118 protein-coding genes and 2 tRNA genes (2 of these 120 cut by a window edge) are annotated in these 112,937 nt (G+C 68.0%); 54 read left to right on the top strand and 66 right to left on the bottom strand.

What is annotated here, in order from left to right:
• The 4 genes from egtA to egtD form a co-directional block, all read left to right on the top strand.
• Positions 1-973, top strand: the 3' portion of a protein-coding gene (egtA, locus tag HYG95_RS04195; RefSeq protein ID WP_181696678.1) for an ergothioneine biosynthesis glutamate--cysteine ligase EgtA. It extends 305 nt beyond the left edge of the window; 973 of the gene's 1,278 nt are visible here — the last part of the coding sequence; its start codon lies off the left edge, out of view; the stop codon is at positions 971-973.
• An 82-nt stretch (positions 974-1,055) separates the two neighbouring features.
• Positions 1,056-2,390: an ergothioneine biosynthesis protein EgtB gene (gene egtB / locus HYG95_RS04190; RefSeq protein ID WP_181696677.1), complete on the top strand. Its 1,335-nt coding sequence runs from the start codon at positions 1,056-1,058 to the stop codon at positions 2,388-2,390.
• Entirely contained in the window at positions 2,390-3,223 is an 834-nt protein-coding gene (egtC, locus tag HYG95_RS04185) for an ergothioneine biosynthesis protein EgtC (protein ID WP_181696676.1), read from the top strand. Before egtB ends, egtC begins: the two co-directional genes overlap by 1 nt.
• Complete coding sequence (egtD, locus tag HYG95_RS04180) at positions 3,220-4,191, top strand: L-histidine N(alpha)-methyltransferase (protein WP_181696675.1); 972 nt, start codon at positions 3,220-3,222, stop codon at positions 4,189-4,191. The genes egtC and egtD overlap by 4 nt, the downstream gene beginning before the upstream one ends.
• A gap of 69 nt (positions 4,192-4,260) precedes the next feature.
• Here egtD and HYG95_RS04175 read toward each other — a convergent pair whose 3' ends face one another.
• The 6 genes from HYG95_RS04175 to HYG95_RS04150 all read right to left on the bottom strand — a co-directional run bounded on the left by HYG95_RS04175 (position 4,261) and on the right by HYG95_RS04150 (position 8,496).
• Complete coding sequence (locus HYG95_RS04175) at positions 4,261-4,590, bottom strand: hypothetical protein (RefSeq protein WP_181696674.1); 330 nt, start codon at positions 4,588-4,590, stop codon at positions 4,261-4,263.
• A 55-nt stretch (positions 4,591-4,645) separates the two neighbouring features.
• A complete protein-coding gene (locus tag HYG95_RS04170; protein ID WP_181696673.1) occupies positions 4,646-5,287 on the bottom strand; it encodes a DUF2461 domain-containing protein in 642 nt (213 codons plus the stop codon).
• Positions 5,288-5,301: 14 nt separating this feature from the next.
• A complete protein-coding gene (locus tag HYG95_RS24460) occupies positions 5,302-5,733 on the bottom strand; it encodes a hypothetical protein (protein WP_220139019.1) in 432 nt (143 codons plus the stop codon).
• Between the two features lie 126 nt (positions 5,734-5,859).
• Positions 5,860-6,840 (bottom strand): ribose-phosphate diphosphokinase, encoded by a 981-nt coding sequence (locus HYG95_RS04160; RefSeq protein ID WP_181696672.1) that lies wholly within the window; start codon positions 6,838-6,840, stop codon positions 5,860-5,862.
• Positions 6,837-8,327, bottom strand: a complete 1,491-nt coding sequence (gene glmU, locus HYG95_RS04155; protein ID WP_181696671.1) for a bifunctional UDP-N-acetylglucosamine diphosphorylase/glucosamine-1-phosphate N-acetyltransferase GlmU — start codon at positions 8,325-8,327, stop codon at positions 6,837-6,839. The genes HYG95_RS04160 and glmU overlap by 4 nt, the downstream gene beginning before the upstream one ends.
• 98 nt (positions 8,328-8,425) lie before the next feature.
• Positions 8,426-8,496, bottom strand: a tRNA-Gln gene (locus HYG95_RS04150).
• 342 nt (positions 8,497-8,838) lie between these two features.
• Between HYG95_RS04150 and HYG95_RS04145 the strand changes: the two genes are divergently transcribed.
• Together HYG95_RS04145 and HYG95_RS04140 are read left to right on the top strand one after the other, a co-directional pair.
• Positions 8,839-9,465: a TetR/AcrR family transcriptional regulator gene (locus HYG95_RS04145; protein ID WP_181696670.1), complete on the top strand. Its 627-nt coding sequence runs from the start codon at positions 8,839-8,841 to the stop codon at positions 9,463-9,465.
• Positions 9,466-9,634: 169 nt separating this feature from the next.
• Positions 9,635-10,282, top strand: a complete 648-nt coding sequence (locus HYG95_RS04140) for a TetR/AcrR family transcriptional regulator (RefSeq protein WP_067485534.1) — start codon at positions 9,635-9,637, stop codon at positions 10,280-10,282.
• Here the strand turns inward: HYG95_RS04140 and HYG95_RS04135 are convergent.
• Positions 10,279-10,902, bottom strand: a complete 624-nt coding sequence (locus tag HYG95_RS04135; RefSeq protein WP_181696669.1) for a TIGR03085 family metal-binding protein — start codon at positions 10,900-10,902, stop codon at positions 10,279-10,281. The two genes, HYG95_RS04140 and HYG95_RS04135, sit on opposite strands and share 4 nt — an antisense overlap.
• Positions 10,903-11,020: 118 nt before the next feature.
• Here HYG95_RS04135 and mfd point away from each other — a divergent pair, with 118 nt between their 5' ends.
• The 4 genes from mfd (at position 11,021) to HYG95_RS04115 (ending at position 16,609) form a co-directional block, all read left to right on the top strand.
• Positions 11,021-14,629 carry a transcription-repair coupling factor gene (gene mfd, locus HYG95_RS04130; protein ID WP_181696668.1) on the top strand — a complete coding sequence of 1,203 codons (3,609 nt, stop codon included), beginning with the start codon at positions 11,021-11,023 and terminating at the stop codon, positions 14,627-14,629.
• Complete coding sequence (locus tag HYG95_RS04125) at positions 14,626-15,327, top strand: MazG family protein (protein ID WP_181696667.1); 702 nt, start codon at positions 14,626-14,628, stop codon at positions 15,325-15,327. The genes mfd and HYG95_RS04125 overlap by 4 nt, the downstream gene beginning before the upstream one ends.
• Positions 15,328-15,528: 201 nt before the next feature.
• A complete protein-coding gene (locus tag HYG95_RS04120; RefSeq protein WP_225278688.1) occupies positions 15,529-16,008 on the top strand; it encodes a pyridoxamine 5'-phosphate oxidase family protein in 480 nt (159 codons plus the stop codon).
• Between the two features lie 25 nt (positions 16,009-16,033).
• Complete coding sequence (locus tag HYG95_RS04115) at positions 16,034-16,609, top strand: TerD family protein (protein WP_067485544.1); 576 nt, start codon at positions 16,034-16,036, stop codon at positions 16,607-16,609.
• Positions 16,610-16,655: 46 nt separating this feature from the next.
• Here HYG95_RS04115 and HYG95_RS04110 read toward each other — a convergent pair whose 3' ends face one another.
• The 5 genes from HYG95_RS04110 to HYG95_RS04090 all read right to left on the bottom strand — a co-directional run bounded on the left by HYG95_RS04110 (position 16,656) and on the right by HYG95_RS04090 (position 22,617).
• Positions 16,656-18,047: an MATE family efflux transporter gene (locus tag HYG95_RS04110; protein WP_181696666.1), complete on the bottom strand. Its 1,392-nt coding sequence runs from the start codon at positions 18,045-18,047 to the stop codon at positions 16,656-16,658.
• Between the two features lie 37 nt (positions 18,048-18,084).
• Positions 18,085-19,119: a PLP-dependent cysteine synthase family protein gene (locus HYG95_RS04105; protein WP_181696665.1), complete on the bottom strand. Its 1,035-nt coding sequence runs from the start codon at positions 19,117-19,119 to the stop codon at positions 18,085-18,087.
• Between the two features lie 24 nt (positions 19,120-19,143).
• The gene (locus tag HYG95_RS04100) at positions 19,144-20,442 is read right to left on the bottom strand and encodes an alanine racemase (protein WP_181696664.1); all 1,299 of its coding nucleotides are present in this window, start codon (positions 20,440-20,442) and stop codon (positions 19,144-19,146) included.
• A gap of 77 nt (positions 20,443-20,519) precedes the next feature.
• Entirely contained in the window at positions 20,520-21,530 is a 1,011-nt protein-coding gene (locus HYG95_RS04095; RefSeq protein ID WP_181696663.1) for an ornithine cyclodeaminase family protein, read from the bottom strand.
• Positions 21,502-22,617: a TauD/TfdA family dioxygenase gene (locus tag HYG95_RS04090; protein WP_181696662.1), complete on the bottom strand. Its 1,116-nt coding sequence runs from the start codon at positions 22,615-22,617 to the stop codon at positions 21,502-21,504. The genes HYG95_RS04095 and HYG95_RS04090 overlap by 29 nt, the downstream gene beginning before the upstream one ends.
• Before the next feature lie 302 nt (positions 22,618-22,919).
• Between HYG95_RS04090 and HYG95_RS04085 the strand changes: the two genes are divergently transcribed.
• From HYG95_RS04085 to HYG95_RS04045, 9 genes are all read left to right on the top strand, one after another.
• Positions 22,920-24,428 carry an ABC transporter substrate-binding protein gene (locus HYG95_RS04085; protein ID WP_181696661.1) on the top strand — a complete coding sequence of 503 codons (1,509 nt, stop codon included), beginning with the start codon at positions 22,920-22,922 and terminating at the stop codon, positions 24,426-24,428.
• Positions 24,425-25,363 (top strand): ABC transporter permease, encoded by a 939-nt coding sequence (locus HYG95_RS04080; RefSeq protein WP_181696660.1) that lies wholly within the window; start codon positions 24,425-24,427, stop codon positions 25,361-25,363. The genes HYG95_RS04085 and HYG95_RS04080 overlap by 4 nt, the downstream gene beginning before the upstream one ends.
• A 211-nt stretch (positions 25,364-25,574) precedes the next feature.
• Positions 25,575-28,172 carry an ATP-binding cassette domain-containing protein gene (locus HYG95_RS04075; protein WP_220139018.1) on the top strand — a complete coding sequence of 866 codons (2,598 nt, stop codon included), beginning with the start codon at positions 25,575-25,577 and terminating at the stop codon, positions 28,170-28,172.
• A 66-nt stretch (positions 28,173-28,238) separates the two neighbouring features.
• Positions 28,239-29,372: a hypothetical protein gene (locus HYG95_RS04070; RefSeq protein ID WP_181696659.1), complete on the top strand. Its 1,134-nt coding sequence runs from the start codon at positions 28,239-28,241 to the stop codon at positions 29,370-29,372.
• A 67-nt stretch (positions 29,373-29,439) separates the two neighbouring features.
• Complete coding sequence (locus HYG95_RS04065; protein ID WP_067485552.1) at positions 29,440-30,150, top strand: lytic transglycosylase domain-containing protein; 711 nt, start codon at positions 29,440-29,442, stop codon at positions 30,148-30,150.
• A gap of 115 nt (positions 30,151-30,265) precedes the next feature.
• Positions 30,266-31,552 (top strand): phosphopyruvate hydratase, encoded by a 1,287-nt coding sequence (gene eno, locus HYG95_RS04060; RefSeq protein ID WP_067485554.1) that lies wholly within the window; start codon positions 30,266-30,268, stop codon positions 31,550-31,552.
• Positions 31,553-31,596: 44 nt separating this feature from the next.
• Positions 31,597-32,169 (top strand): septum formation initiator family protein, encoded by a 573-nt coding sequence (locus tag HYG95_RS04055; RefSeq protein WP_181696658.1) that lies wholly within the window; start codon positions 31,597-31,599, stop codon positions 32,167-32,169.
• Positions 32,170-32,691 carry a DUF501 domain-containing protein gene (locus HYG95_RS04050; protein ID WP_067485558.1) on the top strand — a complete coding sequence of 174 codons (522 nt, stop codon included), beginning with the start codon at positions 32,170-32,172 and terminating at the stop codon, positions 32,689-32,691.
• A 39-nt stretch (positions 32,692-32,730) separates the two neighbouring features.
• The gene (locus HYG95_RS04045) at positions 32,731-33,681 is read left to right on the top strand and encodes a Ppx/GppA phosphatase family protein (protein ID WP_181696657.1); all 951 of its coding nucleotides are present in this window, start codon (positions 32,731-32,733) and stop codon (positions 33,679-33,681) included.
• Positions 33,682-33,693: 12 nt separating this feature from the next.
• On the opposite strand, the gene HYG95_RS04040 is transcribed toward HYG95_RS04045, so the two are convergent.
• The 9 genes from HYG95_RS04040 to HYG95_RS04000 form a co-directional block, all read right to left on the bottom strand.
• On the bottom strand, positions 33,694-35,232 hold the full coding sequence (locus tag HYG95_RS04040) for a molybdopterin-dependent oxidoreductase (protein WP_181696656.1): 1,539 nt from the start codon (positions 35,230-35,232) through the stop codon (positions 33,694-33,696).
• Between the two features lie 29 nt (positions 35,233-35,261).
• Entirely contained in the window at positions 35,262-35,978 is a 717-nt protein-coding gene (locus HYG95_RS04035; RefSeq protein WP_181696655.1) for an anti-sigma factor domain-containing protein, read from the bottom strand.
• Positions 35,975-36,622, bottom strand: a complete 648-nt coding sequence (gene sigK / locus HYG95_RS04030) for an ECF RNA polymerase sigma factor SigK (RefSeq protein ID WP_181696654.1) — start codon at positions 36,620-36,622, stop codon at positions 35,975-35,977. The genes HYG95_RS04035 and sigK overlap by 4 nt, the downstream gene beginning before the upstream one ends.
• A 116-nt stretch (positions 36,623-36,738) precedes the next feature.
• Positions 36,739-37,380 (bottom strand): fasciclin domain-containing protein, encoded by a 642-nt coding sequence (locus HYG95_RS04025; RefSeq protein ID WP_181696653.1) that lies wholly within the window; start codon positions 37,378-37,380, stop codon positions 36,739-36,741.
• Positions 37,381-37,467: 87 nt separating this feature from the next.
• Positions 37,468-37,734 carry a YdeI/OmpD-associated family protein gene (locus tag HYG95_RS04020; RefSeq protein WP_181696652.1) on the bottom strand — a complete coding sequence of 89 codons (267 nt, stop codon included), beginning with the start codon at positions 37,732-37,734 and terminating at the stop codon, positions 37,468-37,470.
• The gene (locus tag HYG95_RS04015; protein ID WP_181696651.1) at positions 37,731-39,242 is read right to left on the bottom strand and encodes an NAD(P)/FAD-dependent oxidoreductase; all 1,512 of its coding nucleotides are present in this window, start codon (positions 39,240-39,242) and stop codon (positions 37,731-37,733) included. The genes HYG95_RS04020 and HYG95_RS04015 overlap by 4 nt, the downstream gene beginning before the upstream one ends.
• Before the next feature lie 64 nt (positions 39,243-39,306).
• Positions 39,307-39,873 carry an NAD(P)/FAD-dependent oxidoreductase gene (locus HYG95_RS04010; protein ID WP_181696650.1) on the bottom strand — a complete coding sequence of 189 codons (567 nt, stop codon included), beginning with the start codon at positions 39,871-39,873 and terminating at the stop codon, positions 39,307-39,309.
• Entirely contained in the window at positions 39,870-40,793 is a 924-nt protein-coding gene (locus HYG95_RS04005) for a ferritin-like domain-containing protein (protein ID WP_181696785.1), read from the bottom strand. The genes HYG95_RS04010 and HYG95_RS04005 overlap by 4 nt, the downstream gene beginning before the upstream one ends.
• Positions 40,790-41,617 (bottom strand): SDR family NAD(P)-dependent oxidoreductase, encoded by an 828-nt coding sequence (locus tag HYG95_RS04000; RefSeq protein WP_181696649.1) that lies wholly within the window; start codon positions 41,615-41,617, stop codon positions 40,790-40,792. The genes HYG95_RS04005 and HYG95_RS04000 overlap by 4 nt, the downstream gene beginning before the upstream one ends.
• Before the next feature lie 108 nt (positions 41,618-41,725).
• On the opposite strand from HYG95_RS04000, the gene HYG95_RS03995 reads away from it, so the two are divergent.
• Positions 41,726-42,370, top strand: coding sequence for a TetR/AcrR family transcriptional regulator (locus HYG95_RS03995; protein WP_370465679.1), 645 nt, complete (start codon positions 41,726-41,728; stop codon positions 42,368-42,370).
• Positions 42,371-42,543: 173 nt separating this feature from the next.
• Positions 42,544-43,278, top strand: coding sequence for an alpha/beta hydrolase (locus HYG95_RS03990; RefSeq protein ID WP_181696647.1), 735 nt, complete (start codon positions 42,544-42,546; stop codon positions 43,276-43,278).
• Positions 43,279-43,484: 206 nt separating this feature from the next.
• Here the strand turns inward: HYG95_RS03990 and HYG95_RS03985 are convergent, their stop codons facing one another.
• From HYG95_RS03985 to HYG95_RS03965, 5 genes are all read right to left on the bottom strand, one after another.
• On the bottom strand, positions 43,485-43,751 hold the full coding sequence (locus HYG95_RS03985) for a Txe/YoeB family addiction module toxin (RefSeq protein WP_181696646.1): 267 nt from the start codon (positions 43,749-43,751) through the stop codon (positions 43,485-43,487).
• Positions 43,748-44,029, bottom strand: coding sequence for a type II toxin-antitoxin system Phd/YefM family antitoxin (locus tag HYG95_RS03980; RefSeq protein ID WP_181696645.1), 282 nt, complete (start codon positions 44,027-44,029; stop codon positions 43,748-43,750). Before HYG95_RS03980 ends, HYG95_RS03985 begins: the two co-directional genes overlap by 4 nt.
• A gap of 134 nt (positions 44,030-44,163) precedes the next feature.
• Complete coding sequence (locus tag HYG95_RS03975) at positions 44,164-44,712, bottom strand: carboxymuconolactone decarboxylase family protein (protein ID WP_181696644.1); 549 nt, start codon at positions 44,710-44,712, stop codon at positions 44,164-44,166.
• Between the two features lie 276 nt (positions 44,713-44,988).
• Complete coding sequence (locus tag HYG95_RS03970; RefSeq protein ID WP_181696643.1) at positions 44,989-46,008, bottom strand: hypothetical protein; 1,020 nt, start codon at positions 46,006-46,008, stop codon at positions 44,989-44,991.
• Between the two features lie 118 nt (positions 46,009-46,126).
• Complete coding sequence (locus HYG95_RS03965; RefSeq protein ID WP_181696784.1) at positions 46,127-46,393, bottom strand: YdeI/OmpD-associated family protein; 267 nt, start codon at positions 46,391-46,393, stop codon at positions 46,127-46,129.
• Between the two features lie 221 nt (positions 46,394-46,614).
• Here HYG95_RS03965 and HYG95_RS03960 point away from each other — a divergent pair, with 221 nt between their 5' ends.
• The gene (locus HYG95_RS03960; protein ID WP_181696642.1) at positions 46,615-47,838 is read left to right on the top strand and encodes an FAD-dependent monooxygenase; all 1,224 of its coding nucleotides are present in this window, start codon (positions 46,615-46,617) and stop codon (positions 47,836-47,838) included.
• Between the two features lie 25 nt (positions 47,839-47,863).
• On the opposite strand, the gene HYG95_RS03955 is transcribed toward HYG95_RS03960, so the two are convergent.
• The 3 genes from HYG95_RS03955 to HYG95_RS03945 form a co-directional block, all read right to left on the bottom strand.
• A tRNA-Leu gene (locus tag HYG95_RS03955) sits at positions 47,864-47,937 on the bottom strand.
• Between the two features lie 117 nt (positions 47,938-48,054).
• On the bottom strand, positions 48,055-49,512 hold the full coding sequence (locus HYG95_RS03950; protein WP_181696783.1) for an amino acid permease: 1,458 nt from the start codon (positions 49,510-49,512) through the stop codon (positions 48,055-48,057).
• Positions 49,513-49,601: 89 nt separating this feature from the next.
• A complete protein-coding gene (locus HYG95_RS03945; protein ID WP_181696641.1) occupies positions 49,602-51,089 on the bottom strand; it encodes a peptide MFS transporter in 1,488 nt (495 codons plus the stop codon).
• Positions 51,090-51,213: 124 nt separating this feature from the next.
• Here HYG95_RS03945 and HYG95_RS03940 point away from each other — a divergent pair, with 124 nt between their 5' ends.
• Positions 51,214-51,654 carry an SRPBCC family protein gene (locus tag HYG95_RS03940; protein WP_181696640.1) on the top strand — a complete coding sequence of 147 codons (441 nt, stop codon included), beginning with the start codon at positions 51,214-51,216 and terminating at the stop codon, positions 51,652-51,654.
• 18 nt (positions 51,655-51,672) lie between these two features.
• On the opposite strand, the gene HYG95_RS03935 is transcribed toward HYG95_RS03940, so the two are convergent.
• The 9 genes from HYG95_RS03935 to HYG95_RS03895 form a co-directional block, all read right to left on the bottom strand.
• Positions 51,673-51,882 (bottom strand): hypothetical protein, encoded by a 210-nt coding sequence (locus HYG95_RS03935; RefSeq protein ID WP_181696639.1) that lies wholly within the window; start codon positions 51,880-51,882, stop codon positions 51,673-51,675.
• Positions 51,883-51,911: 29 nt separating this feature from the next.
• Positions 51,912-52,067 (bottom strand): DUF6131 family protein, encoded by a 156-nt coding sequence (locus HYG95_RS03930; protein ID WP_166655728.1) that lies wholly within the window; start codon positions 52,065-52,067, stop codon positions 51,912-51,914.
• 175 nt (positions 52,068-52,242) lie between these two features.
• A complete protein-coding gene (locus tag HYG95_RS03925) occupies positions 52,243-52,515 on the bottom strand; it encodes a hypothetical protein (protein ID WP_133733844.1) in 273 nt (90 codons plus the stop codon).
• Between the two features lie 61 nt (positions 52,516-52,576).
• The gene (locus HYG95_RS03920) at positions 52,577-53,302 is read right to left on the bottom strand and encodes a GntR family transcriptional regulator (RefSeq protein WP_181696638.1); all 726 of its coding nucleotides are present in this window, start codon (positions 53,300-53,302) and stop codon (positions 52,577-52,579) included.
• Positions 53,303-53,372: 70 nt separating this feature from the next.
• Positions 53,373-54,701, bottom strand: a complete 1,329-nt coding sequence (locus HYG95_RS03915; protein ID WP_370465670.1) for a serine hydrolase domain-containing protein — start codon at positions 54,699-54,701, stop codon at positions 53,373-53,375.
• 62 nt (positions 54,702-54,763) lie between these two features.
• The gene (locus tag HYG95_RS03910; RefSeq protein WP_255494970.1) at positions 54,764-55,279 is read right to left on the bottom strand and encodes a hypothetical protein; all 516 of its coding nucleotides are present in this window, start codon (positions 55,277-55,279) and stop codon (positions 54,764-54,766) included.
• A gap of 118 nt (positions 55,280-55,397) precedes the next feature.
• Entirely contained in the window at positions 55,398-55,994 is a 597-nt protein-coding gene (locus tag HYG95_RS03905) for a DUF305 domain-containing protein (protein ID WP_181696637.1), read from the bottom strand.
• Between the two features lie 61 nt (positions 55,995-56,055).
• Positions 56,056-56,478 (bottom strand): DUF6153 family protein, encoded by a 423-nt coding sequence (locus HYG95_RS03900; RefSeq protein WP_181696636.1) that lies wholly within the window; start codon positions 56,476-56,478, stop codon positions 56,056-56,058.
• A 62-nt stretch (positions 56,479-56,540) separates the two neighbouring features.
• Positions 56,541-57,119: a hypothetical protein gene (locus HYG95_RS03895; RefSeq protein WP_181696635.1), complete on the bottom strand. Its 579-nt coding sequence runs from the start codon at positions 57,117-57,119 to the stop codon at positions 56,541-56,543.
• A gap of 231 nt (positions 57,120-57,350) precedes the next feature.
• On the opposite strand from HYG95_RS03895, the gene HYG95_RS03890 reads away from it, so the two are divergent.
• Positions 57,351-58,499, top strand: a complete 1,149-nt coding sequence (locus HYG95_RS03890) for a methyltransferase (RefSeq protein WP_181696634.1) — start codon at positions 57,351-57,353, stop codon at positions 58,497-58,499.
• Between the two features lie 148 nt (positions 58,500-58,647).
• On the top strand, positions 58,648-59,502 hold the full coding sequence (locus HYG95_RS03885) for a Bax inhibitor-1/YccA family protein (protein ID WP_181696633.1): 855 nt from the start codon (positions 58,648-58,650) through the stop codon (positions 59,500-59,502).
• A 69-nt stretch (positions 59,503-59,571) separates the two neighbouring features.
• On the opposite strand, the gene HYG95_RS03880 is transcribed toward HYG95_RS03885, so the two are convergent.
• The 4 genes from HYG95_RS03880 to HYG95_RS03865 form a co-directional block, all read right to left on the bottom strand.
• The gene (locus HYG95_RS03880; protein WP_181696632.1) at positions 59,572-59,991 is read right to left on the bottom strand and encodes a hypothetical protein; all 420 of its coding nucleotides are present in this window, start codon (positions 59,989-59,991) and stop codon (positions 59,572-59,574) included.
• A complete protein-coding gene (locus HYG95_RS03875; RefSeq protein ID WP_181696631.1) occupies positions 59,988-60,254 on the bottom strand; it encodes a CopG family transcriptional regulator in 267 nt (88 codons plus the stop codon). Before HYG95_RS03875 ends, HYG95_RS03880 begins: the two co-directional genes overlap by 4 nt.
• A gap of 115 nt (positions 60,255-60,369) precedes the next feature.
• Positions 60,370-61,590, bottom strand: a complete 1,221-nt coding sequence (locus HYG95_RS03870; protein WP_067485604.1) for an acetyl-CoA C-acetyltransferase — start codon at positions 61,588-61,590, stop codon at positions 60,370-60,372.
• Between the two features lie 49 nt (positions 61,591-61,639).
• Positions 61,640-62,521: an SGNH/GDSL hydrolase family protein gene (locus HYG95_RS03865; protein WP_181696630.1), complete on the bottom strand. Its 882-nt coding sequence runs from the start codon at positions 62,519-62,521 to the stop codon at positions 61,640-61,642.
• 34 nt (positions 62,522-62,555) lie between these two features.
• Between HYG95_RS03865 and HYG95_RS03860 the strand changes: the two genes are divergently transcribed.
• On the top strand, positions 62,556-63,959 hold the full coding sequence (locus tag HYG95_RS03860) for an MFS transporter (protein ID WP_181696629.1): 1,404 nt from the start codon (positions 62,556-62,558) through the stop codon (positions 63,957-63,959).
• A gap of 73 nt (positions 63,960-64,032) precedes the next feature.
• A complete protein-coding gene (locus HYG95_RS03855; protein WP_181696628.1) occupies positions 64,033-65,415 on the top strand; it encodes a cystathionine beta-synthase in 1,383 nt (460 codons plus the stop codon).
• A 90-nt stretch (positions 65,416-65,505) separates the two neighbouring features.
• On the opposite strand, the gene HYG95_RS25040 is transcribed toward HYG95_RS03855, so the two are convergent.
• On the bottom strand, positions 65,506-65,742 hold the full coding sequence (locus HYG95_RS25040) for an antitoxin (RefSeq protein ID WP_181696627.1): 237 nt from the start codon (positions 65,740-65,742) through the stop codon (positions 65,506-65,508).
• A gap of 56 nt (positions 65,743-65,798) precedes the next feature.
• Between HYG95_RS25040 and HYG95_RS03845 the strand changes: the two genes are divergently transcribed.
• Together HYG95_RS03845 and HYG95_RS03840 are read left to right on the top strand one after the other, a co-directional pair.
• Complete coding sequence (locus tag HYG95_RS03845) at positions 65,799-66,122, top strand: hypothetical protein (protein WP_181696626.1); 324 nt, start codon at positions 65,799-65,801, stop codon at positions 66,120-66,122.
• A complete protein-coding gene (locus tag HYG95_RS03840; RefSeq protein WP_220139016.1) occupies positions 66,106-66,549 on the top strand; it encodes an XRE family transcriptional regulator in 444 nt (147 codons plus the stop codon). Before HYG95_RS03845 ends, HYG95_RS03840 begins: the two co-directional genes overlap by 17 nt.
• A 227-nt stretch (positions 66,550-66,776) precedes the next feature.
• Here the strand turns inward: HYG95_RS03840 and erm are convergent, their stop codons facing one another.
• From erm to HYG95_RS03825, 3 genes are all read right to left on the bottom strand, one after another.
• Positions 66,777-67,550, bottom strand: a complete 774-nt coding sequence (erm, locus tag HYG95_RS03835; RefSeq protein ID WP_370465678.1) for a 23S ribosomal RNA methyltransferase Erm — start codon at positions 67,548-67,550, stop codon at positions 66,777-66,779.
• A gap of 233 nt (positions 67,551-67,783) precedes the next feature.
• The gene (locus HYG95_RS03830; protein WP_181696623.1) at positions 67,784-68,953 is read right to left on the bottom strand and encodes an FAD-dependent oxidoreductase; all 1,170 of its coding nucleotides are present in this window, start codon (positions 68,951-68,953) and stop codon (positions 67,784-67,786) included.
• Entirely contained in the window at positions 68,950-69,591 is a 642-nt protein-coding gene (locus tag HYG95_RS03825) for a TetR/AcrR family transcriptional regulator (RefSeq protein ID WP_181696622.1), read from the bottom strand. The genes HYG95_RS03830 and HYG95_RS03825 overlap by 4 nt, the downstream gene beginning before the upstream one ends.
• A gap of 200 nt (positions 69,592-69,791) precedes the next feature.
• On the opposite strand from HYG95_RS03825, the gene HYG95_RS03820 reads away from it, so the two are divergent.
• Positions 69,792-70,661 carry a hypothetical protein gene (locus HYG95_RS03820; protein WP_225278724.1) on the top strand — a complete coding sequence of 290 codons (870 nt, stop codon included), beginning with the start codon at positions 69,792-69,794 and terminating at the stop codon, positions 70,659-70,661.
• Between the two features lie 58 nt (positions 70,662-70,719).
• Here the strand turns inward: HYG95_RS03820 and HYG95_RS03815 are convergent, their stop codons facing one another.
• Positions 70,720-71,067, bottom strand: coding sequence for a DUF6401 family natural product biosynthesis protein (locus HYG95_RS03815; RefSeq protein WP_181696620.1), 348 nt, complete (start codon positions 71,065-71,067; stop codon positions 70,720-70,722).
• 161 nt (positions 71,068-71,228) lie between these two features.
• Between HYG95_RS03815 and HYG95_RS03810 the strand changes: the two genes are divergently transcribed.
• Positions 71,229-71,537, top strand: coding sequence for a hypothetical protein (locus HYG95_RS03810; RefSeq protein WP_181696619.1), 309 nt, complete (start codon positions 71,229-71,231; stop codon positions 71,535-71,537).
• A 26-nt stretch (positions 71,538-71,563) separates the two neighbouring features.
• Here HYG95_RS03810 and HYG95_RS03805 read toward each other — a convergent pair whose 3' ends face one another.
• A complete protein-coding gene (locus HYG95_RS03805) occupies positions 71,564-72,745 on the bottom strand; it encodes an acyl-CoA dehydrogenase family protein (RefSeq protein WP_181696618.1) in 1,182 nt (393 codons plus the stop codon).
• A 99-nt stretch (positions 72,746-72,844) separates the two neighbouring features.
• Here HYG95_RS03805 and HYG95_RS03800 point away from each other — a divergent pair, with 99 nt between their 5' ends.
• Positions 72,845-73,987 carry a cystathionine gamma-synthase gene (locus HYG95_RS03800; protein ID WP_181696617.1) on the top strand — a complete coding sequence of 381 codons (1,143 nt, stop codon included), beginning with the start codon at positions 72,845-72,847 and terminating at the stop codon, positions 73,985-73,987.
• 95 nt (positions 73,988-74,082) lie between these two features.
• Here HYG95_RS03800 and greA read toward each other — a convergent pair whose 3' ends face one another.
• Entirely contained in the window at positions 74,083-74,574 is a 492-nt protein-coding gene (gene greA / locus HYG95_RS03795; protein WP_067980342.1) for a transcription elongation factor GreA, read from the bottom strand.
• A 240-nt stretch (positions 74,575-74,814) separates the two neighbouring features.
• A complete protein-coding gene (locus HYG95_RS03790; protein WP_181696616.1) occupies positions 74,815-75,273 on the bottom strand; it encodes a DUF4307 domain-containing protein in 459 nt (152 codons plus the stop codon).
• A 120-nt stretch (positions 75,274-75,393) separates the two neighbouring features.
• Here HYG95_RS03790 and mca point away from each other — a divergent pair, with 120 nt between their 5' ends.
• Positions 75,394-76,260 (top strand): mycothiol conjugate amidase Mca, encoded by an 867-nt coding sequence (gene mca / locus HYG95_RS03785; RefSeq protein ID WP_181696780.1) that lies wholly within the window; start codon positions 75,394-75,396, stop codon positions 76,258-76,260.
• The gene (locus HYG95_RS03780; protein WP_181696615.1) at positions 76,257-76,526 is read left to right on the top strand and encodes a hypothetical protein; all 270 of its coding nucleotides are present in this window, start codon (positions 76,257-76,259) and stop codon (positions 76,524-76,526) included. Before mca ends, HYG95_RS03780 begins: the two co-directional genes overlap by 4 nt.
• Here HYG95_RS03780 and HYG95_RS03775 read toward each other — a convergent pair.
• From HYG95_RS03775 to HYG95_RS03740, 8 genes are all read right to left on the bottom strand, one after another.
• On the bottom strand, positions 76,523-76,714 hold the full coding sequence (locus HYG95_RS03775) for a hypothetical protein (protein WP_181696614.1): 192 nt from the start codon (positions 76,712-76,714) through the stop codon (positions 76,523-76,525). The genes HYG95_RS03780 and HYG95_RS03775 overlap by 4 nt on opposite strands.
• A 69-nt stretch (positions 76,715-76,783) precedes the next feature.
• A complete protein-coding gene (locus HYG95_RS03770) occupies positions 76,784-77,182 on the bottom strand; it encodes an NUDIX domain-containing protein (protein ID WP_067485630.1) in 399 nt (132 codons plus the stop codon).
• 44 nt (positions 77,183-77,226) lie between these two features.
• A complete protein-coding gene (gene eutC / locus HYG95_RS03765) occupies positions 77,227-78,078 on the bottom strand; it encodes an ethanolamine ammonia-lyase subunit EutC (protein WP_181696613.1) in 852 nt (283 codons plus the stop codon).
• Complete coding sequence (locus HYG95_RS03760) at positions 78,075-79,487, bottom strand: ethanolamine ammonia-lyase subunit EutB (RefSeq protein ID WP_181696612.1); 1,413 nt, start codon at positions 79,485-79,487, stop codon at positions 78,075-78,077. Before HYG95_RS03760 ends, eutC begins: the two co-directional genes overlap by 4 nt.
• 93 nt (positions 79,488-79,580) lie before the next feature.
• Entirely contained in the window at positions 79,581-81,047 is a 1,467-nt protein-coding gene (gene eat, locus HYG95_RS03755; protein WP_370465669.1) for an ethanolamine permease, read from the bottom strand.
• 163 nt (positions 81,048-81,210) lie between these two features.
• Complete coding sequence (locus HYG95_RS03750; RefSeq protein WP_067637832.1) at positions 81,211-81,606, bottom strand: DUF779 domain-containing protein; 396 nt, start codon at positions 81,604-81,606, stop codon at positions 81,211-81,213.
• Between the two features lie 13 nt (positions 81,607-81,619).
• Positions 81,620-83,137, bottom strand: a complete 1,518-nt coding sequence (gene adh / locus HYG95_RS03745) for an aldehyde dehydrogenase (protein WP_181696611.1) — start codon at positions 83,135-83,137, stop codon at positions 81,620-81,622.
• Between the two features lie 143 nt (positions 83,138-83,280).
• Positions 83,281-84,492 carry a transcriptional regulator gene (locus HYG95_RS03740; RefSeq protein WP_181696610.1) on the bottom strand — a complete coding sequence of 404 codons (1,212 nt, stop codon included), beginning with the start codon at positions 84,490-84,492 and terminating at the stop codon, positions 83,281-83,283.
• 212 nt (positions 84,493-84,704) lie between these two features.
• On the opposite strand from HYG95_RS03740, the gene HYG95_RS03735 reads away from it, so the two are divergent.
• From HYG95_RS03735 to HYG95_RS03710, 6 genes are all read left to right on the top strand, one after another.
• Positions 84,705-86,501: an HSP90 family protein gene (locus HYG95_RS03735; RefSeq protein ID WP_181696609.1), complete on the top strand. Its 1,797-nt coding sequence runs from the start codon at positions 84,705-84,707 to the stop codon at positions 86,499-86,501.
• Positions 86,498-89,272, top strand: coding sequence for a hypothetical protein (locus HYG95_RS03730; protein ID WP_181696608.1), 2,775 nt, complete (start codon positions 86,498-86,500; stop codon positions 89,270-89,272). Before HYG95_RS03735 ends, HYG95_RS03730 begins: the two co-directional genes overlap by 4 nt.
• 49 nt (positions 89,273-89,321) lie before the next feature.
• Entirely contained in the window at positions 89,322-89,594 is a 273-nt protein-coding gene (locus tag HYG95_RS03725; RefSeq protein ID WP_181696607.1) for a type II toxin-antitoxin system Phd/YefM family antitoxin, read from the top strand.
• Entirely contained in the window at positions 89,591-89,995 is a 405-nt protein-coding gene (locus tag HYG95_RS03720; protein WP_181696606.1) for a type II toxin-antitoxin system VapC family toxin, read from the top strand. Before HYG95_RS03725 ends, HYG95_RS03720 begins: the two co-directional genes overlap by 4 nt.
• Before the next feature lie 103 nt (positions 89,996-90,098).
• A complete protein-coding gene (locus HYG95_RS25090; RefSeq protein ID WP_181696605.1) occupies positions 90,099-90,896 on the top strand; it encodes a type II CAAX endopeptidase family protein in 798 nt (265 codons plus the stop codon).
• A gap of 42 nt (positions 90,897-90,938) precedes the next feature.
• The gene (locus tag HYG95_RS03710) at positions 90,939-92,990 is read left to right on the top strand and encodes a thioredoxin domain-containing protein (RefSeq protein ID WP_370465668.1); all 2,052 of its coding nucleotides are present in this window, start codon (positions 90,939-90,941) and stop codon (positions 92,988-92,990) included.
• 105 nt (positions 92,991-93,095) lie between these two features.
• Here the strand turns inward: HYG95_RS03710 and HYG95_RS03705 are convergent, their stop codons facing one another.
• The 3 genes from HYG95_RS03705 to HYG95_RS03695 all read right to left on the bottom strand — a co-directional run bounded on the left by HYG95_RS03705 (position 93,096) and on the right by HYG95_RS03695 (position 95,931).
• Positions 93,096-94,577: an adenylate/guanylate cyclase domain-containing protein gene (locus tag HYG95_RS03705; protein ID WP_370465667.1), complete on the bottom strand. Its 1,482-nt coding sequence runs from the start codon at positions 94,575-94,577 to the stop codon at positions 93,096-93,098.
• A gap of 118 nt (positions 94,578-94,695) precedes the next feature.
• The gene (locus HYG95_RS03700) at positions 94,696-95,370 is read right to left on the bottom strand and encodes a hemolysin III family protein (RefSeq protein WP_370465666.1); all 675 of its coding nucleotides are present in this window, start codon (positions 95,368-95,370) and stop codon (positions 94,696-94,698) included.
• A gap of 159 nt (positions 95,371-95,529) precedes the next feature.
• Positions 95,530-95,931, bottom strand: coding sequence for a Dabb family protein (locus tag HYG95_RS03695; protein ID WP_181696602.1), 402 nt, complete (start codon positions 95,929-95,931; stop codon positions 95,530-95,532).
• Between the two features lie 101 nt (positions 95,932-96,032).
• Here HYG95_RS03695 and HYG95_RS03690 point away from each other — a divergent pair, with 101 nt between their 5' ends.
• The 4 genes from HYG95_RS03690 to HYG95_RS03675 all read left to right on the top strand — a co-directional run bounded on the left by HYG95_RS03690 (position 96,033) and on the right by HYG95_RS03675 (position 99,357).
• Positions 96,033-96,677, top strand: a complete 645-nt coding sequence (locus HYG95_RS03690; protein ID WP_181696601.1) for a TetR/AcrR family transcriptional regulator — start codon at positions 96,033-96,035, stop codon at positions 96,675-96,677.
• 137 nt (positions 96,678-96,814) lie between these two features.
• Positions 96,815-97,594, top strand: coding sequence for an isoprenyl transferase (locus HYG95_RS03685; RefSeq protein WP_067485647.1), 780 nt, complete (start codon positions 96,815-96,817; stop codon positions 97,592-97,594).
• A gap of 29 nt (positions 97,595-97,623) precedes the next feature.
• Complete coding sequence (locus HYG95_RS03680; protein ID WP_067637819.1) at positions 97,624-98,190, top strand: hypothetical protein; 567 nt, start codon at positions 97,624-97,626, stop codon at positions 98,188-98,190.
• 78 nt (positions 98,191-98,268) lie between these two features.
• Complete coding sequence (locus HYG95_RS03675) at positions 98,269-99,357, top strand: hypothetical protein (protein ID WP_181696600.1); 1,089 nt, start codon at positions 98,269-98,271, stop codon at positions 99,355-99,357.
• Here HYG95_RS03675 and coaA read toward each other — a convergent pair.
• The gene (gene coaA, locus HYG95_RS03670) at positions 99,354-100,286 is read right to left on the bottom strand and encodes a type I pantothenate kinase (protein WP_181696599.1); all 933 of its coding nucleotides are present in this window, start codon (positions 100,284-100,286) and stop codon (positions 99,354-99,356) included. The genes HYG95_RS03675 and coaA overlap by 4 nt on opposite strands.
• 199 nt (positions 100,287-100,485) lie before the next feature.
• Here coaA and HYG95_RS03665 point away from each other — a divergent pair, with 199 nt between their 5' ends.
• A complete protein-coding gene (locus HYG95_RS03665; RefSeq protein WP_181696598.1) occupies positions 100,486-101,715 on the top strand; it encodes a DUF885 domain-containing protein in 1,230 nt (409 codons plus the stop codon).
• A gap of 253 nt (positions 101,716-101,968) precedes the next feature.
• Positions 101,969-103,264: a serine hydroxymethyltransferase gene (gene glyA, locus HYG95_RS03660; protein ID WP_181696597.1), complete on the top strand. Its 1,296-nt coding sequence runs from the start codon at positions 101,969-101,971 to the stop codon at positions 103,262-103,264.
• Positions 103,265-103,336: 72 nt separating this feature from the next.
• On the opposite strand, the gene HYG95_RS03655 is transcribed toward glyA, so the two are convergent.
• Positions 103,337-104,086 carry an MBL fold metallo-hydrolase gene (locus HYG95_RS03655; RefSeq protein WP_220139013.1) on the bottom strand — a complete coding sequence of 250 codons (750 nt, stop codon included), beginning with the start codon at positions 104,084-104,086 and terminating at the stop codon, positions 103,337-103,339.
• Positions 104,087-104,155: 69 nt separating this feature from the next.
• On the opposite strand from HYG95_RS03655, the gene HYG95_RS03650 reads away from it, so the two are divergent.
• From HYG95_RS03650 to HYG95_RS03640, 3 genes are all read left to right on the top strand, one after another.
• Entirely contained in the window at positions 104,156-104,743 is a 588-nt protein-coding gene (locus tag HYG95_RS03650; protein WP_181696596.1) for a TetR/AcrR family transcriptional regulator, read from the top strand.
• Positions 104,744-104,869: 126 nt separating this feature from the next.
• Positions 104,870-105,085, top strand: coding sequence for a hypothetical protein (locus tag HYG95_RS03645; RefSeq protein WP_067485666.1), 216 nt, complete (start codon positions 104,870-104,872; stop codon positions 105,083-105,085).
• Positions 105,082-106,380, top strand: a complete 1,299-nt coding sequence (locus HYG95_RS03640) for a hypothetical protein (protein ID WP_181696595.1) — start codon at positions 105,082-105,084, stop codon at positions 106,378-106,380. The genes HYG95_RS03645 and HYG95_RS03640 overlap by 4 nt, the downstream gene beginning before the upstream one ends.
• Positions 106,381-106,384: 4 nt before the next feature.
• On the opposite strand, the gene HYG95_RS03635 is transcribed toward HYG95_RS03640, so the two are convergent.
• Entirely contained in the window at positions 106,385-107,368 is a 984-nt protein-coding gene (locus tag HYG95_RS03635; RefSeq protein WP_181696594.1) for an LLM class F420-dependent oxidoreductase, read from the bottom strand.
• 34 nt (positions 107,369-107,402) lie between these two features.
• Complete coding sequence (locus tag HYG95_RS03630) at positions 107,403-108,590, bottom strand: FAD-dependent monooxygenase (RefSeq protein WP_181696593.1); 1,188 nt, start codon at positions 108,588-108,590, stop codon at positions 107,403-107,405.
• A gap of 139 nt (positions 108,591-108,729) precedes the next feature.
• Between HYG95_RS03630 and HYG95_RS03625 the strand changes: the two genes are divergently transcribed.
• Complete coding sequence (locus HYG95_RS03625; RefSeq protein WP_181696592.1) at positions 108,730-109,452, top strand: TetR/AcrR family transcriptional regulator; 723 nt, start codon at positions 108,730-108,732, stop codon at positions 109,450-109,452.
• A 9-nt stretch (positions 109,453-109,461) separates the two neighbouring features.
• Positions 109,462-109,875: a limonene-1,2-epoxide hydrolase family protein gene (locus HYG95_RS03620; protein ID WP_181696591.1), complete on the top strand. Its 414-nt coding sequence runs from the start codon at positions 109,462-109,464 to the stop codon at positions 109,873-109,875.
• A gap of 1 nt (position 109,876) precedes the next feature.
• Here the strand turns inward: HYG95_RS03620 and HYG95_RS03615 are convergent, their stop codons facing one another.
• Positions 109,877-110,149 carry a hypothetical protein gene (locus tag HYG95_RS03615; RefSeq protein ID WP_181696590.1) on the bottom strand — a complete coding sequence of 91 codons (273 nt, stop codon included), beginning with the start codon at positions 110,147-110,149 and terminating at the stop codon, positions 109,877-109,879.
• Positions 110,150-110,438: 289 nt separating this feature from the next.
• On the opposite strand from HYG95_RS03615, the gene HYG95_RS03610 reads away from it, so the two are divergent.
• The 3 genes from HYG95_RS03610 to HYG95_RS03600 form a co-directional block, all read left to right on the top strand.
• On the top strand, positions 110,439-111,812 hold the full coding sequence (locus HYG95_RS03610; RefSeq protein ID WP_067485988.1) for a PhoH family protein: 1,374 nt from the start codon (positions 110,439-110,441) through the stop codon (positions 111,810-111,812).
• Positions 111,813-111,996: 184 nt separating this feature from the next.
• Entirely contained in the window at positions 111,997-112,620 is a 624-nt protein-coding gene (locus tag HYG95_RS03605) for an LGFP repeat-containing protein (protein ID WP_181696589.1), read from the top strand.
• A gap of 73 nt (positions 112,621-112,693) precedes the next feature.
• Positions 112,694-112,937, top strand: partial view of an acyl-ACP desaturase gene (locus HYG95_RS03600; protein WP_356986892.1) — the 5' end (the start) only. The gene runs 611 nt beyond the window's last position; 244 of the gene's 855 nt are visible here — the first part of the coding sequence; it begins with the start codon at positions 112,694-112,696; its stop codon lies beyond the right edge, outside the window.

Below are 112,937 nucleotides of genomic sequence, written 5' to 3'. Positions count from 1 at the left end.
CAGCGCACCTTTCGCCGATCCGGCGGAGCTCACGCGGAATCTGCGGGCAGATGCGGCCCGTTTGCGGGACTTGCTCGCCACCAGGGAAATCACCGTCACCGCCGCGTCCGCCGACGCGCACCGCCCGGCCGAGCGACTACTCCGGTTGCCCCGATACGCGGCGATGGAACGCGCGTTCGCCGGCATCGGCCCCTTCGGCGGCCTGATGATGTGCAATACCGCCGCCACCCAGGTCAGCGTCGACGCCGGGGCCGACCCGGCCGAGGTGCGCGCCCGCTGGACCGCGCTCTACGTGCTCGGGCCCGCACTGATCGCGGCGTTCGCGTGCTCGCCCACCTTGCACGGAATACCGTGCGGGGATTGGGTTTCCCAGCGTATGCGCACCTGGTTGCGGCTCGACCCGGCTCGCACCAGGCCGCCGGTGTCCGACTGGGCCGACCCGATCACCGCCTACGCGCGCTGGGCGCTCGACGTGCCGCTGCTGTGCGTGCGCTGCACCGAACCCGACGCCGACTGGTCGCCCCCGCCGGGTGCGACCTTCGCCGACTGGCTCTCGGGCGCACTCGACGACGAGGTCGGCCGCCGCCCCACCCGCGCCGACCTCGACTACCACCTCACCACCCTGTTCCCGCCGGTCCGAGCCTCCGGACACCTCGAGATCCGCTACCTCGACACCCAACCCGGCGATACCTGGACCACCCCGATTCACCTGTTCGACGCCCTGCTCTCGACACCCGAAGTGGTCGCCGAGGCCACAGCTCTCGCCGCGCCGACAGCAGGGGAGTGGACCACAGCCGCGCGCCACGGGCTGCTCGACCCGCAGGTGCGCCAGGTGGCGGTGGACGTACTCGAACTGGCGGCACAGCATGCCAGAACACCCGCCGCAGCACAGGAATTGGCCGACGCGGCGCGTCGATGTCGCCTGGCCCGCAGCCCCTCGGACCAGTTGGAGAGCTCGGAGGGTTCGCGATGAATCGACGCCGCGCGCCCGATGGGCCGACCCTGCCTGCCGCTGTGAAGATCCCTGTCGCCCAGCCTCACTCGGAGATCCGCTCGTGACACTTTCCGCACCCGCCGACCATGCCGACCGCGAACGTACGCGAGCCAGGATCGCCGAGGTGCTCGCTCGTGCCCGCCGCCGCACCGCCGTGCTCACCGACAGCGTCGACGAGGCCGACCTCGTCGCGCAGCATTCACCCCTGATGTCGCCACTGGTCTGGGATCTCGCCCACATCGGCAACCAGGAGGAGCTCTGGCTGGTGCGCGATGTCGGCGGCCGGGAACCTGTGCGCAGCGATATCGACGAGCTGTACGACGCCTTCAAGCACGCCAGGGCGAACCGGCCCGCGCTGCCGCTGCTGAATCCGGAGCAGGCGCGTGGCTATGTGGGCACCGTGCGCGAGAAGGTCTTCGACGTTCTCGAATCCAGTCCACTGCTGGGAAACCCACTGGTGGACAATGGTTTCGCCTTCGGGATGATCGCTCAGCACGAACAGCAACACGACGAAACCATGCTGGCCACCCACCAGTTGCGCCTGGGCGCACCGGTGCTGTCGGCGCCACCCGCGCCGTCCGCGCGGGTTCCGATCGACGGTGAAGTAGCCGTTCCCGCAGGCGAGTTCGTGATGGGCACATCAGCCGATCCCTGGGCGCTGGACAATGAACGGCCCGCGCATCCGGTGTATGTGGAGGGTTTCGCCATCGATGTCGCCCCGGTGACCAACGAGCAGTACCTGGCGTTCATCGACGACGGCGGCTACGAGCGCCGTGAGCTGTGGTCGGAGCATGGGTGGGCGCACCGGCAGGAGGCGGGGCTGGTCGCGCCGCAGTTCTGGGAGTGCGAGGGGAATCAGTGGTACCGAAGGGCTTTCGGGGTGCGTACCGCGTTGCGGCCACGTCAGCCGGTGGTGCATGTGTGCTGGTTCGAGGCGGAGGCCTATGCGCGGTGGGCGGGTAAGCGGTTGCCCACCGAGGCGGAGTGGGAGAAGGCGGCGCGGTTCGACCCGGCCACCGGCGCGTCGCGGCGCTATCCGTGGGGCGAGGACGAGCCGAGCGAGCGCACCGCCAACCTCGGCCAGCGGCATCTGGAACCGGCCGAGGTCGGCGCGTATCCGGCCGGTGCGTCGGCAACCGGGGTGCACCAGCTGATCGGTGACGTCTGGGAGTGGTGTTCCTCCGGCTTCGAGGCCTACCCGGGGTTCCGTGCGTTCCCGTACCGGGAGTACTCGGAGGTTTTCTTCGGTGGGGACTACCGGATCCTGCGCGGCGGTTCGTTCGGCACCGACGAGGTGGCCTGCCGCGGTACCTTCCGCAACTGGGACCACCCGATCCGCAGGCAGATCTTCGCCGGGTTCCGCCTGGCCCGCGACCTGCGCGAGGACGAACGCTGATGTGCAGACACCTCGGCTATGTCGGCCAACCGGTCGCGGTCGGTGAATTGGTGTTGCGCGGCTCGCATTCGCTCTACGCCCAGTCCTGGGCGCCGCTCGATATGCGTGCCGGCGGCACCATCAACGCCGACGGTTTCGGCGTCGCCTGGTGGCGCCGCGCGGAGGTCGGCATGGACGGCGCTCGCGACGCGGTGACCCGCTACCGCAATCCCGCCCCCATCTGGACCGATCCGGCTGTCGCCGAGGTCCTCGGGCAGCTCGAGTCCCGAGCGGTGCTCGCGGCCGTCCGCTCGGCCACCGTCGGCATGCCGATCGAACGCTCCGCCTGTGCCCCCTTCACCGACGACCACTGGGCCTTCAGTCACAACGGTGTCGTGCAGGAGTGGCGAACCACCCTGCCCACCGTCCTCACCGACTTGGCGCCTTTTCTCGACCCGTCCGCCTCGGCCTCGATGTTCCTACACGCCGAAGCGCTCACCGACGCGGCGGCACTGTGGGTCGTGCTGCGCGCTCTGCTCGCCGCGATCGACCCCGACGGTCCGGTCACGTCGCCGGCCGACGCGCTGCGATTACTGGTGACCACCGTGCTGCATCATCAGCCCAATGCCCGCTTGAATCTGTTGCTCGGCAACGGTTCCGAGCTCTGGGCCACCACTTGCTGGCATGCCTTGTCGGTGCTGGTCACCGACGATTACGCCGTGCTGTCCTCGGAACCGTACGACGACGATCCACGGTGGCGACCGATCGCGGATCGTCAGCTGGTGACCGCCTCGCCCGGCCACTGCACCATCACCGCTCTGGAATTCCCCGCCACCGAAAGGGTCCGTTCATGACCGCGCCGCTGCTGGACATCCACCTCACCGACGCCGATCTCACCGAGGCCCTGCGAGCCGACGCCCGCGCCGGACTCACCGCCGCCCCGAAGTCGCTGCCGCCCAAGTGGTTCTACGATGCCCGCGGCAGCGAATTGTTCGAGGCGATCACCGAACTGCCCGAGTACTACCCCACCCGAACCGAACGGGCGCTGCTGCGCGATGTGGTCGACGAGATCGCGGCCGCCGCTCGCGCCGATGTACTGGTGGAACTCGGCGCGGGCTCGGCGGCCAAGACCCGGCTGCTCCTCGACGCGCTCACGGCGGTCGGTTCGCTGAAAACCTATGTACCACAGGATGTTTCCGCATCGGCCCTACGCGGCGCGGCAACCGAACTGGCCGCCGAGTACCCGAGCCTGTCCGTGCACGGCGTGGTCAGCGACTTCACCGACACCCTGCACAACCTGCCGAGGGGCGGGCGGCGGATGATCGCCTTCCTCGGCGGAACCATCGGTAACCTGGTGCCCGCCGAGCGCGCGGAATTCCTGGCCGGCATCAACGAGGTCCTCGAACCCGGGGAACTGCTGCTGCTCGGCGCGGGCCTCGTGGTCGCCCCCGAGATCGTCGTTCCCGCCTACGACGACGCCGCGGGTGTCACCGCCGAGTTCAACCGCAATGTCCTGCACGTCCTCAACAACCGGCTGTCCGCCGATTTCGAGCCGGACAAGTTCGAGCACATCGCGCTCTGGGATCCCACGAACGAGTGGATCGAAATGCGCCTGCGCGCGACCGAAGCCATGACCGCGACCGTCGCGGATCTGGGCCTCACCGTCGACTTCGCGGCGGGCGAGGAGATGCGCACCGAGATCTCGGCCAAGTTCCGCCCCGAAGCCCTCAGCGCCGAACTCGACGGCGCGGGCTTCACCCCCACCCACACTTGGACCGACCCCGAGAACCGCTTCACCCTCGTTCTGGCCGAGCGTCGTTGACCGTGACTACGACGGAACTGCCGCGGTCGGCAGGAGGCCGATCGAGCAGGTCGTCAGGGTGTGGCGGTTCTAGAGGTCGAGTTCGTCGGCGACCCCTTCGCCGCTGATCAGGTTCTCGTCCCCGTCGAGGTCGGCGTTGTCGAGGGAGTCCTCGTCGAAAGCGCGGACGGCGGCCTCTTCGGCGGGGCGCTCGTCTTCTTCCATCTCCTCGTGGCGCTCGCCGCTCTCGGTCCACTCCTCGGACAGTTCCTCGCTGATACCGAGGAAGCCGTCGGCGTCGGCCTCGCGGTTGCGGATCACGTAGTCCGCGGGCGGGTCTTCGATATTGCGTTCGTATTCGATGATGTCGTCGGCCTGATCGTCGTCGCCCATGTCCATGTCCAGCGGTTCACGGCTCATGGTGCCAGTATCGGCCCGTGGGCCGACCGGCGCCGGGAAGGCACGCCCGCGCGGATCAGTCGACGCCTTCGAGGACGGCGGCCAGCCATTCGATGAGCGGACGTAGCTCGTTCCAGGCTCGCCGGACCTCGGTGACGCCCGCGGGGGTCTCGAGCCAGTCGGGTGCGCCGTAGTCGCGCCGAACGATCAGCGACTTGTGGCGGAGCAATCCGATGCGCGGATGGTCGACGGGGTAACCCTTGGGGCGGGTCTTGAGCTGTTCGCCGCCGAGGTCGAAACCGGCGGCCGTGATCGCGGCCAGGATGCTCTCCAGTTCGCGGCCACGCACGTCGTCGTCGATGGTGGCGCGCAGGACGGCCAGGGCACTCGGCGCGGGCCGGAAACAGCCGCCGCCGACGGACAGCCCGGCCGCGCTGAGCTGCACATACCAGCCCACACCCGGGGAAAGGTGGACCACCGCGCCCTGATGAGTCTTGTAGGGCGTCTTGTCGGCGGAGAATCGGACGTCGCGGTAGGGCCGGAAAACTCTGGCGTCCCCGAATTCGGCCGCCAGTTCGGCGGTGAGGGCGACCATCGGCGCCCGCACCGCCTCGTCGTAGGTGTGTTTGTGCGCGGTCCAGAAGGCCTTGGAGTTGTCGGCCTCCAGATCCTCGTAGAAGTCCAGGCCCGCCAGGGGGAAACCGGTGAAAGCGTTCATCGTGCGTGCGGTTCTCAGTTCTGTGACGGGATGATGTCGGCGTCGAAGAAGAACACCCGGATCGCCAGTCCCGCGAGCAACGCGAACAGCGCAGCCACGGCCGACCAGTTGCCGAGCGGTTCACCTTTCTTGCTCCCGTACAGCCCCGCCGCGATCCCGAGCACTCCGAAGATGATCGGGAAGAACAGCAGTGCGATCACGGCGAACACGAACGCCACTGTCGACCAGGTCTTACCCGCGGGCGCCTCGACATCACCATCGGAGTCGTCGACGGGCAACCCACCGTAGGACACCTCGGGCCTGCCGGGATATTTGGCCTCGTGGGCGCCATGGGATGGCTCGACCGGCTCGTCCGACAGCGAATACGACACCTCGGGCCGCTCCGGCTTGGCATGCCGAGGCCGGTACTCGCCCTCCCCGGATCCGGATTCCTGCGGTGTGCTCATCGAGACCTCCCAGATCGGGCTATCGTCGGGCTACCGTTCCCAGTATCACCCAACCGACCCTCGGCACCACGATGCCGACACACGAACGGCCCCCGGCGCGATGCCGAGGGCCGTCAGTGAGCAAACTCAAGCGTTGCCGTTGAAGAGGCCCGTCACCGAGCCGTTTTCGAAGACCTCGCGGATGGTGCGGGCCAGCAGCGGCGCGATCGACAGCACCGTCAGCGTCGGGAACTTCTTCTCCTCGCTGATCGGCAGAGTGTTGGTGATGACGACTTCCTTGGCACCGCAGTTGGCGAGGCGCTCGGCGGCCGGGTCGCTGAGCACACCGTGGGTGGCCGCGATGATGACATCGCCCGCGCCGGCTTCCTTGAGCACCTTCACCGCACCGGCGATGGTGCCACCGGTGTCGATCATGTCGTCGATCAGCACGCAGGTGCGGCCCTCGACGTCACCGACGACGCGGTTGGACTTCACCTGGTTGGGGACCAACGGGTCGCGGGTCTTGTGGATGAACGACAGCGGGGTGCCACCGAGCGCGTCGGCCCACTTCTCGGCGACCTTCACGCGGCCGGCGTCGGGGGAGACCACGGCCAGGTTGTCGGTGGAGTAGTTGGTGCGGATGTAGTCCGACAGCTGCACAAGCGCGTGCATGTGATCGACGGGGCCGTCGAAGAAGCCCTGGATCTGGTCGGTGTGCAGGTCGACGCTGATGATGCGGTCGGCACCGGCGGTCTTGAGCAGGTCGGCGACGAGGCGGGCGGAGATGGGCTCGCGGCCGCGGTGCTTCTTGTCCTGGCGGGCGTAGGGGTAGAACGGCAGCACGGCGGTGATCCGCTTGGCCGAACCGCGCTTGAGCGCGTCGATCATGATGAGCTGTTCCATCAGCCACTGGTTCAGCGGGGCCGGGAAGCTCTGCAGCACGAAGGCGTCGGAACCGCGCACCGACTCCTCGAACCGGACGAAGATCTCACCGTTGGCGAACTCACGCGCGGTCTGCGGGGTGATGTCGACATCGAGTTCCTTGGCGACCTGCTCGGCAAGCTCAGGATGTGACCGGCCGGCGAAGAGCATCAAGTTCTTCTGATTGTCGATCGAGAACGCGGTCACTGCTGGTTGCCATCCTTTTGCTCGATTGCCTTGTTCGACGTCTCGTCTGCCGCGATGGCTTCCGCCGCCGCGCGTGCCGCAGCGGTTCCGGGACGGTAGCGCTGCACCCAGTTCTCAATGGTGCGCTGTGGCCCACCCGACACGGCAAGTGCCCCGGGTGGAACGCTCCTGCGCAGTACAGTACCCGCACCCGTATAGGCGCCGTCACCCACGGTTACCGGAGCGATGAACATGGTGTCGCTGCCGGTCCGCACGTGGGAACCGACCACAGTGTGGTGCTTGTTCACCCCGTCGTAGTTCACGAAAACACTGGACGCGCCGATGTTGCTGTACTCGCCGATCGTCGCGTCACCGACGTAGGTGAGGTGCGGAACCTTGGAGTGCGCGCCGACCGTCGCGTTCTTGGTCTCGACGAACGCGCCGAGCTTGCCGTGCTCGCCGAGCACGGTGCCGGGGCGCAGGTAGCTGAACGGTCCGACGTTGGCGTTCTCGCCGATCTCGGCCTGCTCGCCGTGGGTGCGCACCACCTTGGCGCCCGCGCCGACGATCACATCGGTGAGCGTGGTGTCGGGCCCGATCTCGGCGTCCTCCCCGATGTGGGTCTCGCCGAACAGCTGGGTTCCGGGGCGAAGGACCGCGTCGCGCCCGATCCGCACACTCGCGTCGACCCAGGTGGTGGCCGGATCGATGACGGTGACGCCCGCGCGCATGTGCCGCTCGAGGATGTAGCGGTTGAGCGTGGCACCGGCCTGCGACAACTGCACCCGGTCGTTGACCCCGGTGACCTTGTTCGAATCGACCAGTCGCGCGCCGTGCACGGGATGCCCGGCCTCGCGGGCCAGCCGCAGCACGTCGGTGAGGTACAGCTCGTGCTGGGCATTGGCCGTGGACAGCCGCCCGATCATGGTGCGCAGCACGGCGGCGTCGAAGGCGTAGACGCCGGAATTGACCTCTTTGATCTTGGCCTGGGCCGGGGTCGCGTCGGCGTGCTCGACGATCTCGGCGACCTGACCGTCGTCGTCGCGCACGATCCGGCCGTAGCCGTTCGGGTCGTCGGGGACGAAGGTGAGCACCGTGACCGCCGGTCGTTCGGCGTAGCTGCGGTGCTCGTCGAGCAGGGCACCGAGGGTGTGCCCGTCGAGTAGCGGCACATCGGCGGAGGTGACGAGCAGGTCACCGGTGAAATCGGCGGGCACGGCCTCGAGCGCGCACTGCACGGCGTGGCCGGTGCCGAGCTGCTGTTCCTGTACCGCACAGACGATTTCGCGTCCGAGTTCCTTGCCGACCTCGGCGACGGCGGCGCCGACCTTGTCGCGGTCGTGCCCGACGACGGTGATCAGGTGGGTGGGGTCGATCTCCGCCGCGGCGTGCAGCGCGTGCGAGAGCATCGAGCGTCCCGCGAGCGGATGCAGCACTTTCGGAGTCTTCGACCGCATTCGCGTCCCAGCCCCGGCTGCGAGAACGACGACGGCGGTCTGCGGTGGCATGGATCTCCCTCGGCTGCCGGTCAGCGAGTGTGCTGTGGCGGGTTCGGTCGGTCGGTGATGGGGTGCGGGCCGACGATACGTCACTGTGCCCGTGTGTGCTCCGCCGCCAGGACTCGAACCTGAACTATCTGAACCAAAATCAGAGGTGCTGCCATTACACTACGGCGGATCGCCACACCAGTGGGCAGTCAGAGCCCACCACTGTGCTACGGCACGGCCATGATCCTCGCATAGCAGTCCGCCTCTCCGCGAATTTTGGCTTGCCCGCCACTCCGCGAATTTTGGCCGGACTCAGGTGCGGGGCGAGTCGGAAACGCGGCAAGCGTGCGGAAGTGGCCTGGTCAGCCGGTACCCGACGAGTTACCCATGTGCTCGCGAGATCAGTCGTCGGCAGGGTGGGGATGTGGTGGCGTTGTGCGGTCTGAGACAGTTGGGGGTGGTGGGTCCGGCAGGTGGTGGAGAGGCAGGGAAGTTGTCTTCTAGTGATCCGGGTCGGGTGGCCAGGCCGAGGATGACCGGTACGCAGCGGCGCCAGCAGTTGATCGAGATCGGTCGCGCGTTGTTCGCGGAGCGGGGCTACGACGCCACGTCGATCGAGGAGATCGCGCAGCGTGCGCAGGTGTCCAAGCCGGTGGTCTACGAGCATTTCGGGGGTAAGGAAGGGCTCTACGCGGTGGTGGTCGACCGCGAGATGTCGATGCTGCTCGACATGGTCACCTCCTCGCTCACCCAGAACCGGTCGCGGTTGCGGCTCGAACAGGTGGCGCTCGCGCTGCTCACCTACATCGAGGAACGCACCGACGGATTCCGCATCCTGGTGCGCGACCAGCCGGCGCCCAACGCCGACGGCCGGTACTCGAGCCTGCTCAACGAGGCCGTCAATCAGGTGGCGCACATTCTCGCGGGCGACTTCGCCCGCCGCGATCTCGACACCAGCCTCGCCCCGCTCTACGCCCAGGCGCTCGTCGGCATGGTGTCGACGGCGGCCACCTGGTGGCTCGACGAGCGCACCCCGCCGAAGGAAGTGGTCGCGGCGCATCTGGTGAACCTGTGCTGGAACGGTTTGAGCCACTTGGAAGCCGAACCGGGTCTCAGCTCCGAATGGAATACGAACATCGCGGGGCCCAAGCCGGGGTAACCGGTCGATAGCGCCCGTGCCGGAAGCGAATCCAGGATTCGGGTGCCCCCGAGGGGTCTGGTGGTACGGTTCACCCATCCTTTTGGGTGCTGCCGGGCGGTATGTCGATCAATTTCGGGATGTCGGTCTACTTCAGGATGGCTGGATTATTGGATGACAGGCGGATCTGATGGCTAGGCAAGCGCGCGCGGAGATCACCCGCGACTCCGTCCTTGCTGGCGCTGCCGATGTCTTTCTCCGTTTGGGCTACGCCAACGCGAGCCTCAGCGAAATCATCGCGCAGTCCAATGTGACCAAGGGCGCCTTGTACTTTCACTTCGGCTCCAAGGAGGAGCTGGCACGGGCGGTGGTCGATCAGGGCAACGAACGGCTCATCGGGTCGTGTCAGGGTTTCTTCGATTCCCGGGTGCCCGCGCTCGAGGCGTGCATCGGCATCACCTATGTGGTCGCCGATCTGTCGATGAACGATCCGATGGTCGGTGCGATGCTCAAACTCACCCACCAGATCGGTGACTATCGGGGCGCCCAGGGCGACAACATCGCCAAGACCTGGGGTGAGACGTACCGGGTGCTGTCGGAGCGGGCGATCTCCCAGGGCGACCTGCTCGCCGATCTCGACGCCGAGGTGGTCGGGCTGTTGCTGCAGGAACTCACCGCGGGCGTGCACATCGTCGCGGTGGGCACCGAGTCGATGGATCAGATGGCCACCCGGATGGAACGGGCCTGGTATTTCCTGCTGCCCTCGATCGTTCCGCCCGAGAAGCTGTCGTATTTCCGGGAGTTCGCGGCGCGCCGGTTGCGCCGCTACGTGGTCTAGACGCTGCGGTCGGTGGCGAGCACGGCCCGCACGTCGGCGTCGGGTCCGCTCGCCTCGATCCGCACCTCGTCGCGACCGAAGGCGTGCAGCAGCAGTTCCGACGGCGGGCCGGTGAGCACCACCGCGTCGCCGGTGCCCGCGTGCGCGGTGATCCGCTCGCCGCCCGGCGTGGCCAGTACCAGCGGCACGGGCGACCTGCGGTAGTTCGCCCGGGCGATCGCCCGCAGCGCCCGCCACAGCCGCTGCTCGTCGGCATCGGCCAATTGCCTTGGTTCCCAACCTGGTTCGCCGCGGCGGATGTCTTCGTGGTGGATGAACATCTCGGTCAGGTTCACCATCGCGTCGACCGGGCGCAGCGGTGACCACAGCGGTGGACCGGTGCGGATCTGCTCGGCGAGCTCCGGGAACGGGCGCTGCCGGATCTTGGCCTGTTGTCTGTCGAGGTAGCCCGCCATCGGCTTCAGGAGGATGCCGAGCGCGGCATCGGGCCTGCGTTCGCGCACAACCAGGTGGGCGGCGAGGTCGTAGACGGTCCAGGTGCCGCACAGCGTCGGCGCTTCGGCACCCGCCGCGAGTGCCGACCGAACAAGGGCGTGGCGTTCACGTTGAGCCAGACTCACGCTTGCGACCCTACGCCGCGTGGGCGGAGTCTCGCCCAGCTCGGGGAGATGTCGGACCCGGTGACTAGACTTTGCTACGTCCTCCTCGACCATCCCGTCTGCGCATTCAGGAGCGTTCATGTCCTCCCTTCGTCCCCCGCTCGCCGGTCTGGCCGAGGCGGCTGGGGGTGATGCCGCGCTGCGGACGGTGGCCGATCTGGTCGGCAAGTCCGGGGTGGAACTGGTGGCCCCCTCGGCGGTGCGCGCGTTCGTCGCGAGCACCGTGGCCGCCCAGCGTCCGCTGGTCGTCGTCACGGCGACCGGCCGCGAGGCCGACGACCTGACCGTCGAGCTGGCCGAGATGCTCGGCGACTCGGTGGCGATGTTCCCGTCCTGGGAGACGCTGCCGCACGAACGCCTCTCACCCGGACCCGACACGGTCGGGCGCAGGCTGGAGGTGCTGCGCAGGCTCGCCCACCCCGACGACCCGGTGTACCCGGAACCGCTGCGTGTGGTGGTCACCACGGTGCGGTCGCTGATGCAGCCGATGACGGCGGGCCTCGGCGATATCGAGCCCATCGTGTTGCGCGTCGGCGAGGACCACGACTTCGACGCCCTGCTCGCGCGCCTGGTCGAATTCGCCTACACCCGAGTCGACATGGTCGGCAAGCGTGGCGAGTTCGCGGTGCGCGGCGGCATTCTCGACCTGTTCCCGCCCACCGCCGATCATCCTGTGCGCGTGGAGTTCTGGGGCGACGAGGTCACCGAGCTCCGCCCGTTCGCCGTCGCCGATCAGCGCTCCATCGACGATCTGAGCGTCGAGGTGGTCGTGGCCCAGCCGTGCCGCGAACTGCTGCTCACCGAGCCGGTGCGCGAACGCGCCGCCGCGGTCGCGGTCGACAATGCCGCCGACGCCGCGCTCGTCGAAATGCTCGACAAGATCGCCGAGGGCATCCCGGTCGACGGCATGGAGGCGCTGCTTCCCGTCCTGGCGCCCGGCAAGCTGAGCCTGCTCACCGAGGCTCTGCCCGAGGGCACCCACCTGCTGCTGTGCGACCCGGAGAAGATCCGTACCCGCGCGGCCGATCTGGTGCGCACCGGCGAGGAATTCCTCGAGGCCTCCTGGACGGCGGCTTCCTTCGGCAGCGACGCCCCGCTCGGCGCGCACGGTCTCGACCTGGCCGCCTCCGGTTACCGTTCGCTGCCCGAATTGCACGGCAGCGCAGACGAACTCGGGCTGCCCTGGTGGACGTTGAGCCCGCTCAGTTCCGGCGATCCTGTCGAGGTGAACCTGCCGGTGCTGGCGGGCCCGACCGCGCGTGGGTCGGAGGATCTGGTCGCGACCATCTTCGCCTCGCTGCGCGCGCACGTGGCGACCGGTGGGCGTGCCGTCGTGGTGGTCACCGGGCACGGCACCGCCCAGCGTGTGCTGGAACGGCTCGGTGAGGCCGAGGTGCCCGCCGCACTCCTTCCGGCGGGGGCGGTTCCGGAGCCGGGCGTGGTCGGTGTGCTGTGCGGTTCGCTGCACGACGGGCTGATCTTCGACGACGCGGGCCTGGTCGTGGTCGCCGAATCCGATCTCACCGGCAACCGCGTCACCGCGCCCAGCGAGGGCAAGCGGCTGCCCGCCAAGCGCCGCAACCAGGTCGACCCGCTGGCCCTGTCGGCCGGTGACATGGTGGTCCACGACCAGCACGGCATCGGCCGCTTCGTCGAGATGATCGAACGCACCGTCGGCGGTGCGCGCCGCGAATACCTGGTGATCGAGTACGCGCCGAGCAAGCGCGGCCAGCCCGGCGACCGGTTGTTCGTGCCGATGGAATCCCTCGATCAGCTCTCCCGCTACGTCGGCGGCGAGCTGCCGAGCCTGTCCAAGCTGGGCGGTTCGGACTGGGCGAACACCAAACGCAAGGCGCGCAAGGCCGTTCGCGAGATCGCCGGTGAACTGGTGCAGCTCTACGCCGCCCGGCAGGCCGCGCCGGGACACGCCTTCGGTCCGGACACCCCGTGGCAGCAGGAGATGGAAGACGCGTTCGCGTTCACCGAGACCGTCGACCAGATGACCGCCATCACCGATGTGAAGGCCGATATGGAGAAGCCCGTCCCGATGGACCGCGTGGTCTGCGGCGACGTCGGCTATGGCAAGACCGAGATCGCGGTGCGCGCGGCGTTCAAGGCGGTGCAGGACGGCAAGCAGGTGGTGGTGCTCGTCCCCACCACGCTGCTGGCCCAGCAGCACCTGCAGACCTTCACCGAGCGGGTGGCGGGCTTCCCGGTGACGGTGAGGGGCCTCTCGCGCTTCACCGACGCGTCCGACTCCAAGGAGATCCTGGCCGGAATGGCCGACGGATCCGTCGACATCGTGGTCGGCACCCACCGGCTGCTGCAGACCGGGGTTCGCTGGAAGGACCTCGGCCTGGTGATCGTCGACGAGGAGCAGCGCTTCGGTGTGGAACACAAGGAGCACATCAAGGCGCTGCGTACCCATGTCGACGTGCTCACCATGTCGGCCACCCCGATTCCGCGCACCCTGGAGATGAGCCTGGCCGGGATCCGCGAGATGTCGACCATCCTCACCCCGCCCGAGGAACGTCATCCGGTGCTCACCTACGTGGGCGCCTACAACGACAAGCAGGTCACCGCCGCCGTCCGCCGCGAGCTGATGCGCGACGGTCAGGTGTTCTACGTGCACAACCGGGTGTCCTCGATCGACAAGGCCGCCAAGAAGATTCGCGATCTGGTGCCCGAGGCGCGGGTGGTCGTGGCGCACGGGCAGATGAACGAGGACCAGCTCGAGCGCACCGTGCAGGGTTTCTGGGAGCGCGAATACGACGTGCTGGTGTGCACGACGATCATCGAGACCGGTCTCGACATCTCCAATGCCAACACCCTGATCGTGGAACGCGCCGACTCCCTCGGCCTTTCGCAGCTGCACCAGTTGCGCGGCCGGGTCGGTCGTTCGCGCGAGCGCGGGTACGCCTACTTCCTTTACCCGCCGGAGAAGCCGCTCACCGAGACCGCCTACGACCGGTTGGCGACCATCGCCCAGAACTCCGATCTCGGCGCCGGTATGGCGGTGGCGATGAAGGACCTCGAGATCCGTGGCGCGGGCAACGTGCTCGGCGCCGAACAGTCCGGTCACGTGGCGGGCGTCGGTTTCGATCTGTACGTGCGGCTGGTCGGTGAGGCGGTGGAGGCCTACCGGGCGGCGGCCGACGGCAAACCGATCGTCACCGAGGAGATCAAGGAGGTGCGGATCGACCTGCCGGTCGACGCGCACATCCCGCCCGACTACATCGCCAGCGACCGGCTGCGGCTCGAGGCATACCGCAAACTCGCCTCCGCGCAGGACGATTCGGCGCTGGCAGCCGTCGTCGAGGAGCTCGTCGACCGGTACGGGCCGGTGCCGGTGGAGGTCGGCAGGTTGGTGTCGGTGGCGAAGCTGCGGCTGCTGGCACGCGAGTACGAGGTGTCCGAGATCGTGGTCACCGGCTCGACATTGAAGATCGCCCCGCTGAACCTGCCCGACTCGAAACAGATGCGGCTCAAGCGGATCTACCCCAGCGCCACCTACCGGGCGGCCAGCGGAATGGTGCAGTTGCCGCTGCCGCGGGTCACCGACAGTGTCGGCGCCGACCGGGTCCGCGATGTCGCGGTGCTGCAATTCGTCGCCGACCTGCTGCTGGTGCTCGACGGCAAACCGCAAGGGATGGTGGATCTTTCGGTGCCCGCCGAGGCGAGCGTATGAGCGAGGCTCAGGAGGCGGCCGATACCGCCGTCGTCGCGGCGGGCTTGGCCGACGCCGTGCGGGTGATGGACCGGCTGTGGCACTTCGGCGGCTGGGAAACCACCCAGACCCACGATTCGCTGCGCCCCTACCTGCTCGAGGAAACCTACGAACTGCTCGACGCCATCGGCTCCGGCGACTACGAGACCATCAAGGAGGAACTCGGCGACCTGCTGCTGCAGGTGCTGTTCCACTCCCGGATCGCCGAAGCCGCAGGCGAATTCACCGTCGACGACGTGGCGGCGGCACTGGTCGGTAAGCTCGTCCACCGCAGTCCGCATCTGATCGAGGCCGACCTGCCGCCCGGCATCTCGGTGGCCGAGAAGATCGCCGCGCAGGAAAAGGCCTGGGAGGAGCGCAAATCCGCCGAGAAGGCCCGCCGCTCCTGCCTCGACGGCATCGCCATGGCCCAGCCCGCGCTCGCGCTCGCCGAAAAGGTTCGGTCCCGCAGCGCCCGCGCCGGCCTGCCCGACGACCTGGTCCCCGGTGCCCTGCGCACGGTGGAGTTGGGTGGCCCGGACTCCGCCGAGGAACGCCTGCGCAAGGCCACTCTCGATTTCGCCTCGGCCATCCGTGCGGCCGAGGACGCGGCGGAATCGGCGCGCGGGGAGCGGTTACCGCTGACGGCCGAGGACTGGCGCGCCCACTGGCCGCGCTGACCACGCGCGACACCGCGAGATCGGTTCCGGTCGAACCCGAGTGCGGTACGCAGCTACCCGACGGCTAACGATCTTGGTCGGGTGAATGCCCGGCGATCGCTGCCGAGACGTTAGCGGCAAGTGGCACAGCGCTTTAGACTCGGTGGCGAGCTCGCTGTTCGCGGCGGGCTGGGGTGTCCGACGATCGTCGAGGTGAGGTAGATGGCAACAGAAGTCGATCCGGTAGAACACGGCGAGTTGACAGATCATCCCGAACTCGACGTGTTGCCGGTGTGGCCACAGGAAACCATCGCGGTACTGGTCACCACCGATCCCGCCCCGCACGCCATTCCGGTTTCCTGGCCGGTGCGCGCGGGCGACCGGCGCATCCTCATCAGCCTGCGCACCAATCGTGGGTCGCTCGCCCGGTTGCGGGAGCGGCCCGAGGTGGCGTTGCTGATCCTTGGTGGCGGCAATGTGGCGTTGTCGGCCCGTGGCCGGGCGACGGTGATCGCCGAGCAGATGCCCGAGGCCGAGGACTACGCCGCCGTGCGGATCGACGTCGATGTGATCGACGACCACCGTCAGTCGGCCTTCGCGGTGGACCGGGGCATCCAGCGAACGGTTCTCGACGACACCGAGCTGCGCGCCCTGGAGGGCCGGGTCGAGACCTTGCGCACCTGGGCCGAGCAGCAGCACTGAACACGATCAGGACAGAAGGGTTTTCATGAGCGTCTCACTCGCCAAGGGCGGCAATGTCTCGCTGTCGAAGCAGACCGACAACCTCACCAAGGTCGCGGTCGGTCTCGGCTGGGACGTGCGGACCACCACCGGCGCCGACCACGACCTCGATGCCAGTGCGTTGGCGACCGGGGCCAACCTGAAGGTGCTGTCGGACCAGCATTTCGTGTTCTACAACAACCTGCGTTCGCCCGAGGGGACCATCGAGCACACCGGTGACAACCTGACCGGTGAGGGCGACGGTGACGACGAGGTGATCAATGTCGACCTGGCCGCCACGCCGCCGTCGATCACGAACATCTTCTTTCCCGTGTCGATCCACGACGCCCAGGCGCGGGGGCAGTCCTTCGGACAGATCCGCAATGCCTACATCCGGGTGACCGACGCGAACACCGGTGTCGAGCTGGCCCGCTACGACCTGTCCGAGGACGCGTCGACCGAGACCGCGATGGTCTTCGGCGAGCTGTACCGGCACAACAACGAGTGGAAGTTCCGCGCCATCGGCCAGGGATACGCGTCCGGTCTCGCGGGGATCGCCCGCGATTACGGCGTGAATATCTGACGGTTTCGCACGACGAACGGGCGGCGGTCCTGGCGACCGCCGCCCGTCATCCTGCCTGGGTCGCGGGAATGCGCGGGAGCGGAGTCGTACTCGCCTGGTCGAGCAGGCTGAAGTACTTGCGGAGCATGAGCGCTGCCGTCGTGGCCAGGCCTGCCGTGAGGCCCCACCAGACGCCCGCCGCCCCGAGATGTAGTGGGAACGCGAACAGCAGGGCGGCCGGGATGCCGACACCCCAGTAACCGACGAGCGAGAGCCGGAAGCCCGCGGAGGTTTCCTTGAGCCCGCGCAGCAGGCCCGTCCCGATGTTCTGGGCGGCGTCGAAGAACTGCAGCACGATGCCGATGAGCAACAGCGTGTGGGCGATCTCGACGGTCGCGGTGTCGGAGGTGTCGAGGAAAGGCGCGAGCACCACGTCGGGGGCAAGGACGTAGACCGCCCCCGTGACGATGGCGAGCACGCCCGCATGGCGCAGGGCGAGCCAGGCCAGCGACTTGGCGTGGCTGTACTCGTCGCGGCCCACGGCATGGCTGACCAGGATCGACGCACCGTGCGACAGGCCGATCGCGACCTGGAAGACGATGTAGATGATCTGGTACACGACATTGTGCGCGGCCAGGGCGGCCGGGCCGAAACTCCCCATCACCAGCGCGAGCACCGAGAACATGCCCGCCTCGGAACCGTAGGTCAGGGCGATGGGTGTGCCGAGGCGAAGTTCCTCGCGCACGGTCGCCCAGCGCACTGGCCACGGGGTCCGCGGCAGGGTGGCGCCGAGCTGTTCGTCGCGGCGCACCATCGCCCAGAACACCCCGAAGGTGATCAGGAAGACCAGCGAGGTGGCGATGCCGACGCCGGTCAGACCGGAGGCGGGGATGCCCGCCCAGCCGTGGATGAAGGCGAGCGCGAGCACCAGGTTCAGCACGACCGAACCGAGCGTCACCATCAGCAAGGCCTGGGGACGCTGCATGCCCACGGTGTACTGGCGCAACACCTGGAACCACAGGCACGGCAGCAGGCCGGGTGCCAGCGCGATCATCATCGGCCGGGCCAGGTCGAGAACGGCGGTGTCCTGCCCGAGCCACGACAGGGCCCAGCCGAGACCGATCAGCACCGCACCACCGAGCAGGCCGGCGATGGTGGCGATGACGAACGCCGCCCGGACCACCGCGCGCACCTCGTCGTCGGCCGACTCGCCGCGTTTGCCCGCCGCGCCGAGAGCACCGGCGATCTGATTTCCGGTGCCGGTGATCAGGCCGACGCACATGGTGCGGATCTGGTTGAACAACACCAGCGCCAGGCCGCCCGCCGCGACCTGCGCGACACCGAGCGTGCCCATCAGCACGAGATTGGTGGTGGACACCGCGATCTGGGCCAGCTGGGTCAACGCGATCGGCGTCGCCAGCTTGGCCAGTGCGCTGGTGTCGGTGTTCTTGCCGGTCACCAGCGCTCCCCGGTCTCCGTTTCGCGCGCGATCGCGCTCACCTGACCTCCATCAGTTCGTCGTGGCGCCGCAGCGGTGAGAACCGGCGCAGCAGTGTGGTGACCTCGCATTCGGCGGCCGGGTCGAGCAGCTCGCGCGCGCTCATCCAGTCGTCGTCGAACACGGTGTCCAAGTACTTCTCGCCACCGTCGCACACGATGGTGACCACGGTGGAACCGGCCGGGAATTCCTCGAGCCGGGCCAGAGCATTGTGCACCGAACCGCCCGCGGAACCACCGATCAGCAGACCGTGTGTCCTGGCGACGGCGCGGGCGGTGGCGAACGCGTCGACATCGCTCACCTTCACACCCTCGTCGAGCAGGCTGTAGTCGACCGCGGTGCCGATGGTCGCGCCCGGCGGGGTGCCGGTGCCCGACTGCCAGTACGGGCCGCCCTCGCCGCCGAAGGCGATGGACCCGACCGGCTCCACCCCGATCACCTTCGGTACGCAGCCGAGTTCACGCAGGCGGGTGGCGGTGCCGAACAGCGACCCGCCGGTACCGACCGCCGACAGCAGGATGTCGACCCGCTCCACCTCGGCCAGCAATTCCTCGGCGACCGCGTAGTAGCCGACGGCGTTGGCGTCGTTGTTGTGCTGCTCGGTGAAGAAGGCGTCGTCGCGGGCGGCGGCCATCGCCTCGGCGAGGTCCTCCCGTGCCGAGGTGGCCAGTTCGTCGTCACCGTCGTCGGCGACGAACACCAGGTCGGTGCCCATGGCCTTCATCGCGCGCAGTTTGTCCTTACAGGCGTGGTTGTCGACCACGGCGGTGAACCGATAGCCACGTTCGGCCGCGACCACCGCCAAGCCGAGCCCGGTATTGCCGGACGTAGATTCGATGATATGCCCGCCATCGCGCAGCAAACCGCGCCGCTCGGCATCGTCGACCATCGAGCGGGCCATCCGGATCTTGGCTGCGCCGGTGGGGTTGAACTGTTCGAGCTTGAGCAGCAGGCGGGTGCCGCTGTCGGTGACGGCCAGCTCGAACAGCGGAGTGCGGCCGATCAGATCCGTCACGCGCGTGACGAGAGCCATGGGGTTTCCTCCATCGGAAGGGGGTCAGCGGGAAGTGTCGTCGAGGGTCCAGCGCAGCCGGTCGGCGCGCTCACGCAGCACGACCTTGGGCGGCAGGGGGAGTTCGTGGAACGGTGACTCGTTGGAATCCATCTGATACCCGGCGGTGTTCGGGTAGATCAGCAGGTCGCCGACGCGAGCTCGGCGGGGCAGCGGGATGCGCCGTCTGCTGAGCAGATCGGATTCCAGGCAGGTTGTCGCGCCCACGCAGGTGGGGGTCGTGGTGCCGGGTCGCTGCGGCCACAGCACCGGGTCGGGCAGGTATTCGCTGGCGAACCACTGTTCGGACAGGCTCAGGCTGGTGCCGTCGACGGTGAGGATGGCGTACGGGTGACCCTGTGTCGTACGGGTTTTCACGCCCTGCACGCGGAAGACGGAACTGCCCGCGCGATCGAGCAGAGCGCGTCCCGGCTCGACAGCCACGCGTATGGCGTTGTCACGCAAGCTTTTCGCGAGGCCGTTGTGTGCAAGGACGGCGCCGAGCATGTCTGCACCCGGTGACGGGAAATGATAGGGGTAGTAGTCCTCCGTCGGCGCGCTGCCGTGAAACCAGTTGTCGGTGAGTGATTCCCGGAAGCGCGACCATGAATCGGCATCGAGGTAGTCCACGCCGAAGCCGCCGCCGATCGAGATGATGTCGGCGGGATGGCCCTCGGATCGTGCCCTCAGGCAGTGGTCGACCAGGGCCGTGGCCTGTTCGGCGCGGGCGGTGGCGTCGTAACCCGACAGATGGAAGCTGAAGCCGGACAAGCTGATCGGCCCGCCCGGGGTAATTGCTCCGATCGTCTGCGTGAGTTCCTGAGGATCCAGACCGAACCGGCTCGTCGATCCCTCCGGCAGCACACGAAGCACGATCCGGGCAGACAGGCCGAGCGCGGCGAGCCGGTCGAGTTCATCGACGGCATCGATGGCGATGAGCGCGCCATGACGCGTGGCCAGCCACAGTAGATCGTCGGACTTCGCGGGTCCGGTGACCATCAGATCCTCGCCGCGCACGCCCTGTGCCAGTGCCGCGACCAACTCGCCGGTGCTGGCCACATCCACGCCGGCACCGGCCTCCGCGCACGCACGGACCACACATGCCGCCTTGTTGGCCTTCTTCCCGAAATAGACGAACCCGTCGACACCGGCGTCGGTGAACGTCGCGTGAAAAGCCTTGACGTTCACCGTGACCCGCTCCGGAAACAGCACGTGGAACGGTCCGCCGACAGCTTCGGCGATGTCACCGAGCAGCAGCGCATCGTCGAGCAGCCTCTGCTCCACCGCGTCCGTGTAGGCAGTCATCGGCGGTGCACAGTGGGGTAGGAGATCGGCTGTGCTGGAATGGGATTCGTCGGCTACCTGGGCGGAGTCGACGCCGGCTAGTCCCACAGCGGCACCTCCGTACCCCGCCCCTCGGCGATCGCGCGCGCCGCCAGCGCATGGGCGACCGCGATATCGGTGAGCACCAGCCCGCTGTTGTAGACGAAGATCTTCTCGTCGTCGGAGCGACGAGCCGTGGCCGCGCGGGTGAGGATCTGGGGGAGTTCGGCGTCGACCGAGCGCAGCGTGCCGTCGGGGCCTGCCATGTCGGTGCCGGTCAGTGCCATCTGTGCGGCGCTGGTCGCCACCACCCGATCGGCGTCGACCAACGTCGACGGTGCCAACCCGTAGCCCACGAGCACCGCGACGGAACCCGGTGCCAGATGGGCGGATTCGAGCGCGACCTCCGTGCCGGGACCGGCCGTCGCCAGCACCACATCGGCGGTGGGTGCCGCTGCGTACGGATCGTCCACCTGTTCCAGCACCGCGTGCGGCACCTCGGCGGCCAGCTGCGCGTGCACCGCCGCCAACCCCTCCGCGTGCGTGCCGTACACCATCAGCTTGCGTAGCTGCGGATTCGCCGCGAGCAGGTGTGGCAGCGCGTTGCGCCCCTGCGTTCCGGTACCGATGAGCAACGCGCTCTCGGCACCACGGCGGACCGTCTCGCGCACCAGCAGTGCCGACACCGCCGGAGTGCGCAACGCGCCCACCCGGGCACAGTCCATCATCGCGATGGGGGCGCCGGTGGTGTCGTCGTAGAGGGTGATGGTGGTGTAGTACCGCTTGGTGCTGCGGTCGTGACCCGGGTCGAACTTGTAGGAGGTCTTCATCGCCACCACGCGGCGGCGACCGTCGCGGCCGAGCATCGCGTACGACACCGACGAGCCACCCGGATCGGCGACGCTCAACTTGCGCGGGTTGTCGGATTCGCCCGCGGCGAAGGCGAGATAGGCCTCCTCGACGGCCCGTACCACCTCGGCGGGCGTGATCGGCACATCGGCCAGATCGCTGCGCGAGAGCACTCGGAGCCCGACGCTGCGGTCACGGTTGTTCAACGGATCCTCGTTCATCTGCACTGTCCTGCCCTGCCGTCCGATCGGTGCGCGCCCGATACGGCGCGATCACCTCTTGCCCGTACCCATTCTCGGACGCTTCCTCGCTCCGCCGACGACGTTCCGGCAGGCGGATATTGACGCGCTTGAGCCACCGATCGGTGCCGTCGTAGCGGGCGCGGAACGGCACCCGGCCGTGCACGGCCACATCGTTGTCGACGAGCAGGAGCTCGCCGGGCGCCAGCGCCGGAGCGTGACAGACGCGCGCGAGCTCGGCGGTGAGCCGGGCGTAGGCCGCGCGGAACGCCGGGTCGGCGTCGTCGAGCGGGGTATAGGCGGGGTCGTATCTGATGGTGTCGCAACCGTTTTCGTCCACCCAGACGGTAGGCAGCGGTGGCGCGAACGATCCGAAGTCGGTGCCGTAGGAGACATCGGGCAGGATCGGCACCGTAGGGGTGGCCAGGATGCGGCGGTCCTCGTCGCTGAGTTCCACCTCGCGGATCGAGGACACGGTGGTAGCCACCCGATCCGGATTGCGCACGCACGCCAGCATCAGCAGATTGGCGCGTTCGGCGTGGAAGGCGTCCTCGGAGTGCGGGCTCAGCAGCGTCGCGCTGCTCGCGCCGGACTGTTCGTGCTCGTGTCCGACGGCGGGCACGATGTTGTTGACCAGCCGCCCGTTCTGCTGACCGAGCCAGCCGAACAGGTCACCCGCGCACCGGGCGAGCAGCAGCAGGATGATGTCGAGTTCGAGCGAGCCGTGATGGGTCGGGTCGCCCGCCGACACGGCCGCGCTCTGCCAATCCGCAGGCGTCAGGCCGAATTCGGCGTCGCTCACCGGCAGGCCGCGCACCACGGTGGCACCCGCCGCGGTGGCGGGTGGGCGAACGGCGTGTCGCACGGATGCCGGGAGTTCGCCGGCGCGGCGATCGATCTCGGCCAGCAGGGCGGCGTCGTGCAGGGTCTCAGTGTGCGGTGGGTCACTCAGTTGATGTCGGATGTCGGCGGCGAGGCGGCGAACGGCCTTGGCGGCGTCCGGCTCGAACTCGCGGTACTCGATGTCGTGCAGGTGAATCGTTTTACGTTCGGAGAGAACGCTTTTCACCGGCCTTCCCTTCTTCGCATCGGTCGAACGCGGGTGGTGGAGACTCGATGAGCGAAGGTAGTGCCTGGCAATGGATTAGGCAAGACTTACCTAACATGCTCTCATGGCAAATAGCTTATGGGTATGAGCCTGATTTCTACCCGAAGTCGCTGGCAGTCGCTGAATCGGGGGCCGTGGGCGGCGTGGCGGAACGGTCTCGGTCGAAAGGAAGACCACCACCGGGCTACTGTTTTAGGCTAGCCTCGCCTAGTTTGCGGCGCCCGGTGAAGGGGTCCGGCGCCCGCCGCTCGAGGAGGAACACCATGGGTTTCACACGCAGGCAGTTGCTGCAATCCGGCATCGGTCTCACCGCAGTGCTGCTGGCCGCGGCGTGCACCAGCGGCGAGGAGTCGAACGGAACCGTCAAGCCGGGCGGCACACTGCGCGTCGGCGCGCTCGGTACCGCCGCGCGTAGTGAACGTGATCCGCACGCCAATCTCAGCAACGAGAGCGACTTCCTGATCGCCTCCCTCGTCTACGACGCGCTGACCGTCCCCGGCGACAACCCGAATGTCGTGCCGCGCCTGGCCGCACGGTGGGAGGCCGACGCCGAGAACCGCCGCTGGACCTTCACCATCGCCGAGGGCGCCAAGTTCCACAACGGCGCGCCGGTCACCGCCGATGACGTGGTGTGGTCGATGCGGCGGCTGCGGTCGGTGGGCGGGGCGTCGAAGATGCCGGTCGCCGAGAACGACATCGTCGCCGACGGACCGAACCGCGTGGTGTTCACCGTGCCCGCACCCAATACCCAACTGCCGCTGCTGCTTCGGCTGATGACCTTCACCGTCCCGCAGGGCACCACCGACTTCGCCGCCGCCGTCGGCTCCGGTCCGTTCCGGCTCGAGTCCTACCAGAACGGCAACGCCCGCCTGGTGCGCAACGAGAACTGGCACGGCACCCCGCCGTCGCTGGACGCCATCGAGGTGACCATGTTCGACAGCGTCACCGCGCTCGGCAACGCGGTGCTCGGTGGGCAGATCGACCTGGCCTCCAATGTCGGTGCCATCGCGGGCCGCACCGCCGCGGGTCGTGGTGATCTGCAGGTGATCCGTCGCCCGGACGACACCATGCTCGGTGTCGCGATGCGCGCCGCCGACGGGCCGTTCGCCGACGCACGGGTGCGCACCGCGTTGCGGCTGGGCGTGGACCGGGAAGCGCTGGTCAACCAGGTGCACTCCGGGTTCGGCACGGTCGCCGCCGATGTGCTCGGCACCGCCGACCCGCTCTACGACACCTCGCTGCGCCGCAGCCGCGATATCGAGCGGGCGAAAACCCTGCTGCGCGAAGCGAATTTCGACACCGGGCGCAGCTACCCGTTCGTCACCAAGGCCGAGGTGCCCGGTGAGGTCGAGTCGGCGAAGGTGATCGCCACCCAGCTCGCCGAGATCGGTGTCCGCCTCGACGTGCAGGTGGCCGAGTCGGGCGCGTTCTACGACCAGACCTGGTTGAACGCCCCGCTCTACACCGTGTCCTGGGGTACCAACGATTCGGTGCTGTTCCTGGCCGACAAGCTGATGACCTCGGGCTCCAACCGCAACGAAACCGCCTTCCGCGACCCCGAATTCGATGCGGCCAACGCCAAGGCGCTCGCCACGACGGGCGACGAATACGGCCGTGCCGTGCGTGAGTTGCAGCGCATCGAGTTCGAGCGCGGCGGCTACCTGGTGTGGGGCATGGCCGACGGTGTCGACATCGCCGCCGCGTCCGTGCGCGGGCTGCCGACCCTCGGCGGTTTCGCCCGCGTCCAGCTGGAACGTGCCTGGTTGGCGTGAGTGCCGTGAAAGCGTTCGCCCTGCCCGCGCTGCGCCGGGTCGTGCTGCTGGTGACGCTGCTGGCCATCGTGTTCGTCGCGGTGGACCTGCTGCCGGGCAGCGCGGCCCGCTCGGTGCTGGGCAGGGAGGCCGGTGCGGCCGAGCTCGCGGCCAAGGAACACGAGCTCGGTCTGGATCGCGCACTGCTGGTGCAGTTCTGGCACTGGATCACCGGTGTGCTGACCGGTGACTTCGGCCGGACCGCACGCGGTAACTCGATCGGGGACATGCTCGCCGACAAGTTTCCGCAGACGCTGCTGCTCGGCGGGATCGCCCTGCTGCTCACGGTGGTGTGCTCGCTGGCTCTCGGCTGCTGGTGGGCGATGCGGCCGAAGGCCTTCGGCTCGCGAATCCTGCAGCCGACCACGACCATTGCCGTCGCCGTTCCCGAATTCGTCTGCGGCACCGTGCTGATCCTGGTGTTTTCGCTGGCCACCGGCTGGCTGCCCGCCGTGACGATCACCGATCGCTCCGGATTCCCGGCGGGACCCGAGATGCTGGTGCTTCCGGTGCTGGCGCTGGCGATTCCCCAGATCGGCTGGAACACGCGGGTGGTGCGGTCTGCGCTCCTCGATGTCGCCGCCGCTCCGCATGTGGAAAGTGCTGTGCTGGACGGTCTTCCGCGCCGCGTCATCCTGCTCCGGCACATGCTGCCCTTTGCCGCCCCCACGATCGTCGCCGGGTATGCGACCTCCGTCGGCATGCTCTTCGGTGGCGCCTTGGTCGTCGAAACCCTCTTCAACTACCCCGGTGTCGGCGCCGTCCTCGCGGGCTCGGTGGCCGACCGCGACACCGCGACCGTCGCCGCCGTGGTCGCCCTCACCGCCATCGTCATCATGCTGCTGCTCGCCACCGCCGACCTCGTCCGAACCTGGTCCATCCGGGGGGCCCGATGATCGGCGCTCGAGATCACCACGCGCTGGTGGCGGGAGCTACTCGGCCGATGCCGCCACCAGAGCGTGGTGATCAAATGTCCAAGTCTTGTGGGGGTGAGGTGCGCAGGGCGGGCGGGTCGAGGAAGACGAGTGTGATCGGTGTGGACCGGTGGATTCCGAGGAGAGCCCGGCGTGAGGGCTGGGGCTTGGGGGAATCCGTGGAGGTGGCGTGATGGGTACGGAAAGGTGGGGGCTCGGCCGGAGCGCTTCGCGCACGGCGGGGCGCTTCGGGGGAGTTGTGCGTTCGTGGCGGTGGGGTACGGGTTTCGGGGTGGGGCTGGTGGTGTTGGGTGCGCTGGTCGGCCCGCTGTTCGCGCCGCACGGGGCGGAAGAGGCGGTGGGGATCCCGTTCGCGGAGCCGGGTGGGGGTGCGGTGCTCGGCACCGATCGGCTCGGGCGCGATGTGTTCAGTCACCTGCTGACCGGGGGGACGCAGCTGCTCGTGGTCTCGGCGGTGATCGCGGTGGCGGTGACCGTGTTGTCGGCGGTGCTCGGGGCGGTCGCCGCGGTGCGGCCGCGGGCGGGTTCGGTGATCGAACTCGCGGGCGACCTCGTCATTCTCCTGCCCGCCGTGCTCGGCATCCTGCTCGTGCTCACCGCCTGGCCGCAGGGTGGGGTAGCGGCGTTGATCGTGGTGTCGCTGGTGTTCGGTGTGCCCTACTGCGCACGGATCTTCGCCGCCTCGGCCGCGAGCATCGCCGCCACCGGCTACGTCGAAGCGGCCGTCGCCAGCGGAGAATCATTGCCCTACTTGATCTTCCGGGAGATCCTGCCCAACCTCCGCTCGGTCTTCACCACCCAGCTCGGCCTGCGTTTCGTCGTGGCGATCTACCTGGTGAGTACCGTCTCCTTCCTCGGTGTGCCCGCGCTCGGGGCCGACAACTGGGCGATCATGGTCCGCGACAACGCCTCCGGCATCCTCCTCAACCCCTGGGCGGTGTTGGCCCCCAGCGCCGCCATCGCGATCGTCGCCGTGGGGGTGAACCTGGTGGTCACCGCCGAGCACGCGCGCCAAACCCGACGCCCGCAGACTCCCGACGAGTCGGTATCTGTCTCCGGTGTAGAGCACGTTGTGGCGCCGAAAGTTTCGGCAGAGAAGTCGGTGTCGGCTGGGCGGCCGAACGGGCGACCCGCACTGATCGGCGCCGAAACAGCGGATGGGCGCGCGCGAGGGCAGTATTCCTCGGAGCGACGCCCAGCTTCGGCCGAGGCCGCTGGTAAAGGCTCTGATCCGGCCGACGCGGGGGATGTGGCGGTTGTCGACGGGCTGACGGTGGTGAGTGAGACCGGGGCGGTGTTGCTTGCGCCGTTGTCGTTCCGGTTGAAGGCCGGGACCGTGACGGCGCTGACGGGGGCTTCCGGGGCGGGGAAGTCGACGGCGATGCGAGCATTGCTCGGGTACGTGCCCGCGGGGATGCGGTGTGCGGGCGCGGTGCTGGTGGCGGGGCAGGACGTCTTCGGGCTCGATCCCCGTGCGCTGCGGATGTTCCGGCGCGAGCGCATCGCCTATGTCGGCCAGGACCCTGGTTCCGAACTGAACCCCCTGCTGCGCGTTCGCGCCCTCCTCGCCGAAGCCGCGCCGAGAAGCGCCGAGGCCGAACGGCAAGCGATGCTCGATCGCGTCGGGCTGGACGAGAGCTTCCTGCGGCGCCGCGTCGGTCGCCTGTCCGGCGGCCAGCAACGCCGGGTCGCCTTGGCCCGCGCACTCCTCCGCCGCCCCACGGTCCTCATCCTCGATGAACCCCTCGCCGGCCTGCACGGCGCCTTGCGTACCGAAATAGCCAGGCTCATAGCCGATCTCGCTGTCACCGGCTCCACCGCTGTCCTGCTGTCCGGCCACGACACCACCACCGTCCACGCCATCGCCGACACGGTGATCGAGGTCCACCCACCCAGCGCCGTACCCGCGTCCCGCCGGTCGGGCCCCACGAACGGTGCCGCTGTGTCCGGTGACGAAGTGCCTCGAGGCGAGGTCACGGTTGCCGAGGGCTTCTCCGCACCTGCGAATACCGCAACAAACGGCACCGGCGAACCAGGTGTTGCGCTGTCCGCCAAAGGAATCACCGCCACCGTCGACAACCACCGAATTCTCTGCGAGATCGATCTGGAGGTGCGGGCGGGGGCGGCCTTGGCGGTCGTCGGGCCTTCGGGGGCAGGCAAGACCACGTTGGCGCGGGTGATCGCAGGGTTGCAGATCGGGGAGGCGGGGGTTGTCGAGGCGGGTGGGATGCGGGCGCCGGTCGGGAAACGACGACGGATCAAGATGGGGGCCAACGGTATTCAGCTTGTGACGCAGAACCCGTTGGCAGCGTTGAATCCTCGCCGAACCGTCGAACAGACCCTGGCCCGGCCACTGCGGCGGATCGCCCGCGTGCCGAAACCGGATGTGCGCAAGCGGGTCGACGCCCTGCTCGCCGATGTGGATCTGCCTGACGACCTCGCGAGCAGGCGACCACACGAACTGTCGGGCGGACAACGTCAGCGCGTCGCCCTGGCGCGAGCTCTCGCCGCCGATCCGGCCGTCCTGATCTGCGACGAGATCACCACGGCCCTCGACCAGCACACGGCCGCGGGCGTCATGACCCTGCTCGACCGCCTGCGCGCCGAGCACGGCACCGCCGTCCTGTTGATCAGCCACGACATGGCACTGGTCGCCAGGCACTGCACCGATCTGCTGGTCCTCGACCACGGCGAGGTCGTCGAAAGAGGCGATCCCGCAATCGTTCTCGCGGCGCCGGTGCATCGGGCCACCGCGGAGCTGCTGGTGTAACGGCGCAGCGATACGAGCCGATCTCATCGGGTTGTCCCCCAAGCGTTTTCAAGGAGACGAACCCCGATGATCCACCCCGCCCCTCCGTATGAGGGCGCTGTGCCGCCGAGCCTGCCACCGTCGACCGACATTCCGGTGGTGCGGCCGTGGACGGAATCGTCTCCGTATCCGGCGCCGGAACCGAGCCGACCGCGTCGCAAACCCCCGGCGATGTTCGCGATCGTCGCCATCGTCGTATTACTCACTGCCGCCGGAGCAGTCACGGGCTACTTCCTCACCCGGCCCGAGGAACCACGCATGGCCGTCGGTGATTGCCTGAGCCGGGACGAACTGCCCGTCGAATACGCCTGCGCCGACGACCTCGCCGTATACCGGGTGCTCGCCAGGGAACCGATGCAGCACCCGTTCGCCATGGCTTGCATGAAATTCGAGCAGGCGACCCGCGCGGTAGTCGACCCGAGCCCCACCGACGGCGAAACCGTGCTGTGCCTCGAACCGACCGAGAAGAACATGACCGACGCGGGCGGCCTTCGCCCCGGCGACTGCATCGATGTGCGCAAGTCCGGCGGCGAAATCGAACGCAGCACCTGCGGATTCACCGGCGGACCCCATGTTGTGATCGCCACCGAACTGCACGTCAAGGTCCCGGTCACCGATCGGGCCTGCGAATCCCACCCGGAAACCCGCGAAGCCTATGCCCAGCCGTCCATGGGTGGCCGTGCCGTGGTGATCTGCACGAAACCCGCCGAGGACTCCGACTCGATGGCGGGAGCCTTTGTGGGCGAATGCGCTTCGAACGTGTCGATGAAGACGATCGCGTGCGCGCACCGATCCGCCACGCACCGGGTGCTCTCGGTGCGGACCCAGTACACCGAACAGGCCGACCCGAAATGTGAGGAGGTCACCAACGCCAATGCGGCATCGGTCTCGCTCAACGACAACACCGACCTGCGCGTCGTCGTCTGCCTGGGGCCGATCGACCAGAACCACCTCGGTTACGCCCGGCCCGGCGACTGCGTCACCGGTTACGCGGGCACCGCAGGCCTACCGAGACTCGTGAGCTGTGACGACAGCAGTGCCGACGGCCGCGTCACGTCCGTGTACGACGAAGCGAACATCGGTTGTTCGGCCGGCGAGGCGCGAATGTCACGCGAGGCGGGCGTATCCCACGGCTCGACCATCTGCCTCGTCGCGACCTGAGAACTCTGAGAAGTCACTGTGAGATGTGCATGGCGGCGCGCTGATCTGGATGATTGATTGAGTGTCTGTGCAGAAAGCCGGCGTCATCGTCGCCGTGGCGGTGGCCGCGTTGCTCACGGGGTGCAGTTCGCTCGCGTCGATTCCCGGTGACATGCCGCCGGGCCCCGGCGTGGCCTTACCCGTCATCGATATCGATGCGCCGGGTCGCGCCGCCACGCAGTTACGCGGCTGGGCCGACGAGCAGTCCGACGCGCTCGGCATCGCACCGGTGGCCCTCGAGGCCTACGGCTACGCCGCCGCCGTGCTCGCCAGGTCGGCGCCCGAGTGCGGCATCGCCTGGACGACCATCGCGGGCATCGCCAGCGTGGAGAGTGGGCACGGCACCCACCGGGGCGCCGACGTGGACGCCGACGGAACCGTTCGCCCGCCGATCATCGGTGTCGCCCTCGACGGAACCAAGGGCAATGCCGTCATCCGTGACACCGACGGCGGCCGCCTCGACGGCGACACCACCTACGACCGGGCGGTCGGCCCGCTGCAGTTCATCCCCGAGACATGGCAGCGCTGGGCCGTCGACGCCAACGGTGACGGCGTGCTCGACCCGCAGAACATCGACGACGCCGCCCTCACCGCCGCCCGCTACCTCTGCACCCGCGGCGGCAACCTGACCTCGGCCGACGGCTGGCAGCGTGCCCTGTTCGCCTACAACCAGTCGAACAAGTACATGCTGGTCGTGCGGGATCGGGCCGCCGCCTACAGCATCGGGCGCCGCGCCTAGTGGCCACCTGCCCGGAGTGCCGGTTACTGCCTGCCACCGCGAGACGATAGGCTCGGCTGCGCACGGACCATCCCGTGAGACCTACCGTGCCTTTCCGTCGTAAGGAGTCGTTTTCGTGGCCATCATCGAACAGGTCGGAGCTCGCGAGATTCTGGATTCGCGCGGCAATCCCACTGTCGAGGTCGAGATCGCCCTCGACGACGGCACCCTGACCAGGGCAGACGTGCCGTCCGGCGCGTCCACCGGTGAGCACGAGGCCGTTGAGCTGCGCGACGGTGGCGACCGCTACAACGGCAAGGGCGTCACCAAGGCCGTCGAGGGTGTCCTCGACGAGATCGCGCCCGCCATCATCGGCCTCGACGCCGTCGAGCAGCGCACGGTCGACCAGGTCCTGCTGGATCTGGACGGCACCCCCGACAAGTCCCGCCTCGGCGCGAACGCCCTGCTCGGTGTGTCGCTGGCCGTGGCCCGCGGTGCCGCCGAGTCCTCGGGCCTCGAGCTGTTCCGCTACCTGGGCGGCCCGAACGCCCACGTGCTGCCCGTGCCGATGATGAACATCCTCAACGGTGGCGCGCATGCCGACACCGGTGTGGACGTGCAGGAATTCATGGTCGCCCCGATCGGCGCGCCCACCTTCCGCGAGGCGCTGCGCTGGGGCACCGAGGTGTACCACTCACTCAAGGCCGTGCTCAAGGAGAAGGGCCTGTCCACCGGCCTGGGTGACGAGGGTGGCTTCGCCCCCGACGTCGCGGGCACCAAGGAAGCGCTCGACCTGATCAGCCTGGCCATCCAGAAGGCGGGCTACAAGCTCGGCACCGATGTCGCGCTCGCGCTCGACGTGGCCGCCACCGAGTTCTACACCCCCGGTGAGGGTTACAAGTTCGAGGGCAAGGTCCGCTCGGCCGAGGAGATGGGTCAGTTCTACGAGGAGCTGCTCACCCAGTACCCGCTGGTCTCCATCGAGGACCCGCTGTCGGAGGACGACTGGGACGGCTGGGTCGCGCTCACCGACGCCATCGGTGACAAGGTGCAGCTCGTCGGTGACGACCTGTTCGTCACCAACCCGGAGCGCCTGGAAGAGGGCATCGCCAAGGGCGCGGCCAACGCGCTGCTGGTGAAGGTCAACCAGATCGGCACCCTCACCGAGACCCTCGACGCGGTCGACCTGGCCCACCGCAACGGCTACAAGACCATGATGTCGCACCGTTCGGGCGAGACCGAGGACACCACCATCGCCGACCTCGCGGTCGCCGTCGGCTCCGGCCAGATCAAGACCGGCGCCCCCGCGCGTTCGGAGCGGGTCGCCAAGTACAACCAGCTGCTGCGCATCGAGGACGCCCTCGGTGATTCGGCACGCTACGCCGGCGACGTGGCCTTCCCGCGTTTCACCGGCGAGTTCTGAACAAGAAGTACCGCGGGACCTGGAGATGATGGGGTAGAGCGCCAATGACCGAGCGACGTGCGCGGGGGACCAGTCCGGGTGGACGAGGCGACCGGCGCACGTCGCGGGCCGCGCGCTCACGCCCCAGTCCGCTCGACACACCCGGCCGTCCGACCGCCGCCAAACGCACCACCCGGCGGCGGCCGGAAGCGGCCACCCGCAAGCCGAGCGGCAAGCTGGAACGCACCGAGCACACGATCCTCGGGCTCTCCACCGGCAAGGCGGTGATCCTGGCCGCCGTGCTGTGCGGGCTGGCGCTCACCCTGGCCGTGCCGACGCGCACGTACTTCAGTCAGCGTGCCGAGGCGGCCGCGCTTGCCGAGGAACGCGCCGAACTCGACGCCGACCTGGCCGCCCTGCGCGATCGTCGTGCGCAGCAACAGGATCCGGCCTACATCCGCACCGAGGCCCGCGAACGGCTGCGGCTGGTGATGCCGGGCGAAACCCCCTACATCGTGCAGGTGCCCGGTATCGAGGCGCCCGCACCGCCGCCGATGAGTACCCGAACAGCGGAGCCCGACCCCTGGTACACCGACCTGTGGCGCAGCATCTCCGAACCAGCACCGGAAGGACCGTAGGTGACCGCACCGAACGAGCGCGACCTCGAGATCATCGCTCGGCAACTGGGCCGCGAGCCGCGCGGAGTCCTCGCGATCGCCTACCGCACTCCGGACGGTCTGCCCGCCGTGGTGAAGACCGCGCCGCGCCTGCCCGACGGCACCCCGTTCCCCACGCTGTACTACCTCACCGACCCGCGCTTGACCGCTGAGGCGAGCAGGCAGGAATCGGCCGGGGTGATGCGCGAGATGACCGAACGCCTCGCCCACGATCCCGAACTGGCCGCGGCCTACCGGGCCGCGCACGAGAGCTACCTGGCCGAGCGCAACGAGATCGAGTCGCTCGGAACGGATTTCACCGGCGGCGGCATGCCCGACCGGGTCAAGTGCCTGCACGTGCTGATCGCGCATTCCCTGGCCAAGGGGCCGGGTGTGAACCCGCTCGGTGACGAGTCCGTGGCCCTGGCCGCCGACGCCGGGCTGCGCGGAACCGCCGTTCCCGCCGACTGGCCCGCTGCCCGCAAGTCCGACGAACAGGCATAATCGCGGGACAGCAGCTGGTCGAGACCTGGAGGAACACTCATGAGTGAGCGCATCGCCGCAGTGGATTGCGGAACCAACTCGATCCGTCTGCTGATCTCCGAAGTCGGCGCCGACAATGTGCTCACCGATGTGCACCGCGAGATGCGCATCGTGCGACTCGGCCAGGGTGTCGACGCCACCGGGCGGCTCGCCCCCGAGGCGATCGAACGGACCCGCGCCGCGCTGGCCGATTACGTCGATGTGATGCTGGCGCAAGGTGTTTCGCGCGTGCGGATGGTGGCCACCTCGGCCACCCGCGACGCCGCCAACCGGGACGACTTCTTCTCCATGACCCGCACCGAGCTGGGCCGCGTGGTCGAGGGTGCTGTCGCCGAAGTCATCACCGGTGACGAAGAAGCCCGCCTGTCCTTCGCCGGTGCGGTCGGTGAATTGTCGGCCGATGCCGGACCTTTCGTCGTGGTCGACCTCGGTGGTGGCTCCACCGAACTCGTCGTCGGCGACGAAAAGGGTGTGCAGGCCGCCTATTCCGCCGATATCGGCTGTGTGCGCATCACCGAACGCTGCCTGCCCGGCAACCCACCTACAGCCGAACAGGTTGCGGCGGCAAAGGAATTCGCGCAGGAGAAGCTCGACGAGGCGTTCGCGAAGGTCCCGGTCGACAAGGTGCGCACCTGGGTCGGTGTCGCGGGCACCATGACCACCATCACCGCCGTCGCCCTCGACCTTCCCGAATACGACTCGGAGCGTGTGCATCTGACCCGCCTGAGCCTCGACGAGGTGCACCAGGTGTGTGACCGCCTGGTCGCCATGGACCACGACGAGCGCGCCGCCCTCGGGCCCATGCACCCCGGCCGCGTCGACGTCATCGGCGGCGGCGCGGTGATCACCGAGGTGCTGGCCGACGAGCTCGCCGCGCGAGCGGGCGTCACCGAACTCGTCGTCAGCGAACACGACATCCTCGACGGCATCGCCATGTCGATCCTGCGCTAGGCGCGAGCCGGCTCAGCGGATGGTGACCACCCGGCTGTGGTGTCCGGTGGCACCGTCCGGGAAGGGCGGGACCCGCTCGTCGGTCTGGACCGAGCCGGTGGCGTCGGTGGCTCGGACCCGCAGGGAGTGGGTGCCGGGTGAGGCGTCCCAGCGCCAGGTCCACTGGCGCCAGGTGTCGATCGAGTAGGCCTCGGCCAGGGTGGCCTGCTGCCAGGCGCCGTCGTCGACCTGCACTTCGACCGTGCGGATACCGCGGCCCTGCGCCCAGGCGACGCCCGCGACGACGACCAGGCCCGCGGGCAGGGTCGCGAACGCCGCGGGGACGTCGATCCGGGAGGCGGTCTTGATCGGTGCCGTCGGTGCCCATCCGCGACGGGTCCAGTAGGCCTCGGCGCGATCGAAGCGGGTCACCTCGAGGTCGACGACCCACTTGGTCGCCGAGACGTAGCCGTAGAGACCGGGCACGATCATGCGGGCCGGATAACCGTGCGCCACCGGGAGGGCCTCACCGTTCATGGCCACCGCGAGCAGGGCATCCTGGTTGCCGGTGAGGGCGGCCAGCGGGGTGCTCGCGGTGAAACCGTCGATACTGCGCGACAGCACCATATCGGCGTCGCGGGAAGGACCCGCCTCGGCCAGCAGGTCGGCCAGCCGGTACCCGGTCCAGCGGGCCGTGCCGAGCAGGTCGCCACCGACCTCGTTGGAGACGCAGGTGAGCGTGATGACGGATTCGACGGCGTCGCGGGCCAGCAGTTCGTCGTAGTCCAGGCGGATCTCGCGCTCGACCATGCCGTGGATGCGCAGGCGCCACTCGTCGCGGGTCAGCGAGGGCAGTTGCAGGGCGGTGTCGACGCGGTAGAACTCGTCGGCGTCGGTGACGAACGGGGTGATCCCCTGGACGGGCAGATCCATTTCCGCCGATACCGGTGGTGCCGGTTTCGCGACGCGGGGCAGCAGGAATGCGGCGCGGTCGGCGGCGATATCGCGCAATCGGGTGGCGAGGTAGCGTCCGGCCACGCCTACCGCGACGACGCCCGCGGTGACTCCGGCCAGAGCCAGCATGAAACCACGCCGGCTCGGTCCGATGGTGGGTTCCGGCTCCGGCTCGGAGAAGCTCACGAACAACACGGTCAGCGCGGCCACACCGGCCAGGGTTCCGGCGAGCGCGGGCATCACGAACAAGAAGGTGGCATTCGGGCGCCGCAGCGCCAGGACGGCGACGATCAGGCCGAGCACGGTGAGCGCGCCCGCCGCGAGGGCAAAGCGGCGCCGGGCGAGCTCACCGAGCAGACTCGCGGTCACCACCATCACCGCAGCCATCGAGATCGCCAGCGCCAGTTTGTCGTTGGCGCCGAACCAGCGGATCGCGCTGTCCTTCAACCACTTCGGCGTGTTGTCGACGACCGTGGCGCCGAGCACGAAGAACGGCGAAGCGGCGGGAGCGACGAGCACCGCGACGAGATGACCGACCGCCAAGACGGTGGCCGCGGCCGCCGTCGCGGCTGCGGCGGCCGCGAGATGCCCCAGCCTGCGGGGTGCGCGGTGAATCATGCTGACCTCCTGAACATGTGGCTGCCCGATCAGCCGACTTTCACCCCGGCGAGGACCGGTGGTGTGGGTGTCGGCGATCCGCCGGCCGGTTCGATCGTCACGGCCAGGGTGTCCGCCGCCTGGACCGAGGTCACGATCATGGGTTGTCCGGCCAGCACCGCCACCGATTCCGGTTGCCCGGCGGGCGGTACCCGCCACAGCTGATAGGCCCGATCCGCGGGCAGGACGGGCAGATCGTGGAAGGCCACCGCGGCCGCACCGAGCTCCTTCGACAGGTGCACTGTCATCTCGCCGCCACCGGAGACCGGGGCCGAGCTTTCCCGGCTGTCGGGCTGGTCGAGTACCTGTTGTGCGGTGACTGTGCCTGGTGTGTTGTTCGCCCGGTCGACCGCGACCGTGATTCCTACCGCCGCACCGGCGACCACCACGGCTGCCGCCGCGGCCGCGAGCCACCGGAGAGGTCGCCGCGAAACCGTCTGTGGCCGAACGAAATCACGCCGATCCAGCGCTTCCATCAAGGCCGTCTCGAGCCGGGCGGGCGGTGCGACCACGTCCATGCTGGTCAACGCCGCGAGGGTCTCCTGGATGCGCCGGACATTCGCGTGGAACTCGGCCGTCACCGCCGGGCCCGCCGCCTGTAGCCGCTCATCGATATCGGCGCGTTCCCGATCGTCGAGTGCGTCCAACGCGTAGGGATAGGCCTCGTCGAACCATGGCCAGGGGGTCCGCCGATCTGTCTCGTTCATCGGGAAGTCCCTCCGGTCAAACAATTCTCGAGCCTTTTCAAACCGTCCCGGATCCGGCTCTTCACCGTCGGCAACGGCACCGCCAGGGTCTCGGAGACCTCGACATAGGTGCGCCCGCTGTAATAGGCGAGCGCGACCGCTTCGCGCTGCAGTGCGGTCATCGTTTCCAGGCAATCCAGCACCGACTGCTCGTCGAGCCGCTGGGTGACCTCCTCGGACACGACGTCGTGATCGCGGCCGAGATGGCAGTGACCGAATACGATGTCGCGGCTGGTGGCCGACTGCTCGGCGCGCACCCGGTCGACCGCGCGCCGATGGGTGAGCATCATCAACCAGCCGATCGGGCTCGCCCTGTCCGGGTCGTAGTCCGCGGCCAACGACCAGACCTGCAGGAACACTTCCTGCGCGATCTCCTCCGCGAGGGCATGACTGCGCACCACCCGCAACGCGAGCCCGAAGACCCGCGGGCTGGTTGTCCGATAGAACTCGGTGAACGCGGGTCTGTTACCTGCGGCGACGTCGTCGAGCAGGGTCACCAGCCGGGCCTGCACCGCCCGGTCCGCCGCACGGTCCGGGGGACAGGTGGGCGGGTCGGTCGGCACCGATCGCAGGCGGATCGGCGAGGATCCCGGGCCATTCGTCATCGTCGGGCCCCTGTTTCCATGCGCATGGGAGGGATTTCGGCTCACCCGGGCCGCCGGATGGGTGTCGTACCGAAATTCTTCTCCCGAGCGTACGGTCCGCGCCAGTGCCCGGGCGTTCACGACGGCGGCGTGAGGACGGTGTCGATCATGTAGACGGTGGCGTTGGCGGTCTGCACGCCGCCGCACAGCACCTTCGCGTCGTTGACGGTCAGGTTGTCGCCGGAACCGCCCACCTGCACGTCGGCGCCCTGCACCGTCGCATGGGTGCCGGGGATCTGCTGGGGCTCGATCCGGCCGGGGACCACGTGGTAGGTGAGGATGGTTGTCAGGGTGGCGGAGTCGGTCTTCAACGACTCGACGGTGGCGGGATCGATCTTCCCGAACGCCGAATCGACCGGTGCGAATACGGTGAACTGTCCGCCGTTGAGGGTGTCGACCAGGTTGACATCCGGGTTGAGCTTGCCCGAGACCGCCGACACGAGGGTGGTCAACATCGGATTGTTCGACGCTGCCACGGCCACCGGGTCCTGCGCCATGCCCGCCACCGAGCCGGGGCCGGAGGGAACTTGGGCCGCGTACTCCGCGCATCCGGGCCCGACCGGGCCCGAGGCTGCCGGCGTGCCCATCGCCGAGGACGTGGCCGCCGTGGTACTCGCGGCCGTCGCCGTGTCGGCCTCGTCGTCTTGTGAACAGGCCGTCACACCGACTACCGAACCGAGCAGCAGGGCCGCCATCAGGGAATTACGTACAGATCGCATGGTCTTCCATCACTTCCGTCGAGGCGGTCGCCGCCGCACAGCTGTTTGACGGAAGGATTTCGGCCAGCCACCCGGCCCGGATGGGCGCTACTTGCCGGTGCGCTCCCGATGCTGACATCCGGGCCAGCAGCACGGCCGCCGCTGCCCCTCTTCGAGTTCCTCCTGGGTCCGCCGGATCCGCCGCTCCCGCGTCGCGGCCTGCTTGGCGTCTTCGACCCAGCAGATGAATTCGTTGCGAGCCAGTGGCGTGATGTCCTGCCACGCCGCCAGCGCGGTGGGATTGCTCGCCAGCGCCGTCCGCAGATCAGCGGGCAGCTCGTGCACGACCCCACCCGGCACCGTTGGACTGCTCATGTTTCCACGGTAGCGCTCAATGGTCGGGGAGCTGCTGTGAACATGTAGTCGGACAGGTCGAAATGGCCGCTGCGCCAGGCTGCCTCCAGGGTGGAGGACGGGCGCAGGGGCACATCGCCGTGCTTGTCGAAGTAGTAGCTGTTCGCATCGGCGCAGCTGTCCTGCCAGAACACCTGGCCGCCGCGGCGGGCCAGCACCTCGCGGAAGAAGCGGTCGTTGGCCTCGCGGCGGACCTCCACGCGGGTGGCTCCGGTGCTGCGGGCGCGGCGCAGGCAGCGCAGGATGTGGCGGGTCTGGTTCTCGATGAGCGTGAAATACGAGGCGCCGTTGTAGCCGTAGGGGCCCATGATGGAGAAATAGTTGGGAAATCCCGGCACGCTCACGCCCTCGTAGGCCTGCAGCCGGTTCTCGTCCCACCATTTCTCCAGGTCGAGGCCGTCGACGCCGTGCAGGTCGTAGGTCGGCATATTGCCCGATTCCATCACCTTGAAGCCGGTCGCGAGAATCAGCACGTCGGCCGGGTGTTCTGTGTCCTCGGTGCGCACGCCGGTGGCGGTGATCTCGGTGATGGGCGCGGTTTCCAGCGTGACGTTCGTGCGGTTGTAGGTGGCCAGGTAGTCGTTGGAGAAGCTCGGCCGTTTGCAGCCGAGGGCATAGTTCGGGGTCAGCTTCGCGCGCACGGCCGGGTCCTTCACCTGGCGGCGCAGGTGGGCCAGCCCGGCGCGCTCGCCGATCGCGGCGGTGGGCAGCGAGCGGTGGTAGTGGGCGGCCAGCGGGAATGTGATCTCGACGTAGGTCTGGCTGATGAGCCGCGTGATGGTGCGGCCGCCGGGCAGGCGTAGCGCCCAGCGCGCGGGTGGCGGCATGGGCGCATCGGGGCGGGGCAGGCACCAGATCGGAGTGCGCTGGAAGACGGTGAGGTGCTCGACCACCGGCGCGATCTCCGGGATTACCTGGACCGCCGACGCCCCGGTGCCGATGATCGCGACCCGCTTGCCGCGCAGGTCGAGGCCGTGATCCCAGCGCGCGGTGTGCACGGTGGTCCCGGCGAAGGTCTCGATACCGGGGATGTCGGGCAGTTTCGGGCGGGTGAGCACACCGGTCGCGCTCAGCACGAACCGGGCGCTCAACTCGGCGCCGTCGGCGGTGCGCAACACCCAACGGTCGGCGTCGGCGTCGAAATCGGCGGCGACCACGGTGGTGCCGAACCGGATGCGCGGGCGCAGACCGTACTTGTCCACACAGGATTCGGCATAGGCCTTGAGTTCGCGGCCCGGCGCGTACACCCGCGACCACTCGGTCCGCTGATCGAAGGAGAACTGGTAACTGAACGACGGAATGTCCACGGCCACACCGGGATAGGTGTTCCAGTGCCAGGTGCCGCCGACCCCGTCGGCATCGTCGACCATCAGGAAGTCCTCGAAACCGGCCTCGCGCAGCGCGATCGCGGCACCGATACCGGAGAAGCCGGCACCGACGATGATGATCTCGTGATCGATGGTGCTCATGCCGCTGCCTCACTGAGATTCGGCCGCGTTGTCCGCACGGTACGCGGATAGCTGATTCGCTCGCTCACGCTGATTCCTTTCTGTCGGCCGCGCCGACCCTGGCGGCTGTCGCGGGCAGCTGGCCACCGCGGCCGATGGTGCGCACGACGTGGTGGGAGTCGTCGGCGAAGACGATGGTGTCGACCCGGTGCTCGATCCCGTCGACCGTGCGTACGCCCAGCGGGGCGAGCCGTGCGATCGGCCAGGTGACCAGGCGGCAGTGCGGTTGCCGCAGCGTGCGGTAGTAGCTGTCGTGCACCGCGACGCCCGCGTCGTCGTCGGGCGTGAGCCGATACCGCAGCCACGAATCACGCACTTGCCAACGGAGATTGGTGCGCGCGACGAGCCGCACCAGACGATCCGGCGCGTGCCGCAGGGCGCCGGACGGCAGGGGTGCGCGTGGCACGATCCAGACGGCCTCGGTCTGGAACACCGTCACCCGCGCCGCCTCGGCCGCGATGCCGGGTAGCAGTCGCGCCACCGCTGCGCCGGAGCCGATGATCGCCACCCGCTCGCCGGTGAACTCCCGGCGCGGGTGAAAGTCGAGGTGGTGCACGATCCGGCCGTCGAAAGTGCCTGGAAGGCCGTTCATTTAGCGACGGGATCGTAGGTGAGCTCGCGGACCCACGACGGACGGTGGCCGAGCACCCGGACCGGGAACCTGTCGATACAGGCACTGGACACATCGGCGAGCAACTGGAAAGGCTGACGGTGGTTGATCGTCGCCTTCGCGTGCAGGCGCACCACGTGATAGAGCGGCAGCCGCCGGATCTGCGGGCTGCGCTCGCCGACGGTCTCGTAGCGCCGCACCGCGTTCCACAACTTTTCCTCGTCCAGACCGAGCGCCACGATATTGGCTGCCATCCGCGACAACAGCGGCGCATAGAGCAGTGCGCCGAGCACGAACGACGGACGCGCGGCGAAACCCGCTGTCTCGATGGCGATCTTGCGCAGCGGTCCCGCACCGAGCTGCTCGAGCACCTGGAAACCCACGGCCAGGTGCCGGGATTCGTCGCTGTTGATGTGCCGGAACACCTCGTGGCACACCGGATCATCGACCTCGTCGAGCAGGAACTTCACCAGCGCGCCGTCCAGCGCCGTCTCCAAGGACGGGATGACGGTGCCGAGGACGGGCAGGGTCATGTGCTCGGCGTAGCGGTCGAGCCAGCTGATCACGAGGCGAATGTTCTTGTTGGGCACCGGCATCGCGTCGTCGTCGAGCATGTCCCAGCGGCGCATCAGCGCCAGCTCGGCATTGGCGTGCTTCTGTTCCTCGGCGTGGAAGTGCCGGTAGATCTCGCGCAGCGCACCCGGTGGCGCCTGCTGGACCAGCGCGGCGAAACCGCGGGCGCCGACGTGCTCGATCCACACCAGATCGGACATGAACGCGGCCAGGCGCGGCCGCTGCTCGTCGGTGACCAGCTCGGCACCCGGTGCTTCCCAGTCGATATCGGCCAGGGCCCATTGCTTGGCCCGCACGGTGGCGAGCATGTCGGGATAGGAGAACATCAGCGCACGACCCGCTCCAGCAGGCCCGCCGAACGGGTGTAGGCGGCGGGCATCAAACGTTTGGCCTGCCACAGCACTTTGGCCTCCAATTGCGGCACCACGTAGAGATCGCCACGGTCGACGGCGTCGAGGGTGGTCTTCGCGATACTCGCGGGTGGGCGGCCCGTCCACCGCAGGAGCGATCCGCCGAGGCGTTCGGCGGTGCCGTCCAGTGGCGAATCCGACCGCAGGATCCCGGTTTTCACGGCCGTGGGACACAGCACCGTCACGCCGACGCCGGTCCCGGCCAGCTCGGCCGCCATGGTCTCCGACAGCGCGAGCACTCCCGCCTTGCTCACGTTGTAGGCGGCCATCCGTGGTGCCGCGCCGAAGGCGGCGGCGGAGGCGACATTGACCACCGTTCCCCGCCCCGCCGCGCGCAGGATCGGTGTGAAGACGTGACAGCCGTTGATGACTCCCCACAGATTCACCGCGAGGGTGCGTTCCCAGTCATCGAGGGTGAACTCGCCGACCGGCGGCCCGCCCGCGCCGATCCCGGCATTGTTGACGACCAGACTCGGCGCGCCACCGAACCAGTCCTGCGTCAGGGCGGCCAGCGCGGTGACCTCGTCGATCGCGGTGACATCGCAACGGGCGCCGACGGCTTTGCCTCCCGCGTTCTCCACCAGCACGGCGGTGTCGGCGGCCCGGTCGGCGTCGATATCGGAGCACACCACCCGCCCGCCGCGCCTGCCGAGTTCGACGGCGAACGCGCGGCCGATGCCGCTGCCCGCGCCGGTGACCACCGCATCGGCGTGTTCGGTTCGACGACGACGAAACAGGCGCATGGCGACTCCCTGGTTCAACCGGTCCGGTCCGAACTGGTGTCATCTGCCACCATTGGCCGCACCTGACACCAATTAGGCGCGTGGCGGAGTACTTTGTCAACCATGGATGTGCGCGCACCGGCCCGGACCTGGGGCGGCCGCACCGCCGAAGAGCGCAGGGCGCAGCGCCGCGTCGACCTGATCGCGGCGGCGCTCGAGATCTGGCTCGACAGCGGATGGGCCGCGGTGACGATGCGTGGCGTCTGCCAGCGGGCCGCGCTCAACGACCGATACTTCTACGAGAACTTCACCGACCGCGACGACCTGCTGGCCGTGGTGTGGGACGAGGTGTGCGCGGAGGTCTTCGCCGACCTGGCGACCATCCTGGCCGACAACGCCGACCGCGCCCCGTTGGAAATCCTGCGTGCCGCCATCGCCCGCGCCGTCGAACTGCAGACCGACCTGCGTGGCCGGGCCCGCATCCTGCTCGCCGACCACGCGGGCAGCGCCGTCCTCGAACAACGCCGCAAAGCCATGCTCACCGACGCCACCGACCTCCTGCTCGCCGCCGCCTGGCCCCACCTGCGCCCCGACGCCGACGAAACAGCCGTGCGCATGAGCACCCTGGCAGGCATCGGCGGCTTCATCGAACTCCTCACCGCCTGGCGCACCGGCGCCATCGACGTCGACGCCGCCCGCCTCGTCGAACACACCTACGCCATCGCCACCCAACTCGGCGCCATGTTCCTGCCCGCGGACATCATCGGCGGTTGAAAATCCGTTGGCGAACGATGGCGCCCACTGCTACCTTTCACGAATTCCGTGACAGTGGACGAGGAGGTGGTACCCGTGAACGCAGTATCGACATGGGTGCTCTCCACTGGAGTCACGGTCGGGCGATAGGTCGTCCGGGAGCGCCGATTACAGCACTCCCGAAAGGCACGACCGTGCGATTCATTACCGAACAACGCCTCGACGACGACATCCTCGAACGCGAATTCCTCCTCGGCGACATTCCCGGATTTCTGTGGACGCCGGTATCTGTCACCATGCCGCTGCCCCTGATCCTGGTCGGCCCTCCTCCTATCGGGCTGCGCAACGCGTATCCGCGACTGCTCGCCCGGGTTCGGTCCACCGTGGCAGCGGGCTACGCCGCAGCCACAATCGAGCTCCCCGGCAGCGGCGACCGCCCCCGTTCGGCAGCCGCCGTTCAGGCCCTCGCCGACCTGCGCCAGGCGCTGGCTGCCGGCGGACCCGTCGACGACGAGATCGTCGACCGCCTCATCCTCCCGCTGGTAGACGAGGCTGTCCCGGAGTGGCAAGCCGCCCTGGACGCCCTCCTCGCCCTGCCCGAAATCGGTGGCCCGGTCGGCTATTCGGGCGGAGTCATCTCCATCGGCACCCGACTGGCAGTCGTCGAACCACGCATCGCCGCCGCCGTCCTGTTCGCCGGCAGCTTCGTGCCACGCGCCATCCTCGAGGAAGCCCGCAACGTCAGAATTCCGCTGCACGTCCTGCTGCAATGGGACGACGAGGGAAACGACCGCCAAAGGTCCCTCGACCTGTTCGACGCCTTCGGTTCCGAGGAGAAGGCCCTGAACGCCAATATGGGCGGGCACATCGGCGTTCCGCCGTACGCCGGGGCGGAGGCAGGCCGGTTCTTCACCCGGCACCTGACGTGATGTCGGCTGTCAACGGCATGCGCGGCGTAAGGGTGCTCGAGTAGCCCGTCGTGTGGCAGTGTCTCCGCCGATCTTGTGTCGGCGGAGACACGAGCGCGGGCTCGGTGCCGTGCCACAGTGTCCTTGTCGGAGTGCCCCCACTGGGACTCGACATCCTCGACGGCATCGCGATGTCGATCCTCGACCGATCCTGACGAGAAGTCAGTTCATTCGTAATGCCCACGGCAAGCGATGACGACAACTTCGTCATCGGTGGCGCGATAGACCAGCCGATGTTCCTGGTCTATGCGGCGCGACCAATATCCGGTGAGATTCGCACGTAGTGGTTCGGGCTTGCCGGTACCCTCGGCTTGGCCGTTGCGGACGATATCGCCGATCAAGCGGTTGATCTTGGCAAGCATCCTTCGGTCATCCGCGAGCCAGGAGGTGTAGTCCGTCCAGCCGGTTTCGACGAACGTCACCTTGCGGCTCATTCCTCGACGTCCTCGGTCGCGTCCACCCCGATGAGTTCGCGCGCGACGGCCATCCCTGCCCTGTCCTGCTCGATTCCCCTGGCCAGCCAGGCGGCATTGGCGGGATTGCCGAGCAGATACGCCGTTTCCTTCAACGCGTTGTACTCGGCGAGCGAAATCACCACGGCTGATCCCTTGCCGCCGGACCTGGTGATGATCACCTCGTCGTTGTCTTCGGTCGCGGCGTCGAGAACGGCGGTGAAATTCTCCCGAGCGGAACTCTGGTGCATGGCCTGCATAAGACAATGCTACGTGATCCAGTACTGGATCAGGTACTAAAAATGGCGGCTTCCTCCTTGCTGGTGCGTTCGCGGTGTGCACAGCCGGGCCGGCTGCACGGGCGTCGTCGGCCAGCAGAGGCGGCGACCCGCGATCACGGAGCGCGCGGCGGCTCCGGCATCGCGCACGCCATCCCGTCCGCCATCCCCATCGGTCGTACTCCGAGCCCTTGGTTGAGTCGGGCCCGCTTGTTCTCCCACGCGATGGTCGTGGCGAGCTCGGCCAGCTGCGCCTTCGTCAGGTGGGTGAGCAGGTCGGCACGCAGGTCGTCGACATCCACCGCGGGCGTCACCGTCATCGCCTCGGCGAACGCGATCACCAACTTCTCCAACTCGCTGTAGGCGTCACTCGTGCGATAGCGAGGCAGATCGGTGATCTGCCGCTCGCTCAACCCACTCGTATGTGCCAGCGCCGACCCGATATCGAGACAGAACTGACAGGCCACCAGCCCCGCTGTCTTCAGCTCGGCGAGTTCTTTGAGCCGAGGATCGAGCTTGTTGCTGAACAACAACGCCGTCTCGTACCCCGCGGTCGCCACCCCGATCTGCGGTCGCCGCCCCAGCCACCCCACCAGATCCCCCCGATGCCGGCGAGCCCGCCGAACCACCGTGGCATACCCCCGAATCCGCCCGATCACCCGCATCGTCAACACCCCTTCGTGCCCGCGATTCGCCTACGCACGAAGCTACGCCGCGGACCCACCGAAACCCAGCGTGATCCCCAACACCCACCGGCGGGAACTTCCATCCCCCTCGATCAGCTCTTCAACCCTCAAAATGCTGTCCGTACCGTTGCCGTCGTTGGACGAGCCGCGGCGAATCGGAGCCGAGGTGGCGGATGGTAAGCGCTCCGAGAACACATCGGCACAGTATTCGACACGTGTCAGCAGCACCGCGCGACTTATCGAGCCTGACTCGGGCTAGTCATCGGCGGGCGCGAGGGATCCGGCTTCGGATCGCAGGTCGGTGGCCTCGTCTGTGCGGCCCAATTCGGTGAGAGCGGCTGCTTGGGCTGTCAACGCGGAAGCGAGGTCGGTCTTCAGGCCCTTGCCGTAGGTCTGTAAGTCGACCACCAACTGTTTGGTCTTCGTCGTCGCGTGTGGCTTCGCGGCTTTCGCGACCAATACCGGATAGCGCTTGTCGAAACGGGCGAGCAGGCGCCGTCGTTCCGCGATCTCCTCGGCCCGCACCTCGACAGTTTCGGCTGAACGCCCGAGTTCACTGAGGTAGAAGGCTTGCTCGTACAGCGATTGGGCAAAGTTCTGCGACTTCGTCCGGCCCAGCGGCATGGCGACCATATGACGGCGCACGGCCGATGCCTCCGCCGCGTGTTCCAGCGCCGTGTCGGTGTTGCCGCTGATCCAGTGCCGCCGAGCCATCACGGCGTGATACTGCCCAAGCCGGTCGGCCAGCTCGAAACCGCCGATCGCGAACGGCGGCGGGCGAAGTCCGGCCGCGGGACCGGCGCTGTAGAGCGAGGACCACACGGGCGACAACCCCTCGTCCGGACGTTGTTTCGCCCGCGCGATCTCGTGATCGACCCGCACCAGCTCAGCGCCGTTCGTGAGCTGCCACCCGCCGAGCACCTCCGAGGCCACCGCCAGATACATCAATACGCCGAGCACCAGAGCGGAAACCACCGCCACCGGCCAGGTCCACACCGAAGGTGCCAGCTTCCACACCGCCATCGCCACCGCGTCGACTATCGCCAAGAGTACGAAAAACCAACCGGCAACCAGGATTACGCCGCGCGGCAGCACCGACAGCACCATCCAGACGACCCCGCGACCAGCACTGCTGAACCCGATACCCGGCAGCAATAGGAACAGCAGCCACAGCGATTGACCCGTCCACAACCAGATCGGCACACCGATCGTCGCGCCGACGACGGCCCAGATGAAAGCTGCGCCCCACCCGCCGAATTCCTCCCCGTTTCCCATACTCCGATGTTCCCAGGATCTACCGACAGATAACCGCCCAACCAACAGGATTCGGTCGAGCGTTCTCCGAGAACACCACAAGGTCGCGTCGGCGGCGGACTACCGCACCGCCGAGCAACTACGCCCCCGTCCGCTCGCGGTGCTTGCATCCCGGCCAGCAACACGGCCTCCGCTGGCCCTCGGCGAGCTCCTCCTGAGTTCGCCGTATCCGCCGCTCCCGAGTAGCGGCCTGCTTGGCATCCTCCACCCAGCAGATGAACTCGTTGCGCGCCAACGGCGTGATGTCCCGCCAAGCCGTCACCGCCACCGCGTTCCCGGCCAACGCCTCACGCAGGTCGGCTGGCAACTCGTGCACCACTCCACCCGGCACCGGTTGTTCGCTCATATGTCCACGATGATTGCCCATCGCCCCGGCAGACGGCAGCGCGTCGAGCGGCTCAGGATCACGCACACCGGTCACCGTCATGGAACATCCGCTCATGCCGAGTTCACGGTGCACCGATGAATTCCTGGCGGGTCCGCCGTCGATACCTCTGGATACACCCACGGCGGTGGGTCGGAACAGCAGCGACCGGACAGTGATTCGGCGGGTAGGTCGGAGGCGCAATGAGCGGTATCAGGGTGTTGGTGGCGGGGGCGAGCATTGCGGGGCCCGCGTTGGCGCACTGGTTGCACCGGTGGGGAGCCGTGGTGACCGTGGTGGAGCGGGCCGCCGAACTGCGCCCCGGTGGCCAGGCCGTGGACGCGCGTGGAGTGACCAAGGAAGTGATCCGGCGGATGGGGCTCGACCCGGCGGTCCGCGCGGCCTGCACTCAGACCATCGGCGCGCACACCGTGGACGCGGACGGGCACGTGCTGGAGACCTACCGGGTGGACGACGACGGCGGCGACGGATTCATCGCGGAGATCGAGATCCTGCGTGGTGACTTGTCGCAGGTGCTCTACGAGGACACCCGAGGCGATGTCGAATACATCTTCGGCGACCGGATCGCCGAGCTCTCCCAGGACGCGGACGGGGTCGAGGTGGTCTTCGACAGCGGTAACCGGCGGCGTTTCGAGCTGGTGATCGGAGCCGACGGGCTGCATTCGGCGCTGCGCACCATGGTTTTCGGGCCGCACGAGCAGTTCGTCCGCCACCTCGGGCACGTACTGGCCTTCTTCAGCGTGCCTAACGAGTTCGGGCTCGACACATGGCTGATCGAGTACCAGGAGGCCGGGCGCTCGGCCGGGCTTCGGCCGATCCGGGATGCCACCCGGGCGATGGCCATGTTCTCCTTCCCTGCGGCTGACGTCGATGTCGACTATCGCGATATCGAGGCCCAGAAGCGGCTGCTGCGTGAGCGGATGGACGGCCACGGCTGGTTGACCCCGCGCATCCTCGCGCACCTGGACGACACCCCGGACTTCTATCTCGACCAGGTCGCCCAGGTGGTGATGGAGCACTGGTCGCGTGGGCGGGTTGGGCTGCTCGGCGACGCGGCGTTCAGCTCCTCCCCGATGTCGGGCCAGGGCACTGGGCTGGCACTGGTCGGCGCCTACGTGCTGGCAGGCGAACTGGCTGCCGCCGAATGGAATCCAGAGCTCGGTTTCGCCCGCTACGAGACGCGGATGCGCTCGTTCGTCGAGGCCAATCAGGAGATCGCCCGATTGAACGCCCGCAGCCGCGACCTCCCCGGGCCCGACGCCGAGCCTGCTCCCGATTTCACCGGAGAGTGGTTCGCCGAGCTGGTCGAGCGCGCGATCAACGGGGTCGAACTGCCCGACTACGCGGGGCTGCCGGACTCCGAAGTCCCGGCCGGACCGCCGACCGCCGCGTCGACCGAACCGTAGGAACGGCGAAACATCGACACCGAAGTGCCCCCACTGGGACTCGAACCCAGACTCGACGGATTTTAAGTCCGCTGCCTCTGCCAATTGGGCTATAGGGGCGTCCGCCGACAGCCTAGCGACTCGTACGGGTGTACCGGAATTTTGGCGGTAGACCCGGTCGGATCGGCGTGTCGCGGGGGAGCGCGCCGATCCGGGCCGGGGAGCTATCGTCGCTGGTCAGTCTTTGGCCAACGCCTCCTTCTTGCCGAGCAGGGAGTGGTGACGGCTGTAGGCGAAGTAGATCACGAAGCCGAGCAGCATCCAGACCAGGAAGCGCAGCCAGGTTTCCACCGACAGGTTCACCATCAGCCACAGGCAGGCCGCGACGGCCAGGATGGGGATGAGGGGGACGAGGGGGACGCGGAAGCCGCGGGGCAGGTCGGGGCGGGTGCGGCGCAGGATGAGGACGCCGACCGACACCAGCACGAAGGCGAACAGGGTGCCGATGTTGACCATTTCCTCGAGGGTGCCGAATTCGACGAAACCGGCGAGCACGCAGCAGACGATGCCGACGATGACGGTCAGGCGCACGGGGGTGCCGCGCTTGCCGGTGTGGGCCAGCCAGCGGGGCAGCAGGCCGTCGCGGGCCATGGCGAACAGCACGCGGGTCTGGCCGAGGAACAGCACCATCACCACGGTGGTGAGGCCGGCCAGGGCGCCGATGGAGATGACGGTCTTGGCCCAGTCGACGCCGTGGATGGCGAATGCCGTTGCCAGCGTGGCGTTCTCACCCGCGAGCTCGGTGTAGGGCACCATGCCGGTGAGCACAAGGGTGACGGCCACGTAGAGCACGGTGACGATGAGCAGCGAACCGAGGATGCCGCGCGGCACCGCCTTCTGCGGGTTCTTGGTCTCCTCGGCGGCGGTGGCGACGACGTCGAAACCGATGAACGCGAAGAACACCAGGCTGGCCGCGGCGAGCAGGCCGTACCAGCCGAAGCTGCTGTCACCGGCGCCGGTGACGAACGAGAACAGCGACTGGTGCAGGCCGCTCGCACCGTCGTCGGCGGGCTGTGACGGCGGGATGTAGGGGCTCAGGTTGGAGGCCTTGAAGTAGGTGATGCCGAGGACGAGCACCAGGGCGATCACACCGAGCTTGATGGCCACCGCGATCGCCGACACCCGCGAGGACACCTTGGTGCCCACCGCGAGCAGCACGCCGAGCACCACCAGCAGCGTCACCGCGCCCCAGTCGAAGGTGATCGACCCCAATTTCACTGTGGCCGACTCGAATCCGAAGACGGTGCCGAGGTATTGCGACCAACCCTTGGCCACCACCGACGCGGCGAGCGCGAATTCCAGGATCAGGTCCCAGCCGATGATCCAGGCGACCAGCTCACCGAAGGTGGCGTAGGAGTAGGTGTAGGCGCTGCCCGCCACCGGAACGGTCGAGGCGAACTCGGCGTAGCAGACCGCGGTGAGACCGCAGGCGATGGCGGCGAAGACGAATGCCAGCGACACCGACGGTCCGGCGACATTGCCCGCGGTGCGCGCGGTGAGGGTGAAGATGCCCGCGCCGACGACGACGGCGACACCGAAGATCGTGAGATCCCAGGCCGTCAGGTCTTTGCGGAGTTTGGAGTCGGGTTCATCGGTGTCGAGGATCGACTGCTCGACCGATTTGGTGCGGAACATGCCGCCCCATCGGCTCGGTGTCTCTGCCGGTGTCGGCACGTTGTTCTCCTTCTGCATGCGAACGTTGTGAGAAGAGTTACCCCGGCGGGTCAGTGCACACCCTGCATATGCCGTTTGATCCACGGCGCGCAGGCCACGACGACGAGTCCGGCCGCGATGGCGGCCGCACCGCTGACGCCGAAGTACACGCCTTCGCTGTCGGGGCTGTAGTAGCGGGCCAGCGTGCCCGCCATCGACGTGCCGATACCGACCGAGAAGAAGTACAGCGCCATCATCTGGGAGCGGAACGCGGCGGGCGCGAGGTGCGTGGTCACCGCGAGGCCGATCGGGGACAGCAGCAGTTCCGAGACCGCGAAACCGCCGAGGATGGCGAACACGGCGAGCACCGGAACGGTCCTGCCTTCGAAGCCCGACAGCAGCGCGAACAACCAGAACGCGATACCCATGCCGATGACGCCGAGCGCGAACTTGATCGGTGTGCTCGGCGCCCGGTTGCCGAGTTTGGTCCACAGCAGCGCGAACAGCGGCGAGAGCGCGATGATCCACACCGGTTCCACCGAGCCGATCCAGCTAGCCGGAGCCTCCCAGCCGAAGATGCGCCAGTCGATGCGCTCGTCGGAGTACACCGCGAGCATGGTGAACATCTGCTGGAACAGCGACCAGAACACCGCATTCGCCAGGAACAGCGGGATGAACGCCACCACCCGGGTGCGTTCCACCGGCTGCACCTTCGCGCTCGTGAGCATCACCGTGAAATAGGCGATGGACGCGATAACGATGATGCCGGTGGTGACATCGGAGAGATTGTCGAGGGTGATCCACCCGGCCCAGATCGCCACGCCCGCTGCCACGGCGGCGACAGCCACGCCGGTCAGCACCGGCCGCAGTTCGCCACGGGTCACCGGATTGGGCACTTCACGCCCGTGCGTGCCGAGGTTGCGCCGGAAGATCACGTACTGGGTCAGGCCGAGCGCCATGCCGACCGCCGCCGCACCGAAGCCGACGTGGAATCCCCATTCGCGCTGCAGCAGACCGGTGAGCAGCGGACCGGTGAAGGCACCGATGTTGATGCCGAGATAGAAGAGGGTGAAGCCGCCGTCCACGCGCGCGTCCGAGGGCGCGTAGAGGGTGCCGAGCAGCGAGGAGGCGTTGGCCTTCAACGCGCCGCTGCCGAGTGCCACGAGCACCAAACCCACACCGACACCGGCCAATCCGGGCAACACGGCCAGCGCGAGATGGCCCGCCATCACCACGACACCGCCGTAGAACACGGCGCGTTCCATGCCCAGCACCCGGTCGGCAATCCACCCGCCGAGGACCGTGGAGAGGTATACCAGTCCGCCGTAGGCGCCAACGATGCCGAGCGCCGTGCTCTGCGCGATCCCGAGTCCGCCGTCCGCGGCGGTGTAGTACAGGTAGTAGCCGAGGATCGTCAGCATGCCGTAGAAGGAGAAACGCTCCCACAGCTCGACGCCGAACAGATTCGTCAGCCCGATCGGATGCCCGAACAGGGTACGTTCGGGCGCCGGATCGGCAGGCCCGGGCTGGTCGCCGAGCCGGGTGTGTTGCGTGGACATAGAGGAACGATCCCACGTCGAAACGATGTACAGCAATTTTCCCGCATCTGTCATCGTTCGGCGTGCCGCAGGCCGGGGCCCGCGTCGCCGCGCCGACCGGGCGGGCGGGAATTACGCTGGTCTGGTGCTGACTGCCCAGGTGACCGTGCCGGTGGCGTGCGAGGTCGCGTTCGCGACGCTGTCCGACGGCTGGCTGTACGCCAGCTGGGTGGTCGGTGCCTCGCACATCCGCGAAGTGGACCCCGAGTGGCCCGCCGTCGGCAGCCGTATCCACTATCGCTTCGGGCTGTGGCCGGTGCTCATCGGTGACACCACCGAGGTGCGCACGGTCGAACCGCCGCACCGGCTGGAATTGGAGGCGCGGCTGTGGTCTATCGGGTCGGCCTGGATCCGGATCACTCTCGCCGAGGCCGAGCCGGGGCGCACGACGATCCGGATGACCGAACGTGCCGCGCGCGGCCCGGCCAGCCTGATCCCGGGACTGGCCCAGGACGTGGCCTTCGCCGCGCGCAATCAGGAATCTCTGGAACGGTTGGCAGCCCTGATCCGCGCGCGAGCACGGTAGCTCGCGCGCGGATTCCGGCTAGCTGGGTTGCGGGAGTTCGCAGTCGTCGACCTTCGGGTTGACGCCCATGTAGTTGAGCGGGCCCGCGATCATGGTGATCGCGATGGTGCCCAACGAAGCGCAGTTCTGGTCGCGCTCGGTGTAGTAGCCGCGTTGACCTGCGGCAAGGACACCGATCAGTAACCAGACCAGCACAACGATCGAAGCGATGCGCGGTGTATTCGTCATGACGTGTCCTTTCCGATGGCAGGCCCAGCTCAGTAGTAGTGCCTGCGACCGGCGACCGGACGCCCGATGCTGCCCGCGATGAGTAGCGCGAGGCCGATGACGAGCACGATCACACCAACGGTGTTGAGAATCGGGATGCCGAAGACGAGGCCGGCGATGAGAAGAATTGCACCGAGAAGAATCATGTGAAGCTCACCTGTTCGGGTAACGATCGGACGCACCGGGTGGCGCGTCTCGTGGGGCGTATGCCCGGTTCGGTGAAGAGGAAACAGCTTCGGTTGCCCCGGAACGGATTCGCAGCGCGATCGGTGCCGTTCCGAGTGCGGCGCGTCACCTCTCCGAGATGACGCGCCGCGTGAATCAGCCTGCGGAGCCCGGCATTACGGCCGAGCCCGAGGGCGGGGGCGGAGTGGGCGCGCTCGAGCCGAAGTCGGCGTCGACCGAACCGGTCGGCAGACCGATGTCGACCGAGCCCGCGCTGCCGGTGGGCGGGCCGATCACCACCGAGCCGGACGGGAGCAGATCCCAATCGGCGCTGCCGACGGCGTTGGCGGTGCCGCCCGCGGTTAGCAAGGCGGTGGCCGCCAGCGCGGTCAGCACGCCCGCGCGGGTGAGGGTGGGGGACAGGGACACGGTGATACCTCCGAGCACTTCACTGTGATAGCGCCCATACGGTATCTGAAATACGAGTGTTTCAGGAGCTTCTTCCGACTTCCATCTGCACCCGGTACCGATCGGAGCGATACCAGCTGTGGGTGTGCTCGATCGGCACCTCGGCGCTGAACGACACCCGGTCGAAATGCAGAACGGGTGCGCCCTTGCGGACACCGAGCAGCGCGGCGATCCCCGTGTCGGCGGCTTGCGCGTCGACCGTCTGCTCGGCGCGTTCGATCGGCCTGTTGTAGCGGTCGGCGGCCAGGCGATACAGCGAGCCGGTGAGATCGTGAGCGATGAGATCGGGCACGAGCTCCGGGTTGAACCACGCGTCGTCGACGCTCACCGCGTCGTCGTCGGCCAGGCGCAACCGGCGCACGTGGTAGGCGCGCGCGCCCTGTGGCAGCCGTAGCGCACGGGCCGTCGGCTCGGGCGCGGTGGCCTCCTCGGCGACCAGCACCAGGGTGCTCGGCTGATGGCCGAGGGCGCGCATCTCCTCGGTGAAAGAGGCCAGATGCAACCGCGACTGCACCGGCCGGTGGGCGACGAAGGTGCCCTTGCCGCGGACCCGGACCAGATAGCCTTCGTTCACCAGCTGACCGACCGCCTCGCGCACGGTGATCCGGCTGACGCCGTAGTCCTGCATCAGGTTTCGCTCGCTGGTGAGCAGATCGCCGGGCTGGAGTTCGCGCGTGCACTTCTGCAGCAGGATCGCGCGCAACTGTTCATGCTTGGGCACTGCGCTGTCTCGCAGCGGTGCTGGCATGGGGCTGGCTCCTCTCGACGAACCGGTCCCTACTGGTCCTGTCCGGTCGTTGTCGAGGATACGCCAGCCGTCAGCGGATGCCGGGAGTGCGCGGGTCGGGGCCGATGCAGCCGAGCACCACGCACCCCGGCGGGGTGTCGGCGAACGGGGCTTTCGGTGTCTCGCCGAGGCATTCGACGAAACCGCAGCCCGGATAGGCGTAGGGGCCGAGGCCGAAGGTGCCGAACACCGGATCGGGTCGAGCGATCATCGGATCGGTGACGCTCACGTCCGGCTTCTCCCGATACGGTCCCGGATCCGGCACCGCGACATCGCGGAACGACGAGACCAGCTTGCGCATCACGTCATGGGTGTAGGTCGTCGAGATGCCGGGGGTGGCGACGCCGGTCCAGTTCAGCACCAGCCCGAGGCTCGGCACGATGTAACTGTCGTTGCGCAGCATTCCCGACATCTTCACGGCATCGTCGGGCAGGCCGGGAAATTCGAGACGGCAGGGCGCGCCGTTGACGACGAAAAGGAAGCCGTAACAGGGCATGGCGCGCGATGGCGACAACGCCTCGCGCAGGTAGGCGTCCGAGATCACCTGCTGCTCGTTCCATCGGCCCCGGTTGCCCACGAGCAGACCGAGTTTCGCGAAGTCGTCCGGCGGGAGCAGCAGATGCGCGTGACCGTAGGTGTTTCCGGCGCGATCACGGGCCCAGTAGTAGTCGGTGCGTTCGATACCCAACGGGTCGAACAGCTTTCGCTGGGCGAAGTCCTGGAAGTCCTCGCCGACAGCCTGCGCGATGACGTAGACGAGCAGGTCGACCGCGCGCTGGCTGTAGCGGAATTGGGTGCCCTGTGGGCGTTCGATCGGCATCGCGAGCGCCTGGGCGACGACGTTCGGGTCCAGCTGGGCCAGCCCGGTCGCGCCCTCGGCGGCGATCGCCACCTCCATCCCGGAGGATTCGGTGAGCAGATTGCGCACGGTGATCGCCCGGTGCCCCTCGTCGCCGAGCCCCTCGGGCAGGTAGCGGCCGATGGGCGCGTCGACGTCGAGCCTGCCCTCGTCGACCGCCGCGCCCGCGATCAGCGCCACGACGCTCTTCGTCCCGCTCCACAGATTCCATGGCACCCCACCGGATTCGGCGTTGCGTGGGCCTGCCGCCACCAGGCAGTTGTTGCGGTAGAGCTGGATGTTGAAGCGGGTGGGGTCGACGGCCAGGCGCATGGCCTCGGCGACCCGATCGGGGTCGAGGGCGACCTCGGCGGGAGAGGCCGCCTGCGGTGTGCGTCCGGAGCTGACCTCGCAGTGCCGCGCGGCCGGTGGGTCGGCCGCCGCGACGGGCAGCAGTGCCGCCGAGGTCAGCGACAATGCGGTAACCGCAATCGCCGCACCGTATTTCAGGAACCCACGCACGCAATCCTCCGATGGCTGGTCTCGGAGTAGCAATCGCGAACGGTGATGTTCCTGTTACGTGCCTAGCGACCGTAGGGCTTGCAGACCTCGATCGCCGCATCCTTGGACGCGTTGAACTGATCGATCACACCGTTGAGTTCGTCGGTGGGCGCCCGGCGCTCGAGGGTGTCGGCGAGCAGGTTGGTCTTGTCACGGTAGGTGCGCAGCGGGTCGGCCAGCTCGGCGATGACATCCGTTGTGACCTTGCGATCGAGGTCCTTGGCATTGTTGCGCAGCACCGGAACCGCCTCGTTGGCCTTGGTGTCGGTGTCGGGGGCACGGTTGTTGCTCGCCTCGATATAGGCATTGAACGAGGCGACCGAGCTCTTGTTGGCCGCGCGCATCCCGTCGCAGGCCGAGTCGTTGGCCGCCTTCACCTTCGCGGTGGAGGAGGCCGCGACTTCGGAGGTGTAGGAGGCGAGATCGGTGAGGTTGGCCTCGGCGGTACCGGGTACCTGATTGGTGCAGGCGGCCAGCGTGAGCGCGCCCGCTAAGACAACCAGCGCGGTGCCGAGCCCCATTCGTTCCCGTACCAGCATCTGTCTCTCCTCCCTCGCCGGAGCGTCGGTCACCGTCGCGGTGGCCGAACACATCGACCGTACTGGCTCCGGGACGATCAGGTGGCGCCACGCCGGTCCGGCGCGGCGCCACCTCGGGTCAGCCCTGTCCGAGCATGCCGCGCATGGTCGCGATCTCACCCTCCTGATCGGCGACGATCTTGGTGGCGAGCTGCTTCGCCTCCGGGTTGGTTCCCTCTGCCAGCTCGGTCTGGGCCATGGCGACCGCGCCCTGGTGGTGCTCGATCATCATCTGCAGCCACTGCCGGTCGAACTCGGCGCCGTTCGCCGCTTCCAGCGCGCTCATCTGTTCCTCGGTCATCATGCCCGGCATGCCGTGGCCTCCGTGGCCCTCGGCGCTCGGTGCGGGTTTGCCGAAGCTGGTCAGCAGGTCGGTGATCTGGCGCATCTCCGGTGCCTGCGCCTGCTCGATCTGGGCGGCCAGCGCGATGAGCTGCTGGTTCTGGGTCCGGCTCGGCACCATCTTCGACATCTCGACCGCCTGCGCGTGATGCGGGTACATCATCTGCAGGAACGTCACATCGGCGTCGTCGAAGTCGGTGCGGGTCGTGGCGCTCGTCGTGCTCGCCGTCGTCGTCGAGGAGTGCTCGGTGGTGTGCGTGGTCGAGTCGTCGCCGCACCCGGCGGCGACCACCGCGACAGCGGCGAGGGCGAGAACGGTACGGGTGATGGACATGGGCGATCCTCCTGGGGATTCGGGTGTGGGGTGTCGGACAGGGGCCGCGTGGGCCGACCTGTCAGATCCGCAGAATCGCCAGTTGGGATAGGGAAAGGACGGTCCAGGGAGGCGGCCGTTCGCGTCTGCCGCGCCAAGTTCTGCCGGCCCGGCGAATGGCGTCGGCGTCCTCGGTGAGCCTGGTCAGCAGCATCCAGCCGAGCATGATGGCCAAGGCGACGAGGATGAACACGCAACCGTGGACGGCCGCGTGTTCGGTGCATCCGCCGCTGCCGCAGCCGTGGTCCTTCGTCGAGTCGCTCTGCGCCGGTACCGCTTCAACAGCCGGACCGACGGCTGTGTGGGCGGCGTTTCCGTGCGCGTGAGCGGAGGTGTCGTGTGCGGAGGTGACGAATACCGCCGAGTGCATGGCGACGATTCCGGCCAGCAGCAGCACGACGGCGAAGGCCCTCGCGAGGCGCGCGTACGACAGCTGGACGGTCACGGCGACGAGTCTAACCAGTGCTCAGGGGCTCACTGCAATACCCGCACGTGGTAGGGGTAGAACTAGTCGTTCGCGACGTCGACGACGAGGCGCGGTGGATCGGCGAGGGTGCTCACGGTGAAACCGGGACGGTCGGCGTCGAGCCCGATGAACGACTGGGTGACGCCTTCGTAGACCACCGACTTGTAGACGCCGGTGATGCGCGGCGTACTGGGATCGGTGACCGGGTCGGGCCCGGCGAACGGGGGAACGGGGGAGTCGAACGGGTAGGCCGAACCGAGGATGCGCACTTCCAAAATCGAGCTGCCCGCCACGTTCACGGCCTTGCCGCTGGCGTCCTGCACGGCGTTGTCGGTGTAGGCCACCTGCCAGCCGGGGGTACCGGTGCCGCCGAGGGTGTAGACGACGCGGTCGTAGCCGGGGTGGTGGCCGAGGCGCACGTCGGTGACGGTGAGCGCGGCGCCGTCGCTCGCCTCGCCCGACTTCGCGTCGTTGTCGCGCGGACCGGTGGCGTCGGCGAATGTGCTCGCGGTGCTCGTTGTCGTCGTCGGGGGCGTCGCGGCGGGCGCGTCGTCGGAACCGCAGCTCGGCAGGACCAGAGCCGCGGCGGCGATCAGCACGAACACGGGGGCGTTGCGCATGTGACCGATGGTACTCAGGTGAACTCGAGGGGTGCGGGAATCACCCGGGCGCGTGTCCAGGCTGTGAGTTTGCTGGGCGCGTGCACCGCGGGATCAGCGCGGTCGGCCCGCATCGCTGTAACCCGTTCGCCGTCAGTCTTTTCCATGCTCGGTACGCATATGTGGGCGTCGGTTCCGATGTGCGGCAGGGGCGGATGTGACGATGGGGCAACGATCTAGCACACTTGTCGCGTGGACAGTGTCGAGGACGTATTCACCCGGCTGCGCCGGTATCCGGACGTGGAGGCGCCGAACCTCTATGCCGTCGACGCCGCGGATCGGTTGATTCTCGATACCGCCGCCGACGCGCTCGCGGCTGCGGGCAGCGGCGAGGTGGCGGTGATCGGCGACGCCTACGGCGCGCTGACCCTCGGGGTCGCGGTACGGCACGGACACACCGGCATCCGGGTGCATCAGGACCTGCTCACCGGCGAACTCGCGCTGGCAGGCAACGCCAAGAACCTCGGCCTCGCCGACCGTTTCACCGTGCACGGCCTCGACGCGGACCTGCTCAGCGGTGCCCGCGTGGTCGTGATGCGGTTGCCGAAAATGCTCGCCGGGCTCGCCGAGATCGCCGAGGCCATCGCCCGCTACGCCGCCGACGACGTGGTCGTCTACGCCGGTGGCCGCGACAAATATCTCACCCCGACCATGAACGAGGTGTTCGCCGAAACGTTCCGTCAGGTGCGGGCGGGCCGGGGTAGGCAGAAGTCGCGGGTGCTCGTCGTCAGCGAACCGCTACCCGTCGGCGAACCACGATTCCCGGTGCGCGAGAACATCATCGAGATCGACGGTGATGTGGTCGCCTACGGTGCCGCGTTCTCCGGCCCACGCCTCGACATCGGCACCCGATTCCTGCTCGAACATCTGGACCGGATGAAGCCCGACGCCCGCGAGGCCATCGACCTCGGTTGCGGCACCGGCATTCTCGCGGTGGCCCTGGCCAAGTCGCGCCCACGTATCCGGGTGGTCGGCACCGATCAGTCCTGTGCCGCCGTCGCCTCGGCCCGGGCGACCGCCGCCGCCAACGGGGTCGACGACCGCGTCACGGTGGTGCGCGACGACGCCATGTCCTCGGCCGCCGACAACAGTGCCGATCTGGTGCTGTGCAATCCGCCGTTCCATGTGGGCGCGGCCGTGCACACCGGTTCGGCCATCAAGATGTTCGCCGAGACCGGCCGGGTGCTCCGCCCGGGGGGCGAGCTGTGGACCGTGTACAACTCGCACCTGAACTATCGGGGTGTGGTGGAACGGATGGTCGGGCGGACCGACGTGATCGACCGGAACCAGAAATTCACGGTGACGCGGTCTGTCCGTGGCCTGCGCGACGTACAACGATAGGGGCGCTCCGACGGGGTAGAGTCCGATTTGTCCGAACGGACGGTGGTGCGATCAGTGCTCGCGCCGCCGGGAACTTTGTCCGTTCGCGACACGTTGAACAGGGCAGTTGGAGCTGTACGACGTTTCATCACTCCAGGAAAGGCGCACGGTGCGTACCTCATCGAATCCGGTGTTCAAGAACTTACCTCGCCAAGAGGGAGTCGGCGGTTACGCGAACTTCGGTTCGGGCGTGACCGGCGCAGGCCAGCTGGGCAACCAGTACGGCGAATACGGTCAGCAGTACGGGCAGCAGTACCAGCAGGCGCCCGCCACCCGTGCCATGACCATCGACGACGTGGTCACCAAGACCGGTATCACCCTCGCGGTGCTCACCGTCTCGGCGATCATCTCCTTCGCGCTGTCGTCGGCGAACCCGTCGCTGGCGCCGCTGTTCGTCATCGGCGGCGGCCTGATCGGCTTCGTGCTGGTCATGATCGCCAGCTTCGGCAACAAGATGGACAACCCGGCGCTCGTACTGTCGTACGCGGCGTTCGAGGGTCTGTTCCTCGGTGCGCTGTCGCTGATGTTCACCGATGTCACCTTCGGCGGTGTGGGCGGTAGCGCTCTGATCGGTCAGGCGGTGCTCGGCACGTTCGGCGTGTTCTTCGGCATGCTCGTGGTCTACAAGACCGGCGCGATCCGGGTCACCCCGCGATTCACCCGCATGCTGCTCGGCGCCATGGTCGGTGTGCTGGTCCTGATGCTCGGCAACCTGATCGCCAGCTTCTTCACCGACGGCGGCTTCGGCCTGCGCGACGGCGGCCCGCTGGCCATCGTGTTCAGCCTGGTCTGCATCGCCATCGCCGCGTTCAGCTTCCTGCTGGACTTCGACTCCGCCGATCAGCTGATCCGCGCCCAGGCCCCCGAGAAGGCCGCCTGGGGCGTCGCCCTCGGCCTGACCGTCACCCTGGTCTGGCTCTACGTCGAGATCCTCCGCCTGCTGAGCTACTTCCAGCGGGACTGAGTCAAGCGATAGACCCAAAAGCGGCTCCCCACCGATCCGGTGGGGAGCCGCTTTGTCGTGGGGGACCGCTCAGATTGCGTGCACGACAACTCGTGGGTCGACCAACCGCTCGAGATCGTCAACATCGGAGGTGTACACGGTGACCTCTCCCGCCTGAGCGTTGGCCACGACCGCGAGTACCGCGTCGATCGCGTATTTGTGCCCGTGCATTCCGGCCGCCGCCAGCAATGTGCGGGCGGCACGCGCCTGGTCTTTGCCGAGCTCGGGGACCGTCATCCGGGACATCACCCAGTCCCATCGGGAGTCCGAAGTCCGGCCGTCGTGCGCCTCGACCAGTGTCATCGGTGATGTCACCACCGCTGAGGCGAGCTCGGCGGCCACGACTATGCGAGCGATCATCTCTCGGTCACCGCGCACCGCTCTCGACAAGGCCTCCGAGTCGAACACCTGAACCCGCAGGCGCGTGGCCGGTATTCGCTTCTTGCTCATGCCGAACGACGTTGCGAAGCGCGGCGCCGGGTGTGCTCGGCATCCACTTCCGCTACTTCAGTCATCGCCGCCGCGCGTTCCGCCTCTGTCAACGGTCCGTGCTCGTCCTGCAGCCACTGCGCCAGCTCGACCAAACGATCCCGCTCGCGTTGGGCACGCAACGCGTCGGCGATATAGGCGGACAGGCTTCGATCGGGCACCTCGGCCCGAATCTCGTCCAGGAGATCTTCGGGAACCGTGACAGTGATCTTCCTGGTGGCCATATAACGAACCATACTCGCAATACTTTCGACACGCCAAGGATGGTGCACCGTGGCCGGCCATGGAACGGCGACGGCCCCGAGCCGAAGCTCGAGGCCGTCGCGCGATGTCAACGGATCAGCTGAGGCGTTCGATGACCATCGCCATGCCCTGGCCACCGCCGACGCACATGGTTTCCACGCCGAACTGCTTGTCGTAGGTCTGCAGGTTGTTCAGCAGGGTGGCGGTGATGCGAGCGCCGGTCATGCCGAACGGGTGGCCGAGGGCGATGGCGCCGCCGGAGACGTTGAGCTTGTCCTCGTCGATCTTCAGCTCACGCGCCGAGCCGAGCACCTGCACGGCGAAGGCCTCGTTGATCTCGAACAGGTCGATGTCGGCGACCGACTTGCCCGCCAGGGCGAGGGCCTTCTTGACGGCCTCGATCGGGCCGAGGCCCATGATCTCCGGAGACAGGCCCGAGACACCGGTGGACACGATGCGCGCCAGCGGGGTGAGACCGAGCTCCTTGGCCTTGGTGTCGCTCATGATGACCAGCGCGGCGGCGCCGTCGTTGAGCGGACAACAGTTGCCCGCGGTGACGGTGCCGTCGGGGCGGAACACGGGCTTGAGCTGGCTGACGGCCTCGTAGGTGACGCCGGCGCGCGGGCCGTCGTCCTTGCTGACGACGGTGCCGTCGGGCAGGGTCACCGGGGTGATCTCACGCTCGAAGAAGCCGTTCTTGATGGCTTCCTCGGCGCGGTTCTGCGAGCGCACGCCCCAGTGGTCCTGGTCCTCGCGGCTGATGCCGGTGAGGGAGGCGACGTTCTCGGCGGTCTGGCCCATCGCGATGTAGGCGTCGGGCAGCAGGCCGTCCTCGCGCGGGTCGTGCCACGCGCCCGCGCCGCCCTCGGCGGTCTTGGCGGTGCGGGCCTCGGCCTCGGCGAACTCGGGGTTCTTGGTGTCGGGCGAGCTGTCGGCCGAACCCTTGGCGTAGCGGGACACGGTCTCCACACCGGCGGAGATGAACACGTCACCCTCGCCTGCCTTGATCGCGTGGAACGCCATCCGGGTGGTCTGCAGCGACGAGGCGCAGTAGCGGTGCACGGTGGTGCCGGGGACCACGTCGAGGCCGAGCTTCACCGCGACGATGCGCCCCTGGTTGAAGCCACCCTCACCGGCGGGGGAGCCGGTGCCGAGGATGATGTCGTCGACCTGGGTGGGGTCGAGGGCGGGGACCTTGGCCAGCGCGGCCTGGACCATCTGCGCGGTCAGGTCGTCCGGGCGCATCCCGGCCAGGGACCCCTTGACGGCACGGCCGATCGGGGAGCGGGCGATGGAAACGATGACGGCCTCGGGCATGAGGACTCCTTTTCGGAAGGCTGGCGCGAACGGCTGTTGTACATACCGCTCATTCGTGAATGTACGTCTCGCTCTGCGCGACAGGAAGACCAGGGCGGCCACGCACCGCGGAGACGAGCACCGGCAACAACTGGGCGGCCGCGAGTTCGTAACCGGCTGCCGAAGGATGGAAGCCGTCGGTCGCGAAGAGGATCTCGGGAGCCGCCCGGAACTCCGAGGCCACCAGCGGCGAGCCCATCGGCACCGCGATTCCCCCGGCCAGGGTGGTCGCGACCGTCTGCGCCTTACCGAGGCGCACACTCCAGTTCGCCACCACCGTGCGCAAGGGCTGCGGGATGGCGGTGACGGTGCCGAGGTTGGGACACGTGCCGACGACGACCAGCGCGTCGGCCTCGCGCAACCGCGATACCGCCTGCGCGAGCCTGCGCGCCGAGGCACGGATCGAATGCTTCTTGGTGATGTCGTTGGCGCCGACCAGGATCACCGCCGCGTCCGGCGGCGGGCCCGCGACGAACATCGCGTCGACCTGTCCGGCCAGGCCCTTGGAGGTGGCGCCGGAGATCGCCTTGGTGCTCAACCGGATCCGCATGCCGGTGGCCTCGGCCAGCCCGCGGGCCAGACGCACACCCGGCACATCGGCGGCGCCGAGGCAGCCGAGACCGGCGGCGGTGGAGTCGCCGAAGATCATCAGGTGCAGGTCGAACGGCACGTTCTTGCGCCACGGCTCGGGCCGGTTCGCACCGGGGGCGTACACCCCGTCGGCCTCGGGCGGCTTGGAGGTGTCGCGACCGATCACCGCGCGTGCGGCGCCCGCCTGGGTCATCAGCAACCGGTAGGTCGCCCAGGAGACGGTGCCCGCGCCCGACCCGGCGAGGACGGTCGTGGCGCCGGTGACCGCGGCCGTGCGCCAGCTGATTCGAGGTGCGCTCACATCCGAAAATTCTACGGCGGACTATGGTGCGGGAGTGGGGAAGGCGCCCGAGCTGTTGCGACTCGGCGAACCGGCCGGGCGACGGCTGCTCGCCGCCACCGTGCTCGGCTCGGGGATGGGGTTTCTCGACGGCACCATCGTCAACGTCGCGCTTCCCCGGATCGGCTCCGAACTGCACGCCGACCTGGCCGCGCTGCAATGGGTGATCAACGGCTACACCCTCGCACTCGCCTCGCTGATCCTCGTCGGTGGCGCGCTCGGCGACCGGTTCGGCCGCAAACGGATGTTCGCCTGGGGTGTCGCCGCGTTCGCGGTCACCTCGGCGCTGTGCGCGCTGGCGCCGACGATCGAGACCTTGATCGCGGCGCGACTGCTGCAGGGTGTCGCCGCCGCGCTGCTGACCCCGGGCAGCTTGGCGCTGGTCGAGTCGTCGTTCGTTCGTGACGACCGGATGCGGGCCATCGGCGCCTGGACCGGCATGCTCGGCGTCGCCACCGCAGGCGGTCCGGTGCTCGGTGGCTGGCTGGTCGGGCTGTCGTGGCGGTGGGCATTCGCGATCAATCTTCCGTTGGCCGTACTCACCCTGCTGCTGTTGCGCGGCGCGCCCGAATCCCGCGACGAGCGCGCCGACGGCAAGCACTTCGACCTCCCCGGTATCGCGCTCGCGCCGGTGGCGCTGGCCGGGGTCACCTGGGCGCTGACCAAGTGGCCCGATACCGGCGCCACCCCCGCGACGGTCGGCGCCGCGGTGACGGGTGTGGTTGCCGCGGCGGCCTTCGTCGTCGTCGAACGGCGGGCGCGGTACCCGATGGTGCCGCCCGAGATGTTCGCCGACCGGGTCTTCACCCTCATCAATGTGGTGACGCTGCTCGTCTACGCCGCGCTGTCCGGGTCGATGGTGTTCATCGCCCTGTTCCTCCAGATCGGCGCCGGCTGGTCGCCGTTGGCGGCCGGGGCGGCGAGCGTGCCGATCAGTGTGCTGATGTTCCTGCTCTCGGCGCGATTCGGTGCCGTCGCCACCCGGTTCGGGCCACGCAGGCCGATGGTGATCGGCGCATTGATCCTGGCCGGTGGGCTGGCGCTGCTGGCGGGTGCGCCGCGCGATCCCGGCTTCGTCACCGACATCCTGCCCGGGATGCTTGCCATGGGCCTCGGTCTCTCGATGCTCGTCGCCCCGCTGACCGGCACCGTCCTCGCCGCCGCACCGGCTGGTCGGGCGGGGGTCGCCAGCGGCATCAACAACGCGGTCTCACGCACGGCCGGGTTGCTCGCGGTCGCCGCATTGCCGCTGCTGGTCGGGCTTTCCGGGCAAGCCTACGCCGACGCCGACGCCGTCACCGCTGCCTATCGCGGGGCGCTGTGGTGGTGCGTGGGACTGGTGCTCGCCGGGGCAGCCGTCACCGCTGTCGGCCTGTCGGGGCGCCGCGCGGCCGGGTGATGGACCGGTGTGCTGGCACACACTGTCGGACCAGGTCGCGACCTGCGCGCGAGGTTCTGCAACTATGGAGCTCATGCGCATCGCGGATCATGTCGTCGACCTCATCGGCAACACCCCACTGGTTCGGCTGAACTCGGTGGTCGGCTCGAACGCGGGCCTGGTCGCCGCCAAGATCGAATACCTCAACCCGGGCGGCAGCTCCAAGGACCGCATCGCGGTGAAGATGATCGATGCCGCCGAGGAAGAGGGCCTGCTGAAGCCGGGCGGCACGATTGTGGAACCCACCTCGGGCAACACCGGTGTCGGCCTTGCCCTGGTCGCCCAGCAGCGCGGCTACAAGTGCGTGTTCGTCTGCCCCGACAAGGTGAGCGAGGACAAGCGCAACGTGCTGCGTGCCTACGGCGCCGAGGTCGTGGTCTGCCCGACCGCCGTGCCGCCGGAGCACCCCGACAGCTACTACAACGTCTCCGATCGCCTGGTCCGCGAGATCGACGGCGCCTGGAAGCCCAACCAATACTCCAACCCGGGCGGCCCGGAAAGCCACTACGAGACCACCGGCCCCGAGATCTGGGCCGACACCGAAGGCAAGGTCACGCACTTCGTCGCGGGCGTGGGCACCGGCGGCACCATCACCGGCACCGGCCGCTACCTCAAGGAGGTCTCGGGCGGGAAGGTGAAGATCATCGGCGCCGACCCCGAGGGCTCGGTGTACTCCGGCGGCACCGGCCGCCCCTACCTCGTCGAGGGTGTCGGTGAGGACTTCTGGCCCACCGCCTACGACCCGGCCGTGCCCGACGAGATCATCGCCGTCTCCGACGCCGACTCCTTCGAGATGACCCGTCGCCTGGCCCGCGAAGAGGGCCTGCTCGTCGGCGGCTCGTGCGGCATGGCCGTGGTCGCCGCGATCGAGGTGGCCCGGCGCGACCCCGACGCCGTCGTCGTGGTGCTGCTGCCCGACGGTGGCCGCGGCTACCTGTCGAAGATCTTCAACGACAAGTGGATGAGCTCCTACGGCTTCCTCACCACCCCGCTCGAGTCGGGCCCGGAACCGCTGGTCGGTGACGTGCTGCGCGGCAAGTCGGGCGAGCTGCCCGACCTGGTGCACACCCACCCGTCGGAGACCCTGCGCGATGCCATCGAGATCCTGCGCGAATACGGTGTCTCGCAGATGCCGGTCGTCGGCGCGGAACCGCCGGTGATGGCGGGCGAGGTGGCAGGCAGCGTCACCGAACGCGACCTGCTCTCGGCCGTCTTCGAGGGCCGCGCCCAGCTCACCGACTCGGTGGCCCAGCACATGAGCCCGTCCTTCCCCCTGATCGGCTCGGGCGAACCTCTCTCGACCGCGACCAAGGCCCTGTCCGACACCGACGCCCTGATGGTCGTCGAGGACGGCAAGCCCGTCGGCGTCATCACCCGCCACGACCTGCTCGGCTTCCTCAGCACCGGCTCGATCTGAGGTCAGACCGCATGTGAGGCCGTGCGCAGACTTCGGCCGGCTGGAGTGCGTGTCGCCAGCTGGCGGCCCGCTGTCCCGATTCACTCGACGTCAATCATCCATGCCTACGCCTGCCGCGTAGGTAGCGAGCGCGTTCATGTCCTTGTCGGCCTCTGCCCGCAAGCCTGCCAGGATTTCGGCATCGCGTTCGGCCGCCCGCCGCAGTCGATCCCGTTCCAGGGCCTGCTCGATGACAGCAGCGCGGCTGGGCGCCAGCCCGGCGGAAACCGTGCGGTCGAGGTAACTCACTGTGGCGTCGTCGAGGCGAACAGTGATTTGCCTGCGCATCCCACGGGCGCCGGTTATGTGTACCGACCGTCGCGGAAACGCTGCGTATCAAGGCCTTGCTGATCGTGCGACGGAACCAAACCCGTGACTATCTCGATGTTGCCGCACTGACCGAGGCGATGGGGACCGCCGAGGCGGTCGAGGTGCTTGCGCATATCGCTGAGTACTACGCCGACCAGCGGATCGACGGCGTGCCCGTGTCCTCTCAGGTGGTGCGTCAGCTTGCTGATCCACGACCCGCTGATTCGTCGGTCACTCAGCAGCTGACCGCGTACCGCAACCTCGAGCACAAGTGGCACGATTGGAATCGGGTACGGGATCGGTGCAGGGAAGTGGCGATAGCGCTCGCGGAAGGTGGGGATGATGGTCCAGTTTCGTAACCTGAATATCTCGCCGGACGCGCCGGTTTCGGAATGGCCGACCGAGGCGGTGCAGACCGCGTTGGAGCGTGGCGACCTTCGTGATCGGCGGCGGATCGGTGCGGAGTTGCGTCGCGATCCGTGGGGGCGGATCGCGCGTCGGTTGGAAGAGGTCCTTTCGCACAGTCGTCCCTACGGGGTCGCCGAGTTGATGGAGGGCCTACTCGAGCGGGCACGCGAGCGCGCCGAGGCCGACGAGCGAAGAGAAGTTGCCGACGAAGTGCGTCGGGCGGTCGCCGATTCTGGGTTGACCAGCGCCGAATTCGCCGCCAGCGTGGGAACTTCCGGCTCACGACTGTCCACCTACATGAGCGGCAAGGTTGTCCCCTCCTCGACGATGATGGTGCGAATTCGTCGCGTGGCGGACCGCCACCGATCGGTCGCGTGACCCGCTCGGTACGCGGATGGTCGGTTGATGTGGGCGCAACGGGATCGGTTGATCGAGGCGGGGCGTGTGGCGGCGATGGCTGAGCCGACGGGAGTGGACGCCGAGCATGCCCGGCGTCGTGCTGCGCAACATCGTCTGGGGTGAGCAGGAAGCGAAACGGCGGCGCGATCAGAGTGACGATGAAGTCCCGCAGGGCGGTCGCTGTGGACAGTCCTGCGGGATGCCGGTCAAGCCAACGCGGAGTGTAGTTCCACCCACTGCTCCGGGTGGACATAGGCGACCACCGTGTCGTGGGCGATGCCTGCGCTGTGCAGGGCCGTGTCCACTCCCTGGTAGCGGGTGTGCAGTGCGGTGCGGACCGAGCCGCCGATTCCGGAGTATGCGGTGCGGACCAGTTCGATGTAGGAGTCGTGGTGGGGTACAAGGGGTGTCGGGCGGCGGTCCAGTCGCAGGATGGCGGCGTCGACCGCTGGGATCGGGCGGAAACTGGTGCGGGGGATGTGGCCGCGTAGTTGCCAGTCGAACCAGGGCCAGGTCAGGGCGGTTGTCAGGCTCCATCTTCCGTAGTCGCCGGTGTGTTTGCGGGCGTACTCGCGTTGGGTGAGCAGGGTCGCCGAGGTGAGGGCCGGTGCGCTGAGGCACCAGTCCACGATCCGTGCGGTGGCCGAGAACGGGATGTTGCCGACCACCGCGAACTCGGTGCGTGGTGCCTTGGCGTTGGTGAAATCGCCTCGGATCACCCGGATTCCGTGTTCGCCTCTGGTCTGGGCCGAGAGTTTGGCCGCCAGCAGCGGATCTATCTCGTAGGCGGTGACCTCGGCCCCGTGCCGGGCAAGTGCTCGGGTGAGGACGCCTTCGCCCGCACCGGGTTCGAGCACGGTACCGGCTGGATCGGCGACGGTCATCAGTAGTTCGACCGCGTGGGGATCCACCAGGAAGTTCTGTGACAGCGTCCTTCTGTTCGAGTCACGCGACGTACGGTGGCTCCCACGCGTGGCGATCTTGCGCTGGGTGTGTGAATAGTTCTTGTGTGAATGGTCCTGCGCCACGGCAGTTGCCCCTTCGGGTCATCGAGTCGGAAGAGTCTCGATGGGCCCTGGGCGCGCCGGTGGACGCGAAGAGGAGATCCGCGTCCGCTAGCGGGCCAGAGCCCGGGCGTGGCGGATGCGGATGAATACGGTGCACGACATGCGGATCACGCTAGAACTCGGTCTATTCGGTTCGCAAGCGAATTTCACGTACCGCTCACCGTTCGGGTGCGCAGGGCCGCGACCGCCGACTCGGCGGCGATCAGCGCACTGTTGATGGAGATCTCCCCGCGCATGCCGGGCGCGGCGACCATGTCACCGGCCAGATACACCCCGTTGCCCCGGTCGACGGCCGGACGGTCGCGCCATGTGGTGCCCGGGAGGTCGAGGGCCCCGGTGCGATTCTTCGCGGTGGACTTGCGGTGGAAGGTCTTGCGGGAGCGCCAGTCCGGGATGGTGGTGTCGGCGAAGGCCTCGAGGCGGTGGTGGGCGGCGTCGCGGGATTCGCCCGGACGGATGGGCATCTGGAGTTGGTAGAGGGATTCGCCAGCGGGAGCGATGGAGTCGTCCTGCATCGTGTAGGACTCGTGGAAGCCGCCTTCGTCCAGGTCGAAGACGATGCTGCGGTCGCGCCGGTCCCGGGTGACGGCGATGTCGAGCAGGGCTGCGAAACCACCGGTGGCAAGGAGGGTTTCGTCGCCGAGCAGCCGTCGAGCCGCTTCGAGTTCGGTGGCGACGATGACGGGGCCGTCGGTGGGCAATGTGTCCACGCGCGAACCGGTTTCGACGGCCACACCGAGTTCGCCCGCGCGCACGACCATCCGGTCGACCGTGCGCTGCCAGCCGCCACGCACCCACCGCACCGCCGGAACCTTGGGTCCGAGTGCACGCTGGAAGAGATCCCAGACGAAGGCGGCGGAGAGGCGGCCGGTGTCGGCGTCGTAGGTGAGCACGCTGATCGCGTTGGCCACCTGGGTGGCGGTGTGCTCGCCCCAGCGCTGCGCGGCCCAGGTGTGGAAGTCGACGTCGACCGGTGCCTTCAGCCATTTGCGTGACTGCGCCCGCAGCATCCCTGTCGGTGGCACCCGGCGCAGCTTGCCGTCTGCACGGAAGCCGAGCTTCGCGGCGCTGATCGGCGACGGCCAACCGAGCCCGGTGACGAAGCCGCGCTTCTTCAGCCAGGCGTAATGCGGTCCGTCGGCATAGAAGACGTGTGCCCCGTCGTGCGCGACGTGCGGTCCGGCGATGGCGCGGGCGCGGCCGCCGAGCGTGGCATGTGCCTCGTAGAGGCGAACGGTCGCTCCTGCTTCGGCGGCGGAGATCGCCGCGGTGAGTCCGGCGAGTCCGCCGCCGATGACTGTGATGGGTGTGTTCATCCTCGGTCCTGTTCCTCGTGGTCCGCGCGGTCGAGCCGAGCGGCGATCATCTCTGCGGTTGCTCGCAGATAGCGTTCGGGGTCGACATCGGCGGGGTGGGCGCCGTCGAAGATGTCGCGGATGAGCCAGTAGTGGGCGATTGCCCCGGCGACCACGGCGGCAGTGGCCTCCCAATCCTGTTCGCGCCGTGTGGAACCGGCCGATTCGGTGAGTACGCCGGTGATCACCCGCATCACCGTCGCGTACTCCTGCTGCCGGAACACTTCGAGCAAACCTTCGGGAATCGAGTTGTCCCGCATCAGGATCCGGCTCACGTCGCGGTCGTGGTCCATACGCGCCAAGCCGATCCGGCACAGCGCTGTCAGCTTGTCGACGGTGCTGCCCGACGGCGCGAGGGCCGCCGCGATCGAGGCATTCGGCGCGAGCAGCGGTTCCCACGCTCCGCGTTCGGACAGCCGCGCCGACACCGCTTCGACCAGCAGTTGGTCCTTGGACCGGAAGTGCCGGTACAGCCCACCGGCCCCGCTGGACAACCCCGCGGCCTGCTCGATCTGAGCCACCGAGGTCTTGGCGAACCCCTGCTCACCGAACAACCGCAGCGCCTCGGTCATGATCCGCTCGCGCGTCGACGGCGTCACCGGCACCTCCTGCTGTAAGTAACCACTTACTTACAGACTGGGCCGTGACCGGTCCGAGCGCAAGTGCGAATCGTGTGGCTCATCCCACGTGCGAGAAAGTAGGCAACTTTCTCGCAACCGACTGGTTCGGACCGATTCAGGGGGGTAAGCCTCCGATGACACTCTCGGCAAATCGGGCGGGAAGAGCGAAAGGAAGTGCTGTGGACAACTCCGTCGTCGCGATCGACTTCCAGCAAGGCTTCAATGACGCTTGGAGTTCGGTAGCGCAATTCGTGCCGAAATTGGTTGCCTTCATCGCCATCCTGCTGATCGGCTGGATCATCGCGAAAGTAGTGGCGAAGGTGGTGAACGCGGTGCTCGAGCGGGTCGGTTTCGACCGGCTGGTCGAGCGCGGCCAGATCAAGAAGATGATGGCCAAGAGCAAGTACGACGCCTCTGATCTGCTGGCCAAGCTGGCCTACTACGCGATCCTGCTGATCGCGCTGCAGATCGGTTTCGGTGTGTTCGGCCCCAACCCGGTCAGTGACCTGCTCACCGGCATTGTGGCCTGGCTGCCCAAGGCGGCGGTGGCGATCGTGATCGTGGTGATCGCGGGTGCGGTCGCGCACGCGGTCGGCGAGCTGGTCACCAACGCGCTCGGCGGGCTGTCCTACGGTTCGCTGCTCGGCAAGATCGCCTCGGTCTTCATCTGGGCGATCGGCATCATCGCTGCCCTGAACCAGATCGGTGTCGCCACCACGGTGACCACCCCGATCCTGATCGCCGTGCTCGCCACGATCGGCGGCATTCTCGTCGTCGGCGTGGGCGGTGGCCTGGTTCGTCCCATGGAGCAGCGCTGGAGCAGCTGGCTCGGCAACATCGAATCGGAGATGCCCGCACTCAAGGGTGAGGCGCAGGCCTACCAGCGCGGTCGTGAGGACGTGACGCGTGAGGGTCAGCGGGTGCCGGGTTCGCACACCCAGCAGACCCAGCAGGAATGGGCGACTCCCGGTGCGGGCGGCAGCCCGCAGGCCGGTGGCTACCCGCAGACGGGCCAGCAGCCCGGCTGGGGCGGGGAAACCGCGAGGTAGGAACCAACCGGCGCCGGCGTTCCGTCACCGCATCGGTGGCGGAGCGCCGATTCCGGTTTCAGGCGGCGGCGTGCCGGCAGACGGCGGCCAGCCGGTACTGCAACCAATCGGCGTCGTGCCAGGTCTGCGGTGCCACTCCGGCGAACACCCCGGCCCGCTCGGCGACGACCTGATCGAGCAGCCCGCGCACGTAGCCGGCCAGCAGGATGGCGAGCGGAAGCCGCGCCGCCTCCTCGACCCCGTACTCGAGAATGTCGCGGACGGCGGCGGCGTGCTGGTCCAGCTGCGCCAGCACCCCGGGGTGCTGCGCCGCGGCGGCGGCCGCGGGGACGCCGTATTCGATGTTCAACTGTCGCAGATGTCGCCGTGCCGAAATTTCGAGCAGTGCGGGGCCGAGCGAAAACACCACCAGATGGTAGCGAATCCGTCATAGAGCGGCGAACGCGGCGCAACTTTACGATCCTGTGCACAGACTTGCGTGAAGCGCCGCCCCGATGGATTCTGGGCGGGTATAACCGATTCGGGAGAACTTTCGGCAAACCAGCTCGGCGAGCGAAAGGATCTACGGTGCACGTCACCGATTCGGCGGTTCAGCTGCTGTGGGCGAATCCTGTCGTCGCCGCGGGCGCGGGTTACACGGCTCGCTCCGGTGTCACGGGGTTGCTGCGCCACCGGCCTTATGCCCGGGTGCTCGGCCGATTCGTCGCGGCTTTCATCTGGGGTAGCGGCGGAGTCGCCGCGCTCACCGCCCTCGGGGTTCCGCTGAGCGCCACCCTCCCGCTCGCACTCACGGTGCTCACCGTGGTCGCCCTCACGCTCACCCTGGTCTTCGCCGGCGGAATGATCCGCCCCGCGACCGCCGACTCGACGGACTGATCCGGCCGTCGAGTCCGGCAGATCCGCTACCGGAAGGCGTTCGCGTCGGTGAGCGCCTTGCCCAGCACCAGCTGATGCACCTCGGCCGTGCCCTCGTAGGTCAGCACCGACTCCAGGTTGTTCGCGTGCCGCAGCACCGGGTAGTCGAGGGTGATTCCGTTGGCACCGAGAATCGTGCGGCATTCGCGGGCGATGCGGATCGCCTCACGCGTGCTGTTGAGCTTGCCCGCGCTGATCTGTTCGCTCGTGATCTCGTGCCGGTCCTTCAACCGGCCGAGGTGCAGGGCCAGCAGCTGTCCCTTGCCGAGCTCGAGCGCCATATCGGCCAGCTTGGCCTGGGTGAGCTGGTAGTCGGCCAGCGGCTTGTCGAACACCTCGCGGGTGCGGGCGTAGTCGACGGCGGCGGCGAGGCAGTCGCGGGCGGCGCCGAGCGCACCGAAGACGATGCCGAAGCGCGCCTCGCTCAAGCACGCCAGCGGCGAACTCAACCCGCGTGATTCGGGAAGCACCGCGTCGGCGGGCAGGCGCACGTCATCGAAATCCAGTGCGGCGGTGAGGGATGCGCGCAGCGACAATTTCCGGTGGATCTCCCGGGCGGTGAATCCAGGGGTGCCCGCCGGTACGAGGAACCCACGCACCCGAGGTTTGTCGTCGCCGGGCTCCTCGGCATAGGCCCACACCACGGCGATATCGGCGACCGAGCCGTTGGTGATCCACATCTTCGACCCGTTGAGCACCCAGTCGTCACCGTCGCGCCGCGCGCGGGTGCGCATGCCGCCGGGGTTGGAGCCGTAATCGGGTTCGGTGAGCCCGAAGCAGCCGATCAGCTCACCGGCGGCCATGGCGGGCAGGTACTGCTGCTTCTGCTCCTCGGACCCGAAGAAGTGGATGGCTGTCATGGCCAGTGAGCCCTGCACCGACACCATGCTGCGCACACCGGAGTCCACGGCCTCGAGTTCCTGGCAGGCCAGGCCGTAGGCGGTGGCCGACGCGCCGGCGCAGCCGTACCCCTCGAGGTGCATGCCGAGCAGCCCGAGCTTGCCGAGTTCGGGTGCGATCTCGCGGGCGGGGAAGGCGCCCGCCTCGAACCACTCCGCGATGTGCGGGCGAAGGCGTTTCTCGCCGAATCGGGCGACGGTATCCCGGATCTCGCGCTCCTCCGGGGACAGCAACGCATCGATCGCGAACAACTCTTCCACGGTCACCATGGCGTCAGCTTAACCGCGGCACCGCCACCGAATCGGGCACTTCGTGCAGGCGTGATACCCGTGCGCGAACGGCCGGATCCGGGCATCTAGTCTGAGTCCATGAGTGAGCTGGGATTCTCGACCAGGGCCGTGCACGCCGGATATGAACCCGATCCTCAGACCGGTGCGGTGAACGTCCCGATCTACGCGAGCTCCACCTTCGCCCAGGACGGCGTCGGCGGCATGCGTGGGGGATACGAGTACGCGCGCACCGGCAATCCGACCCGCACGGCACTGGAAGCCAACCTCGCCGCCCTCGAATCGGGCAGCTACGGTCGCGCCTTCGCCTCGGGTATGGCCGCGACCGACTGTGCGCTGCGCGCGGTGCTCCGTCCCGGCGACCACATCGTCATCCCCGACGACGCCTACGGCGGCACCTTCCGGCTCATCGACAAGGTGTTCAGCCAGTGGGGCATCGAGCACTCGCCCGCCCACATCGCGAACCTCGACGAGGTCCGCGCGGCGATCCGCCCCAACACCAAACTGGTGTGGATCGAGACGCCGACCAACCCGCTGCTGAGCATCGGTGACATCCCCGCGCTGGCCGACATCGCGCACGCGGCGGGCGCCAAGCTCGTCGTCGACAACACCTTCGCCACCCCGTACCTGCAGCAGCCGCTGCTGCTCGGCGCCGACATCGTCGTGCACTCGACCACCAAGTACCTCGGCGGTCACTCCGATGTCGTCGGCGGCGCGCTCATCACCAACGACCAGGAACTCGACAAGGCCTTCGCGTTCCTGCAGAACGGCGCGGGCGCGGTGCCCGGCCCGTTCGACGCCTTCCTCACCCTGCGCGGCATCAAGACCCTCGCCGTGCGGATGGAGAAGCACTGCGACAACGCCGAGGTGATCGCGGAGTTCCTGTCGAACCACCCGGCCATCTCGAAGGTGATCTACCCGGGCATGCCGACGCATCCCGGCTACGAGGTCGCGCAGAAGCAGATGCGCCGCAGCGGCGGCATGATCTCGGTTCGCCTGGCCGGCGGCCGGGAGGCGGCGCTGAAGTTCTGCTCGCGCACCACGATCTTCACCCTCGCCGAATCGCTGGGCGGCATCGAGTCGCTCATCGAGCACCCGGGCGCCATGACTCACGCCAGCACCGAGGGCTCGGCTCTGGAGGTGCCCGCGGATCTGGTGCGGCTCTCGGTGGGCATCGAGGACATCAGCGACCTGCTCGCCGACATCGAACAAGCGTTGAGCTGAGCGGGGAACAGGAAATGACGAAGCGGCCGCATCCGGTATCCGGGTGCGGCCGCTTGCGTTCGGGTTCTATTTCACGGGGCTCGAGGCGGCCGTGTTCAGCCGTGGTAGGGCTCCGCGCTGACCAGGGTCACCTTCATGGTGTTGCCGTTGGGCAGCGTGTATTCGCGGGTCTCGCCCACCTTGGCGTCGATCAGCGCGCCGCCGAGCGGGGAGTTCGGCGAGTAGGTCTCGAGATCGGTGGCGCCGAGGCCCTCTTCGCGGGTGGCGATGAGGAAGGTCTCTTTGTCGCTCTCGTCGCCGTCGTAGTAGACGGTGACAACCGAACCGGGCAGTGCCACACCGGACTTGGTGGGTGCCACGCCGACCTTGGCGTTGTTGAGCAGCTCCTGCAGCTGGCGGATACGCGCCTCCTGCTGGCCCTGCTCCTCACGCGCGGCGTGGTAGCCACCGTTCTCCTTGAGGTCGCCTTCTTCGCGACGCTCGTTGATCTCGGCGGCAATGACCGGACGATTGGCAATGAGCGAGTCCAACTCACTCTTGAGCCTGTCGTGCGACTCCTGGGTAAGCCAGGTCACATTCTCGGTCATCTCGATCACTCCCTAGTAGTTGTTCCCGGCGCACCGGGATTCCCTGAAACCGGTGCCACGCCCCCGGTAGGAGGGCATGCACCAGCCCGACGGCTGGAGCGATCCTGGGGGTGAACCCGTAACCCGGAAACAGCATCGCTGGCCGCCAATGCAGCAAACACGGCTCCGAGCCCCGGAACCGTGTATCCAGCTATTTTAGCATGTCTCACAAAGATGCAGGTCAGGGCCGATCGTGGGGCGTCAGCGCAGCCGCAGGTAGCTGGGCACGTCCTCGGTGCAGCCGTAGATATCGCCCGCCGAGGGGCGGCTGGACGCCTTGACCGTGGTGCTCACCTGCACGCTGGTCGCCTCCGAGCCGGGCACCAGGATCTCGCGCCTGCCCACTTCGGCGCCGTCACGGTCCATCGCCCGCACGAAGCACACCACGGCGTTGCGCGGCTCGTCGCGGGTCACCTTCACCCGCATCTCCAGCGTCGAGTCGTCGACGACCACGTAACCGAGCTGCTCGGTCTCGATCGCCTTCGGGCCGTATTTCTGGAAACCGAGATAGGCGACGACGAACCCGGCGAGCACCACGCCGACACCGAGCAAAGCGAGCACCCAGGGGCGACGCACCGGCGGTTTTGTGCCATACCGTTCGGCGTGTCGCGCTGCTGAGTCGGCCGGGCTCGCGGCGGAGTGCGGTGCGGGCTCGGTCATCGGTTCTCGCTCCCGGGGGTGGTCGGAACAAAAGCGGGGTCGGATGGAACTATAGGGACTGTAGTTCTGACACCCGCGAGCGAGAGCGATGGTGAACGAGACGTGAGTGGCCTTCGCCTCATGGCGGTGCACGCCCACCCCGACGACGAATCGAGCAAGGGCGCCGCGACCACGGCCAGGTACGCGGCCGAGGGCGTCGACGTCCTGGTCGTCACCCTGACCGGTGGCGAACGCGGCAGCATCCTCAACCCGGCCATGGACACCCCGGGTGTCCTCGACCGGATCGAGGAGGTCCGGCGCGAGGAGATGGCCGCGGCCGCCCATGCGCTCGGCGTGCGCCAGCAGTGGCTCGGTTTCGTCGACTCCGGTCTGCCCGAGGGCGACCCGCTGCCGCCGCTGCCCGAGGGTTGCTTCGCGCTGGTCCCGCTCGAGGAGGCCACCGAGGCGCTGGTGAAGGTGGTGCGCGAGTTCAAACCGCACGTGATCACCACCTACGACGAGACCGGCGGCTACCCGCACCCCGACCACATCCGCTGCCACGAGGTCTCGGTCGCCGCGTTCGACGCGGCGGGCGACCCGGAGGCGTTCCCCGATGCGGGCGAGCCGTGGACCCCGCTGAAGCTGTACTACGACCACGGCTTCAGCCAGAAGCGGCTCGAGACCTTCGCCGCCGAGTTCGAGCGCGAGGGCAAGCCGTTCCCGCTGCAGGAGTGGCTGGACCGGATGCGTCAGTACGCGGCGGCGCGCGGCGACATCATGGCCCGGGTCACCACGCAGATCGAGTGCTCGAAATACTTCCCCCAGCGTGACGACGCCCTGCGCGCGCACGCGACCCAGATCGATCCCAACGGCGCGTTCTTCGCGATCCCGTTGGAGATGCAGCAGCGGCTGTGGCCGACCGAGGAGTTCGAATTGGCCAAGACCAGAGTATCCACCGCCATCCCGGAGACCGACCTCTTCGCCGGTATCGAGGACGCCGACCGGTGATTCTGGCTCTCCTCGCACAAGACCCCGGCACCCCGACCGGCCCGGAGTTCGGCAAGGCCTCCCCACTCGGCCTGCTGATCGTGTTGATCCTGCTGGCCGGCACCGTCCTGCTGGTTCGTTCGATGAACAAGCACCTCAAGGGCCTGCCGGAGACATTCGAACCCGAACACCCCGAACCGGATCAGAAAGCCGACGACGGCACCGACCCGGGCGCGATCCCGGACACCGGCGACGGCACCGAACCGCCGAAACCGGCGGCGACCTAACGGGCCAGATCGGCCACCAGTTCACCGATCAGATCGCGAGCGGCCTCGGCATGTTCGGCGACCTGCCGTGGCGCGCCGCTGGCACTGAGTTCGATGGTCTTGTTGATCAAGCCGAACGCGATGATCAGCTGCCGCAGAGCAGCCCGGCGCTCGGACGGTGTCATGTCGGAAGCCGTCGGCTGGGTCATCGTCACAGCTAAGGGATCGCCGCAGGTGGTGGGTTCGTTTCGCCTGAGACGCAATCGTTGCCGCCGCGATCACCAGTCGATGAGGTCGAGTTCGTGCAGGCGGCGGAACACCATCATCGAACCGGGCGCCACCTGGGTCATGCCCGCGTATTCACTGACCGTGAAGTACCGGAATTCGGCGATTTCCCCGGTGGCCTGCGGTTCGCCGGTGAGGTCGGCGAGGAAACACGTCATGTGCAGCGGGGTGTTGCGGCCGTGACCGAACGCCTCGGCCTCGAAGATCCCCAGCTCGGACACACCGTCCAGACCAACGCCGAGCTCCTCCTCGATCTCGCGATGCAGAGCTTGTAAAGGGGTCTCGCCGGGATCGATCTTGCCGCCCGCCATGTAGAAGACATCCTTGCCTTCCGGGCGCGTCTGAATCAGCCTGCGGTCGCGAACATGGGCGAGGGCGGCGGTGCGGATCATGGGTTCACTCTATTGAGCGAACGGCTTCGAATCATGTCGAACGGTCAGGTGTCTGGGTCAGCGACCGTGAGACTGGTCTCGCCGGATCCGGTGAGGGCACGTGAGGTGTCCTTGAGGTCGACTCCGGAGCGGCCGAGTGCGCGGGCGCCCGCGACGAGCCCGGCCACCACCCGTGCCGCGTCGGCATAGGCCAGACCGTCCGGCGGGTGGATATTGGACACACAGTTGCGTTCGGCGTCGGCACGGCCGGGGCGCGGCGCGTGGGTGAGATAGATGCCGAGACTGTCGGCCACGGACAGACCGGGCCGTTCCCCGATCACGACGAGCAGGGTCCGCACGCCCATGGCCTCGGCGATGTGGTCGCCCAGCGCCACCCGCGACTGGGTGGCGATCACGGGTGGGGCGATGGTGTAGCCGCCGAGTTCGCCTGCCAGTGCGGACAGCAGGCCCGCGCCGTGGTCGGTGAGTGCGCGGGGAGACAGACCGTCGGCGAGGACGATGCCGATATCGAAGTCGCCGTGGGTGATCGGTGACAGGTCGGCGGGGAGCCTGCCGAGATCGGGGCGACGCAGGTACTCCGAGCGGGAGGCGGCCTTACTCGTCACCATCACCGGCTTGCCGAGCCCGAGTTCGGCTATGCGGGTGGTGAATTCGTCGACGGCCAGCGGTTCGTGCACGGCGTCCCGGGCGGCGGCGTGGGCGGCGCGCAGGGCGAGAACCTCGCTGGTCGGCAGGGCGTTGCCGGTGCGGCCGAGTCCGATCCTGGACTGGGTGGTGCTGCGCAACTGAGCCCAGAAGTCTTGGGAAACATCAGTTTCCGAACCATTACTTGTCTCCGGCGCGGCCACCGTATCGCGCACGATCTCGGCTTCGCGTGGCGAGTTCGAGCCGCTCATCGAGTGCCCGCCAGTGCGCGCAGGGGAGAGGTCAGCGGTTCCACTTGTCGCAGTCTGCCTTTCGCGTCGAGCATGCCGAGTCCTGACAACCACGCCTCGAATTCCGGTGCGGGGCGCAGGTCCAGGACCTTGCGGGCATAGAGGGCGTCGTGGAAGCTCAGACTCTGGTAGCCGAGCATCACGTCGTCGGCACCGGGCACCGCGATGACGAACGCGCAGCCCGCCGCGCCGAGCAGGGTGAGCAGGGTGTCCATGTCGTCGGCGTCGGCTTCGGCGTGGTTGGTGTAGCAGACATCGACGCCCATCGGCAGGCCGAGCAGCTTCCCGCAGAAGTGGTCCTCGAGCCCGGCGCGGACGATCTGCTTGCCGTCGTAGAGGTACTCGGGCCCGATGAAGCCGACCACCGTGTTGACCAGCAGCGGCTCGAGGTCGCGGGCCACGGCGTAGGCGCGCGCTTCCAGCGTCTGCTGGTCGACCGGCCGATTCCCCACGCCCAGATGGGCATTCGCGCTCAGTGCCGAACCCTGCCCGGTCTCCAGGTACATCACGTTGTCGCCGACCGTGCCGCGCCGCAGCGATCGACCCGCCTCGTTCCCCTCGCGCAACAGCGAGATGTTCACGCCGAAACCGGAATTGGCGCCCTCGGTGCCCGCGATGGACTGGAAGACCAGGTCCACCGGCGCACCCGCCTCGATCAGGCCGATGGTGGTGGTGACGTGGGACAGCACACACGACTGGGTGGGGATGTCGAATCGCAGGCGCACCTCGTCGAGCAGGTGCAGCAGGTCGGCGGTGGCCTGCGGTGAATCGGTGGCCGGGTTGATGCCGATCACCGCGTCACCGCAGCCGAGCAGCAGGCCGTCGAGGGTGGCGGCGGCGATCCCGCGCGGGTCGTCGGTGGGATGGTTGGGTTGCAGGCGGGTGCTCAACCGGCCGGGCAGGCCGATGGTCGTGCGGAACACCGATGTCACCGTGGTGGCCCTGGCCACCGCGATCAGGTCCTGGTTGCGCATGATCTTGCTGACCGCGGCGACCATCTCGGGGGTGAGGCCGGGCGAGACGGCGGTCAGGGTCGCGGCCGCGTCGTCGGTCGCGGCGACCGCGAGCAGCCAGTCGCGCAGGCCACCGACAGTGAGGTGCGCGATCGGCGCGAAGGCCGCGCGATCGTGGCTGTCGATGATCAGGCGGGTGACCTCGTCGGACTCGTAGGGCACGACCACCTCGGTGAGGAAGGTCCGCAGCGGCACCTCCGCCAGCGCCCACTGCGCGGCCGCGCGCTCGGCGTCCGTGTCGGCCGCACAGCCGGCGAGTTGGTCACCGCTGCGCAGCGGGGTGGCCTTGGCCAGCAGGTCGACCAGCCCGTCGAAGGTGTAGGTGGTGACGTCGATGGTGCTGCGGTACTTCGTCATCGAAGTGCGGCGCCGGTCGGCGCCGTCCTCCTCTCGCGAGTGCGTGGTTGACGCTCGGCGGACACGGCCGAGCGGGGGACAACGGTCAGCGGATCACTCGAGCTCCTCTTCGGCTTTGGCCAGCGCGGCGAATTCCTCGTCGGGCGACTTGGCGACCAGGTGGTGGCGACTGTAGAGGCCGAAGTACGCCATGAAGGCGCAGAACACGCCGAGGGTGAACAGCGCCGCCTTCGGGTCGACCAGGAAGGTCGCCGCCACCGAGGCGGCCGCGATCACCAGCGCGAACGAGGTGGTGGCGATGCCGCCGGGGGTCCGGTAAGGGCGGGGCATGTTCGGCTCACGAACACGAAGCACGATGTGGCTCACCATCATCAGCACGTAGCTGACGGCCGCGCCGAACACGGCCATGTTGAGCAGCATCGCTCCCTCGCCGGTGAGCGAGAGGGCGAAGCCGATGATGCCGGGCACGACGAGCGCGAGCACCGGCGCCTTGCGGGAGTTGGTCACCGACAGGCTGGTCGGCAGGTACCCGGCGCGGGAGAGCGCGAAGGTCTGGCGCGAGTAGGCGTAGACGATGGAGAAGAAGCTGGCGACCAGTCCGGCCAGGCCGATGTAGTTGACGACCTTGGCCGCCGGGCTGTCGCCCAGCGCCTCGACCAGCGGGTTGCCCGAGGCGGAGGCGTCCTGGGCGCCGAGCGCACCGGTCACCAGGAACAGCACCACCGCGCCGGTGACCATCAGCATCAGCATCGCCACGATGATGCCCTTGGGCACGTTCTTCTCCGGTTCACGCGCCTCCTCGGCGGCCAGCGGCACGCCTTCGACGGCGAGGAAGAACCAGATGGCGAACGGGATCGCCGCCCAGATGCCCAGGTAGCCGAACGGGAGGAACGCCGAGGAGCCGGTGGCTGCCGCATCTGGCGCGATGTTCGTCAGGTTCGCGGCATCGAACCGGCCGACCGCCGCGATCGCGAACACGACCAGGCCGACCAGCGCGATCGCGGTGATCACGAACATCGCCTTGAGCGCCTCACCCGCGCCACCGAGATGGATGCCGATGAACAACGCGTACACCGCCAGGTACACCCACCAGCCGTCGGTGATCCCGAACAGGTTGAGCGATTCCACATAAGCGCCGATGAAGGTGGCGATGGCGGCGGGCGCGATCGCGTACTCGATGAGAACCGCTGTGCCCGTGGCGAATCCGCCCCAGGGCCCGAGAGCGCGCCGGGCGAAGGTGTAGCCACCGCCCGCGGCAGGCAGCGCCGAGGACAGTTCGGCCATGCCGAGGACCATGGCCAGATACATGCCGGCGATGATCACCGAGGCGATCAGCAGGCCACCGAATCCGCCTTCGGCCAGGCCGAAATTCCAGCCGGAATAGTCGCCGGAGATCACGTAACTCACGCCGAGACCGGCCAGCAGCACCCAGCCGGCGGTGCCGGAGCGCAGGGTGCGTTTGGCGAGATAGTCGTCGGCGGGTGGTTGGGCGGTGTGTTTGGCGAGGTAACCGTCGGCGGGTGGGTCGGCGGTGGGCGCGGGAACGGCGTCGGTACTCACAGGTAAAGCTCCTCATCAACAAGCAAGCGCGTAGCGACGGCAACGGTGATCGTCGAGGGTTGAAGAATGGTTGACGACTGTTACGGCCGTGGATCCCACAGGTCAGCGGCGCGTATCGCGCGCCGCCGACCTGCGGAAACAGTGTGATAGTTGGTGTTTCACATCACGGTGAAACGGTGTCACCGGTGGGTGGCGGCGGCTGGGAATCCAGCTCGGCCACCTCCTCGTCGGTGAGCAGGCGTGAACGGATCAGGAACCGCACGCCTTCGGGGGCTTCCAGCGAGAAACCGCTGCCCCGGCCCGGCACCACGTCGACGGTGAGATGGGTGTGTTTCCAGTACTCGAACTGGTCCGCACTCATCCAGAACGGGATGTCGCCGGGCAGATATCCCAGCAGCACGTCCGAGCGGCCCACGCGGAATTCACCGCGTGGGTAGCACATGGGGGAGCTGCCGTCGCAGCAGCCGCCGGACTGGTGGAACATGACCGGGCCGTGCAGCCCGGTCAGGTCCCGGAGCAGCGTCGCCGCCTTGTCGGTGAGGTCTACTCGTCGGACCATCAGCGGCGCACCATCAGAAGAAGCCGAGCTTCTGCGGCGAGTAGCTGACCAGCAGGTTCTTGGTCTGCTGGTAGTGCTCGAGCATCATCTTGTGGTTCTCGCGGCCGATGCCGGACTTCTTGTAGCCGCCGAACGCCGCGTGCGCCGGGTAGGCGTGGTAGCAGTTCGTCCACACCCGGCCCGCCTTGATGCCGCGGCCGAGGCGGTAGGCGGTGTTCATGTCCCGCGTCCACACGCCCGCGCCGAGACCGTAGAGGGTGTCGTTGGCGATCTTCAGTGCCTCGTCGGTGGAGTCGAAGGTGGTCACCGCGACGACCGGGCCGAAGATCTCCTCCTGGAACACGCGCATGTCGTTGCTGCCCTTGAAGATCGTCGGCTCGATGTAGAAGCCGCCGTCCAGGCCGTCGACAGCGCGGACCGCACCACCGGTGAGTACCTCGGCGCCTTCCTTCTTGCCGATGTCGATGTAGGACAGGATCTTCTCGAACTGGTCGTTGCTGGCCTGTGCGCCGATCATGGTCGCCTCGTCGAGCGGGTTGCCGCTGACGATCGCCTTGGTGCGCTCCACGCAGCGGTCCATGAACTCGTCGTAGATCGACGACGCGATCAGCGCGCGCGACGGACAGGTGCACACCTCGCCCTGGTTCAGCGCGAACATCACGAAACCCTCGACGGCCTTGTCGAGGTAGTCGTCGTCGGCGGCCATTACATCGGGCAGGAAGATGTTGGGGCTCTTGCCGCCCAGCTCCAGGGTGACCGGGATGATGTTCTCGCTGGCGTACTGCATGATGAGTCGGCCGGTGGTGGTCTCACCGGTGAAGGCGACCTTGGCCACGCGCGGGCTGGACGCGAGCGGCTTGCCCGCCTCCACCCCGAACCCGTTGACCACGTTGAGAACTCCCGGCGGCAGCAGATCCGCGATCAGCTCCACGACCTTCATGATCGAGGCCGGTGTCTGCTCGGCGGGCTTGAGCACCACCGCGTTACCGGCGGCCAGCGCGGGCGCCAGCTTCCAGGTGGCCATCAGGATCGGGAAGTTCCACGGAATGATCTGGGCGACAACGCCCAGCGGCTCGTGGAAGTGGTAGGCGATGGTGTCGCCGTCGACCTCGCTGATCCCACCCTCCTGCGCGCGCAGCGCACCGGCGAAGTAGCGGAAGTGGTCCACCGCCAGCGGCAGGTCGGCGGCGAGGGTTTCGCGAACCGGTTTGCCGTTGTCCCAGGTCTCGGCGACAGCGAGGGCCTCGAGATTCGACTCGATGCGGTCTGCGATCTTGTTGAGGATATTGGCGCGCTCGGCGGCGGAGGCGGCACCCCACGCGTCGGCGGCACGGTGCGCGGCATCGAGGGCCAGCTCGATATCGGCGGCGGTGGAACGGGCGATCTCGCAGAACGGCTGACCGTCCACCGGCGAGGTGTTCTCGAAGTACCGGCCCTCGACCGGCGGAACCCACTTGCCGTCGATGAAGTTGTCATACCTGGGGGCGTAGCTGACGATGCTGCCCTCGGCGCCCGGCTTGGCGTAGATCATGTGCGGAAACTCCTCGCTGGTTCCGGTAGTGCGTGACGCCCATCACTATCCACCCCGAGGGTTGATGAAACGTTGAGAGCGGATCTCGTGGCGCCCGATGCCGGTGATCACGGCCCGGAAAACGGCTCTTGCGCTGCGGCGGCCTATACCCTCTGCGCGCTGTGTAGGCGGGCGGTGGCCACGGCCCGGCGAGGGTCGCGGAGGGGGAGCAGGGTGAGGGCGTGTTCATGGACGGCGATGTCGTCGGGGGCGGCTTCGCCGTAGGTGACGGCGTGGTGGGGGTCGGGGCTGGCCAGGACCGCGTTGCGCATGGCGACGGCGAGATAGTCGCGCCATTCGGTGATGCCGGGTGTTTCCGAATCCGGAAGCAGCGGACCGTGATACAGCCGGACGGCGGTGTCGAGGTCGCCGGATTCCAGGGCGCGCAGGACGTCGAGCGCGTCGCAGGACAGGGGAGTGGTGAAGCGGTAGACGCGGTTGGTGATGTCGCCGCCGGTGGCGCGGCGCAGGTACGACATCTCCGATTTCAGGGTGCTCGCGCCGACCGCGCGGTCACCGTAGACGGCGTAGTGCAGGCGTTCGTGGCTGTAGCCGTCGTCGCTGAGCGCGAGCAGAGTGAGGATCTCCAGCTGACGTGGGCGCAACCGGATCGGCGTGCCGTCGCGCATCAACCGGCCCGCGCCGAGGCAGGTCAGCCGCATGCCCGCCGGTGCGGGTGTGGCCGCGTGCAGTTTGGCTTCGATGGCACTGGTCATGGTGCGCACCGTGGCCATGGCCAGCGGGTGGGAGCGTTTCCAGGTGGTCGACAGGTCGAGCACGCCGAGCAGGGTGCCGTCGGCCGCGCGGATCGGCGCGCAATAGCAGACCCAGCCGTGCAGGGCGGCAACGAGATGTTCGGCCGAGAACACGGTGTGCGGTTGATCGGTGCGCAACGCCAGCGACAGCGCGTTCGTCCCCATGTGCGCCTCGTCCCACCGCCCACCCGGCGCGAAATTCACCTGCTCGGCCCGCCGCCGCATGACCGGCCCGCCGTAGGTCCACAGAATCGTCCCCGAAGCATCGGTCACCGCCGCCACGTACCCCGCGTCGTCGGCCACGCTGTGCAACTGGTCCTTCAACTCGCTCACCGGCCCACGCAGCGGCGACTCGGCCCACTTCGGCCCGATATCGGTCTCGCTCTCGGGTGCGCAATCGCGCCCCGGATCGACCGTCCGCAACGACCGCAACCACGACTGCGCCACCTCGGCCCGCACCCCGGAACTCCGCCCGAGCGCCGATTCCCCCGCAGGCACCCACTGCGCCCACTCCCGCTCCAGCGCAGCCCGCTGCGCCGAGAGCGTCAGCTGCGATGCCATGGGGGTTCCTGTCCGGTCGCTATCAGGGCCTTCACCCCCAATAATGCCCCACCCATGCCCCACCCAACAGCCGTTTCGGTGGTGGTGCAGGGATCGGCCCAACCACTGTCCGTCGGTCGCGCCGGGCTTCGGCGGCGGCCGAGTAGGCGGCGCGGCAGCCGAGCGGCAGAATGATCGGGTCAGAATCAACGACCTGCCGGGGGGCATTCACAGTGGAACGGACATTCCAGGTAGATCTGCGTGGCATCGTCGATCTGCTCAGCCATCACCTCTATTCGAGTCCGCAGGTGTTTCTGCGGGAGGTGCTGCAGAACGGTGTCGACGCGATCGCGGCTCGTCAGGGGCTCCACCCGCAGTGGTCGGGCCGGATCGGCATCGAGACGATCGAGCACACCGGTGACGGCACCTTACGGATCCACGACAACGGCATCGGCCTGACCGAAGACGAGGTGCATACCTTCCTCGCCACCATCGGCAACAGCTCCAAGCGCGACGAGCTCGGGTTCACTCGTCAGGAGTTCCTCGGCCAGTTCGGTATCGGACTGCTGTCGTGCTTCCTGGTCTCCGATCACGTGCGGGTGCTGACCAGGTCGGCACGCGGTGGACCGACGCTCGAATGGCTCGGCCGGTCCTCGGGCCAGTACTCCGTCACCCGCGCGGCGGTCGAACGCCCGGAACCCGGTACCACCGTGGTGCTGTCACCGCGGCCCGACCACAGCCGGTGGTTCGAGTACGCAACGGTGCTGGAGCTCGCACGGAAATTCGGTGGGCTGCTACCAGTTCCGGTGTCTGTCGCCGGTACGCCGGTGGCGGTGGGGACGCTCCCGTGGCAGGTGCCGTACCGGACGGCCGCCGAGCGAACGGCGGCGCTGTACGCGTACGCCGAACAGACCTTCGGCTTCCGGCCGCTGGACTGCCTCGACCTCTCGGTGGCCGAGGCTGGGCTGACCGGCGTCGCGTTCATCCTGCCGGTGCCCGCCAACCCCGCTGTGCGCGGCGGACATCGGGTATACCTGCGCCGGATGCTGCTGGGCGACGAGGTGACCGACCTGCTGCCGGAGTGGGCCTTCTTCGCACGGTGCGTGGTCGACACCACCGAACTCCGCCCGACCGCGAGCCGTGAATCCCTGTACTCCGACGATCTGCTCGTCGCCACCCGCCGCGCGCTCGGCAGCCGTATCCGCGACTGGCTCGTCACGATGTCGGTGACCGATCCGTCGACGCTGCACGCGTTCCTCGCTGTCCACCATCTCGGTGTGAAAGCGCTTGCCCTCCATGATGACGCGATGCTGCGACTGGTCTTCGACTGGTGGCCGATGGAAACCGGCTGGGGGCCGATGACACTCGCGGAGTTCTGTCGCCGCAGCCCCGTCGTGCGCTACACCACAACCGCCGACGAGTTCCGCGAACTGGCAGCTGTCGCCGCCGCCCAGGGCATCGGCTTGATCAACGGCGGCTACACCTACGACGTGGCGATCATGAACCGCCTGACCACCCTCGACCCCGCCCTCGTCGTCCGTGGACTCGATCCCACCGAACTCGCCACCCGATTCGACGCGGCACCCGAGGACGATCCGCGCGTGGCGTACATCCTCGGCCACGCGCGGCAAACCCTGGCATCGCTGGACTGCGTTCCGGTCGCCAAATCCTTCGATCCGGCGCAGCTACCCGCGCTGTTCCTCGCCGACCGGGATGTCTACCGGTCGCGAGAGCGCAGCGAGACCAAGGCGCGCACCGATGGCCTGTGGGCCGACGTGTTGGCGGCCGTCGAACCGGCCGACCAGCCCGAGGGCACACACCAACTGGTTCTGAACCTGCGCAATCCGATCGTGGTCACCATGCTCGACCTGACGGACCCGCACCTGATCGGCCTGGCGATCGAGTCGTTGTTCGCACAGGCCTTGCTGCAGGGTAGACATCCGCTCGGTGCCACCGAGAGCGCGCTGATGAACCGCTCGTTCAGCGGCCTGCTGCAGTGGGCGATGCGCGGTCAGGACGCGATCCGATGAGCTACAGCGAAGCCGAGCTCCAAACCCGCTATCGCACACTGGATTCCGGTTGGCACGAAGCAGCCTTGGATGAATTGGCGGAGATCATCGCGCACGCCGAAGCGGGTGGTTACCACCGGCTGGCCTTCCGCGCACGACGTGATCTGGCGGATCGGCACTGCGTCTCGGGCCAGTGGGAGAAGGGCTTTCCGCTGTTCGCGCGGTGTCTGGCCGAGTTCGACAGCCGCCCGGAGGATTTCGGTCCGCACGAGGAGTACTCACTGCGCTCGTGGTATGTGCGCACGGTGACGACCATGGCGGAGTATCCCGAGATCAGCGTCGAACAGATCACCGGGCTGCACGCCGATATGCGCCGCCGGTTCGCCGCGCACGGGCACAGCCTCGCCGGATTGCACACGGCCGAGCGCTGGTTGGCGTATGTGCGCGGCGATTGGGCTGCGGAGGAGGTCGCCTATCGGCAATGGCACCTGGCCGGTGGGCCGCGACCGAACTATATGTGGGACTTCGAGAACGAGATCGAGCGCCTGGTTCATCGCGGGGATCGTGCCTCCGTCGACCGCGCCCTCGCACTCGCCGAGCCGGTGCTCGACGGCCGGTTGACCTTCGCCGAGTCGACCGCGCCGATCGAAGCACACATGCTGCCGTTCTGGGCGACCAGACTTCCCCCGGAGCGGGTGGCAGAGGTATTCCAGCGGATGGATCGCGGGTTCGACGACGGTGGCCCGTGGCGTTACGAGTATCCGAGCAAGGTCATCGAATTCCTGGCGCTGACGGGGAACGAAGCCGAAGCATTCGAGCGATACCGGCGACGCATGTGCCACTTCACGACGTTGAGCCGCCCGTACGGCCGCATGGAATTCGCTACGAGCTGCGCTGTCGCCCTCGGACGTCTGGTCCGGCTCGGCCGCGGTCCCGAGGCGGTGCCGTGCCGTGGTTGCTCGGGCAAGCATCCGACGAAGACGCTGTCCGAACGGCACAACGAGTTGCGGGCGGAGGCCCTGGCGCTGGCCGCGACGTTCGACGCGCGCAACGGCACGACCTGGCAGACCGAGCAGGTCACACGCAGATTGTCCGCCGATCCGTTGCTCGAGTTCCTGCCGTTGCGGCCCGGCGCACGACCGGTCATGCACCGTGTCTCACCGATCGGGTGCCCACCCGACGTCGCGGTACACGCCGCGCGCTGGCTGCTCGACCGAGGACTCGGCATCGCGGCGGGTCAGTATCTCGGATTGGTCGGGGAGCCGACAGACCCGGCAGTTGCCGCGGGAGTACTCGAACTGAAGGCTCGCCGCGCCGATGATGACACCACGCTCCCCCGGCTGCGCGAAGCAGCAGCGGCTTTCGCGGCAGCGGGCGAACCCTTGCGCGGGGACCTGTGCCTGGTTGCGGCGGCGGGTTGGTTGCGGTTCGAGAAGCGTTGGGCCGAGGCATTGGAGGAGCTGTCGGCACCGTTGGAAAGGCTTCGCGCCGAAGCGGACCCGGAATCGGTCGGCCACGCGGAGGTGACGTTGGCCGCTCTCCAGTATGCCCTCGAGCGCGATGGCAACGGTTATCCGCTGATCGAGGAAGTCGTTCGCCGCGCGGAGATGATCGGCGACCCACGACTGCTCGGGGAGGCTCGCTATCAATACGGGTGGATGCGGCAAGGGCGCGGTGATGACGCGAAGCTGATCGCCGTCGACTACACCGCCGCGGTCTGCGCGCTGGCCGCGGGCGGTGCTGATTTCCGGGCCAGGCAGGTGCTGAATCAGCTGGGCACACTCTTCGGGAAAACCAAGGACTGGCCCGCCTTGCTCGACAGTCTCGACCGATGCCAGAGCGCGTTGCCGCCGCACACGGGACGCCTGGTGATCGCGGCATTGCGGTGGCTGCGCGGTGAGACGTTGCACAGTGCTGGGCGCAACGAGGAGGCCCTCGTCGAATTGTCCTTTGCCGCACACGAATATGACGCGATCGATATTCTCAACACCTCGAAACGGGCCCACTGGGTGAAGCTTGCCGAAGTGTGCGCCGCGCTGAGCGACTGGGAACAAGCCCTTCGGCACAGCGAATACGCCTGTGCGTGGGCGGATCGTGCCCGCCGAAACGGTGCGCTAGGTGATGCCGTCACGATGGTCACCGGCCGTAGCGTCCTGGCTGATTCGTTGCGCGAACTCGGCCGCCTCGATCGCGCCGTCAGCGAATATCACACCCTCGTCGACGAGGCGCTGGCTGCCGATCGACACCACACCGCCCTGTACGCGCACAGCCAGGCGGGCGACCTCCTCCTGCGGCTCAACCGTCCGGCCGCGGCGGCCACCGACTTCCATGCGGCGGCTGACCTGAGCGCGCAGGCACCCCAGACACCGCGCGTGCTGCGAACCCTTCGGATGAAGGAGGTGATAGCCCACGTGCGCGCTGGTGCGGTAGACGCGGCGGAGACGGCGCTGGAGCAGGCGCGGGCGATCGAGGCGACCGACTCCGACCATGCCGCACGTCTGGATCTCGCTATCGCGCACGTGCTGTTCGCGCGTGGGAAAACCGCTGCGGCGCTGGAACATACGGTGCGTGCGCAGGACACGCTGCAGGCCACCGGCTACTACTCCACAGCGGGTATGGCGGCCCTGTTCCTGGCTCAGCAACATCTGGCTGCCGCACGACCGGATCTCGCGGTGACGGTGTTGCGGTCGTCGATCCCCCGTTATCCGAAGGATGAGCCCGTCGTCGACGAGCTGTCCGCATTGCTCGGCAGCCTCGAAGCTCAGCACCGCCCGCTACCGAGCCGGCCGTGACCGCCACTACACCGTAGCCCCCTGTAGCACGCAGGGCTACACTTGACCTATGAGGCAGATCAGTCAGCGCGAGCTGCGGAACAATTCCGCGGCGATCATGGATGCCGTGGAGGCGGGCGAGACCATCCTGGTCACCCGAAACGGTGTCGAGATCGCCGAGGTACGGCCGGTCAGCCGGCGTCGGCGCCGCAGCGCGGAAGAACTGGTCGCACGGCATCGTGGTCTGCCCCGGGTGGACTATGCCGCGATGCGTCGGGAAGCCGACGAATTCTTCGGCACCGAGGACAGGATCGGCGACGACGACCCCTGGAGCGGCCGGTGAGCGTCAGGCATCCGGCGGGGGTTCTCGATACGTGCGCCTACCTCGACCTCGGATCGCTCGACCCGAACAATCTGCCGGAGACTCCGGAGATCACCGCCATCACGCTGGCTGAGCTCAATCAAGGCGTCGCGATGGCCAAGGATCCGGTGAGCCGGGCCGAGCGTTCGGAACAACTCGGCGCCGCGATTGTCGAATTCGACCCGTTGCCGTTCGATGAAGCCGCGGCGACTCGGTACGGAACTTTGGTCGCGCTCACCATCGCCGCGAACCGGGACCCACGTCCCCGGCGGATGGACCTGCTCATCGCGGCGATCGCGTCGGCGAACTCGCTTCCGCTCTACACACGCAACGCCTCCGATTTCAAGGGGCTGGAGAGCATGCTCGAGGTTGTCGCGCTCTGAGGTGCTGGGGCGGAGCAGGAACTTGTCAATAGCGCTGCGGTACAACAACTGAATCGGACTGCGGTGTGATGTGTGGCTGGGTGGGGACAGTCAAGGTGGTCACGTGCGTATCGCCGACACCTCCCCGAGACTCGCCGACATGAAGCGAACGGCAGGTGGGGTGAAGGTTTGGGTTGCGATCGGTGTTTACGTTGCGACCACCCTTGCCGCATCGGTGTTCTTCCTTGCGGTGCAACCGCTTTCGGGGATAGATCCGGCCGTGCTTTCGCTGGTTCAGTTCGCCCCGGCGGCCGGTGCGCTGGTCACATGGCTGGTGTTCCGGAAGACCGTCGCTGCGGTGCTCCCGGCTGCGGTTTCCGGCCGGCGGGTGGCGGGGAATGTCGCGGCGATGGTCGCGGTGTGTGTCGGGTACTGGTCGATGCTGATGGTGGCGGCGGTTGTGTCGGGGACGGCCACCGTGGGGGCTGCGGCTGTCGGGAGTGTGCCGTTCGTCGTGTTTCTCGTGGTGCAGTTGCTGGGGGCTGGTGGGGAGGAGATCGGCTGGCGCGGGCTGATGCAGCCGATGCTCGAATCGCGGATCGCCAGGTTGGGGGCGGTGTCGGTGACCGGGGCGGTGTGGGCGCTGTGGCATGTCCAGGCCTTAACAGCCGGGCCGGTGGTCGCGGTGTGCTTCTTCGTGGCGACGATGGCGTTCGCGATGGTGCTCGGTTATCTGGGCACGGGGAGTTTCGGTCAGCGTGTGCTGGTCGCCTCGGTTGGGCACTGGTTGATCAATATCGCGGGATATCTGCTGGCCGGAGACGCGACGACGGACCGGCCGCAGATCGTTTTCGTCGCGGTGGCCGCCGTGCTGGTCGCCGTCGCCACCATGACGGTTCGCGCGGTGGAAACCCGCCGCTGAGGGTTGTCGGCACTGTCTCCGCGGGTGTGGCACGCTGGCAGCGTGAACCGGTTGGGTAGCGCGACTTCGCCGTATCTGCGTCAGCACGCCGACAACCCGGTGCATTGGCGGGAGTGGGATGCCGATGCACTGGCCGACGCGGCCGAGCGGGATGTGCCGATCCTGCTCTCGGTCGGGTACGCGTCGTGTCACTGGTGCCATGTGATGGCGCACGAGTCGTTCGAGGACACGGCGACGGCCGAGCAGATGAACGCCGACTTCGTGTGCGTGAAGGTCGACCGGGAAGAACGCCCCGACCTGGACGCGGTGTACATGACCGCGACCGTCGCCATGACCGGGCAGGGCGGGTGGCCGATGACCTGCTTCCTCACCCCCGACGGTGCGCCGTTCTACTGCGGCACCTACTACCCCAAGCAACCACGCGGCGGGATGCCCTCGTTCACCCAGTTGCTCACGGCCATCACCGAGACGTGGCGCAACCGCCGCGACGAGGTGGACAAGGCTGCCGACCAGGTCACCGAGGCTCTGCGTGCGCAGGCGACCGGCCTGCCCGACGGCGAGATCGCCCTCACCACACAACTTCTCGACAAAGCGGTCCTCGCCGTCGCCGCCGACGAGGATCGCGCACACGGCGGATTCGGTGGGGCACCGAAGTTTCCGCCGTCGGCGATGCTCGAGGGCCTGCTGCGGCACTGGGAACGCACCGGCGATCAGGCCGTGTTCGACCTGGTGGAGCGCGCGGCCGAGGCGATGGCGCGCGGCGGTATCTACGACCAGTTGCGCGGCGGGTTCGCCAGATACGCGGTCGACGCGAATTGGCTTGTGCCGCATTTCGAGAAGATGCTCTACGACAACGCCCTGCTGTTGCGCGCCTACGCCCATCTGGCCAGACGCGCACCGGCGACCCCCTTGGAATCGTTGCCGCACAGGGTTTCCCGCGATACAGTCGAATTCCTGCTCGCCGATCTCGGTACCGCCGAGGGCGGATTCGCCTCCGCGCTCGACGCCGACACCCAGCTCGAGCCGGGCGGTCCGGGTGTGGAGGGCGCCACCTATGTGTGGACGCCCGCCGAGCTGGTCGGCGAACTCGGCCCGCTCGACGGCATGTGGGCCGCCGACGCATTCGGTGTCACCACGGCGGGGAACTTCGAACAGGGCACCTCCGTACTCACCCGTCACAGCGACCCGGTCGACGCCGAACAGTCGGCCCGGTTCGATCGGTTGCGCGCAGAGCTGTTCCGGATCCGCACCGAGCGCCCGCAACCGGCGCGCGACGACAAAGTGGTCACCGCCTGGAACGGGATGGCCATCACCGCGCTCGCGGAAGCCGGTGCGGCGCTGGAGGAACCGTCCTGGGTGGCTGCTGCCGTGCGGTGCGCGCGTTTCCTGCTCGACGTGCACCTCGTCGACGGACGCCTGCGCCGCGCCTCCCTCGACGGTGTCGCGGGCGCCCCACCCGCCGTGCTCGAGGACTACGCCTGGCTCACCACCGGCCTGCTCGCCCTGTACCAGGCCACCGGCGAACCCGATTGGCTCGCCGCCGCCCAGGTGATCCTCGACGCGGCGATCGAGCATTTCGCCGACCCCGACCGTCCCGGCAGCTGGTTCGACACCGCCGACGACGCCGAAACCCTGGTGACCCGCCCCCGCGACCCCATCGACGGCGCCACCCCCTCGGGCACCTCCGCCCTCGCCGAGGCCCTGCTCACCGCCTCGGCCGTCGCCGACCCCGACCGCGCCGTCCGCTACCGCGAGCTGGCCGATCACACCCTCGCCCGCGGCGCACTCCTGCTCGACCGCGCACCGCGCACCGCGGGCCATTGGCTCGCCGTCGCCGAAGCCGCCGTCCGCGGCCCGTTCCAGGTGGCCATCGCCGCAACCGAAAAGACCTCGGCCACCATGGAACTCCTCGCAGCCGCCCGCACGGCCGCACCGGGCGGCTCGATCGTGCTCGCCGCGCCCCCGGACGCCGCCCCACTGCTCACCGACCGCCCCCTCGTCGACGGCCACCCCGCCGCCTACGTCTGCCGAGGTTCGATCTGCGATCTCCCCGTCACCGACCCCGCGGACCTGACTCTGGCTCTGCGCACCTGACGGAGGGTCTCGGTCGGGGCGGCCTGGTCTTGTCGGCAATTAGGCGCAACCTACGCCCTTGTGGGGCAAGCGGATTCGATTCGGCCGCTCGGCAGGCGCCGCCGATCAGCGGTTCGGTGGGATATCGGTCCAGGTCCGGGTGCGCCCGGGGATGCCGCGCAGGCGAATGTCCTTGTGCCGCTTCCATTTAGCGCGTTCAGCGGGTGCGGACGCCTGCACGACGTCGTCGCTGACCAGCACCCGCCGCGCCACTTCCTTGGCGACGGTGGTGAGCCGCGCCGCTTCGTTGACGGCGTCGCCGATGACGGTGAATTCGAGGCGCGTATCGGAGCCGACGTCGCCCGCGAACACCTTGCCCCTTGCCACGCCGATACCGATGTCGAGTTCCCCGGTTGCCACCACTTCGTCGCGGATGCGGCGGGCGGCGCGCAGGGCCGGGGTGGCGTTGTCGCGCAGTGCCGAGGGCGCACCGAAGATGCACAGGGCGGCGTCGCCCTGGAATTTGTTGACCAGGCCGCCGTTGTCCTCGGTGGCCGCGACGACGGTGGCCAGCAGCCGATTGAGCTTGTGTACGAATTCCACCGGCTCCATCTCGGCCGACAGCCGCACCGAACCGGTGACGTCGATGAACAGTGCCGACACCGTGCGCACGTCACCGGTGAGGTCGGCGCTGCCTGCCAGCGCGCGCTCGGCGACCGTCGAGCCGACGTGTTTGCCGAACATGTCCTCCATGTGCGCCTGTTCGCGCAGGGTGGTGGCCAGTTCGTTGACGGAGTGTTCGAGCCGCCCGATCTCACTCGCGCTGCCGACGGGCACCCGCACGTCGAGCTCCCCGCGGGTGATCCGGTCCAGCGCCCGGTACATGGCCCGCATCGGGGTCGCGACCGAGCGCGCGAGCAGCGCGGTGGCCAGCATCCCGACGCCGAGGGCGACGATCGAGAACATCCAGGCCGCGCGCACCCGGTCGCTCGCGGGCGTGGTGCGGTCGCTGAGCACCACGATGACGATGAGCCCCGGCAGCGCACCCGACACCGCCCAGGTGACGAGCACGCGCACCAGCACCGTGGCACTCGGATGCACGGTCGGTCCGAGGACGGCGGCGACGATGGGTACGGTCGGGCGGATCAGCCGGTCCAGGATCAGATAGATCACACCGGCCGATTCGAGGGCGCCGAGAATGAACCCCGCCCCGATCACGATGGTGTTGTGGTAGTCGGTGAACCGGTCGACCAGCCACACGGTGAGGATGATGCCGGGCAGCCAGATCAGCACGGCGCGCACGGTGATCGCGGCGGGCAGCCGGATCAGCTGGCGAGCTTCGTCCGGTGTCGGTTTGCGTCCCTCGTCCAGCCAGCGCAGGTGTTTTCGGCGGTCGTAGATCGCGAGGCCGATGCCGAGGGCGAATCCGAAGGCCGGGTAGATGGCGATGAGCCAGGCCGCGTCGTGCCAGTCGTCGCCCACCCGGCTGAACACGCCACCGGCCCAGGAGATGAGGAAGATGGCGCCGACGCCGACGAAGTTCGCGGTGATGACCACGAGGGCGAGCCCCCAGTGCGACCGCAGTAGCCAGCGGACCAGCCGGTTCACCGCGCACACCCGTCTACCGCACCCCGTGACGGGGCCGGGGCGGTGCGAGCCGCGCGAATGATCGACACAACTGTCCAGCATAGAAGGCGCGGCCGAGGACGCCGCGCACGCACGCCGCTCAGCCGAGCACGACGAGCCAGATCGCGATGTAGTGGCACAGCGCCGCGACCACGGTCGCCGCGTGGAAGAACTCGTGGTGCCCGAAGTCCGGCCACGGATTGGGCCACTTCGTCGCGTACAGCACGGCCCCCACGCTGTAGATCACGCCGCCGATGGCGAGCAGCACCAGCGGCAACACCCCCACGTTGTGCAGGAGGGTCGGCGCGACCGGCACCACGGCCCATCCGAGCAGCAGATACAACGGCACGCCGACCCATCTGGGCGCGGTAGGCCACAGCACCTTGAGGGCGACTCCCGCGAGTGCCCCGACCCAGACCACGATCAGCAAGGTCTGCCCGGTGCTGTCGGGAAGGCCGAGCACCGCGAACGGGGTGTAGCTGCCCGCGATGAACACGAAGATCATCGAGTGGTCCAGCCGCTTCATCCGCACCCGGGTCCGCACGCTCGCCCAGGTCACCCGGTGGTACACCGCGCTCACGCCGAACAGCCCGCACACCGCGACCCCGTAGACCACGGTCGCCCACCCGGCCGTGGCCGAGCGCGCGAACCCGGCCACCGCGAGCGCCGCCACCGCGACCACGGCCACACCGAACGCCCACGTATGAATCCACCCGCGAAACCGCGGCTTCACCAGCGCGACAGGCACACCCGAATCGCTACCGATCGCCTCCACGACCACCTCCAGTCAAACCTACGGAACCGTAAGTTACGCCCCCAACGGTACGTGAGACCCCCGCCCACCACCGTCGAAGGTGCCGACAACCACACAAACGGAATCCACCCACGGCCCCGCCGGAGAGGCTGTCGGCCTGCAGTCCTCGAAGGGATGCGGTCAGGCGAAACGGACCTCGGGAATGGTGGCCATCAGTGCGGCCCACTCCGGGTACATGGCGGCCTTGCGCTCGTGCATGGCCATGATCTCGGCGCCGAGTTCGGGGTTCATGTCGTCGGACAGGTCGGGGCCGATGACGAGTTCGGCGAAGTGCGGCGCGATGAGCGGATCGCCGGCCAGGTGGATCGGATCGTGCATGTAGCGCTCCAAGGCGTCGAGGTCCTCGATGCCGACGCAATAGCCATGGGTGAGGCCTTCGGAGGAATTGCCGAGGTTCTGGCCGACGGTCGCGAAGCTCACCGAATCGATGGCAGCGGTGCGGCGCATGGTGGCGAGCACTTCGGCGCGTTGCTCCTCGGTGGTCTCGCCGCGGAACCGGAATCTGAGCACGTGGACAAGCATGAAATCTCCTCGAATTGAACTGGCGGGTTCAATTTAGAGTACTAACTAGTAAGGCCGCAAGACTGAACCGGCGAGCCAACCGGTGGCGGTAGGCTTGCCGAGTGGCAGCACCGGCGCGGGGTCGTATCGACAAGCGACAGCAGATTCTGGCGGCCGCGTTCGCGGTCTTCGCGCGGCGCGGATACGCGCAGACCTGCGTACAGGAGATCGCCGACGAGGCCGGTGTCGCGAAACCGACCGTGTACAACCACCTCACCGACAAGGGCACCTTGTTCCGGGAAGCCTTGTTGACGGCGGCCGAGGTGGTGAGCGCGGAAACCCTTGCGGCCGTGGACACCCTGCGCGACATCGGTGACGATCCGCGGCCAGCGTTCCTCGACTCGGCGTACCGGTTGCTGCAGGTATGCGCCGGTGAGCGCGGCCGATCCCTGCACCGACTGGCCTACGCCCAAGCCGAGGACTTCGCCGACCTGGCCCTGCAGGTGCAGCAACGCACCTCGGTCCGGCTGCGCGAAGCACTGGCCGACCGACTGGCCCGGCTGGCGCTGGCAGGTCGATTGCGTGCCTGCGACCCGGACACAGCCGCCGAGCAGTACCTGGCCCTGCTCACCGGCCCCCTCGAGGCACGCTCACACCTGGGCGCCCGCAAGATCCCGGCCACCGAACTACGCGCCGTAGCCGAAGCCGCGACCGACACCTTCCTCCGCGCCTACCTCACCCCGGATCACGAGAAAGCCACCCCGTGATCTCGCAAGAACATGGGTAACTCCCCAGCCATCCCAAAACCCGAGCGCCTCCACAACCGCCGGCCCGGCACGCCCCTCACCCCGTACCCACGACCGGCAAAAGTCACGGGGAGGCGGCCCAGGCGTAGGGTGCGGGCGTGGAGTTTTTCGGTCGGGTGCGAGGGTTGCCGTACCGCGTCTATGAAGCCAGGCTGTCCAAGCAGCTGGCCGACAAGCAGCACCCCCGCCACGTGGCGGTGATGTGCGACGGGAATCGACGCTGGGCGCGTGAGAACGGGTTCACCGATGTCAGCCACGGTCATCGGGTCGGTGCGCTGAAGATCGCCGAGCTGGTCGGCTGGTGTGCCGCCGAGGGCATCGAGATGGTGACCGTCTACCTGCTGTCGACGGAGAATCTGCGCCGTGATCCCGAGGAGCTCGAGACGCTGTTCGAGGTGATCACCGATGTGGTCGAGGAGTTGTCGGCGCCGGAGCAGAACTGGAGTGTGCGGATCGTCGGTTCGCTCGCCGGTTTCCCCGAGTTGATCGCCAAGCGGCTGCGGGTGGCGGCCGAGCGCACGAGCGGGCGCGACGGTGTGCACGTGAATGTGGCTGTGGGGTACGGGGGTCGGCAGGAGATCACCGACGCGGTGCGCTCGCTGGTGCGTCAGGAGATCGCGGCGGGGGAGTCGGGTGAGGATCTGGTGCAGTCGATCACGGTCGACGCGATCGGTCAGCATCTGTACACCTCGGGCCAGCCGGATCCTGATCTGGTGATCAGAACCTCTGGGGAGCAGCGGCTTTCGGGTTTCCTGTTGTGGCAGAGCGCGTATTCGGAGATCTGGTTCACCGAGGCGTACTGGCCGGAGTTCCGGCGGGTCGATTTTCTTCGCGCGCTGCGGGATTACGCGGCGCGGCACCGTCGCTTCGGGGTGTGATGTCGTAGTTCTCGCGTACTGTCGCGTTCGTGGAACCTGATGAGGCGTCTTACATCAGCTATGAGGAGTTCGGCAGGCGTTTTCTCGAGTACGCCGTGTCCGAGCAGCGCATCGCGGACGCGTTCGGTGAGCTCACCGGTGCCGCTTTCGATTTCGGCCCGATCGGGGTGGGGCCGGGCCGGTTGGCGAAGGTCACCGCGCAGGTCGAGCTCGGTCAGCCGCGCATTCTGCGTTTCGTCGACGCCTTCATCTCCTTCGAACTGACGATCCCGTTGCATGTGGATCTGGTGGTCGATCTCGCGGTCGACAGGTCGCGGTTCCGGGTGGACGGCACCGTGCACCTGCATCTGACGGCACGCACGGCCGACCCGCTGCGGGTGGTCATCGACATCGCCGAGCCCCGTCCGGGTGATGTGCGGGTGAACGTGGCCAGTTCCACCAAGCGCGGGCAACTGCTGCGGGTGCTCGCCAGTGTCGATCACGAGATCCGCCGGTTCGTGGCCCGGTACATGTCCGAGGAGATCCGCAAGCCCGAGATCGCCGCGGTGCGCAACATCGATGTGGCGACCAGGTTGGACGCGGCCTGGAAGTTGTGACGAGTCGCCCCGGTTCCGGTGGTGTGCGGGCTAGGCTGCTGCCCGGAACGGACCCGTCGACACAGGTAGGGGACAGCGGTGGGAGTTGCGCGTGCTGCAGGTGCGTGGATCGCGGCGCTCGGTGCGGTCGGTCTGGTAGCCGGGTGCGGGGTCGAGGGCACGCCCGCACCGGTCATCACCCCGAACCAGCAGCCGGACCGTTCCGGGGTGTTCGCGTATCGAACCGAAGGTGAGCTGGTTGTCGTTCGCGGCGCCGAAACACTGCGTGCGTCGGGCAATTTCGGCTATTCGGCGGCGCCGGTGAATTTCACCCGCGACGGTGCGTTCGCGTTCGCGGTGGAGACGGCGTCCAAGACGCTCGTCGCGCTGAGCGTGGACAACGGTTCCGTGACGCGCACCGAATGCGACTGCACCGACGCGGTCGCCCTGCGTGACGCGGTGGTCGGCTGGTGGCGTGAGCCCGGCCAGATCATGAGTCAGGACCTGGCGGGCACCACCCCCGCCGAACCCGAACGCGACATCGTGCTCCCGGATTCGCCGAGCCCGCTCTCGGGTGGCAACTGGGACGGCGCCCGCCTGGTCGCGGCCACCGACGAGTACGTGCTGCTGGCACGGTCGGAGTCGCGCGGGCTGTGGTGGGAGAAGAACCACCTCTACGCGATCGGTTCGGATGCCATCCTGCCGCTGGGCCGGGTGCCCGGCATCGACTCCGAGCTCTCGGCCGCCGCCGGGCCCGACGGGCACACGTTCGTGCTCGCGGGCGCCACCGCGCGCAGTTCCTCCTGCGGCATCGGTTTCGTCGCGACCATCGACGTGCGAAGCAACGCCGTCTCGGACCTGCCCTCGGTCCCCGGCGAGTGCTCGACGGTCTACAACCCGCGCTGGGGCGGCGACAACGTCATCAGCGTCGCGGTGCGCAAGTGGGCCGATGTGGCCGGGGCGACCAGCACGGTCGACCGATTGCGTTCGGCCGCCCAGGGCTGGGCGCCGGTCGCCGAGCAACCGGTGATCGATATGCTCGCCCGCTCCGAGCAGACCGTCATCCAGGTGGTCGGCGGTGAGCCGCTCGCGGCGCGGGACACCCCCCACGGCGTGCTCGTCGTCGAAAAGGGCGGTGCGCGTTCGGAACTGGCGACCGAAGTGGTGTCGCTGGGGTCGCCGATCTAGAGCTTGCGCAGGCGCAGCCGGTTGATGGTGTGGTCGGAGTCCTTGCGCAGCACCAGGGTCGCGCGCGGGCGGGTCGGCAGAATGTTGTCGACGAGGTTGGGCCGGTTGGTGGAGTTCCAGATGTCGCGCGCGGCCGCGGTGGCCTGTTCGTCGCCCAAGCCCGCGTAGTGGTGGAAGTGGGCGTTGGGGTCGGCGAAGCCGGTCTTGCGCAACGCGAGAAAGCGCTGCACGTACCAGTTCTCGATGTCCTCGATGCGCGCGTCGACGTAGATGGAGAAGTCGAACAGGTCCGACACCATCAGGCGCGGACCTGTCTGCAGCACGTTGAGGCCCTCGACGATGAGGATGTCGGGCTGGCGCACACAGTGTTTCTCGTCGGGCACGATGTCGTAGGAGATGTGCGAGTACACCGGTGCGCACACCTCTTCGGCGCCCGATTTCACCTCGGTGACGAAGCGCAGCAGTTTGCGCCGGTCATAGCTCTCCGGGAAACCCTTTCGGTGCATGATGCCGCGACGGGTGAGTTCGGCGGTGGGATAGAGGAATCCGTCGGTGGTCACCAGGTCGACGCGCGGGTGGTGATCCCAGCGCGACAGCAGCGCCTGCAGCACGCGCGCGGTGGTCGACTTACCGACCGCCACACTTCCAGCGACCCCGATCACGAACGGCACCTGCTTGTCCGGGTGCTTCTCGCCGAGGAAGGTCGCGGTGGCGGCGAACAGCCGCTGACGTGCGGCGACCTGCAGGTGGATCAGGCGGGCGAGCGGCAGGTACACCTCGGCGACTTCCTCGAGGTCGATCTGCTCGCCGAGGCCGCGTAGTCCGGTCAATTCCTCCTCGGTCAAGACCAGGGGAGTCGACTTGCGCAGGGTGCGCCACTGCTTCCGGTCGAACTCCACGTACGGGCTCGGCTCGCTCATCCGTGCCACTTACCCGACGCTCCGTTCGGGCAAACACGCACAGCTGGGCTGCCCGTTCGGTGAGATCCGGGATAACTCTGACCGCATGCGGCGATTGTGCTCCGTGTCGGTCGTCCGTGCGCAACGGGGGGTTTGGCTACCCGTCGGTAACTAGTAACAACCACGAGGTAGGGCCCGCTTTTCCAATTCACCACGTAAGGTCGGGCGCATGGGGTCTCATCCGTTCGTCACCGAATACCTGCGGCTCGGACTGGCTTTCGATCGGCTCGAATCCGGCTTCGTCGACGCCTATACCGGCGATCCGGCGCTGCGCCGTGAGATCGACAACGCCGCCGCGCCCGCACCCGCCGACCTGGTCCGGCGCGCGATCGACCTGCGCGCCGCCCTGCCAGATGCCGGGCTCTCGCCCCAGCGCACCGAGTTCCTCGACGCCCACCTGGTGGCGATGGAATGTTCGGCGCGCAAGTTCGCGGGTGAGGAGATCGGTTTCGTCGACGAGGTCCGCGCGTACTTCGACGTCGACATCACCCCGGGCGACCCCGACGACTACCGCGAGGCGCACCGGTTGATGGACGAGGTGCTCGGCGGCGACGGACCGCTGGCCGAACGGGTCGCCGCCCACCGGCGCGGTGACGAGATCCCGCCCGAACGGCTGCCCGAATGCGTGGAAGCGTTCTCCAGCGCCCTGCGCGAACGGGTCCGCGCGCGGTACCCGCTGCCCGACCACGAACACGTCACCTACGAGGTTGTCGGCGACAAACCGTGGTCCGGTTTCAACTACTACCTCGGCAACTACCGCTCGACGGTGGCCATCAACTCCGACCTCAAACAACACATGGCGCATCTGCCCGCCCTCATCGCCCACGAGTCCTACCCCGGGCATCACACCGAGCACTGCCGCAAGGAGGCCGGGCTGGTCGCGGCGGGCGAGGACGAGCAGACGCTGTTCCTGGTCAACACACCGCAGTGCCTGATGGCCGAGGGCTTGGCCGACCTCGCCCTGCAGTCGATCGTCGGGCCCGGCTGGGGTGTGTGGGCGCAGGAGATCTACGCCGACCTGGGGCTGCGTTTCGACGGCGAACGGGCCGAACGGTTCTCGGCCGCGTCGGCGAAACTGCTCAGCGTGCGCCAGGACGCGGCGCTGCTGCTGCACGACAAGCACCGCAGTCACGACGAGGTGGCGCAGTTCCTGCAGCGCTGGAGTCTGGCGACGCCGGAGCGGGCCCGTCAGTCGCTGCGGTTCCTGTCCTCGCCGCTGTGGCGCGCCTACATCAGCACCTATGTGGAGGGCTACCGCCTGCTGGGCGGCTGGCTCGACGGCGCGGTCGACGCCCAGGACCGCGTCGAACGGTTCGGGCGTTTGCTGGACGAACCACTCACACCGGGGGCGATCCGGCGCCTACTGGATGACGGCGCAACCGCCGGGATTCATCAGTGAGCAGATGAGGTAGCCCAGGTGCAGAAGTAGCGCCTCGATCGGGTTCGACGGAGCGACGGCGGGGGTGACGGGCAGCGTGTTCATACCTGTGTCATCGGTCACCCGCGCGGCGCGCGTTACGGGCGAAAAGCCTGTTCGACGGCTATCGAACCTGGTCAGGAGGGTGTGAGCCGCGTCTCCCGGGTGGCGGGCGCGGCGCCGTTGCGCTATCCCCGTGCCGGGACCCCCATACCCGGCCCATAGACTGAGGGTCGTGACGCAGACGACCGCTTCGGTGAATACCCAGTCTCTCGGTGAGCTCGATCCCGAGTTGGCCGCCGCGATGGCGGGCGAGCTCGCCCGCGAACGCGACACCCTCGAGATGATCGCCTCGGAGAACTTCGTGCCGCGCGCGGTCCTGCAGGCGCAGGGTTCCGTGCTCACCAACAAGTACGCCGAGGGCTACCCGGGCCGCCGCTACTACGGTGGCTGCGAGGCCGTCGACGTGGTGGAGACCCTGGCTCGCGACCGCGCCAAGGAACTCTTCGGCGCCGAGTTCGCCAATGTGCAGCCGCATTCCGGCGCTCAGGCCAATGCCGCGGTGCTGATGGCGCTGATGAACCCGGGCGAGACCCTGCTCGGCCTGGACCTCGCGCACGGCGGTCACCTCACCCACGGCATGCGCCTGAACTTCTCGGGCAAGCTCTACGACGTCCACTCCTACGGTGTGTCGAAGGAAGACCACCGCATCGACATGGACGAGGTCCGCGACATCGCCAAGGCCGCCAAGCCGAAGGTGATCGTCGCCGGCTGGTCGGCCTACCCGCGTCACCAGGACTTCGCGAAGTTCCGCGAGATCGCCGACGAGGTCGGCGCCTACCTGTGGGTCGACATGGCCCACTTCGCCGGCCTGGTCGCCGCCGGTCTGCACCCCTCGCCGGTGCCGTACGCCGACGTGGTGTCCTCCACCGTGCACAAGACCCTGGGCGGCCCCCGCTCCGGTCTGATCCTGGCCAAGCAGGAATTCGCCAAGAAGCTGAACTCGGCGGTGTTCCCCGGTCAGCAGGGCGGCCCGCTCATGCACGTGATCGCCGCCAAGGCCGCCGCGTTCAAGATCGCCGCCACCGAGGAGTTCAAGGACCGTCAGGTGCGCACCCTGTCGGGTTCGCGCATCCTGGCCGAGCGCCTGACCGGCGCCGATGTCAAGGGCAAGGGCATCTCGGTCCTCACCGGCGGCACCGACGTGCACCTGGTCCTGGTCGACCTGCGCAACTCCGAACTCGACGGCCAGCAGGCCGAGGACCTCCTGCACGAGGTCGGCATCACCGTCAACCGCAACGCGGTCCCCTTCGACCCGCGCCCCCCGATGGTCACCTCCGGCCTGCGCATCGGCACCGCCGCCCTGGCCACCCGCGGCTTCGGCGACACCGAGTTCACCGAGGTAGCCGACATCATCGCCGCCGCCCTCGCCGGCACCTCCGACACCGAGACCCTGCGTGGTCGCGTCTCGAAGCTCGCCCAGAGCGTCCCCCTCTACCAGGGCCTGGAAGACTGGCGCCTCCTCGGCTGATCCTCCGACCAGCCGAAACGCCCTCGCAGACCCCCGGTCTGCGAGGGCGTTCGTCTTTCGCTACCTCAGGTTTCACAACGCCAGCGTGATGCCCGGATCGAGGATTTCCACAGTGGTGTCGGGGGCGATATCGCGCGCCGCATCGCGGAAGACCTCCGGATCCCGCGTGGCCACCTTGGTGATGAGGCGGCTGCCGATCGGACCGCTGGTGAAGGAATAGTGGATAGGCACCGCCAGCCGTGGCCGTAGCACGCGGGCCAGGTCGGCGGCCTCGGCGGCATCCATCACCACCTGACGGTTGAAGGCAGGGCGGATCCGCAGGCCGTTGATCGGCAGCAGGGCAAGATCCAATTCGCCGAAGCGTGAGGCGATTTCGTCGAGTGCGTCGATCCGCAAGGTATCGGCGCCGAAGAAGACCGTTTTGCCGTCCGCCCGTAGGACGAAGGTTACTTCCGGTACGCCGTGCTCGGCGGGCGTTGCCGTGACCTCCACCGGTCCGAGATGCGTGCTCTGCCAAGGGTCGAGTTCGGTGACATTGCGAAATCCCGCCGCGCGAACATTTTTCGCGAGACCCCGCACCACAGCGAAGGGAACGTTCTTGTCGGGATAGGTCCGCAAGGCGTCGAGATCGCAATGGTCGTAATGCGCGTGGCTGATCACGACACCGGCGAGTTCCGGGAGATCGGTCGCCGTGGCGATGCTGCGCTGCTCGCCCTGGTAGTAGAACGGACGCTCCGACAACCAGGGGTCGGTAAGGATCCGCGCGCCGCCGAAGTCGAGCAGGACGCTGGCATGGACTATCCGAGAAACACTGACAGACAAGGGAATTCCTAACAAGACGGGTGTCTACTGACAATTGTCAGTGGACACCCGTCCTGTTATCTTGTCAAGGTGACAGGGAAAGCGGCTCGGGATCGGAATCGTCGCGGCGAAGGTGCGCGGCTACGCGAAGAACTCGTCGACGCGGCCGCTCGGCTGCTCGAGGACAGCGGCCAGGAGGCTCTCTCACTGCGCGCTGTCGCCCGGGAAGCCGGTGTCGCACCGCAGAGCGTGTACTTGCAGTTCGCGGACAGGGCGGATCTGCTCGACGCCATCTGGGTGCTGTGGTTCGCCGAACTCACGGCGGCACTGTCTGTTCCGGAGAACTCCGACTCGTCCGCACGGCTGGCCGCCGTTCTTCGCGCGTACTGTGCCTACGGCTTCGACCACCCGGGCCGCTATCGCGTGTTGTTCAGTTCGGCCTGCGCGCCGGGCTGGGAACCCGACAGCAGCAACTACCACGGCCGCGCCGCGTTCCAGGTGCTCGCCGAGGCGACCGCCGCAGCAGGCGCTGACGACCCGATGCTTACCGCGACCTGCCTCTGGGCCGCCCTACACGGCCTGGTCACGCTGCGCCTGGACCGCCCGAGCTTCCCCTGGCCACCTCTGAATTCCCTGCTCGACGCACTCCTCGCTGCCCACCTCCCGACCAGGACCTGATCCGCGCCGTCGAGCAGATTTCGTGAAGGTTGATCGGACAACCGGTTGTCGGTTCTGTTGTCACCACTCACAGAAAAAGTTCCGAACGGTACACATCGGGGTGGGGATGGGGCATCGTCGAGTTGTATGGACTGTCGAGCTGAGTTGGCGCGCGAGGTTGGTGGGGTGGTGCCTGCCTTCGAGTTGCTCACGGAGGCCGAGGCCGGGGAGTTGTTGCGGCTGTTCCGGGGGGCTCGGGAGAACGAGCATCGGGCGTTGCATCGGGCTATCGATGCCGCGTTGTCGGCGATGCCCGCGCCGTTGCGTGGGGCTTCGCGGCGGATCATCTTCGGTGAGCGATGATCGAGACCGAGCTCGAGGCGCAGACCCAGTTGGTGGTGCTGGCACGCACTTTGGGGGTTTCGCCGCAGCATCTGGCGCCACTCACACGGCTCGGCGCGGCGCACCTGTCGGCGATCCAGCAGCAGATGCTGTACGCGTTGCACGCCGAGCACGCGGACACCTTCCGCCGGGTCACCCCGGTGGTGCCGATTTTCCCGGTCGGTCTCGGGGTGGCGCTGTTCGAGCGGGTGGTGCCGCCGGTGCTCGCGGCCAGGTTTCTCGGTGCGGTCGGCATCCACTATCCGGAGAAATGCGCGCAGGCACTGTGCATGGTCGACGCCGTCTACGCGGCCGACGGTGCGCCGTATCTGGATCCGAACGTCTTCGAGCAGTTGATGCGGTACGGCAGGCCGGAGCCGATCACCCTCATCATCAACGAATTGCTGCGCCGCCGTGACTATGTGACCGCCGCCCGGTTCCTGTCCGTGGTGAACGAGCCGTTGATCGCGGCGCTGGAGGAGACCGTCCTCGACGACGCGGGCCTGGTCTACACCGCCGCCTACGCCTATCCCGCGCACACGCTCAGCCGGATCGTGCGGCAACTGCTCGCCGGGCCACGCGGCCGGGTGCCCGGCATGCTCCAGACGGTGCTGGCCGGCCCACCCCCGCTGCACCATGCGATGCTCGCGCTGTTCTGCAAGGTCGAGCCCGAGGTCGCGGCCAAGCTGGGCGACATCTTCTTCGGGCGCGGCGCCGCGCACGAGATCGGTCGATTCCTGCTGACCGCGGTCGACCGCAGCGCCTCGATCGCATTGCTCACCCTGATCGGGCGCCTCAATCCCGTTGCGCTGTGGGCATTGTCGACCAATCCACAACTGGCCGACCCCGGCGTGCTGACCCGATTGGTGCGCGCACTCGACGGCCGGACCGAAGCCGACCCGTGGCGTGGACTGTTCGCGCTGTCGGCCCGGCTCAGCGAACCGGCCCGCCGCCGGATCGCCGCCACGCTGGCCGAGCTCAGCCCCGCCTCCATCGCGGCGCTGCCCGCCCACGCCACCGACGCCACCTACTGGCCCGCCCTGTTGCAACTGCTGGCCGAGTCCGAGCCCGCAGCCCAGGCGCGGGTGGCCGGAATCTGGTCGCGCCTGCCACCGGAATGGCAGGCGGGCATCGACCGCCACATCCGCACCAACCGCTACGACACCCGCCTCGGCACCATCACGAACGCCTTGACCGAGTCGAGCGCCGAAGAGGTCTTCTTCCGTCGTCGTCAGCAGATCCGGCAGCGCGGCGAAGGCGAGTTCGCCGCCTGGTGACGGCTCACTTCACCAGCGGAAGCAGGGCGCGACCCACCGCCTCGACCATGCCCGGCTCATGGCCGTTGGCGACCATGTTCACGATGACGCCGTCGATGCCCTGGTCGAGCACCCGGTCCTTGATCTGCTCGGCGACATCGTCCGGTGTGCCGACGAACTGGCGGTCGACGACGCTCTCGCGGCGCTCCGCCTCGCTCATCGATGCCACGTCGATCCCGACCTGCGACATCATGTCGGCCTGGATCTTGCGGGCCCGGTCGCTGTCCTCGTCGGCGATGACGAACGCGAGGAAACTGGTGTCGAGAGTGGCGGGGTCGCGATCGACCTCCGCGCATCGCTGTCGCAACGCGGCCACCTTGCGTGGCAGCTCCGAGGCGTTGCAGATGATGTTGAGGTGGTCGCCGAAGCGCGCGGCCATGGCGAAGGTCTTCTTCTCACCGCCGCCACCGAGCAGGATCGGCAGGTCGTCGCGCAGGCGTGGCTCGTTGATCGCGTTCTCGGTGCGGTACCACTTGCCGTCGAAGGTGGGTCGCTGTCCGCGCAGCATGGGCGTGATGATCTGCAACGCCTCCTCGAGGCGTTCGAAACGTTCGGTGAACGTGCCGAATTCGAAGCCGTACTGCTGGTGTTCGAGCTCGAACCAGCCCGCCCCGATGCCGAGCACCGCGCGGCCACCGCTGACCACGTCGAGGGTGGTCACCGTCTTGGCGAGCAACGCGGGGTTGCGGTAGGTGTTGCCGGTTACCAAGGCGGACAATTGGATTCGGTCGGTCGCCGTGGCCAGTGCCGAGAGCGCGGAGTACGCCTCGAGCATCGGCGCGTCGGGCGGGCCGATCAACGGCAGCTGATAGAAGTGGTCCATCACGAAGGCGGCGTCGAAGCCGGCCGCTTCCGCTTCCCTCGCCTGCGCGACGACCGTCGGGAACAGCTCGCGGATCGAGGCGGTGTTACTGAAATTGGGCATCTGGTAACCGAGACGAATGCTCATGCGCCCGAGCCTATGGCTTGGAGTGCACTCCAGGTCAAGCCCTGTTCCGGGCCGTTTGGGGGTAGTCGACGAGGTCGACGTCGTTGGCTGCCTTGTCACCGTATTTCAGCATCAGGCCGAACAAGCGGGAGCCGAGGAACCAGTTGCGGGCCTTGATGCCGGCAGCGGTTTTGGGGGCGAGGAACGGGCCGGTGTTGGAATTCCCCGCGATTTTGGCGTACCGCTTCATGATGCGGTTGTAGGCGCGATAGGCGGCATCGTAATCACCTGCGCTGGAAGCCAACTCGCCCGCGAGTACGTAGGCGCCGACGAGCGCGAGGCCGGTGCCGAAGCCGGCCAAGGTGTTGCCGTAGGCGGCATCGCCGAGCAGGGCGACGCGGCCACGGGTGTAGGTGCCGTTCATCCGAACCTGGCTGATCGAGTCGAGGTAGACCTCGTCCAGGTCGTCGAGTTCGGTGAGCATGCGTGGGACGTGCCAGCCCACCTCGGCGAAAACCGACCGGACGATACGACGTTGGGCCGACGTGTCGGTGCGCGAGTAGTCGAGTTCGGGGGAGGCGAACATGTACATCTGCTGCGCTTTGGCACCGCCGTCGACGGCCAGCTTCCCGGGCACGTTGTGTGCGTACCCCGTGGCGCGCTCGCGCGGCACCGACTTGTCGGCCCAGCGGCTCGCCCCTGCCACGCAGTAGTAGTAACCGAGGTGGGTGACGAAGTCGGATTCCGGGCCGAACGCCAAATGCCGTACCCGCGAATGGATTCCGTCCGCGCCAACGACGAGATCGAATGTGCGGGCCGCGGCGTTCTCGAACGCGACGTGCACGCCGGACCCGGTGTCGCGTAGCGCGGTGACGGTATCGCCGAAGACGTATTCCACGGTGTCCCTGGTCTGTTCGTACAGGACAGCGGCCAGGTCGCCGCGTAGGATCTCCATGGCGCCGCCGGTGAAATCGCCTGACATCACGGCCAATTCACGATCGTTCGCGTCGACGAAGACCATGTCGGTGGTGCCGGTGCGGCGCGCACGCACCGCGTCGAGGATGCCCATCCGCTTCAGCACCTCGAGATGGACACCGTCCTTGAAGTCGACGGCCTGCCCGCCGGGTCGCAACGCGGCGGCGCGCTCCACGACGGTGACATCGAAGCCGTACCGCCGCAGCCAGTAGGCGAGGGCGGGCCCGGCGATGCTCGCCCCGGAGATGAGGACGGTCTGGTTCGGCATGGAGGCTCCTCGGAATCAGTGTCCGCCGTAATCTGTTTCTGGTGGACACGGAATAGAGTACGACGGACACTGTTTCTGCGTCAAGATCTGTTTCCGGCGGACGCAAATGGCCGGTATCCTGAGCGCGAAAGGAGGGCCGATGCCGTCACCGACCACCGTCGAGCTGCTGTGGGGCACCGCTCAGCGCCCGACCCGGGGGCCTAAACCCGCACTCACCCTCGACCGGATCGTCGGCGAAGCGATCGCGCTGGCCGACGCCGAAGGGCTCGCCGCGCTATCGATGCAGCGCCTGGCCGAACGTCTCGGCTTCACCAAGATGTCGCTCTACCGGTACGTCCCCGGCAAGGAGCAACTGACAGCGCTCATGCTCGATGTGGCCATCGGCGAACCCCCGGAAAACCCAGCTGTGCAGCAGGATTGGCGAGCCGCCCTGACGAACTGGACCAAGGCCATCCATGACAGCTACCGCGCCCACCCCTGGACCATCGACCTCGCCCGTGGCATTCGCCCCTTCGGTCCGAACGAAATGGCCTGGACCGAATCGGCGCTGACCGCACTGGCGCACACCGGGCTCAGCGGCCCGGAGCAGCTCGACACCATCGTCCTGCTCAACAGCCACGCCCGCGGCCTTGCCCAGCAGGTCCCGGCAGGCGAGCAGGCGGATCACTTCACCGACCAGTTCACCCAGATGATGACCGCTGCCGCCGAGCGCTACCCCCGGGTCCGCGCCGCCTTCGCCGAGGAAGCGGCCGCCGACGGCCGCGACAACGCCCTCGATTTCGGCATCGACCGCATCCTCGACGGCATCGCCGCCCTGATCGATCGTCGCGCCGCTCTGGTCCACGAGCCGCCGAAGTCCTAGGCTCACACCATGACCGAGGAACTCCCCGAACCCGCCGTCACCGTGGTGCGCGAATTCTTCGCCGCGCTCGAGATCGATGCGGTCGACGAGGCGCTGGAACTCCTCGATCCGGAGATCGTCTGGAAGAACACCTCGCTGCCGACGATCCGGGGCAAGGACCGGGTCGCCATGGTGTTGCGCGGACTGGACCGTCCGGCGCTCGGCTTCTGGGCCGAGATGCACCACATCGCCGCCGACGGCGACATCGTGCTCACCGACCGCACCGACTATCTGCGGTTCGGGCCGGTGCGCATCGGGTTCTGGGTCACCGGCACCTTCGAGATCCGCGCGGGCCGGATCGTGTTGTGGGACGACCACTTCAGCAAGGGCAATGTGCTGCGCGGCACGGTCGTCGGGGTGGCCAAGGCGCTCACCCGCCGCTGACCTACTGGTGTTTGCGTAGATAGTTCAGGTAGGTGGGGCGGAGGACTTCGGCGATCTTGCCGTCGCCCGCGTGGATGTAGTCGTCGAGCATCGGCAGTACGTACTTGATGTCGGCCTCGCTCTCGCCCAGATCGCCCGCCTCGGCCTGGGCCGCGGGAATCGCCTTGAGCAGGTCCCACAGGAACTTCACATCGCCGCGCCGCACGGCCGTTTTCACCGCGCGATCGTGTAGTTCCTTCGACGACAGCTTCTCCAGATCCTGGTCATCGGCCATGCAACGACTGTAGCGCTCGACGCGCCGAACGGCGGCGACCATGCTGGTTAACCTCGAATTCACGGACACGTGGGCCGGACCGGCAGCGCCGTAGCGGGTTCGGCGGTAGCGTCGAAGATGCGGATCGCGTCGGTGTGATTCGTACGGGAGGTCCTGACCGTGACTGAGCTACTCAGTACGAGGGGGCCGGCACCCGGCCCTCGTGGTGGTTGACAAACCACCTACAAGGACGGACCGGTCCAGCGAGATCGTTCGCGCGGGTGCCGTGCGAACACATAAGGAGCCCACCGTGACTGCTGCACGCTCCGTTTCCGCTCACGCGATGCACACGGCCTCGGCCTCGAAGAAAGGGGCTCGCCCCGCGCGTTCCGGTCTGAAGACATTCGTCGTAGACACCTCTGTCCTGCTGTCCGACCCCTGGGCTGTGACCCGCTTCGGGGAACATCGGGTGGTCCTGCCGCTGGTCGTGATCAGCGAGCTGGAGGCCAAACGGCACCACCACGAGCTCGGCTGGTTCGCCAGGGAAGCGCTGCGCATGCTCGACGACCTGCGCATGCAGCACGGCAGGCTCGATCAGCCGCTGCCCATCGGCACCGACGGCGGCACCCTGCAGGTGGAGCTCAATCACACCGATGCCTCGGTCCTGCCCGCCGGATTCCGCTCCGAGACCAACGATTCCCGCATCCTGGCCTGCGCGCTGAACTTCTCCGCCGAGGGCGAGGACGTGGTGCTGGTCTCCAAGGACATCCCGCTGCGGGTGAAGGCCAGCGCGGTCGGATTGGCGGCCGACGAATACCACGCCCAGGACGTGGTCACCTCCGGCTGGAGCGGCATGGTGGAACTCGATGTCGCGGGCTCCCAGATCGACCAGCTCTACAGCGAGTCGGTGATCGACCTCGACGAGGCGCGGGAACTGCCCTGCCACACCGGAATCCGGTTGCTCGGCAGCAGCTCCAGCGCGCTCGGACGGGTCACCGCCGACAAGCGGGTGCAGTTGGTACGCGAACGCGAGGCCTTCGGGTTGCACGGTCGCTCGGCCGAACAGCGCATCGCACTGGACCTGTTGCTCGACGAGAGCATCGGCATCGTGTCGATGGGTGGCCGTGCGGGCACGGGTAAGTCGGCGCTCGCGCTGACCGCCGGGCTCGAGGCGGTGCTCGAGCGGCGCACCCAGCGCAAGGTGGTGGTGTTCCGTCCGCTGTACGCGGTGGGTGGGCAGGAACTCGGCTACCTGCCCGGTTCGGAGAGCGAGAAGATGGGCCCCTGGGCCCAGGCGGTTTTCGACACGCTCGACGGGCTGGCCAGCCGCGAGGTGATGGACGAGGTGCTCAGCCGCGACATGCTCGAGGTGCTGCCACTGACCCACATCCGTGGCCGGTCGCTGCACGATTCGTTCGTGATCGTCGACGAGGCGCAGTCGCTGGAACGCAATGTGCTGCTCACCGTGTTGAGCCGGCTCGGGACCGGATCGCGGGTGGTGCTCACCCACGATGTGGCCCAGCGTGACAATCTGCGCGTCGGCAGGCACGACGGTGTGGCCGCGGTGATCGAAAAGCTCAAGGGACACCCGCTTTTCGCGCACATCACCCTGACCCGCAGTGAGCGGTCGCCGATCGCGGCGCTCGTCACCGAAATGCTCGAGGAGTACGGTCCCAACGCGTAATCGGGCAATCGGGCCGCGTCACCGGCCCGAATCCGTTTGATATCGGCGAACTGTGGGTATTATCCGCGGCGACACCTTTCCAGCAACGGCTCGGCGAACATTGTTCTGCCGGGCCGTTGCGGATGTCGGCCAGGCTCCATGTCCGGGGCGGTGCCCCCGGGGGGCCACTCGCGAGAGGATGGATATGAACCACTTCGCTCGACGTACCGCCGCCGGAGGCGCCGCCTTGGTCGCCGCGACCGGACTGCTGCTCGCCGCGGGTTGCGGCGACGACGACAAGGACAAGGTAGATTCGGCCGTCTCCAGCGTGATCACCACCCTGCCCGGCGGGGCGGGTTCGGAGACGACCACCGACCACGCCGATCACACCGACGGCTCGGCGACGGCCACCACCGAAGCCGGGGAGGGCACCGGAAGCGCCACCTCCACCGCGACCGCCGCGGGTGAGTCGACCACCATCTCCGGCCCCAACGGCGACATCACCGTCTCCGGCGAGGTCTACAAGAAGTACGTCGCGGCGGGCGCCGCCGCCAGCCCGCTCGGCGCACCGGAAGAAGCGCAGGAATCGGGCCCCAACGGCGGCCAGTACCAGGACTTCGAGGGCGGAACCGTCTACTGGAGCCCCGAGACCGGCGCCCACATCGTGTGGGGCGAGATCCGTGAGGCCTGGGAGGAGAACGGCGGCGCCAACGGCACCCTCGGCTACCCGACCAGCGACGAGAAGGACATCCCCGGCGGCAAGCAGAGCGACTTCACCGGCGGAACCATCACCTGGGTCGGCGGCCAGACCACCGTCACCCCGAAGTAATCGCGCCGCGGCGCGGGGACCGGGTTCACCCCTTGGGTCCCCGCGCCCGACGGTGAAGTACTAGGTTGGCTGCGTGCAGAAAACTTTGACCGACCGCGAACTGCTGGACGCGCTCGCCGATGTGGTGGAAACGAACCTGAACCGGCACATCGACGCGGCCGAGGGTTGGCAACCGCACGACCTCGTGCCGTGGTCGGACGGGCGCAATTTCGCCTTCCTCGGCGGCACCGATTGGGCGCCGGACCAGTCCGATCTCAGTGAGACCGCCAAGCTGGCGCTCACGGTGAGCGTGCTCGTCGCCGACAACCTGCCCTCCT

Source organism: Nocardia sp. GTS18, from assembly GCF_013839555.1.
Classification (GTDB): domain Bacteria; phylum Actinomycetota; class Actinomycetes; order Mycobacteriales; family Mycobacteriaceae; genus Nocardia; species Nocardia rosealba.
The sequence above is the reverse complement of the archived record's forward strand: the minus strand, read 5'-3'. Positions and strand labels throughout refer to the sequence as shown.

Coding starts and splice junctions, on each gene's coding strand:
- egtC (WP_181696676.1), top strand. CDS start 2,390: ATGTGCAGACACCTCGGCTATGTCGGCCAACCGGTCGCGGTCGGTGAA.
- egtD (WP_181696675.1), top strand. CDS start 3,220: ATGACCGCGCCGCTGCTGGACATCCACCTCACCGACGCCGATCTCACC.
- HYG95_RS04175 (WP_181696674.1), bottom strand. CDS start 4,590: ATGAGCCGTGAACCGCTGGACATGGACATGGGCGACGACGATCAGGCC.
- HYG95_RS04170 (WP_181696673.1), bottom strand. CDS start 5,287: ATGAACGCTTTCACCGGTTTCCCCCTGGCGGGCCTGGACTTCTACGAG.
- HYG95_RS24460 (WP_220139019.1), bottom strand. CDS start 5,733: ATGAGCACACCGCAGGAATCCGGATCCGGGGAGGGCGAGTACCGGCCT.
- glmU (WP_181696671.1), bottom strand. CDS start 8,327: ATGCCACCGCAGACCGCCGTCGTCGTTCTCGCAGCCGGGGCTGGGACG.
- HYG95_RS04145 (WP_181696670.1), top strand. CDS start 8,839: ATGACCGGTACGCAGCGGCGCCAGCAGTTGATCGAGATCGGTCGCGCG.
- HYG95_RS04140 (WP_067485534.1), top strand. CDS start 9,635: ATGGCTAGGCAAGCGCGCGCGGAGATCACCCGCGACTCCGTCCTTGCT.
- mfd (WP_181696668.1), top strand. CDS start 11,021: ATGTCCTCCCTTCGTCCCCCGCTCGCCGGTCTGGCCGAGGCGGCTGGG.
- HYG95_RS04125 (WP_181696667.1), top strand. CDS start 14,626: ATGAGCGAGGCTCAGGAGGCGGCCGATACCGCCGTCGTCGCGGCGGGC.
- HYG95_RS04120 (WP_225278688.1), top strand. CDS start 15,529: ATGGCAACAGAAGTCGATCCGGTAGAACACGGCGAGTTGACAGATCAT.
- HYG95_RS04115 (WP_067485544.1), top strand. CDS start 16,034: ATGAGCGTCTCACTCGCCAAGGGCGGCAATGTCTCGCTGTCGAAGCAG.
- HYG95_RS04105 (WP_181696665.1), bottom strand. CDS start 19,119: ATGGCTCTCGTCACGCGCGTGACGGATCTGATCGGCCGCACTCCGCTG.
- HYG95_RS04100 (WP_181696664.1), bottom strand. CDS start 20,442: ATGACTGCCTACACGGACGCGGTGGAGCAGAGGCTGCTCGACGATGCG.
- HYG95_RS04095 (WP_181696663.1), bottom strand. CDS start 21,530: ATGAACGAGGATCCGTTGAACAACCGTGACCGCAGCGTCGGGCTCCGA.
- HYG95_RS04085 (WP_181696661.1), top strand. CDS start 22,920: ATGGGTTTCACACGCAGGCAGTTGCTGCAATCCGGCATCGGTCTCACC.
- HYG95_RS04075 (WP_220139018.1), top strand. CDS start 25,575: ATGGGTACGGAAAGGTGGGGGCTCGGCCGGAGCGCTTCGCGCACGGCG.
- HYG95_RS04070 (WP_181696659.1), top strand. CDS start 28,239: ATGATCCACCCCGCCCCTCCGTATGAGGGCGCTGTGCCGCCGAGCCTG.
- HYG95_RS04055 (WP_181696658.1), top strand. CDS start 31,597: ATGACCGAGCGACGTGCGCGGGGGACCAGTCCGGGTGGACGAGGCGAC.
- HYG95_RS04045 (WP_181696657.1), top strand. CDS start 32,731: ATGAGTGAGCGCATCGCCGCAGTGGATTGCGGAACCAACTCGATCCGT.
- HYG95_RS04040 (WP_181696656.1), bottom strand. CDS start 35,232: ATGATTCACCGCGCACCCCGCAGGCTGGGGCATCTCGCGGCCGCCGCA.
- HYG95_RS04035 (WP_181696655.1), bottom strand. CDS start 35,978: ATGAACGAGACAGATCGGCGGACCCCCTGGCCATGGTTCGACGAGGCC.
- sigK (WP_181696654.1), bottom strand. CDS start 36,622: ATGACGAATGGCCCGGGATCCTCGCCGATCCGCCTGCGATCGGTGCCG.
- HYG95_RS04025 (WP_181696653.1), bottom strand. CDS start 37,380: ATGCGATCTGTACGTAATTCCCTGATGGCGGCCCTGCTGCTCGGTTCG.
- HYG95_RS04020 (WP_181696652.1), bottom strand. CDS start 37,734: ATGAGCAGTCCAACGGTGCCGGGTGGGGTCGTGCACGAGCTGCCCGCT.
- HYG95_RS04015 (WP_181696651.1), bottom strand. CDS start 39,242: ATGAGCACCATCGATCACGAGATCATCATCGTCGGTGCCGGCTTCTCC.
- HYG95_RS04010 (WP_181696650.1), bottom strand. CDS start 39,873: ATGAACGGCCTTCCAGGCACTTTCGACGGCCGGATCGTGCACCACCTC.
- HYG95_RS04000 (WP_181696649.1), bottom strand. CDS start 41,617: ATGCGCCTGTTTCGTCGTCGTCGAACCGAACACGCCGATGCGGTGGTC.
- HYG95_RS03985 (WP_181696646.1), bottom strand. CDS start 43,751: ATGAGCCGCAAGGTGACGTTCGTCGAAACCGGCTGGACGGACTACACC.
- HYG95_RS03980 (WP_181696645.1), bottom strand. CDS start 44,029: ATGCAGGCCATGCACCAGAGTTCCGCTCGGGAGAATTTCACCGCCGTT.
- HYG95_RS03975 (WP_181696644.1), bottom strand. CDS start 44,712: ATGCGGGTGATCGGGCGGATTCGGGGGTATGCCACGGTGGTTCGGCGG.
- HYG95_RS03970 (WP_181696643.1), bottom strand. CDS start 46,008: ATGGGAAACGGGGAGGAATTCGGCGGGTGGGGCGCAGCTTTCATCTGG.
- HYG95_RS03965 (WP_181696784.1), bottom strand. CDS start 46,393: ATGAGCGAACAACCGGTGCCGGGTGGAGTGGTGCACGAGTTGCCAGCC.
- HYG95_RS03960 (WP_181696642.1), top strand. CDS start 46,615: ATGAGCGGTATCAGGGTGTTGGTGGCGGGGGCGAGCATTGCGGGGCCC.
- HYG95_RS03950 (WP_181696783.1), bottom strand. CDS start 49,512: ATGTTCCGCACCAAATCGGTCGAGCAGTCGATCCTCGACACCGATGAA.
- HYG95_RS03945 (WP_181696641.1), bottom strand. CDS start 51,089: ATGTCCACGCAACACACCCGGCTCGGCGACCAGCCCGGGCCTGCCGAT.
- HYG95_RS03935 (WP_181696639.1), bottom strand. CDS start 51,882: ATGACGAATACACCGCGCATCGCTTCGATCGTTGTGCTGGTCTGGTTA.
- HYG95_RS03930 (WP_166655728.1), bottom strand. CDS start 52,067: ATGATTCTTCTCGGTGCAATTCTTCTCATCGCCGGCCTCGTCTTCGGC.
- HYG95_RS03920 (WP_181696638.1), bottom strand. CDS start 53,302: ATGCCAGCACCGCTGCGAGACAGCGCAGTGCCCAAGCATGAACAGTTG.
- HYG95_RS03910 (WP_255494970.1), bottom strand. CDS start 55,279: ATGCTGGTACGGGAACGAATGGGGCTCGGCACCGCGCTGGTTGTCTTA.
- HYG95_RS03905 (WP_181696637.1), bottom strand. CDS start 55,994: ATGTCCATCACCCGTACCGTTCTCGCCCTCGCCGCTGTCGCGGTGGTC.
- HYG95_RS03895 (WP_181696635.1), bottom strand. CDS start 57,119: ATGCGCAACGCCCCCGTGTTCGTGCTGATCGCCGCCGCGGCTCTGGTC.
- HYG95_RS03880 (WP_181696632.1), bottom strand. CDS start 59,991: ATGAGCAAGAAGCGAATACCGGCCACGCGCCTGCGGGTTCAGGTGTTC.
- HYG95_RS03875 (WP_181696631.1), bottom strand. CDS start 60,254: ATGGCCACCAGGAAGATCACTGTCACGGTTCCCGAAGATCTCCTGGAC.
- HYG95_RS03870 (WP_067485604.1), bottom strand. CDS start 61,590: ATGCCCGAGGCCGTCATCGTTTCCATCGCCCGCTCCCCGATCGGCCGT.
- HYG95_RS03855 (WP_181696628.1), top strand. CDS start 64,033: ATGCGCATCGCGGATCATGTCGTCGACCTCATCGGCAACACCCCACTG.
- HYG95_RS25040 (WP_181696627.1), bottom strand. CDS start 65,742: ATGCGCAGGCAAATCACTGTTCGCCTCGACGACGCCACAGTGAGTTAC.
- HYG95_RS03840 (WP_220139016.1), top strand. CDS start 66,106: ATGGTCCAGTTTCGTAACCTGAATATCTCGCCGGACGCGCCGGTTTCG.
- HYG95_RS03830 (WP_181696623.1), bottom strand. CDS start 68,953: ATGAACACACCCATCACAGTCATCGGCGGCGGACTCGCCGGACTCACC.
- HYG95_RS03805 (WP_181696618.1), bottom strand. CDS start 72,745: ATGGTGACCGTGGAAGAGTTGTTCGCGATCGATGCGTTGCTGTCCCCG.
- HYG95_RS03800 (WP_181696617.1), top strand. CDS start 72,845: ATGAGTGAGCTGGGATTCTCGACCAGGGCCGTGCACGCCGGATATGAA.
- greA (WP_067980342.1), bottom strand. CDS start 74,574: ATGACCGAGAATGTGACCTGGCTTACCCAGGAGTCGCACGACAGGCTC.
- HYG95_RS03790 (WP_181696616.1), bottom strand. CDS start 75,273: ATGACCGAGCCCGCACCGCACTCCGCCGCGAGCCCGGCCGACTCAGCA.
- mca (WP_181696780.1), top strand. CDS start 75,394: ATGGCGGTGCACGCCCACCCCGACGACGAATCGAGCAAGGGCGCCGCG.
- HYG95_RS03775 (WP_181696614.1), bottom strand. CDS start 76,714: ATGACCCAGCCGACGGCTTCCGACATGACACCGTCCGAGCGCCGGGCT.
- HYG95_RS03770 (WP_067485630.1), bottom strand. CDS start 77,182: ATGATCCGCACCGCCGCCCTCGCCCATGTTCGCGACCGCAGGCTGATT.
- eutC (WP_181696613.1), bottom strand. CDS start 78,078: ATGAGCGGCTCGAACTCGCCACGCGAAGCCGAGATCGTGCGCGATACG.
- HYG95_RS03760 (WP_181696612.1), bottom strand. CDS start 79,487: ATGACGAAGTACCGCAGCACCATCGACGTCACCACCTACACCTTCGAC.
- HYG95_RS03750 (WP_067637832.1), bottom strand. CDS start 81,606: ATGGTCCGACGAGTAGACCTCACCGACAAGGCGGCGACGCTGCTCCGG.
- adh (WP_181696611.1), bottom strand. CDS start 83,137: ATGATCTACGCCAAGCCGGGCGCCGAGGGCAGCATCGTCAGCTACGCC.
- HYG95_RS03740 (WP_181696610.1), bottom strand. CDS start 84,492: ATGGCATCGCAGCTGACGCTCTCGGCGCAGCGGGCTGCGCTGGAGCGG.
- HYG95_RS03730 (WP_181696608.1), top strand. CDS start 86,498: ATGAGCTACAGCGAAGCCGAGCTCCAAACCCGCTATCGCACACTGGAT.
- HYG95_RS03725 (WP_181696607.1), top strand. CDS start 89,322: ATGAGGCAGATCAGTCAGCGCGAGCTGCGGAACAATTCCGCGGCGATC.
- HYG95_RS03695 (WP_181696602.1), bottom strand. CDS start 95,931: ATGCTTGTCCACGTGCTCAGATTCCGGTTCCGCGGCGAGACCACCGAG.
- HYG95_RS03665 (WP_181696598.1), top strand. CDS start 100,486: ATGGGGTCTCATCCGTTCGTCACCGAATACCTGCGGCTCGGACTGGCT.
- HYG95_RS03645 (WP_067485666.1), top strand. CDS start 104,870: ATGGACTGTCGAGCTGAGTTGGCGCGCGAGGTTGGTGGGGTGGTGCCT.
- HYG95_RS03640 (WP_181696595.1), top strand. CDS start 105,082: ATGATCGAGACCGAGCTCGAGGCGCAGACCCAGTTGGTGGTGCTGGCA.
- HYG95_RS03635 (WP_181696594.1), bottom strand. CDS start 107,368: ATGAGCATTCGTCTCGGTTACCAGATGCCCAATTTCAGTAACACCGCC.
- HYG95_RS03630 (WP_181696593.1), bottom strand. CDS start 108,590: ATGCCGAACCAGACCGTCCTCATCTCCGGGGCGAGCATCGCCGGGCCC.
- HYG95_RS03625 (WP_181696592.1), top strand. CDS start 108,730: ATGCCGTCACCGACCACCGTCGAGCTGCTGTGGGGCACCGCTCAGCGC.
- HYG95_RS03620 (WP_181696591.1), top strand. CDS start 109,462: ATGACCGAGGAACTCCCCGAACCCGCCGTCACCGTGGTGCGCGAATTC.
- HYG95_RS03615 (WP_181696590.1), bottom strand. CDS start 110,149: ATGGCCGATGACCAGGATCTGGAGAAGCTGTCGTCGAAGGAACTACAC.
- HYG95_RS03605 (WP_181696589.1), top strand. CDS start 111,997: ATGAACCACTTCGCTCGACGTACCGCCGCCGGAGGCGCCGCCTTGGTC.